The sequence below is a fragment of the Tsuneonella suprasediminis genome, from assembly GCF_003605755.1.
Lineage (GTDB): Bacteria > Pseudomonadota > Alphaproteobacteria > Sphingomonadales > Sphingomonadaceae > Tsuneonella > Tsuneonella suprasediminis.
The window spans coordinates 57,417-155,182 of record NZ_RAHJ01000011.1 but is presented as its reverse complement, the minus strand read 5'-3'; the positions used below and the strand labels follow the sequence as shown (position 1 = coordinate 155,182).

At 60.3% G+C, this 97,766-nt stretch carries 98 protein-coding genes, 2 tRNA genes and 2 pseudogenes (1 of these 102 only partly in view); 83 read left to right on the top strand and 19 right to left on the bottom strand.

All coding sequences use genetic code 11. The features are described from left to right. Positions 1–883 (top strand): IS3 family transposase (locus tag D6858_RS03395; protein WP_120106458.1); only part of this gene is annotated, 883 nt, incomplete at its 5' end. Between the two features lie 182 nt (positions 884–1,065). Here the strand turns inward: D6858_RS03395 and D6858_RS15610 are convergent. Then, positions 1,066–1,308: a hypothetical protein gene (locus tag D6858_RS15610; protein WP_133305232.1), complete on the bottom strand. Its 243-nt coding sequence runs from the start codon at positions 1,306–1,308 to the stop codon at positions 1,066–1,068. A gap of 32 nt (positions 1,309–1,340) precedes the next feature. After that, on the bottom strand, positions 1,341–1,964 hold the full coding sequence (locus D6858_RS03385) for a DNA-3-methyladenine glycosylase family protein (protein WP_120107158.1): 624 nt from the start codon (positions 1,962–1,964) through the stop codon (positions 1,341–1,343). A gap of 117 nt (positions 1,965–2,081) precedes the next feature. On the opposite strand from D6858_RS03385, the gene D6858_RS03380 reads away from it, so the two are divergent. The 29 genes from D6858_RS03380 (at position 2,082) to D6858_RS03240 (ending at position 32,858) form a co-directional block, all read left to right on the top strand. Beyond that, a complete protein-coding gene (locus D6858_RS03380) occupies positions 2,082–2,399 on the top strand; it encodes a 2Fe-2S iron-sulfur cluster-binding protein (protein WP_120107156.1) in 318 nt (105 codons plus the stop codon). Between the two features lie 102 nt (positions 2,400–2,501). Beyond that, positions 2,502–3,503: a cysteine synthase A gene (locus tag D6858_RS03375; RefSeq protein WP_120107154.1), complete on the top strand. Its 1,002-nt coding sequence runs from the start codon at positions 2,502–2,504 to the stop codon at positions 3,501–3,503. Positions 3,504–3,572: 69 nt separating this feature from the next. Then, positions 3,573–3,929 carry a hypothetical protein gene (locus D6858_RS03370; protein WP_120107152.1) on the top strand — a complete coding sequence of 119 codons (357 nt, stop codon included), beginning with the start codon at positions 3,573–3,575 and terminating at the stop codon, positions 3,927–3,929. Next, a complete protein-coding gene (locus tag D6858_RS03365) occupies positions 3,926–4,705 on the top strand; it encodes a motility-associated ABC transporter substrate-binding family protein (RefSeq protein WP_120107150.1) in 780 nt (259 codons plus the stop codon). The genes D6858_RS03370 and D6858_RS03365 overlap by 4 nt, the downstream gene beginning before the upstream one ends. Positions 4,706–5,048: 343 nt before the next feature. Then, positions 5,049–5,570, top strand: coding sequence for a division/cell wall cluster transcriptional repressor MraZ (locus tag D6858_RS03360; protein WP_240623667.1), 522 nt, complete (start codon positions 5,049–5,051; stop codon positions 5,568–5,570). Continuing rightward, complete coding sequence (gene rsmH, locus D6858_RS03355; RefSeq protein WP_120107146.1) at positions 5,567–6,523, top strand: 16S rRNA (cytosine(1402)-N(4))-methyltransferase RsmH; 957 nt, start codon at positions 5,567–5,569, stop codon at positions 6,521–6,523. The genes D6858_RS03360 and rsmH overlap by 4 nt, the downstream gene beginning before the upstream one ends. Next, positions 6,520–6,999 (top strand): hypothetical protein, encoded by a 480-nt coding sequence (locus D6858_RS03350; protein WP_133305231.1) that lies wholly within the window; start codon positions 6,520–6,522, stop codon positions 6,997–6,999. The genes rsmH and D6858_RS03350 overlap by 4 nt, the downstream gene beginning before the upstream one ends. After that, complete coding sequence (locus tag D6858_RS03345; protein WP_240623666.1) at positions 6,996–8,720, top strand: peptidoglycan D,D-transpeptidase FtsI family protein; 1,725 nt, start codon at positions 6,996–6,998, stop codon at positions 8,718–8,720. Before D6858_RS03350 ends, D6858_RS03345 begins: the two co-directional genes overlap by 4 nt. Then, positions 8,717–10,180: a UDP-N-acetylmuramoyl-L-alanyl-D-glutamate--2,6-diaminopimelate ligase gene (locus tag D6858_RS03340; protein ID WP_120107140.1), complete on the top strand. Its 1,464-nt coding sequence runs from the start codon at positions 8,717–8,719 to the stop codon at positions 10,178–10,180. The genes D6858_RS03345 and D6858_RS03340 overlap by 4 nt, the downstream gene beginning before the upstream one ends. Continuing rightward, positions 10,177–11,649 (top strand): UDP-N-acetylmuramoyl-tripeptide--D-alanyl-D-alanine ligase, encoded by a 1,473-nt coding sequence (locus tag D6858_RS03335; protein ID WP_120107138.1) that lies wholly within the window; start codon positions 10,177–10,179, stop codon positions 11,647–11,649. Before D6858_RS03340 ends, D6858_RS03335 begins: the two co-directional genes overlap by 4 nt. After that, positions 11,649–12,719 carry a phospho-N-acetylmuramoyl-pentapeptide-transferase gene (mraY, locus tag D6858_RS03330; protein ID WP_120107136.1) on the top strand — a complete coding sequence of 357 codons (1,071 nt, stop codon included), beginning with the start codon at positions 11,649–11,651 and terminating at the stop codon, positions 12,717–12,719. The genes D6858_RS03335 and mraY overlap by 1 nt, the downstream gene beginning before the upstream one ends. A 52-nt stretch (positions 12,720–12,771) precedes the next feature. Further along, entirely contained in the window at positions 12,772–14,118 is a 1,347-nt protein-coding gene (gene murD / locus D6858_RS03325) for a UDP-N-acetylmuramoyl-L-alanine--D-glutamate ligase (protein WP_120107200.1), read from the top strand. Continuing rightward, the gene (locus tag D6858_RS03320; RefSeq protein WP_120107134.1) at positions 14,115–15,362 is read left to right on the top strand and encodes an FtsW/RodA/SpoVE family cell cycle protein; all 1,248 of its coding nucleotides are present in this window, start codon (positions 14,115–14,117) and stop codon (positions 15,360–15,362) included. The genes murD and D6858_RS03320 overlap by 4 nt, the downstream gene beginning before the upstream one ends. Next, entirely contained in the window at positions 15,359–16,555 is a 1,197-nt protein-coding gene (gene murG, locus D6858_RS03315; protein WP_120107132.1) for an undecaprenyldiphospho-muramoylpentapeptide beta-N-acetylglucosaminyltransferase, read from the top strand. The genes D6858_RS03320 and murG overlap by 4 nt, the downstream gene beginning before the upstream one ends. Then, positions 16,552–17,973 (top strand): UDP-N-acetylmuramate--L-alanine ligase, encoded by a 1,422-nt coding sequence (murC, locus tag D6858_RS03310; protein ID WP_120107130.1) that lies wholly within the window; start codon positions 16,552–16,554, stop codon positions 17,971–17,973. Before murG ends, murC begins: the two co-directional genes overlap by 4 nt. Further along, on the top strand, positions 17,973–18,938 hold the full coding sequence (gene murB, locus D6858_RS03305; RefSeq protein ID WP_120107128.1) for a UDP-N-acetylmuramate dehydrogenase: 966 nt from the start codon (positions 17,973–17,975) through the stop codon (positions 18,936–18,938). The genes murC and murB overlap by 1 nt, the downstream gene beginning before the upstream one ends. Continuing rightward, a complete protein-coding gene (locus D6858_RS03300; protein WP_120107126.1) occupies positions 18,935–19,915 on the top strand; it encodes a D-alanine--D-alanine ligase in 981 nt (326 codons plus the stop codon). Before murB ends, D6858_RS03300 begins: the two co-directional genes overlap by 4 nt. Further along, positions 19,908–20,819 (top strand): cell division protein FtsQ/DivIB, encoded by a 912-nt coding sequence (locus D6858_RS03295; protein WP_120107124.1) that lies wholly within the window; start codon positions 19,908–19,910, stop codon positions 20,817–20,819. The genes D6858_RS03300 and D6858_RS03295 overlap by 8 nt, the downstream gene beginning before the upstream one ends. Then, complete coding sequence (ftsA, locus tag D6858_RS03290; protein ID WP_120107122.1) at positions 20,819–22,102, top strand: cell division protein FtsA; 1,284 nt, start codon at positions 20,819–20,821, stop codon at positions 22,100–22,102. The genes D6858_RS03295 and ftsA overlap by 1 nt, the downstream gene beginning before the upstream one ends. 161 nt (positions 22,103–22,263) lie before the next feature. Continuing rightward, entirely contained in the window at positions 22,264–23,907 is a 1,644-nt protein-coding gene (gene ftsZ, locus D6858_RS03285) for a cell division protein FtsZ (RefSeq protein ID WP_120107120.1), read from the top strand. A gap of 10 nt (positions 23,908–23,917) precedes the next feature. Then, positions 23,918–25,786 carry a tetratricopeptide repeat protein gene (locus D6858_RS03280; protein ID WP_133305230.1) on the top strand — a complete coding sequence of 623 codons (1,869 nt, stop codon included), beginning with the start codon at positions 23,918–23,920 and terminating at the stop codon, positions 25,784–25,786. A gap of 145 nt (positions 25,787–25,931) precedes the next feature. Continuing rightward, positions 25,932–26,438 carry a type III secretion system chaperone family protein gene (locus D6858_RS03275; protein ID WP_120107116.1) on the top strand — a complete coding sequence of 169 codons (507 nt, stop codon included), beginning with the start codon at positions 25,932–25,934 and terminating at the stop codon, positions 26,436–26,438. Beyond that, positions 26,332–27,324, top strand: a complete 993-nt coding sequence (locus D6858_RS03270; RefSeq protein ID WP_338067260.1) for a pyrroline-5-carboxylate reductase family protein — start codon at positions 26,332–26,334, stop codon at positions 27,322–27,324. Before D6858_RS03275 ends, D6858_RS03270 begins: the two co-directional genes overlap by 107 nt. Before the next feature lie 110 nt (positions 27,325–27,434). After that, the gene (locus D6858_RS03265) at positions 27,435–28,169 is read left to right on the top strand and encodes a Bax inhibitor-1/YccA family protein (RefSeq protein WP_120107114.1); all 735 of its coding nucleotides are present in this window, start codon (positions 27,435–27,437) and stop codon (positions 28,167–28,169) included. 166 nt (positions 28,170–28,335) lie between these two features. Beyond that, positions 28,336–29,379 (top strand): hypothetical protein, encoded by a 1,044-nt coding sequence (locus D6858_RS15945; protein WP_205664865.1) that lies wholly within the window; start codon positions 28,336–28,338, stop codon positions 29,377–29,379. Between the two features lie 108 nt (positions 29,380–29,487). Next, a tRNA-Ala gene (locus tag D6858_RS03255) sits at positions 29,488–29,563 on the top strand. 119 nt (positions 29,564–29,682) lie between these two features. After that, positions 29,683–30,753: a GTPase ObgE gene (gene obgE, locus D6858_RS03250; protein ID WP_120107110.1), complete on the top strand. Its 1,071-nt coding sequence runs from the start codon at positions 29,683–29,685 to the stop codon at positions 30,751–30,753. Between the two features lie 54 nt (positions 30,754–30,807). Further along, positions 30,808–31,941, top strand: coding sequence for a glutamate 5-kinase (gene proB / locus D6858_RS03245; protein WP_120107108.1), 1,134 nt, complete (start codon positions 30,808–30,810; stop codon positions 31,939–31,941). Beyond that, positions 31,938–32,858 carry an NAD-dependent epimerase/dehydratase family protein gene (locus D6858_RS03240; protein WP_120107106.1) on the top strand — a complete coding sequence of 307 codons (921 nt, stop codon included), beginning with the start codon at positions 31,938–31,940 and terminating at the stop codon, positions 32,856–32,858. The genes proB and D6858_RS03240 overlap by 4 nt, the downstream gene beginning before the upstream one ends. Positions 32,859–33,648: 790 nt before the next feature. Here D6858_RS03240 and D6858_RS03235 read toward each other — a convergent pair. From D6858_RS03235 to rnd, 4 genes are read right to left on the bottom strand one after another with little or no spacing between them, the layout of a single operon-like run. Further along, positions 33,649–34,545 carry a hydrogen peroxide-inducible genes activator gene (locus D6858_RS03235; RefSeq protein ID WP_120107104.1) on the bottom strand — a complete coding sequence of 299 codons (897 nt, stop codon included), beginning with the start codon at positions 34,543–34,545 and terminating at the stop codon, positions 33,649–33,651. 31 nt (positions 34,546–34,576) lie between these two features. Beyond that, complete coding sequence (locus D6858_RS03230) at positions 34,577–34,780, bottom strand: HepT-like ribonuclease domain-containing protein (RefSeq protein ID WP_120107102.1); 204 nt, start codon at positions 34,778–34,780, stop codon at positions 34,577–34,579. Next, positions 34,770–35,066: a nucleotidyltransferase family protein gene (locus D6858_RS03225; protein ID WP_120107100.1), complete on the bottom strand. Its 297-nt coding sequence runs from the start codon at positions 35,064–35,066 to the stop codon at positions 34,770–34,772. Before D6858_RS03225 ends, D6858_RS03230 begins: the two co-directional genes overlap by 11 nt. Before the next feature lie 37 nt (positions 35,067–35,103). Continuing rightward, positions 35,104–36,369, bottom strand: coding sequence for a ribonuclease D (gene rnd, locus D6858_RS03220; RefSeq protein WP_120107098.1), 1,266 nt, complete (start codon positions 36,367–36,369; stop codon positions 35,104–35,106). A 170-nt stretch (positions 36,370–36,539) separates the two neighbouring features. Here rnd and aspS point away from each other — a divergent pair, with 170 nt between their 5' ends. The 6 genes from aspS (at position 36,540) to D6858_RS03190 (ending at position 41,707) form a co-directional block, all read left to right on the top strand. Next, complete coding sequence (gene aspS / locus D6858_RS03215) at positions 36,540–38,363, top strand: aspartate--tRNA ligase (RefSeq protein WP_120107096.1); 1,824 nt, start codon at positions 36,540–36,542, stop codon at positions 38,361–38,363. 82 nt (positions 38,364–38,445) lie between these two features. After that, the gene (locus tag D6858_RS03210) at positions 38,446–38,682 is read left to right on the top strand and encodes an acyl carrier protein (protein ID WP_047805955.1); all 237 of its coding nucleotides are present in this window, start codon (positions 38,446–38,448) and stop codon (positions 38,680–38,682) included. Between the two features lie 99 nt (positions 38,683–38,781). Continuing rightward, entirely contained in the window at positions 38,782–40,041 is a 1,260-nt protein-coding gene (gene fabF, locus D6858_RS03205) for a beta-ketoacyl-ACP synthase II (RefSeq protein WP_120107093.1), read from the top strand. Position 40,042: 1 nt separating this feature from the next. Continuing rightward, a complete protein-coding gene (mltG, locus tag D6858_RS03200; RefSeq protein WP_120107090.1) occupies positions 40,043–41,005 on the top strand; it encodes an endolytic transglycosylase MltG in 963 nt (320 codons plus the stop codon). Next, positions 40,966–41,562, top strand: a complete 597-nt coding sequence (locus D6858_RS03195; RefSeq protein WP_240623664.1) for a 2'-5' RNA ligase family protein — start codon at positions 40,966–40,968, stop codon at positions 41,560–41,562. The genes mltG and D6858_RS03195 overlap by 40 nt, the downstream gene beginning before the upstream one ends. Before the next feature lie 68 nt (positions 41,563–41,630). Continuing rightward, positions 41,631–41,707, top strand: a tRNA-Met gene (locus tag D6858_RS03190). 330 nt (positions 41,708–42,037) lie between these two features. On the opposite strand, the pseudogene D6858_RS03185 reads toward D6858_RS03190, so the two are convergent. The 5 genes and pseudogenes from D6858_RS03185 to D6858_RS16045 form a co-directional block, all read right to left on the bottom strand. Further along, positions 42,038–42,276, bottom strand: a pseudogene (locus tag D6858_RS03185) (IS701 family transposase); the annotation flags it as partial. 424 nt (positions 42,277–42,700) lie between these two features. After that, positions 42,701–43,606, bottom strand: coding sequence for a tyrosine-protein phosphatase (locus tag D6858_RS03180; RefSeq protein WP_120107088.1), 906 nt, complete (start codon positions 43,604–43,606; stop codon positions 42,701–42,703). 139 nt (positions 43,607–43,745) lie between these two features. Further along, the gene (locus D6858_RS03175) at positions 43,746–44,615 is read right to left on the bottom strand and encodes a 5'/3'-nucleotidase SurE (protein WP_240623663.1); all 870 of its coding nucleotides are present in this window, start codon (positions 44,613–44,615) and stop codon (positions 43,746–43,748) included. 64 nt (positions 44,616–44,679) lie between these two features. Then, complete coding sequence (locus tag D6858_RS03170) at positions 44,680–46,641, bottom strand: TonB-dependent receptor (RefSeq protein ID WP_240623662.1); 1,962 nt, start codon at positions 46,639–46,641, stop codon at positions 44,680–44,682. A 227-nt stretch (positions 46,642–46,868) separates the two neighbouring features. Continuing rightward, positions 46,869–47,285, bottom strand: a pseudogene (locus D6858_RS16045) (TonB-dependent receptor plug domain-containing protein); the annotation flags it as partial. Between the two features lie 122 nt (positions 47,286–47,407). On the opposite strand from D6858_RS16045, the gene D6858_RS03165 reads away from it, so the two are divergent. The 4 genes from D6858_RS03165 to D6858_RS03150 all read left to right on the top strand — a co-directional run bounded on the left by D6858_RS03165 (position 47,408) and on the right by D6858_RS03150 (position 54,910). Beyond that, on the top strand, positions 47,408–48,655 hold the full coding sequence (locus D6858_RS03165; protein WP_133305229.1) for a TetR family transcriptional regulator: 1,248 nt from the start codon (positions 47,408–47,410) through the stop codon (positions 48,653–48,655). Between the two features lie 585 nt (positions 48,656–49,240). Next, the gene (locus D6858_RS03160) at positions 49,241–49,993 is read left to right on the top strand and encodes an ImuA family protein (protein ID WP_165859615.1); all 753 of its coding nucleotides are present in this window, start codon (positions 49,241–49,243) and stop codon (positions 49,991–49,993) included. Next, positions 49,914–51,662 (top strand): Y-family DNA polymerase, encoded by a 1,749-nt coding sequence (locus tag D6858_RS03155; RefSeq protein WP_120107084.1) that lies wholly within the window; start codon positions 49,914–49,916, stop codon positions 51,660–51,662. The genes D6858_RS03160 and D6858_RS03155 overlap by 80 nt, the downstream gene beginning before the upstream one ends. Next, positions 51,659–54,910 (top strand): error-prone DNA polymerase, encoded by a 3,252-nt coding sequence (locus D6858_RS03150; protein ID WP_120107082.1) that lies wholly within the window; start codon positions 51,659–51,661, stop codon positions 54,908–54,910. The genes D6858_RS03155 and D6858_RS03150 overlap by 4 nt, the downstream gene beginning before the upstream one ends. 259 nt (positions 54,911–55,169) lie before the next feature. On the opposite strand, the gene D6858_RS16195 is transcribed toward D6858_RS03150, so the two are convergent. Both D6858_RS16195 and D6858_RS03145 read right to left on the bottom strand, forming a co-directional pair. Then, positions 55,170–55,298, bottom strand: a complete 129-nt coding sequence (locus D6858_RS16195; RefSeq protein WP_276308683.1) for a hypothetical protein — start codon at positions 55,296–55,298, stop codon at positions 55,170–55,172. A gap of 147 nt (positions 55,299–55,445) precedes the next feature. Continuing rightward, positions 55,446–57,722 (bottom strand): TonB-dependent receptor domain-containing protein, encoded by a 2,277-nt coding sequence (locus D6858_RS03145; RefSeq protein WP_240623661.1) that lies wholly within the window; start codon positions 57,720–57,722, stop codon positions 55,446–55,448. Positions 57,723–57,982: 260 nt separating this feature from the next. On the opposite strand from D6858_RS03145, the gene D6858_RS03140 reads away from it, so the two are divergent. The 6 genes from D6858_RS03140 (at position 57,983) to D6858_RS03115 (ending at position 66,899) form a co-directional block, all read left to right on the top strand. After that, positions 57,983–58,696 (top strand): DUF3592 domain-containing protein, encoded by a 714-nt coding sequence (locus D6858_RS03140; RefSeq protein WP_120107080.1) that lies wholly within the window; start codon positions 57,983–57,985, stop codon positions 58,694–58,696. A 558-nt stretch (positions 58,697–59,254) separates the two neighbouring features. Next, positions 59,255–59,653 carry a response regulator transcription factor gene (locus tag D6858_RS03135; RefSeq protein ID WP_120107078.1) on the top strand — a complete coding sequence of 133 codons (399 nt, stop codon included), beginning with the start codon at positions 59,255–59,257 and terminating at the stop codon, positions 59,651–59,653. Further along, on the top strand, positions 59,637–60,767 hold the full coding sequence (locus D6858_RS03130; RefSeq protein ID WP_165859614.1) for a YaiO family outer membrane beta-barrel protein: 1,131 nt from the start codon (positions 59,637–59,639) through the stop codon (positions 60,765–60,767). The genes D6858_RS03135 and D6858_RS03130 overlap by 17 nt, the downstream gene beginning before the upstream one ends. After that, positions 60,764–61,777, top strand: coding sequence for a HEAT repeat domain-containing protein (locus D6858_RS03125; RefSeq protein WP_120107074.1), 1,014 nt, complete (start codon positions 60,764–60,766; stop codon positions 61,775–61,777). The genes D6858_RS03130 and D6858_RS03125 overlap by 4 nt, the downstream gene beginning before the upstream one ends. After that, positions 61,774–63,366 carry a glycosyltransferase family 2 protein gene (locus tag D6858_RS03120; protein WP_120107072.1) on the top strand — a complete coding sequence of 531 codons (1,593 nt, stop codon included), beginning with the start codon at positions 61,774–61,776 and terminating at the stop codon, positions 63,364–63,366. Before D6858_RS03125 ends, D6858_RS03120 begins: the two co-directional genes overlap by 4 nt. Positions 63,367–63,377: 11 nt before the next feature. Then, positions 63,378–66,899: a PAS domain S-box protein gene (locus D6858_RS03115; protein WP_165859613.1), complete on the top strand. Its 3,522-nt coding sequence runs from the start codon at positions 63,378–63,380 to the stop codon at positions 66,897–66,899. A gap of 12 nt (positions 66,900–66,911) precedes the next feature. Here the strand turns inward: D6858_RS03115 and D6858_RS03110 are convergent, their stop codons facing one another. Further along, positions 66,912–68,018, bottom strand: a complete 1,107-nt coding sequence (locus D6858_RS03110; RefSeq protein WP_120107068.1) for a helix-turn-helix transcriptional regulator — start codon at positions 68,016–68,018, stop codon at positions 66,912–66,914. Positions 68,019–68,111: 93 nt separating this feature from the next. Between D6858_RS03110 and cysD the strand changes: the two genes are divergently transcribed. Genes cysD through D6858_RS03095 form a run of 3 tightly spaced genes read left to right on the top strand, consistent with a single transcriptional unit; the run spans position 68,112 to position 71,701 of the window. Next, a complete protein-coding gene (cysD, locus tag D6858_RS03105; protein WP_120107190.1) occupies positions 68,112–69,017 on the top strand; it encodes a sulfate adenylyltransferase subunit CysD in 906 nt (301 codons plus the stop codon). 1 nt (position 69,018) lies between these two features. Further along, the gene (gene cysN / locus D6858_RS03100) at positions 69,019–70,938 is read left to right on the top strand and encodes a sulfate adenylyltransferase subunit CysN (RefSeq protein ID WP_120107066.1); all 1,920 of its coding nucleotides are present in this window, start codon (positions 69,019–69,021) and stop codon (positions 70,936–70,938) included. 22 nt (positions 70,939–70,960) lie between these two features. Continuing rightward, a complete protein-coding gene (locus D6858_RS03095; RefSeq protein ID WP_420823815.1) occupies positions 70,961–71,701 on the top strand; it encodes a 3'(2'),5'-bisphosphate nucleotidase CysQ in 741 nt (246 codons plus the stop codon). A gap of 640 nt (positions 71,702–72,341) precedes the next feature. Here D6858_RS03095 and D6858_RS03090 read toward each other — a convergent pair. The 5 genes from D6858_RS03090 to rpmF form a co-directional block, all read right to left on the bottom strand. Further along, the gene (locus D6858_RS03090; RefSeq protein ID WP_120107060.1) at positions 72,342–72,839 is read right to left on the bottom strand and encodes a MerR family transcriptional regulator; all 498 of its coding nucleotides are present in this window, start codon (positions 72,837–72,839) and stop codon (positions 72,342–72,344) included. Positions 72,840–72,866: 27 nt separating this feature from the next. Then, positions 72,867–73,166, bottom strand: coding sequence for an integration host factor subunit alpha (locus D6858_RS03085; protein WP_205664863.1), 300 nt, complete (start codon positions 73,164–73,166; stop codon positions 72,867–72,869). Positions 73,167–73,256: 90 nt separating this feature from the next. Beyond that, a complete protein-coding gene (locus D6858_RS03080) occupies positions 73,257–74,231 on the bottom strand; it encodes a beta-ketoacyl-ACP synthase III (RefSeq protein ID WP_120107058.1) in 975 nt (324 codons plus the stop codon). Next, positions 74,228–75,274 carry a phosphate acyltransferase PlsX gene (gene plsX, locus D6858_RS03075; RefSeq protein WP_120107056.1) on the bottom strand — a complete coding sequence of 349 codons (1,047 nt, stop codon included), beginning with the start codon at positions 75,272–75,274 and terminating at the stop codon, positions 74,228–74,230. Before plsX ends, D6858_RS03080 begins: the two co-directional genes overlap by 4 nt. Before the next feature lie 28 nt (positions 75,275–75,302). Beyond that, entirely contained in the window at positions 75,303–75,482 is a 180-nt protein-coding gene (gene rpmF, locus D6858_RS03070; protein ID WP_102156494.1) for a 50S ribosomal protein L32, read from the bottom strand. A 209-nt stretch (positions 75,483–75,691) separates the two neighbouring features. Between rpmF and D6858_RS03065 the strand changes: the two genes are divergently transcribed. The 34 genes from D6858_RS03065 to D6858_RS02900 form a co-directional block, all read left to right on the top strand. After that, positions 75,692–76,081 carry an MAPEG family protein gene (locus tag D6858_RS03065; protein WP_120107186.1) on the top strand — a complete coding sequence of 130 codons (390 nt, stop codon included), beginning with the start codon at positions 75,692–75,694 and terminating at the stop codon, positions 76,079–76,081. Positions 76,082–76,476: 395 nt separating this feature from the next. Then, positions 76,477–76,848 (top strand): 30S ribosomal protein S12, encoded by a 372-nt coding sequence (gene rpsL / locus D6858_RS03060; protein ID WP_006831873.1) that lies wholly within the window; start codon positions 76,477–76,479, stop codon positions 76,846–76,848. A 120-nt stretch (positions 76,849–76,968) separates the two neighbouring features. Further along, entirely contained in the window at positions 76,969–77,439 is a 471-nt protein-coding gene (gene rpsG / locus D6858_RS03055) for a 30S ribosomal protein S7 (protein WP_120107054.1), read from the top strand. A 143-nt stretch (positions 77,440–77,582) separates the two neighbouring features. Further along, positions 77,583–79,676 (top strand): elongation factor G, encoded by a 2,094-nt coding sequence (fusA, locus tag D6858_RS03050; RefSeq protein WP_120107052.1) that lies wholly within the window; start codon positions 77,583–77,585, stop codon positions 79,674–79,676. A 96-nt stretch (positions 79,677–79,772) separates the two neighbouring features. Further along, entirely contained in the window at positions 79,773–80,948 is a 1,176-nt protein-coding gene (gene tuf, locus D6858_RS03045; protein ID WP_120107050.1) for an elongation factor Tu, read from the top strand. A gap of 325 nt (positions 80,949–81,273) precedes the next feature. Continuing rightward, the gene (rpsJ, locus tag D6858_RS03040; protein ID WP_034905023.1) at positions 81,274–81,585 is read left to right on the top strand and encodes a 30S ribosomal protein S10; all 312 of its coding nucleotides are present in this window, start codon (positions 81,274–81,276) and stop codon (positions 81,583–81,585) included. 184 nt (positions 81,586–81,769) lie between these two features. Further along, entirely contained in the window at positions 81,770–82,657 is an 888-nt protein-coding gene (rplC, locus tag D6858_RS03035; protein ID WP_120107048.1) for a 50S ribosomal protein L3, read from the top strand. A 2-nt stretch (positions 82,658–82,659) separates the two neighbouring features. After that, positions 82,660–83,283 (top strand): 50S ribosomal protein L4, encoded by a 624-nt coding sequence (rplD, locus tag D6858_RS03030; protein WP_120107046.1) that lies wholly within the window; start codon positions 82,660–82,662, stop codon positions 83,281–83,283. After that, the gene (locus D6858_RS03025) at positions 83,276–83,587 is read left to right on the top strand and encodes a 50S ribosomal protein L23 (protein WP_120107044.1); all 312 of its coding nucleotides are present in this window, start codon (positions 83,276–83,278) and stop codon (positions 83,585–83,587) included. The genes rplD and D6858_RS03025 overlap by 8 nt, the downstream gene beginning before the upstream one ends. A 13-nt stretch (positions 83,588–83,600) precedes the next feature. Then, on the top strand, positions 83,601–84,437 hold the full coding sequence (gene rplB, locus D6858_RS03020) for a 50S ribosomal protein L2 (RefSeq protein WP_120107042.1): 837 nt from the start codon (positions 83,601–83,603) through the stop codon (positions 84,435–84,437). A gap of 6 nt (positions 84,438–84,443) precedes the next feature. Continuing rightward, positions 84,444–84,719 (top strand): 30S ribosomal protein S19, encoded by a 276-nt coding sequence (gene rpsS / locus D6858_RS03015; RefSeq protein WP_095011830.1) that lies wholly within the window; start codon positions 84,444–84,446, stop codon positions 84,717–84,719. Then, positions 84,719–85,096, top strand: coding sequence for a 50S ribosomal protein L22 (gene rplV, locus D6858_RS03010; RefSeq protein WP_102156485.1), 378 nt, complete (start codon positions 84,719–84,721; stop codon positions 85,094–85,096). Before rpsS ends, rplV begins: the two co-directional genes overlap by 1 nt. A 3-nt stretch (positions 85,097–85,099) precedes the next feature. Continuing rightward, on the top strand, positions 85,100–85,795 hold the full coding sequence (gene rpsC, locus D6858_RS03005) for a 30S ribosomal protein S3 (RefSeq protein WP_102156484.1): 696 nt from the start codon (positions 85,100–85,102) through the stop codon (positions 85,793–85,795). A 15-nt stretch (positions 85,796–85,810) separates the two neighbouring features. After that, on the top strand, positions 85,811–86,245 hold the full coding sequence (rplP, locus tag D6858_RS03000; protein WP_102156483.1) for a 50S ribosomal protein L16: 435 nt from the start codon (positions 85,811–85,813) through the stop codon (positions 86,243–86,245). Continuing rightward, positions 86,245–86,475, top strand: coding sequence for a 50S ribosomal protein L29 (gene rpmC, locus D6858_RS02995; RefSeq protein WP_102156482.1), 231 nt, complete (start codon positions 86,245–86,247; stop codon positions 86,473–86,475). The genes rplP and rpmC overlap by 1 nt, the downstream gene beginning before the upstream one ends. Before the next feature lie 12 nt (positions 86,476–86,487). Continuing rightward, positions 86,488–86,778 (top strand): 30S ribosomal protein S17, encoded by a 291-nt coding sequence (gene rpsQ / locus D6858_RS02990; RefSeq protein WP_102156481.1) that lies wholly within the window; start codon positions 86,488–86,490, stop codon positions 86,776–86,778. 88 nt (positions 86,779–86,866) lie between these two features. Then, positions 86,867–87,235 (top strand): 50S ribosomal protein L14, encoded by a 369-nt coding sequence (gene rplN, locus D6858_RS02985; RefSeq protein WP_102156480.1) that lies wholly within the window; start codon positions 86,867–86,869, stop codon positions 87,233–87,235. After that, positions 87,235–87,555, top strand: a complete 321-nt coding sequence (rplX, locus tag D6858_RS02980) for a 50S ribosomal protein L24 (RefSeq protein ID WP_120107040.1) — start codon at positions 87,235–87,237, stop codon at positions 87,553–87,555. Before rplN ends, rplX begins: the two co-directional genes overlap by 1 nt. Continuing rightward, entirely contained in the window at positions 87,548–88,129 is a 582-nt protein-coding gene (gene rplE / locus D6858_RS02975) for a 50S ribosomal protein L5 (RefSeq protein ID WP_120107038.1), read from the top strand. Before rplX ends, rplE begins: the two co-directional genes overlap by 8 nt. 29 nt (positions 88,130–88,158) lie before the next feature. After that, positions 88,159–88,464, top strand: a complete 306-nt coding sequence (rpsN, locus tag D6858_RS02970) for a 30S ribosomal protein S14 (protein WP_120107036.1) — start codon at positions 88,159–88,161, stop codon at positions 88,462–88,464. 11 nt (positions 88,465–88,475) lie between these two features. Continuing rightward, positions 88,476–88,871: a 30S ribosomal protein S8 gene (gene rpsH / locus D6858_RS02965; RefSeq protein WP_120107034.1), complete on the top strand. Its 396-nt coding sequence runs from the start codon at positions 88,476–88,478 to the stop codon at positions 88,869–88,871. After that, positions 88,871–89,404 carry a 50S ribosomal protein L6 gene (rplF, locus tag D6858_RS02960; RefSeq protein WP_120107032.1) on the top strand — a complete coding sequence of 178 codons (534 nt, stop codon included), beginning with the start codon at positions 88,871–88,873 and terminating at the stop codon, positions 89,402–89,404. Before rpsH ends, rplF begins: the two co-directional genes overlap by 1 nt. Before the next feature lies 1 nt (position 89,405). After that, the gene (rplR, locus tag D6858_RS02955; RefSeq protein WP_120107030.1) at positions 89,406–89,750 is read left to right on the top strand and encodes a 50S ribosomal protein L18; all 345 of its coding nucleotides are present in this window, start codon (positions 89,406–89,408) and stop codon (positions 89,748–89,750) included. Continuing rightward, complete coding sequence (rpsE, locus tag D6858_RS02950) at positions 89,750–90,532, top strand: 30S ribosomal protein S5 (protein ID WP_225081275.1); 783 nt, start codon at positions 89,750–89,752, stop codon at positions 90,530–90,532. Before rplR ends, rpsE begins: the two co-directional genes overlap by 1 nt. 5 nt (positions 90,533–90,537) lie before the next feature. Further along, positions 90,538–90,726, top strand: coding sequence for a 50S ribosomal protein L30 (rpmD, locus tag D6858_RS02945; RefSeq protein WP_120107028.1), 189 nt, complete (start codon positions 90,538–90,540; stop codon positions 90,724–90,726). A gap of 131 nt (positions 90,727–90,857) precedes the next feature. Beyond that, positions 90,858–91,349 carry a 50S ribosomal protein L15 gene (gene rplO, locus D6858_RS02940; protein WP_120107026.1) on the top strand — a complete coding sequence of 164 codons (492 nt, stop codon included), beginning with the start codon at positions 90,858–90,860 and terminating at the stop codon, positions 91,347–91,349. A 188-nt stretch (positions 91,350–91,537) separates the two neighbouring features. Then, positions 91,538–92,902 (top strand): preprotein translocase subunit SecY, encoded by a 1,365-nt coding sequence (gene secY / locus D6858_RS02935; protein WP_120107024.1) that lies wholly within the window; start codon positions 91,538–91,540, stop codon positions 92,900–92,902. A 30-nt stretch (positions 92,903–92,932) separates the two neighbouring features. Then, complete coding sequence (locus D6858_RS02930) at positions 92,933–93,580, top strand: adenylate kinase (protein WP_120107022.1); 648 nt, start codon at positions 92,933–92,935, stop codon at positions 93,578–93,580. Positions 93,581–93,636: 56 nt separating this feature from the next. Continuing rightward, positions 93,637–94,389 carry an SRPBCC family protein gene (locus D6858_RS02925; RefSeq protein WP_205664862.1) on the top strand — a complete coding sequence of 251 codons (753 nt, stop codon included), beginning with the start codon at positions 93,637–93,639 and terminating at the stop codon, positions 94,387–94,389. Positions 94,390–94,679: 290 nt separating this feature from the next. After that, positions 94,680–95,048 carry a 30S ribosomal protein S13 gene (rpsM, locus tag D6858_RS02920; protein WP_120107020.1) on the top strand — a complete coding sequence of 123 codons (369 nt, stop codon included), beginning with the start codon at positions 94,680–94,682 and terminating at the stop codon, positions 95,046–95,048. Positions 95,049–95,099: 51 nt separating this feature from the next. Beyond that, positions 95,100–95,489 (top strand): 30S ribosomal protein S11, encoded by a 390-nt coding sequence (rpsK, locus tag D6858_RS02915; protein ID WP_047805755.1) that lies wholly within the window; start codon positions 95,100–95,102, stop codon positions 95,487–95,489. Positions 95,490–95,592: 103 nt separating this feature from the next. Beyond that, positions 95,593–96,645: a DNA-directed RNA polymerase subunit alpha gene (locus D6858_RS02910; protein WP_120107018.1), complete on the top strand. Its 1,053-nt coding sequence runs from the start codon at positions 95,593–95,595 to the stop codon at positions 96,643–96,645. Between the two features lie 171 nt (positions 96,646–96,816). Beyond that, positions 96,817–97,236 (top strand): 50S ribosomal protein L17, encoded by a 420-nt coding sequence (gene rplQ, locus D6858_RS02905; RefSeq protein ID WP_120107015.1) that lies wholly within the window; start codon positions 96,817–96,819, stop codon positions 97,234–97,236. A 204-nt stretch (positions 97,237–97,440) separates the two neighbouring features. Then, positions 97,441–97,766, top strand: the 5' portion of a protein-coding gene (locus D6858_RS02900; RefSeq protein WP_120107013.1) for a hypothetical protein. It continues 274 nt past the right edge of the window; 326 of the gene's 600 nt are visible here — the first part of the coding sequence; it begins with the start codon at positions 97,441–97,443; the stop codon falls past the right edge of the window.

Below are 97,766 nucleotides of genomic sequence, written 5' to 3'. Positions count from 1 at the left end.
TCGGGGTGAGTATGGGGTCGAGCCGATCTGCCGGGTTCTGCCGATCGCCCCATCAACCTACCACGAGCGTGTCGCACAGCGCCGCGATCCGTCGCGCCTGTCACCACGCGCCCAGCGCGACGAAGCAATGAAGCCCGAGGTTCAGCGCGTGTTCGATGCCAACTTCAAGGTCTACGGGTATCGCAAGGTGTGGCGGCAGATGCAGCGCGAGGGCTTCGATATTGCCCGCTGCACGGTGGAACGGCTGATGCGTGAGCTGGGCCTGCAGGGCGTGATCCGGGGGAAGCCGGTGAAGACGACGATGAGCGACAAGGCAGCGCCATGTCCGCTCGATCAGGTCAACCGCCAGTTCCATGCACCGGCACCCAACATGCTGTGGGTCTCGGACTTCACCTACGTCGCGACGTGGTCCGGGTTCGTCTATGTCGCCTTCGTGATCGACGTTTACGCCCGCTATATCGTGGGCTGGCGGGTGAGCAGAACGGCGCATGCCAGCTTTGTACTCGATGCCCTGGAGCAGGCGATCCATGACCGACGGCCTGTTCACCGTGGCGGCCTGATCCACCACAGTGATCGTGGCAGCCAATATGTCTCGATCAAGTATACCGAGCGTCTTGCCGAAGCCGGGATCGAACCATCGGTCGGCAGTGTTGGCGACAGCTACGACAACGCCTTGGCCGAAACGATCAACGGCCTTTACAAGGCCGAGGTCATCCACCGCCGAGGTCCGTGGCGATCATTTGAAGCCGTGGAATACGCCACGCTCGAATGGGTCGACTGGTTCAACAACCGGCGCCTGCTCGCGCCCATCGGCAATATCCCGCCTGCCGAAGCTGAAGCACGATACTACGCCATGCTGGACGACACGCCCATGGCGGCATAATTTAAACCAAATGGCCTCCGGCAATCCCGGGGCGGTTCACTTGCCTGTTCTTATTGAGTAACTGAGGCCCGCCGTTGGTTTGGGGTGGCGATGAAAAGACCAGAGAACGCCTTCTGGAAGTCTTACCTTTGGGTTCAACCCTGGACGAATTGGAAACAGAAGCAAACGCCCGAAGCTGGCAGTTATTTTTCGCCGATGACCGTATCTTCAAAGCGGGAGAGGAACACCACTTCGGAAACGGGTGCCGTTTTCAAGGAGGCGTGAGCAGGAATTACATCGTCGCTGAATATGGCCCAATCTTCACAACATCCGTGGAAAGCCTTTGGATGTTTGATGAAGTTGGAAAACTTGGCGATGTATGCGGCCGCAGCACTACGGATGCGTTGTAATTGGCGAATGTTAGCAATCGGGTCGTAAGCCGACAATTCACCTCTCCTCCAAAACCGACTGCAGACTTTTAGACCGGATCGCTGCCCACTGCGTAGTAGTGCCAGGTAAAAATCGCCGTGGCGCCGCGGTGGGGGCGCCAGTTTTCGGCCAGGGTGCGGGTGAGTTTTTCACTGGGGCGTTCGTCCAGTTCCAGAATGCGGCCCACCGCGACCTGCACTGCCAGATCGCCCGCGGGCCAGATATCGGCGCGGCCTTCTGCGAACAGCAGATATATCTCGGCGGTCCAGCGCCCGATTCCCTTGATCTGAGTGAGTTCGGCAATCGCTTCTTCGTCATCGGCAGGGAGATTGTCGAAATCGATGGCTCCCGCGCTCACCAGTTCGCACAGCGAGCGGGCATAGCTCTGTTTCTGCCGCGACAGGCCACAGGCGCGCAGGGTATCGAAATCGCGGGCCAGCAGTTCATCCGGCGCGATATCTTCGCCCAGTTCCGCCTCCAGCTTGCGCCACATGCTTGCCGCCGCCGCTACGGAAACCTGCTGCCCCACGATAGCGCGGAGCAGTGTGCGGTGGCCGCGCTCGCGGATGCGCGGTTCGGGATAGCCGGCCAGTTCGAGCGCCTGCGCTATCGCCGGTTCGCGGTCTGCGACATGGTCCAGCCCGGCACGGATCGCCTCTGCACTCAAACCCATTGTCGCTCTCCTGAAATACTAACGCGATTAGGGCTGCTTGCCAAATCGTCGCGCAGCCCTTAGCAGCCCCGCCAAAGGCCCGACAGGGGGCACCTTGTAACGACGGGAAGGAAATCGATGCCGAAGCTGACAGTGGTCAACCGCGCGGGCGAGGAATCCACGATCGAGGTGGACGATGGCCTAACGGTGATGGAAGCGATCCGCGACAATGGGTTCGACGAGCTGCTGGCCCTTTGCGGCGGTTGCTGTTCATGCGCCACTTGCCATGTCCATGTCGATCCCGCGTTCAAGGGCAAGCTGCCTGAAATGAGCGAAGACGAGGACGATCTGCTGGAAAGCAGCGATTATCGCGACGAAAATTCTCGCCTGAGCTGCCAGATTCCGTTCAGCGCCGATCTCGATGGGTTGAAGGTTACCATCGCGCAGGAAGACTGACCGCATTACCTTTTCCCGTTCCGCCTTCTGCCAAGTCACTGTGTCAGGGGGCGTAGTGGAACTGCGTTGCGCCGTGCGGGGTGGGGTCTTACTTCGCCAGGCATGATGACTTTGCCTGTGCGCGACAATACTCTCGATCTGATTGGTAACACCCCGCTGGTGCTCCTGAAGGGACCAAGCGAAGCGGCCGGATGCGAAATCTGGGGGAAGTGCGAATTCGCCAACCCCGGCGGCAGCGTGAAAGATCGCGCCGCGCTGTGGATCGTCCGCGATGCCGAAGCGCGCGGCGAACTGAAGCCCGGCGGCACCGTAGTGGAAGGCACCGCGGGCAACACCGGCATCGGGCTGGCGCTGGTCTGCAATGCGCTGGGTTATCGCACGATTATCGTGATGCCCGACAACCAGTCGAAAGAGAAGATGGACACCTTGCGCGCGCTGGGCGCGGAGCTGGTGCTGGTGCCGCCAACCAAATTCGCAGATTGCAACCATTTCGTGCACACCAGCCGCCGCCTTGCCGAAGAAACCGACGGCGCAGTCTGGGCCAATCAGTTCGACAATACCGCCAACCGCAAGGCCCATATCGAAGGTACGGCGGAAGAAATCTGGCAACAGATGGAAGGGCGGATCGATGGTTTCACCTGTGCCGTTGGCACTGGCGGAACCTTTGCCGGGATCGGGCTGGGCCTGAAAAGTCATAGCGAAGACACAACGATCGCGCTGACCGACCCCTTCGGCGCTGCGCTCTACAGCTACTATGCCGAAGGCGAGCTGAAATCCGAAGGCAGTTCCGTCGCGGAAGGGATCGGGCAGGGGCGCATCACCGGCAATCTCGAAGGTGCGCCGGTCGATACCCAGTTCCGCGTGTCGGACAGCGAAGGGCTGGAATGGGTCGCCCGCCTGCTGCGCGAAGAGGGGCTGTGCCTCGGCCTGTCATCGGGCATCAATGTTGCCGGGGCCGTGAAGCTGGGTAAGCAACTTGGCCCCGATGCGCGGGTGGCGACGATCCTGTGCGACACGGGCTTCCGCTATCTCTCCACGCTTTACAATGCAGACTGGTTGCGGTCGAAAGATCTGCCGGTGTTCGACTGGCTGGATCGTGCCTGATCGCATCTGATCGCGCGTGTATGTGCGCCAGCGATTGACTGGCGCACAGCATAGACTACTTTCCCGGCTATGCCCGATAGCAAGACCGGACAACCCGAAACGGAAGAGGCTGAGGAAACGGTTCCGCTGGGCGGTACACGGGCCGAAGCGGTTCAGCGATTACAGGTCGGCGTGTCGCTGCTGGTCGGTGTGCTCCTGCTGGTCGGGATCGCCAACGTGATCGAAAATCGCGCGAAGGAAGTCGAAGCGACTACTGTGCCGGAGGCGGCGGCCACTGTGCCCGCCACTCCGTCGACCCCGCAAAACGATCCATTGGCCGATGCCGGTGTCGTGCCCGATATCCCGGCCGATGGCGGCACGGGTGCAACGGCTTCGCCCACGCCATCACCGACAATGGACGCGCCGGTTACCGGCACTGGCAATTGAGCCTCTTTGTTATCCGTAATCGGCGACGGTTCTATATTGGGCTGGCTTTGCTTATCGCAGCGCTGGCCGGTTTTGCCGTGCTGGCATGGCCTGCGCGGGATCGACCGCCGGTCGCGCTCTATTCCTCGTTGCCGATTTACTGGAACGAAAGCGCCAGCGTTTCGGACCTGCTGGATAGCAAACAGCCACCACCGTGGCCGCGCATTGCGCTGGAACGGGATTGGGCGCTTACACCGCTCGATACACTTGCCGGTCCCGATAGCGGGGTTGGGGGAAAGGGGGGCTCTCTGGCGAGTTACAGGCGCCTGTTGCTGGCTCAGCCGCGCGCATTGGCCCCAGTTGAAAATGTCGCGTTGGACGAGTGGGTGCGGGGCGGCGGGCATCTGCTGCTGTTTGCCGATCCGTTTCTGACGGGCGACACTCATTTTGCCATTGGCGACAAGCGCCGCCCGCAGGATGTTGTGCTCTTGTCGCCAATTCTGGCACACTGGGGGCTGGAGCTGCGATACGACCTCGATCAGCCTGAGGGCGAGCGGACTGTCACGGTCGCTGGTGCTGAACTGCCGATCAATCAGGCAGGGCAGTTCGTGCTGCAACCAACCGATCCGCAGGCACCCGCCACGTGCACTTTGTCTGCAGGCGGGATCGTGGCCGACTGCGCCATCGGCGAAGGGCGCGCGCTGATCGTGGCCGATGCGGCTTTGTTGGAGCAGCACCACGTGACCGATGGCGCCGAACTCCTGCGCGACCTGGCCAAACGCGCGTTCAACGACTGATCCGCCAATGTGCGCCGTATCTGGCGCGGATAATGGGCGAGAATCGGCACCGCTCTTCAAATCGGGGAAAATGCGGGAAACCAGCCGGGGATCGCGCGGGATAACGTGGATTCGCGTATCGGTTACCGGCGAGGTGTGGTAAGCTAAGCAGGAGGCAGCAGGGATGAAAGTTGCATAAAATCAATATAATACCGTAATTTCCCCAATGATCCCCTAATTTTCCCTTCCATCCCCATGTCAGGTTGGTTAAGACCATCTTCCATCGAAGATGCTGTTTCGTGTTGCGTGCCGCCGATGGGTGGCGCGACCTGGCCTCGCACGCGCGGTTGGGCACGGAGAAGGCATGTTCGCGGAGGTGGGTACCTCCTCAGAGGGGCAGGGGAACTTGGCGTCGAGCGATTTCAACGGTTACAGCGGACAGGCCTTCTCGCCGATGGGCGAGAAGGATCGCTTTGTCCTTCCGCCGTTGTTCCGCAACGCGGTGAAGGCTTCCAGCGACGGAAAAATCCTGTGCCTCGATAAACATGCCCGGTTCAACTGCCTGACCGGGTTTGGCCTTTCACGCATGCCCGAACTGGAAGCGCAGCTCGACCGCGAGGAGGACAAGTACGGCCTCGATTTCGACCGCGATACGCGCGCGGCGCAACTGTTCGGCTTCGCCCGTGTGCCGTTCGACGATTCAGGCCGCTTCGTGATGCCGGAACATCTGCGTACGCTTGGCAATGTCGGCGATGCGTTGTTCTTTCAGGGCGGTGGCCGTCAGTTCACCATCTGGAACCCCGAAGAACTGATGAAGATGGGTGACGAGTGGGCTGCCGCGAAGGCCGCCTGTGCCGACTTCATGGCGAAGGGGAAGGGCAAGTGAGCGTGTTCCCGTCCCCCGATGCCCCGCACATTCCCGTGTTGCTGGACGAAGTGATCGCCGCACTGGCGCCGCAGCCGGGCGACGTGATCGTCGATGCCACGTTCGGCGCGGGCGGTTATACCCGTGCTCTGCTCGATGCAGGGGCCAGCGTCCATGCGTTCGACCGGGATCCCGATGCCATCGCTGCAGGTCGCAAGTGGCACGAGGCGGAGGAAAAGCCGCCGCGCCTCGTTCTCCACCCGCGTCGTTTTTCGGAAATGGTTGCGGCCATGCGCGATGCAGGCGTGTCGCGCGTCGATGGCGTGGTGATGGATATTGGCGTTTCGTCGATGCAGCTCGATCAGGCGGATCGCGGCTTTGCTTTCTCGTCCGACGGCCCGCTCGACATGCGGATGGGGCAGGATGGCGAAAGCGCGGCCGATTTCCTGAATACTGCCGACGAAGCGCAGATTGCTGACGTGCTTTATCATTATGGCGAAGAACGCCAGAGCCGCCGCGTCGCCCGCGCGATTGTTGCTGCCCGTCCGCTGGAAACCACCGGCGATCTGGCGCGCGTGGTTCGCAAGGCGCTCGGCTATCGCCCCGGCGCGCCGAAAGACCCGGCTACGCGCAGCTTTCAGGCGGTGCGTATCCATGTGAACGCCGAACTGGCGGAGCTGGAGCAGGGGCTGAGCGGAGCGGAAGAACTGCTGAGCGAAGGTGGGCGGCTGGCTGTGGTCAGCTTTCACAGTCTGGAAGACCGCATCGTCAAACGGTTCCTGCGCGATGCATCTAGCGCCAATGCCACCGGATCGCGTCACTTGCCGCAGGCCGAAACGGCCCCGGCCACATTTCGCGACGTGTCGAAGGCGATCCGCCCTGGCACTGCTGAACTCGACAGAAATCCCCGCGCGCGCTCGGCAACGCTGCGCCACGCGGTTCGCACTGCAACGCCAGCCAGGGAGGCTGCATGATGGTAAACGGTAGTCGCTTGCGACAGATTGGATGGGTCGTGACCCTCGCAATCTGCTTCTCTGCATTTATGGCTTTGACGTTCAAGGTGAATTCGGTGAAGAGCGAGGTGCGCCTCGCTGAACGTCGCATCGTGTCGTTGCAGCAGGAAAAAACGATCCTCGAAACCGAATTTGAAACGCGGGCCAGCCAGCACCAGCTGGCGCAGTGGAATGCGGTCGATTTCGGTTATGAGCCGCCGCGCGCCGATCAGTATCTGGAAAGCGAACGCCAGTTGGCAGCACTGGGCGAAGTGCCGTCACACAACGCGCCATCTCCGATCCGGGTGGCGCAGGCACCGGAAGCGGGGCGGGTGATGAAATACCCGGAAATGGTATCTCCGCTGACGGGCAAGCCGGTGCATAACAGAGTTGAGTCAGGGGCGCTGGCAGCAGCGCTCGCGCAAGGTGGCGAGTTATTGGCCGAGGGGGGGCGGTGAACGCACTCACGGTCAGCACGGCAATCTCGTCTGGCCGGGTCCGGCTGGTTACGATGCGGCGGCAGTCCCTGACTGTCGCCCGTATTCGTTTACTGGTCGTGGCAATGATGTTCGGCGCTGTAGCGCTGGCTGCGGTGATGCGGATCGGGTTTCTGGGTCTGGCCGACCGGTCGGTAGTAACCGAAACGCTCAGCGAAGCGTTGTTGCCGCCGCGCGGTGAGATCACCGATCGCAACGGACAGCCGCTGGCGCGGGCATTTCCGGCGTTCGCGCTGTGGTACAATCCCGCCGCGCTTAATGGCGGCAGCCCGCTCGTCAAAACGCCGCAGGAAGTGGCTCGCGAACTGGTCGCGATCTTCCCCGACATGGATGAAAGCGAAGTGGCTGCGAAGCTGGCGTCGGGGCGTGCCGGATATTTGCGCCGTCGCGTTTTGCCGGAAGAAGCCAATAAAGTGCTCGCTATCGGTGAGCTGGCTCTGGAGATGCCGAAAGAGAATTCACGCCATTATCCGCAAGGGTCGATGGGCGCGCATGTTCTTGGCTATGTCGGGGCCAACGGTCACGGCCATGTCGGCATGGAAGAAGTTCTCGATAAGCGGCTGCTCGATCCGGCGCAGCGGGGCGAACCCGTGGCGCTGTCGGTCGATGCACGGGTGCAGGGCGCGCTGGAAGATGAGCTGAATCGCGGTATGCGCGCAGTCGATGCGAAGGGCGCGGCGGGGATCGTTCTCGATGTCGATACCGGGGAAGTGCTGGCGCTTGCCTCGTTGCCCGAATTCAACCCCAACAAGATCGATCAGGCGGGCGTGGATAACATGTTCAACCGCGTGACCAATCAGGTTTACGAACTGGGTTCGACATTCAAACCGATCACCGTTGCCAGCGCAATCGATGCGGGCGTAGTGCGCGATTTCGGTAAGCAATACGATGCCTCGCCAATCAAAGTCGGGCGTTTCACGATCAAAGACAGCCACGCGATGGGCGCAACGCTCAACGTGCCGGAAACGCTGATCCATTCGTCTAACACGGTGTCCGCCCGGATCGCCGATGAACTGGGTTCGGAACGTCTGCGCCAGACGATGATCGATCTGGGGATGAACGAACGCCCGTTTATTGAACTACCTGCGCGCGGTTTCCCGATCTGGCCGGGCAAGAAGTGGCCGCGTTTGCGGACGATGACGGTTGGTTTCGGACACGGCATCGCAGTAACGCCGCTGCACCTCGCCAGCGCCTATGCAGCGCTGGTCAACGGCGGGATCTGGCGCCCGGCAACTCTGTATAAGGTGGAGCCGGGCCACGCTGTGCGCGGTCGCCGCGTGTTCAAGGCCAGCACCAGCTCGCGGATGCGTCAGCTTTTGCGGATGATCGCTGTCTATGGCACGGGCCGCAACGCCAATGCCCCCGGTTTCCGCGTCGGCGGCAAGACAGGATCGGCGGAAAAGCCCGGTGCTCATGGCTATCGCAAGACTGCTGTGGTTTCGACATTCGCCTCAGCCTTTCCGATGGACCGTCCGCGCTATGTCGTGATCGCCATGCTCGACGAACCCAAGGGCACAACAGCCAGCAGTTTCCAGCGCACCGCTGCATGGAACGCCGCACCGATTGTCGGGCGACTGGTCCCGCGCATCGGGCCTATGCTGGGCATCAACCCCGACAATACGCGCGATGTCGATCTGTCGGACCTCGCCCCGCTGGTGCCCAAAACCGGAGGAAGCGAATGAAGCTGGCGACTCTCCTTACCGATACTGGCTTTAGTGCCGACGTCGATGCGACGGTTACGGGTTTCGCCATCGACAATCGCAAGGTTGCGCGCGGCACCGTGTTCGGCGCGTTTCAGGGTGCCAAAGTCAACGGGGAGGACTTCATTCCTGCCGCAATCGCTGCCGGTGCGGTTGCTGTGGTCGCCCGGCCTGAGGTGGTGGTGGAAGGGGCGCTGCATATTGCCAGCGATAACCCGCGCCGCACATTTGCCTTGCTGGCTGCACGTTTCTTCCAGCCTGTGCCGCAGACCATTGTTGCGGTGACGGGAACGAACGGCAAAACCTCCACCGTGGAAATGACCCGTCAGCTGTGGCGCATGGCAGGGTTCAGTGCGGCATCGATTGGCACTCTGGGGGTTACGACCCCTGATGGGAGCGTCTCCACCGGGCTGACTACGCCCGATATCGTCACGTTCCTGTCCAACTTGACCGGGCTGGCGCGCGAGGGTGTTTCGCATGTCGCATACGAAGCGTCGAGCCACGGGCTGTCGCAATATCGCAACGAAGGCTTGCGGGTCGCCGCCGGTGCTTTCACCAATTTTAGCCGCGATCACCTCGATTACCACGCAACGATGGACGAATATTTCGCTGCCAAAATGCGGCTGTTCGACGAAGTGGTGATGGATAGTGGCACAGCTGTTATCTGGCAGGGTGGGGATAGCTGGTCCGCCCGCGCCGGGGAGCACGCACGCGCACGGGGGTTGCGCGTGCTGCCCGTGGGCGAGCAGGCAGAGGGGATCCGCCTGCTCGCCCGCACTCCCACCGAGCTGGGTCAGCAGTTGCAGCTCGAATACGAGGGCGTTCAGTACAAAGTCGTGCTGCCGTTGATCGGTGCCTATCAGGCGGCAAATGCGCTGGTATCTGCCGGGTTGGCAATTGCCACCGGCGGTGATCCGAAGGCGACGTTCGATGCGCTGGCGCGGCTGCAACCGGTACGCGGGCGTCTGGAGCGGGCGGCGATCAATCGGGCCGGTGCGCCGGTCTATGTCGACTATGCTCACACCCCCGATGCGTTGGACGCGGCGATTGATGCTTTGCGTCCACACGTGGAAAAACGCCTTCTGGTGGTGTTCGGAGCGGGCGGAGATCGCGATAAGGGCAAACGGGCCGAGATGGGCCGGGTCGCTAGCCAGAAGGCAGATGTCGTGATTGTCACCGATGATAACCCCCGCGGGGAAGACCCGGCGGATATCCGTCGCGCCGTCATGTCTGGCACCAGCGGGGCGCAGGATATCGGCGATCGCCGTGCCGCCATCGCCGCAGCCATCGATATGGCGGGCAGCGGGGACATCGTCCTTTTGGCGGGCAAAGGTCACGAACAGGGTCAGATCGTGGGGGCCGGGGAAAATATGCGGGTATTGCCGTTTGACGACGTAACCGTGGCGCGCGAATGCGCCGCCGGACAAGGGGCCGGGGCATGAGTGTGAACCGCGCAATTCTGTCATGGCCGCGTGAGAAGCGCGACCGTTTCGCGCTGGCGCTGTGGGATGCCGATGCGATTGCAGCGGCGACCGGTGGCAAGGCCAGCGGGGCGTTTCAGGTGTCCGGGGTGGAGATCGATTCGCGCGACGTCCGTTCGGGCGATCTGTTCGTGGCGCTCAAGGGTGAAACCACCGACGGGCATCGCTTTCTGTCCAAGGCATTTGCCAACGGGGCCGCTGCTGCACTGGTAAGCGAGCCGATCGACTGGCCGCATATTCTGGTGGAAGATACAACCGCTGCACTGGAAGCGCTGGCCGCCGCCGCACGCGACCGGGCGGATGCGTTGCGGATTGCGGTGACCGGGTCGGTCGGCAAGACCGGTGTGAAAGAAGCAATCTTCGCTGCGCTCGACCGCAGCAGCCGGGGCGCGGCGCACCGCTCCGTGCGGAGCTACAATAATCATGTTGGTGTCCCGCTCAGCCTGGCGCGGATGCCGGGGCGCAGCCAGTTTGGCATCTTCGAAATGGGGATGAACCACGCAGGCGAGATCGCCGCACTGACTGTGCAGGTGCGCCCTCATGTCGCGGTGGTGACGACGATTGCGCCAGCGCATATCGAAAACCTCGGCAGTGAAGAGGCGATTGCCGATGCCAAGGGCGAGGTATTTGGCGGTCTGATGCCAGGTGGCACGGCGGTCGTTCCGGCTGACAGTCCGCATTTCGAGCGTTTGAAAGCGCATGCCGTGGCGGCAGGGGCGACGGTGATCGGCTTCGGCCGCAGCGCCAGTGCTGATGCCCGCTTGCTCGACGCCATTCCCAGCGCCAATGGCGGCGCGCTGGTGACAGCGGATATTTGCGGCACGCGCCTGTGCTTTACCGTTGCGGAGCCGGGGGATCACTGGATTTCCAATGCGCTGGCGGTGATGGCGGCGGTGAAGGCGGTCGGTGGCGATCTGGGGTCGGCCGGCCTTGCGCTGGCGGAAATGGGCGGCCTGAAGGGGCGCGGTGCGCGCCACCGGATCGCTGCGCCGGGTGGTCACGCGCTGTTGATCGACGAAAGTTACAACGCGAACCCTGCATCGATGCGGGCGACTTTGCGCCAGTTGGGGCAAACACCCGCTACGCGTCGGATCGCCGTTCTCGGCAGTATGAAAGAACTGGGGGATTTCGCGCCCGGTTTCCACGCCCAACTGGCCGAACCGCTGGTGGAGGCGCAGGTCGATTATGTCATTCTGGTGGGTGAAGAGATGACGGCGCTGGCACGCGAACTGGGGAAACCGGGTGGCGCTCCGCTTGCCGCCGGACTCGGCTTCGCGCATTGCGATGGTCCAGGCGAAGCCATTGGCGCGCTCGAAGAATTCGGGCTTGCTGCTGGAGACGCGGTCCTCGTCAAAGGTTCGAATTCGGTCGGGCTTGGGCGGGTCGTCGCTCACTTCGTCGACCGTGGGACAATGGGCCGGGAAGGCTGATGCTCTATCTGATTGCCGAATGGTTGCATTTCGAGGGCGTACTTAACCTCATACGCTACCAGACATTTCGCTCGGGAGCGGTTCTGCTCACGGCCTTGCTGATCGGTCTGCTGATCGGGCCGCGCTTCATCGATATGCTGCGGGTGCGGCAGGGTAAGGGGCAGCCGATCCGTGAAGACGGCCCGCAGACCCATCTTGCCAAGCGTGGTACGCCCACGATGGGTGGACTGATGATCCTGATCTCGCTGACGATTTCACTGCTGCTATGGATGGATCTGAAGAATCCGTTCGTATGGGCCTGCTTTGCAGTGACTATTGGTTTCGGCGTAATCGGTTTTATGGACGATTACGACAAAGTGTCGAAGGCCAGTCACAAGGGCGTTTCGGGCAAGGTCCGCCTTCTGCTCGAATTCATCGTTGCAGGGATCGCGTCGTGGATCATCGTCGGACAGATCAACACAGTGCTCTATGTGCCGTTCATGATGCAGGCGGGGATTCCGCTTGGCCCGGCGTATTATGTGTTTGCCGCTGTGGTGATTGTCGGCGCAGGCAACGCTGTGAACCTGACCGACGGGCTGGACGGGCTGGCGACAATGCCGGTGATTATCGCTTCCGGCACCTTCGCGATCATCGCTTATCTGGCAGGACGCGAAGACTTTTCCGCGTATCTCGGCATTCCGCATGTGCCCGGCGCGGGCGAACTGGCGATTTTCTGTGCGGCGATCATGGGCGCGGGGCTGGCGTTCCTGTGGTTCAATGCACCACCGGCGGCAGTGTTCATGGGCGACACCGGCAGCCTTGCATTGGGCGGTGCGCTGGGCGCGATTGCTGTGGCGAGCCATCATGAAATCGTGCTGGCGATCGTCGGCGGGCTGTTCGTATTCGAAGCGCTGTCGGTGATTATTCAGGTATTCTGGTTCAAGCGAACCGGGAAGCGGGTGTTCCGCATGGCTCCGATACACCATCATTTCGAGCAGCTGGGGTGGAAAGAATCCACTGTCGTGATCCGGTTCTGGATCATTTCCATCGTCCTTGCGCTGCTGGGTCTGGCGACACTGAAGCTACGATGACACGGGCGGATCATATCCCTCCGTGCGCCCCGGCACAGACGGGGGGATGCGCGTGATAACGTCTTCCGCCTTCCGTGGTAAGCGTTATGCGGTACTTGGCCTTGCGCGGTCGGGTCTGGCGACGGTCGATGCGCTGCTGGCCAGCGGGGCGCAGGTCGTCGCGTGGGATCGGCAGGAAAATGCGCGCGCGCTGGTGGCAGGGCGCGCTGAAATGGGCGATCCGCTGGAAATCGATCTTTCGGGTTTCGATGCTATCGTGGTGTCGCCGGGTGTGCCGCTCAACACGCACCCCATTGCTGGCCGTGCCGCTCAGTTCGGGGTGCCGGTTATCGGGGATATCGAACTGTTCGCGCAGGCGCGCGCCGATCTGCCGCCGCACAGCGTTGTCGGCATCACCGGCACCAACGGCAAGAGCACGACCACCGCGCTGATCCACCACATCCTGCAAACCGCCGGGGTGCCGAGCGCTATGGGCGGCAATATCGGCCTGCCGATCATGGGGCAGGAGCCGTTGCCGGAAGGTGGCGTCTATGTGCTCGAACTGTCGAGTTACCAGATCGATCTGACGCAGAGCCTCGATTGCGATGTGGCTGTGTTGTTGAACATTTCGCCCGATCACCTTGATCGGTACGAGAGTTTCGATGCCTATGCCGCCAGCAAGGCACGGCTGTTCGAAATGCAGTCGGCCGACAACTTTGCAGTGGTCGAATCTGCCGCCGAGGATGAGCTCGATGTCCTCGACAATGCAAAGACAGACATCTTCATCCCGATCGACGATGTCGAACTGATTGGCGCACAGGCCGACTGGCCGTCGCTGCAAGGCCCGCACAATCTGCAAAACGCACAGGCGGCGATTGCTGTCGCGCGCTGTCTCGGTGTTGCCGATGTTAAGATCGGTGAAGCGCTCGGCAGCTTCAAAGGCCTGCCGCATCGCATGGAACGGGTTGGTACGCATAACGGTGTGCTGTTCATCAACGACAGCAAAGCGACCAACACCGATTCCACCGCGCCCGCGCTGGCTGCGTTCCCGCCAGAGGCGAACGGCCCGCGCATTCACTGGATCGTCGGTGGTTTGCCCAAGGAAGACGGGCTGGGCGCGTGCGAGCCGCATGTCGGCAATGTCGCTATCGCTTACACGATTGGCGAGGCGGGCCCGCGTTTTGCCGAATTGCTGGAGGGGCAGGTTCAGGTGGAGCGGGCGGAAATGTTGTGCGAAGCGGTCAGCCGCGCCATCGCCAATGCCAGGCCGGGCGATGTGGTCCTGTTCAGCCCCGCCTGTGCCAGCTTCGACCAGTTCAAGGATTACGAGCAGCGCGGCGAACGCTTCCGCCAGTTCGTGGATGCTTTGACAAGCGATACGCAGGGCGATGATCCGTGTGGGCGGGGAGGTGCGGCATGAGCCAGTCCCAGCCATATATTCCGCGCGCGGGCAGAAGCCCCGCGAATGAGCCACGCTTTCGCACCACGCGCATCGGCGAACTCAAGATCTGGTGGCGCGAGATCGATCGGGTGCTGTTGTTCCTCATCCTCGCGATGATGGCGATCGGCACTGCTGCGGTGGCGGCGGCCAGCCCGGCCAGCGCGCATCGCCTGTCCACTTCCAAGATTACCTTGCCCGATCTCTATTTCTACTGGGCGCATGTGCGCTGGCAGGCGGTTGGGCTGATCGTCATGTTCGCCGCATCCACTCTCAGCCGTAACAATGCCCGCCGGGTGGGGATCGTACTGGCGGCAACGATGTTGTTTTTCCTGATGCTTGTGCCGGTGATCGGCAGCGAGGTGAATGGTGCCAAGCGCTGGATCAACCTCGGCATCGGGTTTCAGCCGTCCGAATTCCTCAAGCCCGGCTTTGCGATCCTGCTGGCTTGGATAGTCAGCTGGCGGATGCGTGATCCCGATATGCCGGTGCTGGCGATCATCACGGGCATCATGGGGCTGGTCGCAGCGCTGATGATGATGCAGCCGGACCTCGGCGGCACGATCCTGTTCGGCGGGGTGTGGTTCGTTATCATCCTGCTCGCAGGTATCCAGTTGCAGAGGGTTGGTATGCTCGCCGGGGCAGGGCTGGTGCTGCTGACGGCAACATATTTCCTGTACGATAATGCGCGTCACAGGATCGATTCATTCTTCGGCGGCGGCACGGCATTCGATCAGGTCGATCTGGCGCAGCGTACCCTGATGGCCGGGGGCTGGACTGGCAGCGGGTTGTGGCTGGGTGTCCGCAAGATGACGCTGCCCGAAGCGCATACCGACTATATCTTCTCGGTGATCGGGGAAGAATTCGGCCTGCTGGTCTGTGCGCTGATCGTTGTGCTCTATCTCGCCATCGTGATCCGCGTGCTGACACGTCTGGTGGATGAAGACGATCTGTTTTCGATGCTGGCAGGGGCCGGGCTGGTGACGCAGATCGGCGGACAGGCGTTCATCAATATTCTGGTGAACCTGCAATTATTCCCGTCGAAAGGGATGACTTTGCCGTTGGTCAGCTATGGCGGGTCGTCGACCATTGCGGTATGTCTGGCGGTCGGGTTGCTGTTGGCGCTGACGCGGCGCAACCCCTATCTCGACCGGGGAACCCCCGGACTGAAAGATCTGATTACACAGAATATGCACGGCCAGAATGCAAAGGGAACCCGGCCATGACCGGCGCTTCACGCCATTTCGTACTTGCTGCCGGTGGTACCGGCGGGCATCTGATTCCCGCTTTCGCATTGGCGACCGAGCTTGACCGGCGTGGCCACCACGTCGCTCTGGTGACCGACAAGCGCGGGGCGGAGCTGCCGGGCAAGCCCGACTTCCTGCCCGCGCATGTTCTGCCTGCGGGCCGTTTCGGCAAGAACCCGCTGCACTGGCCCGCTGGTATCAAGGCGGTGCTCGAAGGGCGGCGGATGGCGATGCAGCTGTTCGAAACCTTCGGCCCTTCGGCGGTCGTCGGTTTCGGCGGTTATCCTTCGCTGCCTGCACTGCTTGGCGCTGTGGCGGCGGATATTCCGGCGGTGATCCATGAACAAAACGCGGTGCTGGGGCGGGTCAATCGCCTGCTGGCCGGAAAAGTGCAGGCCATCGCAACCGCTTATCCCGATGTGCAGCGGCTGAAGCCTTCGCTGGCGGACAAAGTCCACCTGGTCGGCAATCCGGTGCGTGCCGAGGTGCTGGGTCTGCGCGATCAGCCGTTCCCGGCCTTCACCGAAGATGGCATCCTGCGTGTGCTGGTGACCGGCGGCAGTCAGGGTGCGCGGGTGTTGAGCGAAGTCGTGCCCGATGGGCTGGCGATGCTGCAACCCGCCTTGCGGCAGCGTTTGCAGGTGACCCAGCAATGCCGCCCGGAAGACATCGAGGCGGTGCGGGCGCGCTATCGCGGTCACGATATCCCTGCGGAACTAGGCACTTATTTCGAAGATATGGCGACCCGTCTGGCAGACGCGCATCTGTTTATCGGGCGCGCCGGGGCATCGACGATTGCCGAACTGACCGCGGTGGGGCGCCCGGCGATCCTCGTCCCGCTGCCGATTGCGACGGACGATCATCAGGCCGCCAATACGCAGGAACTGGTGAAGGCTGGCGGTGCGCGGATGATCCGGCAGGCCGGGTTTACGCCCAAGCAGCTCGCCAAGCAGATTCAGGTTATGGCTCAGCACCCTGAGACGCTGGCCACTGCGGCCCATGCGGCATGGAATTGCGGGCGGCCCAAGGCGGTGCAGGATCTGGCCGATCTCGTCGAAGGCTTCGGCGGCGTTGATTTGATGGATGTAATTCGCGTTGGCGCAAACAACGAGCGCGGCGCTTCGCAAGGCGAAGCGGCCAGCCACGGCGCGGCAAAGGACAATGTAGTATGAAGGGCGTCGGTACAGACATCGGTACGATCCATTTCGTCGGCATCGGCGGGATCGGCATGTCGGGCATCGCCGAAGTGATGAAAAACCTTGGTTATTCAGTGCAAGGTTCGGACCTCGCTGAAGGACCGAGTGTCGAGCGTCTGCGGGCGCGCGGGATCGAAGTGAAGATCGGTCAGGCGGCTGAAAACGTCGAAGGCGCGGCGGTGGTGGTTACGTCCACCGCCGTAAAAAGGACGAATCCTGAGGTAGTTGCCGCGCTGGAAAACCGCATACCTGTTGTGCGGCGGGCGGAAATGCTGGCTGAGTTGATGCGGTTGAAGAACACCGTCGCTGTGGCTGGCACACATGGCAAGACCACCACGACCAGCATGGTTGCGGCATTGCTCGATGCCGGGAATGTCGATCCCACTGTAATCAATGGCGGAATTATCGAGCAGTACGGCTCGAACGCGCGTCTGGGCGACAGCGACTGGATGGTGGTCGAAGCGGACGAGAGCGACGGCAGCTTTCTGAGGCTGGATGGCACCATCGCAGTTGTCACTAACATTGACCCGGAACACCTTGATCATTATGGAGATTTTGACGGAGTGCGGCGCGCTTTCGTCGAATTTATCCATAACGTACCATTTTATGGAGCCGCAGTGCTCTGTATTGATCACACAGAAGTGCAGGCGGTGATCGGCAAGGTGCGTGACCGGCGGGTTGTGACCTATGGCTTCTCTCCGCAAGCCGATATTTGCGCCACCGATGTCCGGCCAGAAGCGGGCGGCAACGTCTTCAATGTCACAGTGCGGCAACGTGGGGCGGAAGACCGGGTGATCGAAAATGTCCGGCTGCCGATGCCGGGCAGGCACAATGTGCAGAACGCGCTGGCGGCGATTGCAGTCGCGCTTGAGCTGAATTGCGATGACGACGTGATCCGCACCGGCTTCGCGCAGTTCGGCGGGGTGCGGCGCCGGTTTACGAAAGTGGGCACGGTCGATGGCGCGACAGTGATCGACGATTACGCGCATCATCCGGTGGAAATCCGCGCTGTCCTCGCCGCGGCACGTGAGAGCGTGACCGGGGCCGGGGAAGGCCGCGTTATCGCTGTGGTTCAGCCGCACCGCTATACCCGGCTGCGCGATCTGATGGAAGAATTCCAGAACGCCTTCAACGAAGCCGATCTGGTCTTCGCCACGCCCGTTTATGCCGCGGGAGAAGACCCGATCGACGGGATTGACTCCGCTGCGCTGGTCGCAGGCCTCAAATCGCACGGCCACCGTTCTGCGGCGCAAGTGGCGGACCGGGACGAGTTGGCGAAAGTTCTGGCCGAAGAAGTCCAGCCGGGCGATCTGGTGGTCTGCCTTGGCGCGGGTGACATCACTCGCTGGGCTGCCGGGCTGGCCGACGCCATCGCGACGGAGCGGGCGGCATGATGGAGCAACCCGACGACTGGGCCATGCACGATGACGGCAGCGCGCCGACCGCCGAAGTGGATGAAACCGTCACGACCCCGTTCGACGCGCAGGGCCTGCGCGGGAAACTGACCGCCAATGCCCCGCTGGCGCCGCTGGTGTGGTTCAAGACCGGCGGCAATGCCGACTGGCTGTATGAACCGGCCGATCTCGAAGATCTGCGCGAATTTCTCGCCCGGCTCGACGGCACGATGCCGGTGATGGCGCTGGGCCTCGGCTCCAACCTGATCGTGCGCGACGGCGGGGTGCCGGGCGTCGTGATCCGGCTGGGCAAGGCATTCTCGACGGTCGAGGCGCGACGCGACATGGTGCTCGAATGCGGCGGCGGGGCCAGCGGCATCCTTGTGTCGTCTCGCGCGCGCGATGCGGGCGTGGCGGGGGTGGAATTCCTGCGCGGCATTCCCGGCACGGTCGGCGGGTTCGTGCGGATGAACGGCGGTGCCTATGGCCGCGAAGTGGCGGACGTGCTGGTCGATTGCGATGTCGTATTGCCCGAAGGGGAATTCGTCACGCTGCCGGCAGCGGACCTGCAATACACCTATCGCCATTCGGCTCTGCCCGATGGGGCAGTGGTGGTATCCGCCCGGTTTCAGGGGCGCGAAGGCATTCCTGAGGAAATCGGGGCGGAGATGGATCGCATCGCCAATGCCCGCGAACAGTCGCAACCGTTGCGGACCAAGACCGGCGGATCGACGTTCAAGAACCCGCCGGGCGAGAAGGCCTGGCAACTGGTCGATGCTGCGGGCTGTCGCGGGATGACGAAGGGCGGCGCGCAAGTGAGCGAGAAGCACACCAATTTCCTGATCAACACCGGCAATGCCACCAGCGCCGATATCGAAGGGCTGGGCGAAGACGTGCGGCGCAAGGTGTATGCGGAAACCGGCATTACGCTGGAATGGGAAATTCAGCGGGTGGGTCGGCCATGAACATGGAACGCAAATATCATGTCGCGGTGCTGATGGGCGGTTGGGCCAACGAACGCCCGGTATCGCTGATGAGCGGGGAAGGCGTGGCCAAGGCGCTGGAATCGCGCGGCCATCGCGTGACGCGGATCGATATGGACCGGCAGGTCGCCGCGCGCATTGCCGAGGCGGCGCCCGATGTCGTGTTCAATGCGCTGCATGGCGTGCCGGGGGAAGACGGCACAGTGCAGGGTATGCTCGATCTGATGGGTATTCCCTATACCCATTCGGGGCTGGCGACATCGGTGATCGCCATTGACAAGGAACTGACCAAACAGGCGCTGGTGCCGCACGGCATACCGATGCCGGGTGGGCGGATTGTCGCCTGCGAGGAACTCTACCGCGCCGATCCGCTGGCGCGGCCCTATGTGCTGAAACCGGTCAACGAAGGCAGCTCTGTCGGGGTGGCGATCGTCAGCGACGAAAGCAATTACGGCAATCCCATCAGCCGCGATGTGCAGGGGCCGTGGCAGGAATTCGACCGCCTGCTGGCCGAACCCTATATTCGCGGGCGCGAACTGACCACTGCAGTGATCGACGGGCCGGAAGGGCCGCGCGCGCTGACCGTGACCGAACTGGTGCCCAAGTCGGGGTTCTACGATTTCGATGCCAAGTACACCGATGGCCTGACGCAGCATGTCTGCCCCGCGCAGATCCCCGCTGACATTGCGGAGCTGTGCATGGCCTATGCGGTAAAAGCGCATCAGGTATTGGGTTGCAAGGGATGCAGCCGCACCGATTTCCGCTGGGACGACGAACGCGGCGAAGCGGGCCTGTTCGTGCTGGAAACCAATACTCAGCCGGGTATGACTCCGCTCAGTCTCGTGCCCGAACAGGCGCGCTATTGCGGGATGAGCTACGAAGATCTGGTCGAAGCAATCGTGGTCGAAGCGATGCGGGGCCGCGATTCATCGGGCGAAGGGGGAACCGCCGATGGCTGAGAAGATCGCGCGCAAGGGGCAGGGTGTACGCCGCGCCGCCGCCGCGCGCAGCCGCGCCAACACCGCCCGCAAGGCGAAAGCGAAAACCACTGGCTTCATGGATGCGGCGGTCGCTGTGCTGCCCTTTACCGAGGAACAGCTTCACCGCGTGTTCCTGGCGATCATTCTGGGCGGGGTGGTTGCTTTGGCATGGTTCGTCGCCAGTCTGGCCGGGGTGCCCGCGCTGGCGCAGGCGCAGATCGCATCGGTCGCTTCCGATGCCGGGTTCGAAGTGCGCCGGGTGACCGTTACCGGTGTGAAGCGGATGAACGAACTGAAGGTGTACGAACGCGCGCTGGGTGAGCGTGACCGGCCGATGCCGCTGGTCGATCTGGCGGCGCTGCGTCAGGAAATGCTCGAACTGCCGTGGGTGGCCGATGCACGGGTCAGCCGCCAGCTGCCCGAAACGCTGCGGATCGACATTGTCGAACGGGTGCCGGTGGCGGTGCTCAAGAAGCCGGGTCGGCTGGTGCTGATCGATAATACCGGGCACGAACTGGAACCGATTAAGCCTGCCAATGCCAAGGGTATGTTGCAGGTATCCGGCCCCGGTGCCGCGAAACAGGTTGCTGCGCTGGGCAAGCTGCTCGACACCGCGCCCGCGATCAAGCCGCAGGTGGCGGCGGCGGAATGGATCGGCAATCGCCGGTGGAATCTGACATTCAAGACCGATCAGGTGCTGGCTCTGCCGCATGGCGAGGACGAAAGCGCGGGTGCGCTGGTCGCTTTCGCCCGACTTGACGGTGTGAACCGCCTGCTCGGCGGAAAAGTCGCGACGTTCGACATGCGCGTGCCCGAACGGATTTACATGCGGGTGCCGGGCCGCACCGGCGATGTCTCGCTCGATACCAAGGGAGGCGAATGATGGGCCTGCCGCGGATCAGCAAGCTGTTCGGCGCGGTCAATGTCGGATCGTTCCGCATTTCCGCGATGATTATGGGGCAGTCCGAAACCGGGGAAATGATCGTTCTCGGTTCGGGCCATCGCGCCAGTCAGGGGATCAAGCGCGGCTATGTCACCGATATGGCCGCCGCGACATATGCCATTCGCGATGCGGTGGAGCGGGCGGAAAAGAACGCCGGAACCAATATCGAAAGCGTGTGGGTCGGTTGCTCGGGCGCCGGGCTTGGCAGCCGGGTGGCGAAAGTGGAAATCGATATCGGCGGGCGCCGCGTCGAAGAAGACGATATCGAACACCTGCTGGTGGCGGCACGGGATTCGATCCAGTTCGATGCGCGCCGTGTGCTGCACGCGCAGCCGGCGCATTATACGCTGGACGGGGTGCACGGTGTCGCCAATCCGCGCGGGCTTCATGCAGAGCGGCTGGGCGTCGATATTCACGTGATGCTGGCCGATGGCGCGCCGATCCGCAATCTGATCGAAGCGGTGCAGAACGCGCATCTTGAAGTGCACAGTGTAGTGGCCGCCCCGGTTGCCGCAGGCTATGCATGTCTCAGCCCGGAAGAGCGGGAGCTGGGCACCGCGCTGATCGAAATCGGCGGCGATGTGACGAACGTGGCGCTCTATGCCGGGGGTATGCTGATCGGGCTGACCGCGATCCCCTTCGGATCGTGCGACATCACCGATACCATCGCCAGCGCATTCGGCATCCGCCGGTTTCAGGCGCAGCGGCTCAAGTGCCGCTATGGCTCTGCCATCGCCTCGCCCGCCGATTACAAGGATATGATCCCGGTTAACGGGCCGGGCGAAGATGATGGCACTGCACCGCCAGTGCCCGGTGCGGACGATCGCAACACGATCCCGCGCGCCGAACTGGTATCGGTTATCACCGGGCAGCTCGGCCAGTTAACCGCGCAGATCAATCAGGCGTTGAAGGAAATGGGCTTTGCCGGTGCGAAAGGCGGCCAGGTCGTGGTGACCGGCGGCGGTGCCGAACTGGCGGGCATTGCGGAATATATGCAAAGCGCGCTCGGCCGTCCGGTGCGGGTGGGCAAGCCGCCCGCTCTGCGCGGGCTGGGCGAAGCGAATGCCACCCCGGGTTTTTCCACGCTTGCCGGACTGTGCCTCTATGCCTCGGAAGACCCGGTGGACATCCGTTCGGTGGGTTCTTCTTACCAGATCAGCAGCAGCTATTCCGGGCTTGCTGTGGTGCAGCGTGTCATTCGTGCGGTGAAAGAGTACTTTTAAAGGAGCAACATGTGGTAAATGGTCAATTATCGCATGAATAATGGTCACTAACTCGTTAAGCGCTGTGGATAAGGTGCCCTACGGGATGCACGCCTGAATCGCTTTGTGCCAAATTCGAACCAATAACTGCAACGACTGCCCGCCCCTTGGAGGGAAATGAAATGAGCATCAATATCGGCCCCCCTGCAACCGACGATCTGCGTCCCAAAATCACTGTGATCGGTGTCGGCGGGGCAGGCGGCAACGCCATCGCCAACATGATCGCCGCTGAAATCGAAGGTGTCGATTTCATCGTCGCCAATACCGACGCACAGGTTCTGGCATCGTCCGGCGCGCAGACGCGCATTCAGCTTGGGCCGGAAATCACCGGCGGGCTGGGTGCAGGCGCGCGCCCCGAAGTGGGCAAGGCGGCGGCGGAAGAAACCGTGGCCGAAATCGAGGATGCGCTCGAAGGCGTGAACATGTGCTTCATCGCCGCGGGCATGGGCGGCGGCACCGGCACCGGCGCTGCGCCCGTGATCGCGGAAGCCGCGCGGCGCAAAGGTGTGCTGACCGTCGGTGTGGTGACCAAGCCGTTCCTGTTCGAAGGAACGCGCCGGATGCGCGCCGCCGATGCCGGGATCGAAGAACTGCAGAAGCATGTCGATACCCTGATCGTCATCCCTAACCAGAACCTGTTCCTGATCGCCAAGGCGGAAACCACCTTTAAAGAGGCGTTCCAGCTTGCCGACGAAGTGCTGCAGCAGGGCGTCCGCTCGATCACCGACCTGATGGTGATGCCGGGCCTCATCAACCTCGACTTTGCCGACGTGCGTTCGGTGATGGAGGAAATGGGCAAGGCGATGATGGGCACCGGCGAAGGCGAAGGTGAAAACCGCGCGCTGGAAGCGGCCGAACGCGCCATCGCCAACCCGCTGCTCGACGGTGTCAGCATGGCGGGTGCCAAGGGCGTGATCATTTCGATCATCGGCGGTGAGGACATGAAGCTGCTCGAAGTCGATGAAGCCGCGAACCATATCCGCGAGCTGGTGGACGAAGACGCGAACATCATCTGGGGATCGGCGTTCAACCCCGATCTCGATGGCAAGATCCGCGTTTCGGTCGTCGCGACCGGGATCGAAGGCGGTCAGGTCAGCCGCGCGGACGAAAACCGTTCGTTCTCGCTCGGCGGCGCCCGCCCGCCCAAGCGGCCCGTGCTCGATCTGCCGGAAGACAACGTCGCCCCGGCGCCAGAGCCCGTTCCTGCACCGGCACCCGTCGCAGCCACTCCCCCTCAGCCCGCGCCTGAGCCGGAAGCAGAGCCGCTCGATCTTGGTGGAATGGCGCAGGACGACGAAGAGTATCAGGACGATGTGGATGACATCGTCGATCCGCTCGCCGGCCTGCGGAATGCGATGGCGGAAGAACCAGGCCCGCCGCCGCCCGCTGCCAGTGGCGGTTCCCATGCTGCACCGGCCCCCGCACAGGACGAACTGCTGCTCGATGCCGACCGACTGGTCGAGCGCGATGCGCCGGTCACTCCGCCCGAAGATAACCGCCGTCGCGGTCTGCTGTCCGGTGGTGCCGATGGTGGGGCCGGTGGCGCTGCGCCGCCTGCCAGCCGTGGCGGCGCGGCTCCCGGCGGTGCTGGTGCCGGCACCGGAGGTGCAAAGACAGGTGGCAGCACTCTGTTCGAACGGATGGCCAACCTTTCGCGCGGTTCCGGCCCCGCGGCAGGATCGCGCGATGCCGAGGACGATGACGACGATACAGATTCGGGATCGCTCTCGATTCCCCGTTTCCTCGGCCGTCAGAACAACCAGTAAGGGAGACACAATGGCCCGTTACGCGGTGGTTAAGCTGCGTCGGGCCATGAACCCTCCGATGGTACAACGCCGAAAGCCTGCCTTCGCCCGCGTATCCGCGTCTATGGCGGCGCTGTTGCCGCTCGCGCTGGCATCGGCTCCGGCAGCGGCGCAAAGCCACGCGGTCGTTCAGCCGCTGCCCCCGGCGGCGACAGGCGATCTGACCGATGCGCTCGCCCGGCTGGCGCGCAATGGCAGCGATTTCAACGCGCTGATAGATGCGGGCAATGCATCGCTGGAACTGGACGATATCGACGCGGCGGTTGGTTTCTTCGGCCGGGCCGATGAGTTGCGTCCCGGCGATGCGCGGGTGAAGGCGGGGCTGGCGACAGCCGCTCTTCGTTCGGACCGCCCGCTCGATGCGATTACCCAGTTCGATCAGGCGGTATCCGCCGGGGTCGATCCCGTTTCGGTGGCGAGCGATCGCGGGCTGGCTTACGATCTGGTGGGCGATAACGCCTCGGCGCAGGCGCAGTATCGTCTGGCTCTCTCGCGCCGGGCCGACGATGACACGATCCGCCGTCTTGCGCTGAGCCTGGCCATATCGGGCGATAAGGACGGGTTCGAGAAAACCCTGCTGCCCTTGCTGCAAAAGCGTGATTTCGGGGCCTATCGCGTGCGGGCAATGGGGCTGGCGATCCTTGGGCGCAAGGATGAAGCGAAGTCGATCGCGGAGGCAGTGATGCCGCGCGATCTGGCGGCGCAAATGTTGCCCTATCTCGATTATATGCCGCGCCTCACACGGGCGCAGCAGGCGGCAGCGGCCAATCTGGGCAAGTTCCCCCGTGCGGCGCAGATCGGCCGCGACGATCCGCGCTTCGCGCAGTATTCGCCCCCGGCCAGCCAGCCGAAGGTGGCAAGTGCGGCGGGATCGGTCGATTCACGGCTGGCACCCGCCGGACAGCCATTGGGTCCGCGCAGCAAGACCGAACAACCCGCCAGTAAGGCAGCGCAGCCGACCAAACTGACCCCGGCAGAGGCGCGGCGTCTGGCGCGCGAGCAGGACCGAGGCATCCGTCGTTCCCGACCATCGCTGGAGGGGGCAACGATGAAACGTGCGGCTCCTCCGCCACCTCCTCCGCCACCAGCCTCGACGCCTCAGGCTTCGGGTTCGGTGGAGCTGCCGCCGGTATCGGGCAACCCTAAGCCGGGCTTCGATCTGGCGACAGTGGCAAACCAGCCCGCCAGCCAGCTCGATAGTGTGCGACAGGCGCAAGCGCAGACGCCCACGCCCACGCCCACGCCTGCCCCGGTCACGATCACACCTGCGCCGCGCAATGCGACCCCGGTGTCGAACGCTTCGGCAGTGCAGCCTTTCACCGGATCGACTCCGCCACCGCCTCCGTCGCCGCCATTGGCGCTGCCGCAGGAATCGCGCCCGATCGTGCAACCCCTTCCGCCACCGCCGCCGCCATCCGTGGCCGATGCATTTGCGGAACTGACTTTGCCGGAGGCGCCATCTCAGGCGGCAACGGGCGCTGTCGATATCACCGCGATCAAGATCAAGCGCGAGTTGCCGCCACCACCGCCGCCGCCGCCCGCGCCACCCCCTCCGCCGCCGCCTCCACCGGAGCCAAGCCGCATCTGGGTGCAGGTCGCGACTGGCAAGGACTTGAAAGCACTGGCATTCGACTGGCGCCGGTTTGGCAAGAAAGCGCCCAAGGTTCTGGCCAAACGCGATGCCTTCACTGTGGAGTGGGGGCAATCGCGGCGCCTGGTCACTGGTCCGTTCGCTTCGAATAAAGAGGCCGATGCGGCGATTGCCGATCTCAAGGCTTTGGGGATCGACAGTTTCCGCTTCACCAGCGAAAAGGGTGAGAAGGTTTCTCCGCTCAAGTAGCTGCGACCGGTCTCTTCCACCGGTTTTGCACAAGCTATGAACAGGGTTGTCGAGTTCTCCCCAGCATCCGCATCGGTCGCGATTGCGGGGAAAGGGGCGGATCGGCCACCTATGGCGTCATGAAGTCGCCAAGAGCAATCGCCCGATGAGAGCCGTTCAGGAAACCTTCCGCGCAGTCGATGACGCGGCACCGATCGATATGCTGGCCGCATTGTTCGATGCCCGCCAGTGGCCGCATGAAATTATCTCGCCCGATGAAATTTCCGGCGAAATTCAGGGTAGCTGGGCGAATTATCAGGTGCGCGCGATTTGGCGCACGGCCGACAACGTGCTGCAATTGCTGTGCCTGCCCGATATCCGCGTGGCAGAGGGGAAGCGCAAACCGGCGTATGAATTGCTGGCGCTGGTCAACGAACAGCTGTGGCTGGGGCATTTCGATGTCTGGTCGCAAGGCGGGATGCTGGTCTATCGCCACGGGCTGCTGCTGGGCGACGAAGGGCTGCTGAGCCTGAGCCAGGCGCAGGGCCTGATCGAAAACGCGGTCGATGAATGCGACCGGTTCTATCCCGCTTTCCAGTTCGTGCTGTGGGGCGACAAATCGCCGCGCGATGCACTGGACAGCGCGATGGTGGATGCTGCCGGAGAGGCGTGAACCGGTCTGCCGAGCAGGTGAGATCGGGCCGGCGGGGGTAGCCGTGGGCGCGCGCGGCTCCTACATGGCCGCCATGACACACTTCCAAAACATTCTCATCGTCGGGTTCGGTAACATGGCCGGGGCGATGGCCGAAGGCTGGCTGGCCGCAGGTGTGCCCGCCGCGACTTTCACGATCTATCACCCCACGCGCACCGAAGCGCCTGCGGGGATGGCGATCATCAACGACTGGCCCGATGGCGAGCCGTTCGATGCCGTGATCGTGGGTGTAAAGCCGCAGAAACTGGGCGATGTCGCGGATGGTCTGGAACGGGTTGTCGGGCCGGGCACTGTGGTCATTTCGATTCTGGCGGGGGTCGAGCTGGCCAGTCTGGCGCGCCGGTTCCCGCGCGCACGCGGCGTTGTTCGCCTGATGCCGAACCTCGCGGTGGCACTGCGTAAGTCGCCAAATGCGCTGATCGCTCAGGGGCTGGACGATGCCGCGCGCCAAACGGTGACGGACATGGCCGCTATGCTGGGCAGCGCCGAATGGCTGGCGGAAGAGGCGCAGTTCGATCTGGTGACGGCGCTGGCAGGATCGGGGCCTGGGTTCGTCTATCGCTTCATCGATGCGCTGGCGGCGGGGGCGACGCGCCTCGGTCTCGAACACGAACAGGCGCAACGGTTGGCGATGCAGATGGTCGAAGGGGCAGCGGCGCTCGCGGCGCGATCACCCGATTCGCCGGCCGACCTTGCGCGGCGGGTCGCCAGCCCCGGCGGGATGACGCAGAAAGGGCTCGACGTGCTCGACGAAGACGATGCACTGGCGCGGTTGTTAACCGAAACACTGCGCGCTGCTCGCGACAGAGGGCGGGAGATGGCGGCCGCTGCCCGCGACGAGGGTTAATGCCGATTTGTCGATTCTCGACCGGTTTTCCTTGAAAAATGCGCGCTGACCATCGATATTTGCCCTGAAGCCCGCCCATCTGTGCGGCGGGCCAGAGGAGATGGTTTAAAATGGCCAATTGGAATGAACCTCGCACGACGCAGCCGGGCTTCGGCTCGGTCCCGCGCGCCGGTGGCGCGGTCGTTTTCGACGAGGGCCTTCGTCGGCACATGCTGTCGATCTACAACTACATGACTTCGGGCGTGCTGCTGACCGGTATCGTCGCGTTGCTGACGGCGAATTCGGGCCTTGCCCTGACTTTCGCAACCGGCCCGATGCGCTGGATCGTGGCGCTGGCGCCGCTGGCGATCGTGTTTGCGATGAGCTTCGGCGCGAACAAGTTCAGCAAGACCACGCTTCAGGCGATGTACTGGGGCTTTGCGTTCCTGATGGGGCTGTCGCTGTCGACGATCTTCCTGATCTACACCGGCGGATCGATCGCGGTGACATTCTTCGCGACCGCAGCAGCCTTCGCAGGGCTTAGCCTGTGGGGTTACACGACCGACAAGGATCTGAGCGCGATGGGCAAATTCCTGCTCATGGGCGTGATCGGCCTGATCGTGGCGAGTGTGATCAACATGTTCGTCGGTTCCGCCCCGCTGATGTATGCCATCAGCTTCATCGGCGTGCTGATTTTCGCAGGCCTGACGGCTTACGACACGCAGAAGCTGAAAGAACAGTATGCCCAGCTTCGCGGCACCGAATGGGCGGGTAAGGCGATCGTTCTCGGCGCGCTGACGCTGTACCTCGACTTCATCAACATGTTCCTGTTCCTGCTCCGTTTCATGGGTAACAGCCGGAGCTGAGGCGGACTCGTTTCGCCGCAAAGATGATTCGATTCATCGTGCCCGGGACGCTCACTGCGCCTCGGGCATTTTCATTGTTGCGATAGAGGTCTACAGTTCCTGCTTCATCCGCCCGCAATGCTGTGGGTGCTATAGATTTGATGCGGGCAGAGGAGGGCCGCGCCGCATGTTCCAGTTTTCGACTTCTCGTATTCGGATGATGGCAATGGCCACCGGGCTTGCTGTGCTGGGCGCTTGTGCCACTCCGCCTCCGCCTCCGCCACCTCCGCCTCCGCCACCTCCGCCACCCAAGGTCATTCCTCCGCGCCCGACACCTCCGCTCGGTGCCAGCTTGAATATGACCATTCCGCCGGTTGGTTTCGACGGGAAGCGGCGCACGGTCAATTACGGGATCAGTACAGCGCAGACGGTGTGGAATATGCGCTCCGCGCTTAACGTTGCGGCGCTGAACTGCCTCGAACCGGAATACCAGCCTGTGCTGGAAGCGTATAAGGCGCTGCTTTCCACCGACAGTCGTGTGCTTCGGAAGACCAACGATGCGCTCATGAAGGAATATCGCGAGAAGTTCGGCAAGGAATATCGCGACCATTTCGACACGTACATGACGCAGGTCTATAACTTCTATTCAATGCCGCCCGCGCGCAAGAACTTCTGCGACGCCGCACTGGCCGTATCGCCGGAAGCGATGGCGGTGAGCTCTGCCGATCTGGAGGCGTTCTCGCTGCGGACATTGCCGTTGCTCAATTCGGTGTTCGAAGATTTCTTCCGTTCATACGAAGATTATCGCACCAATCTGGCCGCCTGGGATTCCGAATACGGTGTGCAGCCAGCGACCGGTACGCTGCTGGCGACGTATGGCAACAACGTTGCGATCGATAATCCGATGAACGCCGGTGTGACGAATACCGCCACGGTCGCTTCTCCCGCTCCGGGTGCCGGAGTTCCTGCGGCCGGTGCTGTGGCAGTCCCGGCGACTACCGCTCCAATGGGGAGCGTGACGTCCGATGTGACCGTGGCAACATCGGCGGATTCTTCGGAAGAGACGGCAGTGCCCACCATTACTCTCCCCACAGTGGCGAGCGAAACCGCCGCACCCCCGGCACCGACCCTGACGCTCCCGCCAGCGTCGAATACGACCGCCACCCCGGTGCCGACAATCACCTTGCCGCAGACGACCCCACCGGGCAACAGCTCGGGCGGAGAAGGCTGAGCGGGAGGATTTGATCTTTGCAGGGCGCGCCGCTTTCGCTAAGGGGCGCGCTCTTCGGCATAGTCCCGGACACATCCACCGGGCACTGTGTGACAGAGGGACTGGAACGGGGCCGTAGCTCAGATGGGAGAGCGCGTCGTTCGCAATGACGAGGTCAGGGGTTCGATCCCCCTCGGCTCCACCAGTTCGTCTTTGCTTTCCGTGCACGCAATTGCGTATGCGATTTCCTCGCACCTTCGGTGCTACGGACCGCGTTTGCTGTCCATTGATGCGCCATCCGGTGTTTGAGGCTATAGACCAACCATGCATTTTCTCGATCAGGCCAAGATTTATCTCCGTTCCGGCGCGGGCGGGCCGGGTGCGGTCAGTTTCCGGCGCGAGAAGTACATCGAATATGGCGGGCCGGATGGCGGCAACGGCGGCCGCGGCGGCGACGTGGTGTTCGAAGCGGTCGCGGGGCTGAACACGCTGATCGATTTCCGTTATTCTCAGCATTTCAAGGCGCAGCGCGGCGCCCACGGCATGGGCAAGGACCGCACCGGCGCCAGCGCGCCCGATCTGGTGATTCAGGTGCCGGTCGGCACGCAAGTCCTGTCGGAAGATCGCGAAGAGGTGATTGCCGATTTCACCGAAGTGGGCCAGCGGCTCGTCATCCTCGAAGGCGGGATGGGCGGCCGTGGCAACGCCAGTTACAAGACCAGCACCAACCGCGCCCCGCGTCAGCATCAGCCGGGCGAACCCGCGCAGGAAATGTGGGTCTGGCTGCGGCTGAAACTGCTGGCCGATGTCGGGCTGGTCGGCCTGCCCAATGCGGGCAAGAGCACGTTCATCAATCAGGTGTCGAACGCGCAGGCCAAGGTCGGCCATTATGCGTTCACTACGCTGGTGCCGAAACTGGGCGTGGTGCGGCACAAGGGGCGCGAATTCGTGCTGGCGGATATCCCCGGCCTGATCGAAGGGGCTGCGGATGGAGCGGGGATTGGAGACCGGTTTCTGGGCCATATCGAACGCTGCCGCGCGTTGATCCATCTGGTCGATATCTCTGGCGAAGACCCGGCAGAAGCGATGCAGACCGTCGTCGCGGAACTGGAGGCATACGGCGAAGGGCTGGGCGAGAAACCGCGCCTGATCGTGCTGAACAAGGTCGATCTGGCCGATGCCGAACTGGTGGAAGGTTTCGCCGCCGAACTGCGCGCCGCCGGGGCGGACAAAGTGTTCGCGATATCCGGCGCCACCGGTCAGGGCGTGAGCGAACTGATGGATGCACTGCTGGCCTATCTCCCCGAACGAACCGCGACCGAAACCAAAGGTGTCGAGGTCGAACGGAGCGATGACGAGGAGGGTGACGGCCTGCCAGAATGGTCCCCGATCTGAGGTACTTCGTGTGACCGGGTGACGCGCGCGCGATCCTTCGCTACATGCCCGCGCATGACTGTTTCCACTCTTTCCGATCTGTTCGATCCCGTCGCCTGCCCCCGCCTTGTCATCAAGGTGGGTTCCGCCCTGCTTGTCGGCAAAGATGGTTTGGTCCGGCGCGAATGGCTGTCGAGTCTTGTGGAAGAGATCGCCACGGCACGTTCCAACGGGCAGCAGGTGGCCGTGGTCAGCTCCGGCGCGATTGCGCTGGGCGCGGCGCGGCTGGGTCTGGAGAAGGGCGGCCGCGCCAGTCTGGCCGACGCGCAGGCTGCGGCGGCGGTGGGGCAGATCGAACTGTCGGGCCTCTGGGCCGAACTGTTGGGGCAGAACGACATTGCCGCCGCCCAGATGCTGGTCACGCTGGATGATCTGGAGGATCGGCGGCGGTATCTCAATGCCTCGGCCACATTGGTTCATCTGCTGGAATGCGGGGCTGTGCCCGTGGTCAACGAGAACGACTCGGTTGCCACATGGGGCATCCGCTTCGGCGATAACGACCGTCTGGGTGCGCGCGTGGCACAGGCGGCGCTGGCCGATGCCATCGTGTTGCTGAGCGATGTGGACGGCCTGTACGACCGCAATCCGAAGGAAGAGGGGGCGCAGCTTATCCCCCTGATCCAGAAGATCGATTCGCGTATCCGCGCGATGGCCGACGGCGGTTCGGCGTCGGGCATGGGCTCTGGCGGGATGACGTCGAAGATTCAGGCGGCGGAGATTGCTACCCGCGCCGGGATCGCGCTGGCGATCGTCAACGGGCTGCACGAACAGCCGCTGTCGTGTGCACTCCATTCGGACCGGGCCAGCGTGTTCGCCCCGCGCCGCAACGATGCCGGGCGCAAGGCGTGGCTGGGTGGCCGGATCGCGATCAAGGGCACGCTGACGGTCGATGACGGGGCGAAGGCGGCGCTGGGCAAAGGCGCCAGCTTGCTGGCCGCCGGGGTCACCAATGTCGATGGCGCGTTCAAACGCGGCGACGTGGTCACGATTGCCTCCGTCGACGGTTCGCCCATCGCGCAGGGGCTGGCCGAATACGACGCCGACGAATCGCGCAAGATTGCCGGGCGCAAGGGGGCCGAACAGGCCGAACTGCTCGGCTACACCCCGCGCGCAGCGGTGGTTCACCGCGATCATATGGTTCTGCTGTGACCCAGCCGCCGCTCGTCGCGCTGACTGGCGGGACAGGCTTTGTCGGACAGGCGACACGGCAGGTGCTGGCTGCCCGAGGGGTGCCGGTGCGCGCGCTGGCCCGCACTATTCCCGATGATCGCGGTGATGTTGAATGGGTGCAGGGCGGTCTGAGCAACCATGACGCGCTGGCGCAACTGGTCGCCGGGGCCGGTGTTGTGATCCACGTGGCGGGTCTGACCAACGCGCCCGATACCGCTGCATTCGAAGTCGCCAATGTCGATGGCACGCGCAACCTGCTGGCGGCCGCGGCGACGGCGGGCGTGCCGCGCTTCGTCTGCGTATCATCGCTGTCCGCGCGGGAGCCGCAGCTTTCGGTCTATGGCGCGTCGAAGGAACGCGCCGAACGGCTGGTGATGGAGAGCGATTTCGACTGGACCGTAGTGCGTCCCCCGGCGGTGTATGGCCCGCGCGATCGCGACATGTTCGAACTGTTTCGCGCGGCAAAGCTCGGCGTTGTGCCGGTCCCGCCGCCCGGTCGCGTGTCGATGATCCATGTCGACGATCTCGCTGCGCTGCTGGTGGCGCTGATTCCCGGTGGCGAAGCGGTCAGCGGCAAGCTGTTCGAGCCCGACGACGGGCATCCGGGCGGCCTCACTCATGTGGAAATGGCACTGCTGATCGGTGAAGCGGTGGGCAAGCGCCCGCTGGTGCTGTCGCTGCCGAAAGCGATCCTGTCGCTCGGTGCGCGGATCGACCGGCTGGTGCGCGGGGCCGGGGCGCGGCTGACGGCCGATCGGGTGGGATACATGACACACCCCGACTGGGTGGCGCGGCCCGCGTTCCATGTTCCGCAATCGGTGTGGCAACCGCATATCGCCACCGCTGCCGGGCTGGCGGCAACCGCCCGCTGGTATCGCGCGCAAGGCTGGCTCTGACAGGCGGCAACCGGCCTGCTTTGCGGCCTGTTTTGCGGCATCGCCCGGTGAGACATGGACCGCATGTTACACTGTCCTGAGGCAAAAAAGTCCCCTGCCGGAATGCATGGGCAAAACACCCATGATTCAGCGGTCTGGCAGGCGGCAATGCGGTGCATTAGCCCTGAATGCCCGATCGGTTCGGTGTAGGACAGCAGCAATCGCGGGTGGGGTGAGTGCTGTGCGTCGCTCGCCTGCCAGGGCGCGCCAAGTTGCATCGTCACCCCGGTGCCTCTGCCGGGGTCCAGCTCCCCTAAGCGTAGCGCGGAAGAACAGCGGGGCCCCGGATCAGGTCCGGGGCGACGGTGTGAGGTGATGCGGGCGTATGGCGCTGCCGTGATGGAGTGGTGTGGTGGCATACCGTGCGGTGCTTGTGAGGCAGGAGGGGGCGGACCTGCGCGTTCGCCCGATCCCCGTGCCCCATCCGCCTGCCAGAGCGTACCATTCCCCATCGTCACCCCGGTGCCTCTGCCGGGGGCCGGCTCCCCTAAGCGCAGCGCGGAAGAACAGCGGGGCCCCGGATCAGGTCCGGGGCGACGGCGTGAGGTGATGCGGGCGTATGGCGCTGCCGTGGTGGAGTGGTACGGGGGCATAGCGGGCGGTGTTGGCGTGGCAGGAGGGTGCGGACCTGCGCGCTCGCCTGAACGGCGCACCTCGTCGGCGTGCCAGAGCGCCACCCAACCTCATCGTCACCCCGGACTTGATCCGGGGTCCAGCTTCCTGTGGCACCACACACACGGCGAGGCGAAACCTACCCCGCGCGCAGTTCGTCCGCGAGCAGGCGGAATTCGTCCCCGCGTGGGGAGTTCTTGCGCCAGATCAGCGCGATTTCGCGGCCCGGTGTCTTGCCCTTCAACGGGCGGGCGACAACTTCGGTATCGTGCAGGATGCCCGCATCGATGGCCATTTCGGGCAACATCGTCAGGCCCAGCCCGTTGTCGACCATTTGCACCAGGGTATGCAGGCTGGTGCCGATCATCGTCGCACTGGCGCGCAATTCGGGGCGATTGCAGGCGGCCAGCGCGTGATCTTTCAGGCAGTGGCCATCCTCCAGCATCAGCAGGCGCCCTTCGTCGATCATCGAGGGCGGCACCTGATCGGGCGGATCGCGCGGGTCGTTTTTGGGGAAAGCCACGAACAGCCGGTCGGTCGCGATATGCTCGCTTTCGACTTCGCCGGTTGCAAACGGCAGAGCCATCAATACGCAGTCCGCCCGCCCGTGGTGCAGACTTTCCAGCGCATGGTCGGTGGTTTCTTCGCGCAGGAACAGTTTAAGGCCGGGGCGATCCTTCCGCAGGCGCGGCAGGATGCGCGGCAGCATGAAAGGCGCAATCGTCGGGATCACGCTCATACGGAGTTCGCCCGACAACGGCTTCCCGCTGGCCAATACCAGATCGCTCAGCTCTTCCGCTTCGCGCAGCAGGCGGTGCGCCTTGGCCACCACCCGTTCGCCCAGCGGCGTGAACCGCACTACGCGCCGGCTGCGTTCGACCAGTGTTACGCCGAGCAGCGATTCCAGCTCGCGAATCCCGGCGGACAGAGTCGATTGCGAAACGAAGCTGGCCTCCGCCGCGTGGCCGAAATGGCCATGTTCGTGCAACGCGACGAGGTATTGCAGCTGTTTGATCGTGGGGAGATAAGTGGACATGTGCTGGGCCGTTTTCTGCTGTTACCAGAGCTTATTCATCAGGTAGCGTCAGCGCACGGCAGCAATCTGCGCGCAATGCCGGCAGGGTTTGCGCTGCGGTATTCCAGATTATCCTGAGATCGATGGAATCGTAATCATGCCGCAGCGCGTTGCCCATGCCGCTGATGTGGTTCGATATGCGGTCGATATTATCGATGATATCCTGGAGGCGAAGTGCCTCCCGTTCAGAAGACACGGAGCCGGTCCCGATTGATCTGCTCCTGGATACGCGGGTTACGGGCCGGTTCGACCACTATATCCACCGGTGTGCCGAGCAAATGACGGACTTTCTCGGTTAGCGCGGCGAAGCGAAACAGGTCCAGATTTGCGACATCGTCCAGCCTGACCGCCAGATCGACATCGGAGGTATCTGATTGTTTCCCTGTGGCAGTGGACCCGAACAGGGAAATTTCGCGCAAGCCTGCAGCGCGCAACTGGCGCTTGTTTTTGCGTAACCGCGAAATCACAGTTTGCGTGTCCATCGGTGAAAAGTCTGGCCCATTCCTCAGGGCCGGTCAACTATTCAGCCTCCATCGCCGCATCGCCTGCATCGTCCGCAGCATTTGCAATAGCCGCGGTGCCCGCGTTGTCGGATTCGGTCGCTTCATCGCCCGGCTTTGCATCGTCGATATGGGTCATTTTCAGGCGACCGCTTTCGACTGCGAAGGCCAGCTTGCCTTCCACCAGATCGAGCGCTTCGCGGCCGAACACTTCGTATCGCCAGCCTTTCAGGATCGGCAGATCGCGCACACCTGCGGCCAGTGCCTCCATCTCGTCGCTGCGGGTCAGCAGGCGGCTGGCCACGTCGATTTCGCGGCTGCGGATTTTGAGCAGCAGCTTGAGCAGATCGGCCACCAGCGCGCCTTCCTTGCCCAGCGGTGCGCCGCGCTTGGGCTTGTCGGGCATCTCGTCTTTGCCGAGCGGTTCGGCCGCTTCGAGCACTTTCATCAGGCGTTTGCCTATATCGTTGTCTTTCCAGGCATTTGACAGGCCGCGCACTTTGACGAGATCGGCTTGCTTCCTGGGCGGATGGCTGGCGAGATCGGCCAGTGTTTCATCGCGCATGATCCGTCCGCGCGGGATATTCTTGTGCTGCGCTTCCCCCTCGCGCCATGCGGCGAGGTCTTTCAGGCGGCCGAGCACCGTGGCGTTGCGGCTGGGCGCGCGGATGCGTTGCCATGCCTTGCCGGGATCGTTGGCGTAGTTCGCCGGATCGGCCAGCTTGTCCATCTCCGCATCAAGCCACGATCCGCGACTCGTTTTAATAAGCTTTTTCAGTATCTTAGGGAAGATTTTTGAAAGATGCGTCACGTCCCCGATGGCATATTCGATCTGCCGTTCGGTCAACGGGCGGCGGCTCCAGTCGGTGAAGCGGGCGCCCTTGTCGATAGTGATCCCCAGCCATGCTTCCACCAGATTGGCATAGCCGATCTGTTCGGACTGGCTGATCGCCATCATCGCGATCTGGGTATCGAAAATCGGGTGCGGGGTCTTGCCGGTGAGGTTGTAGATGATTTCCACATCCTGCCCCCCGGCGTGGAAGATCTTCAGTACGTCTTCGTTGTCGCACATCAGATCGAGCAGCGGTTGCAGATCGATCCCTTCGGCCAGCGGATCGATCGCCGCTGCCTCTTCCGTATTGGCGATCTGCACCAGGCACAGTTCGGGCCAGTAGGTGTTCTCGCGCATGAATTCGGTATCGACGGTAACGAAATCGCTTTCCGCCAGCCTTTCGCACAAATCCGCGAGGGCTTCGGTAGTGGTAATCAGGTCATGTATTTTCATCTGTCTTCATTTCATAGTTCGGGCGGAGTGCCACCCACCGGACAGAGTGTGCCTTGACAAAAGCCCGCCCGTGCCCTGTTAGCGCGCGCGTTTCCTGCTAAAGGAGCGCGAACCCGCGCAAAACGCGCGAGGCACCTAGCGCCATAGCCCCGAAATTGGAAAGATTTTAGATGCACGCCTATCGTACCCACAACTGCGCGGCCCTGTCGAAGGGCAATGTTGGCGAAACCGTCCGCCTTTCGGGCTGGGTCCATCGCAAGCGCGATCATGGCGGGGTGCTGTTCGTGGATCTGCGCGATCACTATGGCCTGACGCAGATCGTTGCCGACGAAGACAGCCCCGCGCTGCCGATTCTCGACGGGCTGCGGCTGGAATCGGTGGTTACCATTGACGGCGAAGTGAAGGCGCGCGCCGAAGGGACCGCCAATCCCAACCTGCCGACCGGCGAAATCGAAGTATTCGCCCGCGCTGTAACGGTGCAGAGCACAGCGGAAGATCTGCCGCTGATCGTCAATTCGGCGGAAGATTACCCCGAAGAAACCCGTCTGAAATATCGCTTCGTCGATCTGCGGCGCGAACGGGTGCACAACAACATCGTGCTGCGTTCCAACGTGATCGCCAGCTTGCGCCGCCGGATGATCGATCAGGGCTTCACTGAATTCCAGACCCCGATCCTCGCGGCCTCCAGCCCCGAAGGAGCGCGCGACTATATCGTGCCCAGCCGCCTGCACCCCGGCACATTCTATGCGCTGCCGCAGGCGCCGCAGATGTTCAAACAGCTGCTGATGGTGGCCGGGTTCGACCGCTATTTCCAGATCGCCCCCTGTTTCCGCGACGAAGATCTGCGCGCCGACCGCAGCCCGGAATTCTACCAGCTCGACTTCGAAATGAGCTTCGTCACACAGGAAGACGTGTTCAACGCCATCGAACCGGTGCTGGCCGGGGTGTTCGAGGAATTTTCCGGCGGAAAGAGCGTAACGCCCGCTGGCAGCTTCCCGCGCATCCCCTATGCCGAAGCGATGCTGAAATACGGCAGCGACAAGCCCGATCTGCGTAACCCGCTGATTATTTCGGACGTGTCCGGTCATTTCCAGCAGTCCGGCTTTGGCCTGTTCGAGAAAATCGTCGGCACCGGCGGTGTGGTCCGCGCGATCCCTGCGCCGGGCACGCATGAGAAAAGCCGCAAGTTCTTCGACGATATGAACGACTGGGCGCGCAAGGAAGGGTTCGCGGGCCTCGGCTATGTCACGCGCAAGGGCGGCGAATTCGGCGGCCCGATCGCCAAGAACCACGGTCCGGACAACATGGCGAAGATCTACGCCGAGCTGGGGCTGGGCGAGAACGACGGCCTGTTCTTCGCCGCGGGCAAGCAGAGCGACGCGGTCAAGCTGGCCGGTGCCGCGCGTACCCGTGTGGGCGAAGAACTGGGCCTGATCCCCGATGATCGCTTCGAATTCTGCTGGATCGTCGATTTCCCGATGTTCGAATACGACGAAGAAGCGAAAAAGATCGATTTCAGCCACAACCCGTTCTCGATGCCGCAGGGCGAGATGGAGGCGCTGGAAACGCAGGACCCGCTCGATATCAAGGCGTGGCAGTACGACATCGTCTGCAACGGATATGAACTGTCGAGCGGGGCGATCCGTAACCACCGCCCGGATATCATGTACAAGGCGTTCGAAATCGCCGGGTACACGCGTGAGGACGTGGACAGCAATTTTTCCGGCATGATCGAAGCGTTCAAGCTCGGCGCCCCGCCGCACGGCGGCTCCGCACCGGGGATCGATCGCATCGTGATGCTGCTGGCGGACGAACCCAACATCCGCGAAGTGATCGCCTTCCCGCTCAACCAGCGGGCGCAGGATCTGATGATGGGCGCGCCCAGCGCGGTTTCCGCCCGCCAGTTGCGCGATGTGCATATCCGCACGATCGAGCCGCCGAAGCAGGAAAAATCGTCGAATACCGACAAACCAGTTGATCCGTCCGTCGGATAGCAATGCGCGGGACTTGCCAGCCCGCCGCCCGTTGATTAGGGCGAAACCCAACCATACACCCCAAGTTCGAAGAGGGACCATTATGAGCGATACCGCCGACCGCGTGCAGAAAATTGTCGTCGAACACCTCGGCGTCGAAGCCGACAAGGTCACCCAGGACGCCAGCTTTATTGACGATCTCGGTGCCGACAGCCTCGACATCGTTGAACTGGTCATGGCTTTCGAAGAAGAATTCGGGGTCGAAATCCCTGATGACGCTGCCGAAAAGATCACGACCGTCGGCGACGCGACCAAGTACATTGAAGAGCACAAGGGCTAAGGTCCTGCCCGCCGTGCTCGCCTGACGGCAAGTCGGCGGGGCATAAACAGGCTCGTCCCCGCCGTGGGGCCGGGCCTGTTGTATTTGTTGGAGAGCAATATGCGTCGTGTCGTCGTTACCGGACTCGGCCTCGTTACCCCGCTGGGCGGGGACGTGGAAACTTCCTGGAAAAACCTCATCGCCGGGAAAAGCGGTGCAGGTCCGATCACCCGGTTCGATACCGAAGGGCAGAAATGCACCATCGCGTGCGAAGTGAAGCCCAAGGATCACGAATACGGCTTCGATCCTGACAAGCGGGTGGATCACAAGATCCAGCGTCAGGTGGATCCGTTCATCGTATACGGCATCGATGCGGCCGGTCAGGCGCTCGAAGATGCCGGACTCACCGATATGGACGACGATCTGAAAACCCGCACCGGTTGTTCGATCGGTTCCGGTATCGGCGGCCTGCCGGGGATCGAAATCGAATCGGTCAACCTGCATGAACGCGGGCCGGGCCGGGTCAGCCCGCACTTCGTGCATGGGCGTCTGATCAACCTGATCAGCGGGCAGGTGTCGATCAAATACGGCCTGATGGGGCCGAACCACGCTGTGGTTACCGCCTGTTCCACCGGGGCGCACTCGATTGGCGATGCCGCGCGGATGATCAAGGATGGCGATGCCGATGTCATGCTGGCGGGCGGCTCGGAAGGCACGATCAACCCGCTCGGTGTGGCCGGTTTCGCTCAGGCGCGCGCGCTCAACATGAGCATGAACGATCGCCCGACAGAAGCCAGTCGTCCCTACGACAAGGGCCGCGATGGCTTCGTGATGGGCGAAGGCGCCGGCGTTGTCGTGCTGGAAGAGTATGAACACGCCAAGGCGCGCGGCGCGAAGATTTATGCCGAAGTGGTCGGTTATGGCCTGTCGGGCGATGCCTATCACGTCACCGCACCGCATCCCGAAGGGAAGGGTGCCGAACTCGCCATGCGGATGGCGCTGCGTAAGGCCGGGATGGAAGCGGGCGACATCGACTATGTCAACGCGCACGGCACCAGCACGATGGCCGACACCATCGAACTGGCCGCGGTGAAGCGCGTTCTGGGCGACGATCTGAGCGGTGCATCGATGAGCAGCACGAAATCGGCCATCGGCCACCTGCTCGGCGGCGCCGGTGCGGTGGAGGCGGTGTTCTGCATCCTCGCCATGCGCGATCAGATCGTGCCGCCGACGCTCAACCTCGACGATCCCGACGAAGGGACCGAAGGCGTCGATCTGGTGCCCCACGTCGCGAAGAAGCGCGAAGTGAACGCGGTGCTGAACAACAGCTTCGGGTTCGGCGGGACCAATGCCTCGCTGATCATGAAGAAGGTCGACTGACGTGAAGAAGCTGGTGCTGGCGGCGGCGCTCGTCGCGGCGCTGGCTTTCGCGTGGTTCGCGCACGGGTGGTACGGTGCGGCGAATGTGCCGAAAGACACTTCGTTCATCGTGCCCGATGGCGCCACGCTGACCAAAGTGGCGCGCGAACTGGAAGACAAAGGCCTGATCGCATCGGCCGACAGCTTCCTGCTGCGTGCCAAAGTGTTCGGCGGCAGCGATCCGGTGCAGGCGGGCGAATTTCTCGTCCCTGCCGGATCGAGCGCGTCGCAAATCCTCGATCAGTTCCAGCATGGCGAAGTGATCCAGCGATTCGTCACTATCCCCGAAGGGATGCCGTCGATCATGGTGTACGAACGCCTGATGGCGGAGCCGCTGCTGACCGGCCCGATCCCGGTGCCGGAAGAGGGATCGGTCCTCCCCGATACCTATAACTTCGAACGCGGCGAACCGCGTACACGGGTGCTGGCGCGGATGCAGACCGCGATGAACGCGTTTCTGGCCGAAGCATGGTCGAAACGGGGCAAGAATATCGTGGTCAAAACACCCGAAGAGGCGGTGACGCTCGCTGCAATCGTCGAAAAGGAAACCGGCGTCGCCAGCGAACGCAAGCAAGTGGCGGGGCTTTATTCCAACCGCGTGCGGGAAGGGATGCCGTTGCAGGCCGACCCGACGATTATCTACCCCATAACCAAGGGCAAGCCGCTGGGCCGCCGTATCCGCCAGAGTGAGATCGCAGCAGTCAACGGATATAATACCTATACCATGCGCGGGTTGCCTGTGGGGCCGATCACCAACCCCGGTCGCGCCAGTATCGAGGCCGTGCTCCACCCGGCGGACACCAAGGCCCTCTACATGGTCGCCAATGGCAAGGGCGGGCACTGGTTTTCCGAAACGCTGGCAGGGCACAATGCCAACGTGCAAAAATGGTTCGCTATCCGGCGCGAGCGCGGGGAGATGGACTGATCGCGCCGCCGGGCAACGACGGGGGCGGTGCAGCGATGCCGCCCGATTCATCCGCGCCCGCTCCGCTGATCGTGACCGCGCAATTGCCGCAATGGCTGCAATCGCGGGCCGATCAGCTCCGCAGCGAGCATTTCCCGCCCGAACGCAACCAGCTCAACGCCCACGTCACGCTGTTCCACGCGCTGCCGCCCAGTCTGGAAAGCGAACTGCGCGATGCCTTGGCGCAAGAGGCGAAGGCGGCCCCGCCACTGGCACGTCTCGACGGATTGATGAACCTGGGGCGCGGCACCGCACTGCGGCTGGAAAGCGCGGCGATGCTGGTGCTGAGGGAAAGGCTGGCAGATCGCTTTTATGGCCTGCTGACGCCGCAGGACATGGCTGTGCCCCGTCTGCACATCACGATTCAGAACAAGGTCAGCCCGCATCGTGCGCGGGCTTTGCAGGTCGAACTGGCGGGGGCGATAGAGCCGCGACCATTCGCATTTACCGGACTGGCGCTGCACCGATATCGGGGTGGACCGTGGGAGTTTGTAAAACAGTGGTCATTCCGCGGTTGACCGCGCGCGATCCCCGCCCTAAATGCGCCGCCTGCACGGCGCCAATCGACGCCGCAGTGCCCGATTGGGGCGGAGTAGCTCAGCCGGTTAGAGCAGCGGAATCATAATCCGCGTGTCGGGGGTTCAAGTCCCTCCTCCGCTACCATTTCCTTGATCCGGAGGCTTCCGCCAGCCTCCACATTCTCCAAAAATCGAAAAAGGGCAGAGGATTGCGGGTGATTCGCGTCCGCATGCGCCCATGGTCTTCCACATGCAGCCAGATTTGGTGCGGTGGTATTTTGGGGGTATTTTCGCGGAGCAGGTTAAGGCTCTTAAAAGATGTGGGCTTCTTAGCACTACTTTGGCAGAAGTTTGCGGGCAGACCGTTCGAGACATCCCCCGCAGTGAGGGCAATGCTGCGGCGGTGAGCGAGACAGGCGGTCAAAGATGGCCTGGCGCACTGCGGGTAAGGTGGTTTTGGGACGAGGGCCGAGGTTTCTTTTTTCCGCCCCGCCTGAGCGAGCCTTCGGGATTGCAGGAAGGCGTAGGCCATCATCGATATCAAGGCATGGCGGTGAAGCCCGGTCCAGAATCGTCCTTCGAAGTGATCGAGGCCAAGTTCTTCCTTGAGTTGCTGATGCGCTTGTTCGCAGACCCAGCGCGCCTTGATCGCACCAGCGGAGCCGTGATCGGGGTGTCGCGGGGCAGATTGGAGAGATAGTATTTGCGTTCGCCATGCCACTAAGAAAGCGCCGATTGACACCTGCTTGCCGCGCCCAAAGGCCCCGCTCGGACGGTCGCAACGGTTCGATCACTTCCCATTGCCAAGCTGTTCGATCAGCGCGGTGAGTTCGCGCACAACACGGCGGCCCGAGATCGAGGTGTCCGACAGCCTCCCCCGCGCGTGAAGGTCCAGCATATGAACGAGGGAAGGCCTGTCACATGGCGAAGGGGGACAGTTTAATCTGCTTGAAGTGCAAACTACGGGATGCTGTCGCCACTCGAGTTCGAGCGGCAGCAGATTTTGAAAGCGGAAGGCGTCTAGAAAATCAGGGGCTTCTCAAAACGGACGTTGCATAAGCGGAAAAGAACAGGGTCGAGCACAAAGCTTCACTCAGATACTCCGCTCCTGTGCAAACCGAAACATTCGGGCTTCCTTTCAGGACTCTTCGGTTAGATTCTTTATGATCGCGCGCTTCATGTCTTCGGTAACGCCCAGTTTCCGCTCAATGAAGGTATCGACCGAGCCGTATTCATTCTCGAGCGCGTCGAGAGCGCTTTCGATATAAGCCGGGTCGGAAGCGACCAGCGGTTTCACGGTCTCCCACGGCAACTGAGCCAGCGCGGCGTAAGACGGATTGCTGTCTGCCGCTTCTTGTATCTTTGCTCGGTAATCCACGACGTCGTCGGAAAGGGCATAATCGGCTACCACGGTTTCACGCGGGACGCCAAGCAGGGACAACAGCAGAGCTGCTCCGGTTCCTGCACGATCCTTGCCCGCAGAACAATTGAAGGCCAACGGTGTACGGCCTTCTGCGAGGTAACGGAACATTTGCGCGTAACTCTCGGAATTATCCTGTGCAATGGTACGGTAGATGCTGATCATGGCCTTGCGCGAATTATCGGCGCTGGCGTTCGGGCCAGCCAGTACCTTTCCTAGACCTCCCGAATCCATCGCATAGTCGCGCGTCCAGTATTCGACATCGCTGTTTTTGACGACATAGGGGTTAGGCTCTTCCTCGCGCTCCTCATTCGAACGGAAATCGCAGAAAGTACGAATGCCGCGACGGGCAAGTTCTGCGTTGTCAGCGTCGGTGAGGCCTGCTGGAGAGCCTGAGCGATAGACCGTTTCCCACTTCGTGATCCGGCCATCGGTGGTCCTGTAGCCGCCCAGATCGCGAAAGTTCACTCCGCCTTCCAGATCGAGAACGCGGCGCTTGTCCGTCAGCGCCATATCATTGGCGGCGACAGGTGAGAGTTCGGCCTCGGCATTTGGCTGACCGGCATGGTTGTCACACGCGGGAAGCAAAGCCAGCGCGGCGAGCGGAAGAATGATCAGGCGCATCAATTCATCTCCAGATTATTCGGCGCGTTCGAGGAGCAATTCCGACAGCTGCCAGTTGACCGTGGCAACTGCAGCGGGAGAGGCGGCATAGCCGACCTGCATGGGGCTCACTGCGATATGCTGCCGGTAAACTGCGGATTCATCGTTCTCCTGGTCCGGGGTCGGAGGGGTCTCGTTTATTGCGAAGTTCAGGCCCGGCAGGGGGGGGCACCTGCATGCCTCTTCCTTCTGCGATGGCGCGCATCGCGGGCGACGCCGTCTCGGCCATGTTGACTGTGAAGCCTATCGCATAAGTATTATAGGTACCAACCTGCGTCGCACGCCATTGCGCGCCGTCTAGCTCGTCGGGAAAATTCACATTTAGCGCGAGCCCTCGCGGCAGCAACGCACCCTCCCCGGCTTTGTGTTCCAAAGCATTGACCAGTTCGACGACACGCTGTGCGACCTGCGCCGATATCGGGTTGGCGAGATCCGGACCTTCGCTATTCGCTCCAGCCGACAGTGCAATCGCGGGAATCCCTCGTACGGCGGCATATTGCGAGTTACTGACGGTGCCGGAACTGAGGATGATCGCGCCGACATTTTGCCCTTCGTTAGGCCCCGACAGAACAAGATCGGGTTCGTCGCCCCACCGCTCTATACTCAGTACGTCCAGGCCGTAAAGCAGGGCCATAACCGGCGTGCCGTTGACATAGTGGAAATCGCCTGCAGTCAGCCCGTTCCGCGTCATCGGACCAGCCCCCGGATCGCCCGGCTGTGCTGCATTATTGAGGCAGGGCTCTTTCAGCGGCGTCAGAGGATGTCCGATATTGAGCGCTGCGCCCATACCGCTCTGGTTGGTGCATGGAACCGATACGACCACATCGTGCCCGGCCTTCTTAAGTGCGCGATAGAGCGCAACGACATTACTCGTCAGACCATCGTCATTGGTGAGCACAATGTTGCGCGCCTGCACCGGAGCGGAACTGAGCATCAGGGCAGTAGTGAAGAGAGAAAGTGACTTGAGCATGGGGACAGGCCTCGGATCGGGTGAGAGACGGAAGGCAGGGTTCGCCTGCCTTCCCGGATTGCATTCAGAAGTTGAAACGGACGCCAAACAAGTAGCGACTTCCGATCTGTTCCACTTCCGAAGGAGTTGCACGGGTACCCTCATACGCGACGTAGGTCTCGTCGGTCAGATTGGCGAGATCGGCAAACAGGGTTAGGTTATCGTTCAGGACATAACGGACCGTGACGTCGAGATTCTCGTACCCGTCGCGGAATTCACCCGCACCAAGTCCGCCTAGTGTGTCGAGATATTTCGACCGCCACTGATAGGAGACGCGCAGCGAAAGATCGGCATATTCGTAAAAGAGCGATGCGTTGGCTACGGTATGGGACAGGCCTTGGAAATCGAACGTGCCGGTCTCGCCGGTCGCCGCGTCGATCCCGTCAAATTGACCATCGAGCAAGGTGAGGTTTCCCTGCACGCCGAAGCCTGAAAGCGCCCCGGGAAGGAAGTCGAACTGGCTCTCAATGTTGAATTCGATACCGTACAACGTTCCGCTGTCCCCATTGAAGGTGGAACCAAGCAGGTAATCCGAGCGATCGATGCCATCGCTGTTGTAAAGATCGGAACCGACCACGCCTTGGCTCTGATACAACACATCGTCCACCCAACGGTGAAAGACAGCGACTGAGGCGATGCCGTTGCTGGCGAAATAATATTCCGCGCTAGCATCCAGACCCCAGGTATATTCGGGCGTAAGGAACGGGTTGCCCCCACCGATCGACTCGCTGGTGTCGCTGATCGACGCGCCAACGCGTATCGCCGCGTAGGCTGGCCGCGAAATGCCGCGCTGCCCGCCAAGCCGCAAAACAAGATTCGGTGTGGCTTCATAGCGCAGGTTCACGCTCGGAAAGATGTCGAAAAAGTTCTGCTTCGTCGAAAGCGGCGTGGCCTCCGAGCCATTCAAAACCGTTCCGGCATTCTCGATTTCGTACCATTCGACACGTGCTCCGCCTGTCAGCATCAGCGGGCCGTTGTCATACTGAGCCATCGCGTAAGCGGCGAGGATCGTTTCCTGCTGGTCATAGAACGAGGTAGGGAGCACAAAACTTGCGGGATCGATACCGCCCGCTTCGAGTGCGGCCTGCAAATCCTTGTTCAGCGCGATATTATCGACGTAGTTGATATCGACACCAAGCGGGAAACCGGTATTCCACTGACGGTCCGTGACATATCCGTTGGGGTCGAAGCCGAGCGCGGCCAGTGGTACGGCGCCGCCAACACCGATATTATTGCCAGCAAGCTTGCGATAGGTGCCGAACAGTCCACCTTTAACCTTCAGCTCGTCAAATTCCTTCCACACATCGAGCTTGCCCGAATAGGCGTCCGAGACCGTTCCCTGCATGATCGGGAGAAGGATGGCGCGGGACACGCTCTGTTCAGTTTGCGGTATGGCCGACCGCGCCTCTCCGCGCGAGAACGTACCGTCGCCATTCTCGATCGTTCGATATAGGTCAATGATCGGGAAACGCGGATCGGCCGAGCGATCATAGGCTACTGTAAGATCGTGGATCGAAGACTGTACTATCGGCAGATCGCTGCTGTTCTCGGTTCGGGTGTAGCCGAGCTTACCCGAAAGTCCGAACCCGCTTTGGGTTGCGTAATCGAAGCCGGCAGACAGGATGATGTTTTCGTTCTTATACAGACCATCGTTGAAAGCGGTCGAGATCGGCACGTTGAACAGTTCGCCAGTCAGCGGGCCACGTGTGCCCGCTTCGGCGTCTTCCAACTCGACCTGATAAGCGTTGCGACGTTCTTTGTCCGTAAATTCAGTATAGATGCCGCGAGCGAACATCCGCAGGTCGTCGCTGGCCTGCAATTCAACTGTACCAAACAGGCCGTTGTTCGACCGTTCCAGTTCGTAGTTGCGAATATCGATATCTCTGGGGTACCATCGGCATCGTAGCTGGCCTCGCGATTGTCGGTGACCTGGTCGCGCAGATAATGCGAGCCACCCAGCGCGATGCCGACGACGTCGTTCGACCACGAGAGACGCATGGAGGCAGAGCGCTGCTCTCCATTGCCAAGGCCCATAAACCCGTAGCCGAGATCGCCGTTAATATTGAAACCTGTGCCCCCGTTGTCGAGAGGAGAGAATGTTTGCAGGTCGACATTCGCAGTGATCGCTTCGGCAGTGATGTCTGGCGTAAGAGATTTGTTCACAACCAGTTGCTGCAACAATACCGCCGGTACTGCGTCGAAACGATAGGCACGCTCCGACCCGCCTTCGTCCACGCCAGTCTGCGGGATGCCGTCGATGCTGACCGAGGTCCAGCGGTTAGGCGCGCCGCGCACCTGGATATAGCGGGCCTGCCCCTGATCGCGCTGCACCGCGACACCAGGCAAACGAGCGAGCGCCGCTGCCGTGTTCTCGTCGGGGAATCGACCTACTGAATCAGCCGTAGCGACATCAACCACGTTCGGAGCCAACCGCTTTGCCTCGGTCGCATTTTCCAACGACTCGCGGATCGAGCCGGTCACTACGATCAGGTTTTCATCGTTCGTTTCAGTCTGATCCTGTGCAGGAGCGGACTCGTTCTGTGCAACTGCCGGTGCGGCAACCAGAATGGCGGAAGATGCAGCGCAACAGAGCAATGTATGGCGACGGATGGTTCGTATTAATACAATCATGTTCTTACCCCCAACTGGTCAGATGTTGCCGGGCAATTAGAACGGTTGTATGTCTCGCTCGTGACTAATCGATTACGTTTGTGAGACTCTGGTAAAAGTGTGTGCGGAGAGGAATTGGTTTGGTGAACGATCCAGATGTTGCTGGCAGGGAATCATTAACTCCCTCGAAAGACGGTGCTGAAAGGCGATCAGAAGGCATTATTTCGGCTGTGATCGAACATTGGCGTGATTCACCGGACAGCGCGCTGAGTGTGCGCAGTCTCACTGCGTCGGCGGGGACCGCAGCCTCCGCAATCGGATATCATTTCGGTGGATTAGAACAACTGTTCGTGGCCGCGTCGCGGCGGATGCTTGCTCCGGCAAAACTGTGGATGGAAAGGGTTCTTCGCGACATTCTTCCGCTAGGCGGTCGCCCGGTCCCGATACAGGTAAGCGCGTCCATCATAGCGGTTACAATCGATCAATGGATTGGAGAACGCTCGCTCGCGATGGCTTGGCGTCGGACCAAATCGCTATCTCCCACTCCCGACGCGCTGGTGGTTCAATTGGCGTGGGACGAAGCCTGGATCGATTTCTGGGCAAGAATTGGCGAGTGTCTGGGCATGACTGTTCATGCAAGAACGCTCGCGGCCTTCGCGGATGGGGAGGCGTGCCGCCATCTACTCAGCTGGAAGCCTGTTCTGGACAAGTGTCTTTTGCAAGAAACTGCTCTTGCACTGACATCGTGGCTCGACACGAACCGAATTGCAGGTGACAGCTGCCGGATGGCCTACAGAGCCGGGCTCACCTCGGACTTTGCCAAGCTCAACGACGATAGAGAAATTCAATTCTCTCTCTTTGGCAATGCTGCGGCTGATCTTCTGGCACGTAAAGGTCGATCGGGTGTTACTTTCCGGGCTGTGGCCATGGAGGCCAATTCCACTCTCGGCGCAGTTTCCCACCACTTTGGCAACAAGAGCAATTTGTTACGCGAAGCGCTTTACCGGTTATACGAGCGCGAAACCATGACGGGGGATCGCGGAGCACTGTTCAAGCGAGAAATTCCTCCGTCCATCATGTTGGATCAGATTATTACTGGAATTGTCACCGACAACCATCCCATTCTGGCCGCCTACGACGAGATTGAGCTTGCCATCTATAATGACCCCGACTTCATCGATCTGGGCACAGCCGCGCGCTGCCTAGACGATCCTTCCGGCACTTGGGCCTTGAAGAATCTACTCGGCGGACAGCAACCGTCGCAGTCACTGGTTGCCGCATTTTCCTCTGTTTGCCGAGGAGCGGGGCATCTGATCGCAACCGGTGCGAGGCATGCGGACAACTCGGATGCATTTGTCCGTTCGGCTCTCAGCCCGTTTTGCGTGAACTGAGCTATCAGTCATCATGAGAAGCTGAACGGTCACTTTGCCTTGGCGGCCCCAAAATCGGGAGATCCTACACCTGACGGGTTCCGTGAGGATGTCGCGCTCTCAACCTTTATGCGCCGAGGAGTATGGCCCGGCGGCGTCGCTGGAAACGGTCGAGCGACAAAGGCATCTTTCCGTATGATGGAAGGGCTGGCGCGCCTCAGGTTTCCTGAACCTTGTCGCTGCACTCAAATGTTGTCGTTGAATGTAAGCGGCACCTAGACATCGCCGCGTCGCTCGAGGCGAGCGTCGGCAAGAGATGAGGGGACAGATTTTGATTGGCGCAATCCTTACTGCGGGCGGAGAAGATCGATAGTTCTGATGTTGCCGACCAGACGATCGGTTGTCGAATTAGGCTCGTCTGACAGCCAAAGCGGCTCATGGTAAAGGTCCCAGCTGTGGGGGTATCGGTGGGGGTACTGTGGGCGCAGTTCTGTTTATTATTACGTAAATCTAGTGTGTTAGGTGGTAACGCCCTGCAATGACAATCATCTTGACGCAGTGTGAGGGAAGTGGAACATATAGAGAACATTTAATTTTTGAGTCGTGATGCCCGGATTATCCCGCCCCCTCCTTATCGACGAGCTGCGGCAGCAGATTGCCCGGTTCGATACCCCGACGCGGGCTCGTGGAACGCTGCCGTTCGGTATCGACGAGGTGGATCGCAGACTCGCTGATGGAGGTCTGGCAATGGGTGCTCTCCACGAAATTGCGCCTTCGGCCCCGGCGCTGGCTGAGGAAGCGGCAGCCACTTTGTTTGCAGCGGGTATTGCCACGCGTGCTTCGTCAGGCCCGGTATTATGGGCTTTAAGCCGGTTTGACCTTTATGCTCCTGGCCTCGAGCAAGCCGGCTTGCCACCAGAACGCTTACTTTTTGCACAAGCGCGCAATGATCGCGAGCTGTTGGCGGTTATGGAAGATGCATTACGCCACCGGGGCCTTGCTGCGGTTGTCGGTGAGGTGCGTTGTGTGGATATGACTGCATCGCGACGGCTTCAGCTTGCTGCAGCTGATGGCCAAACTCCTGCGTTACTTTTGCGGCGATGGCGCAAGCGGGAGTTGTGTCCACTCAGTGCCCCGTCTGCTGCGACCACACGCTGGCGTATCGGCTGTGTGCCGTCCGCGCCGTTGGGAGTGCCCGGTGTTGGCGGTCCGCGTTGGGCAGTCGAACTGGTGCGTCAGCGCAACGGCAACCTGTTTTCGATTGTTCTGGAGGGATGCGATGCGCAGGGTCGCCTCGCTGTTTCTGCCGCAGTTTCCGATCGAGCGGCTGGGGCAGAACGGCACGTCAAAGCCGCCTAAACATGCTGCTGAACTCCCGCTCTCTAACGATCCGGGAGACTGTTCAGTGCCGCGTGGCGGGCACTGGCGACCGGGCGCGCGCTGGGCTCGGGAAGGGGCGATTGCTGTGCACCGGCAACCACCGATGCGTGAACTTGGACGACGTTCGGAAGCGCGGGAGCATCCTTTCAAAGCATCTTCAGAAGGGGAAAGCTTGCAGGCCGTCAACGCAGCACCTCCAGCATGCCCGGTTGGGGCTCCGCTGGTTCTGTCTATCCGGCAGGGACAGCGCGAAGTCATTCATGCTGCCGATGATGCTGCTCTTGCCCTTGGCCTTCGCCCTGGCATGGCGATCGCGCAGGCGCGTGCGCTTTATGCGGAGCTGGATATCAGGCCTGCAGACATCGCCGCAGACGATGCCGCTCTTGAACATCTAGCTGTCCATGCTGTGCGCCATTGGTCTCCGCTTGTTTCAGTGGCCCCTCCCGATGGATTGATTCTCGATCTGACAGGCACCAGCCATCTATTCGGCGGCGAAGCGGCATTCTGTCGGCGGTTGCTGGCTTTCTTTGCCCGAATCCGCCTGACCGCGCAGGTGGCGGTGGCCGATACACCGGGGGCGGCACATGCACTGGCGCGGTTCTCTGGCGATCCTGTCACCATTGTTGCTCCAGGTCAGGCAACCGCAGCGATCGCTCCGCTGCCATTGGCGGCGCTGCGGCTGGAAACTGGTGCGCTTGCGGCCGCCAGACGCTTCGGGCTCGAACGCATCGGGGATCTGTTGCCGCTTCCGCGTGGCCCACTGGCGAAGCGCCTCGGTCGCAATGCGATCGACCGGCTCGATCAGGCTATCGGTCGTCTTGCCGAGCCGATCGACAGCGTAGTGCCATTCGAAGCGCCTGTGGCGGAGCGCCGTCTGTTGGAACCGATTTGCACTGCGGATGCCATTGCACAGGTGATGAGTGATTTGACATGCGATCTCATCGATGTGCTGCGTTCGCGTGGCCTCGGTGTCCGGCAGGTTACGCTTGCCTTCCTGAGGGTTGACGGGACCGAGCAGACCATCGGCGTCGGTCTGGCCCGGGCAAGTCGCGATGCACAGCATCTGACGAAACTTTTAATTCTTCGACTGGAGCAGATCGATCCAGGCATGGGGATCGAGGCGGGCAGACTGACCGCGCGTCATACCGAGGTGTTGGATGCAGAAAATTGCGCCTCTGTACTGACTGGCGAAACGCCGGAGATGGACATCGCCGGTCTGGTTGATCAGCTGGCCGGACGGATCGGGCATGATGCGCTCTTCAAATCTACACTGGTTGAAAGCGATGTTCCTGAACGCGCGGTGGTCAGGACGGGGCCCTTGTCGGAAGCAACAGGCTGGCCCACCTGGAAACGCCCGGCCCGGCTGCTGGTCCGGCCTGAACCGCTATTTGGTGTTATCGCCTTGCTACCCGATCATCCGCCTCGTCGCTTTGGGTGGCGTGGTCAGATGCATGAAGTGATCGCAGGCGATGGACCTGAACGTATTTACGGCGAATGGTGGGTGCGTGATGGCGAGGTCTGGGCCGTACGCGATTACTACCGCGTGGAAGATTGCGAAGGTCGCCGGTTCTGGCTGTTCCGGCGCGGCGACGGGATAGAGGGCGAGACGGGTGATTGCAGTTGGTGGATGCATGGGGCGTTTGGATGACTTACGTCGAGCTGCATACTACCAGTCATTTCTCGTTCCTGCGCGGTGCATCTTCGCCTGAGGAACTGTTTTCTGCGGCTGCTTCGATGGGGCATTCTGCGCTGGGCGTGACCGATCTGGGCACTGTCGCGGGCATGGTGCGTGCCTGGCAGGGGCAAAAAACAACCGGGGTGCGGCTGATCGCAGGCGCACGCGTACATCTCACCGATGATCGACAACTGTTGTTGTATCCCACCGACCGGTCTGCATGGTCCCGCATGACCCGACTGCTTACCGTTGGCAAGGCACGTGGAGGTAAAGGGCAATGCGTGCTCGAATGGAGCGATGTCGCGCATCATGCCGAAGGGCTGATCGCCATTCTTCTGCCCAATATGCCAGATGCCGGGCTCGTCAGCGATCTGGCTGATTTGCGGAATGTCTTCGGCTCGCGCGGGTATCTTGCCCTTACGCAACGCCGCCGACCCGACGATATGCTCAGGCTGCACGATCTGGCCGCGATGGCAGGCGATGCGGGTCTGCGCTGCGTTGCCACCGGTGATGTGCTTTATCATTCGAGCGATGCGCGTCTGTTGCAGGATATTGTCACTGCCATTCGTGAAGGCACAACGGTCGACCGACTAGGCTTCCGGCGCGAACGTCATGGCGATCGCAATCTCAAATCTCCGGAAGAAATGGAGCGCCGCTTCGCCGCTTTTCCCGATGCGGTTCAAGCGACCGCCGATATCGCCGCTACCTGCACCTTCGATCTTGGCGAGCTGAGCTATCAATATCCGCATGAGCGGGTGCTGGAAGGCATGAGCGCGCAGGAGGCGCTGGAAAAGCTGTCGCAGGAGGCAGCACAGCGGATGTTCCCCGGTGGCATCCCTCAGGCCCATGCCGATCAGATCGCGCACGAACTCGCATTGATCGGCCAGCTCGATTACGCGCCTTACTTTCTGACCGTGAACGCCATCGTCATCGAAGCTCGCCGGCGTGGGATACTATGTCAGGGGCGCGGTTCGGCAGCGAACAGTTGCGTCTGTTTCGTGTTGGGGATCACCTCGATCGACCCGATCAAGCACGAGTTGCTGTTCGAACGGTTCGTTTCGGGTGAACGGCCGGAACCGCCTGATATCGATGTCGATTTCGAGCATGAGCGGCGCGAGGAAATCATTCAATGGATCTATGAAACATATGGCCGCGATCATTCCGCACTGACTGCTGTCGTCACGCGCTTTCGGGCGCGCGGAGCAATCCGCGAGGTGGGCAAGGCGTTGGGATTGCCTGAAGACCTGACTTCCTCTCTGTCCGGCTTGGTCTGGGGCTGGTCTTCTGATGGTGTGGGGGAGAAACAGGCGGAGGAGCTTAATCTCAATCTGAACGATCGCCGCCTGCGTCTGGCGCTTGATCTTGCCAGCAGGCTGATTGGAACGCCGCGCCATCTCTCGCAGCATCCGGGCGGCTTCGTGCTGACGCATGACCGGCTCGATGATCTGGTGCCGATCGAGCCTGCCGCGATGGCGGATCGGCAAGTCATCGAATGGGATAAGGATGACATCGATGCGCTGAAGTTCATGAAGGTCGATGTGTTGGGGCTGGGCATGCTAGGCTGCATGAACCGCGCATTTGTCCTGCTCGAACAGAAGAAGGGCATACGGGTTACTATGGCCGACCTGCAGGATGACGATCCAGCGGTCTATGCCATGATCCAGAAGGCCGATACGATCGGTACTTTCCAGATCGAAAGTCGGGCGCAGATGTCGATGCTGCCACGTATGAAGCCGCGGCAGTTCTACGATCTCGTTATTGAGGTCGCCATCGTGCGGCCGGGCCCGATTCAAGGCGACATGGTGCATCCCTACCTACGTCGTCGTGAAGGCCGTGAACACCCCGAATATCCTAAGCCGGAACTGCGTGCGGTACTGGAAAAGACGCTTGGCGTTCCGCTCTTTCAGGAACAGGCGATGAAGGTGGCGATTGTCGGCGCAGGCTTTGCACCTGCCGAGGTCGATCAGTTGCGTCGGGCCATGTCGACCTTCAAGCTGACTGGGGGTGTAGGTCATTTCTACGACAAGCTGGTCGGCGGTATGGTGGAGCGCGGCTATCCGCAAGACTTTGCCGAGCGCACGTTCAGGCAGATCGAAGGGTTCGGCAGTTATGGCTTTCCCGAAAGCCATGCAGCCTCCTTCGCTAAGATCGCCTATGCTTCGTGCTGGATGAAGCATCATCATCCCGACGTGTTTTGCGCCGCGCTGCTCAACGCGCAACCAATGGGGTTTTATGCTCCGGCACAGATCGTACAGGATGCGCAGCAGCACGGGGTCGAAGTACGACCTGTTTGCATTAACGCCAGCCGCTGGGACTGCACGCTCGAACCGGCCAGAGGCGGTTTGTTTGCTGTGCGGCTTGGGTTCAGGCAGGTGCGCGGCCTTGCCAACCTGCATGGTGCGGCAATCGCTTCTGCACGTGGCGCGGCGCTCTATACGTCAATCGAAGAAGTCTGGCGCCGCGCCAGTATACCACGTGCGGCTATCGAACGCCTTGCCGAAGCCGACGCCTTTCATAGTTTTGGCAGCGATCGGCGAGATAGCTTATGGAAGGTCCGCGGCTTGAGTGAGACACCGCTTCCTCTGTTCGCGGCAGCCGACGCGCGAGAAGGCGTGTATGGTGCCGAGTGTACCGAACCTGCGGTTGCATTGCAGGTGATGAGCGATGGGCGTGAGGTAGTCGAGGACTATCGCACGATGCAGCTCTCGCTTCGTGCGCATCCGGTTTCGTTTCTGCGGGATGAACTGGCTCAGCGCGGTATGAAGCGATGCAGCGACCTTCTCTCGATCAGGGATGGTCAGCGTGTTGCAGTCGCAGGCGTCGTGCTCGTTCGGCAAAAACCCGGAAGTGCCAAGGGCGTGCTCTTCATTACGATCGAGGATGAAAGCGGAGTCGCCCAAGGTATCGTCTGGCCCGACCGCTTCGAAACTTTCCGCCGCATCGTGATGTCTGCTTCCATGATAAGCCTGAAAGGCCGTCTTCAGAAGGAGGGGGAGGTTATTCATATTATCGTCGATCAGATCGATGATCTGACACCTATGCTTCGCCAGATCGGCGTGATGAACTACCGATATAGTCCGGGGAGTGACCATGCGGCCACGTCCTCTTGTTCGCCAGATCGTGACAGACCAGGTTCAATGTCGAAACCCGTTGATCCCTATCAACCGCCCTTAGCCGATCCGGAAGATCTGATCCGCATTCGCAGCCATGATTTTCACTGATGCCGCCTCAGCCTTTGGGTTTGCTTCCTGAACAGCCTTGAAATCGGGGTAGCGGTTTACTGCCATCAGAAGGTCAGCTTACGCCAGGATCATTTCAGAACATGGGTGGCACTTTCCGCTCCGCCCATCCCCACTGCGGCTGCTCCTGTTGAGAATGCCTTAATACCTCGCTGTCGGAACGGATGAGGTGAAGTGGGCAGATTGGTTCGCTGTTATCCTGCAGTGCTCCAATAGTGATTTCCCAAACGGGGCCCGAACGTTACGCCTTGTGGATTAGCGTGATCCCGGGCGCCGCATTGATCCCAAGAATGTCGCGTTCAACCGCCCATGACAGCAGCGTCTGCAACATGACCAGTACCTTGCTGCCATGCGCGGCTGGGCATGCCATTCGCCAGTCAGGTGCGAATATATGCCTGATCTGCACTCGCTGCCCAGTCCCTCGAATCGAAACCAGGAACATGATGTCATGGGGACTTTCCGATCGTTCATTGGGTTGTGACAGAGCGTGGGTACTGCCGTCACAACCCAATTGGCATTAAAACTGCTGACGCATACCAAAGGCGATGCTGCGCCCGCGCAGCGGCGATTGGTCCTTCACGAATGACGTGTGCGCGAACGCCAGTTCATTGAGCAGATTGGTGCCACGGATGTAAAACTCGACGCCCCTGTCGTCACCAATGTCCAGCCGATAGCTGAGCGTCGCGTTGAGCATATCGTACCCTCCGGTCCGTGTTTCGTAGGAGGCGACCTTGTCCTGTGCGAAGGTGTGATAATATTCCAGATCGCCCGTCAGCGGTCCTGCGCTGTGTTCATAGCGGGCGCCAAGACGGCCCGGCGGAATGCGCGGGAGATTGTCATCTTCACTCTTAAGCTTGGTACCGACATAATCGCCGAACACCGTCAGGCGAGATTGGGGCGTGAACTGATAGCTGACCTGCCCATCGATGCCGGTAAAGCTCGCATCCGCTGCCGTATAGAGCAGGAAATTGTGCGCTACGCCGGTTTCGACTTCGGTTTCGATCAGGCGTGCGAATATGTAATCGTCGATGTCCTGGTGGAACAGGCCGACCTCAAACTCGAGCGGACCGCCGGTCTTACGGAAGGTCAGATTGATCGACTTTGCCGTCTCCATCACATCGGTTCGTGCTTCAGGAAAAGTCGAGGAAGCACGCTGTGTCTGCGAAAGGCCAACTTCGTAGCTGTTCGAGGCCAGGTTGTTGCCATAGGCATATAGTTCACGCACATTCGGGGCCCGTTCGGTGCGCGCAAGCGACAAAGCTGCCGAATAGCCGTTGCCGATCTGCCACGTCATCGCGAGCGACGCCGAGAAGGGATCGTGCGAGGCGCTGGGATTGGCGGTGCGGAACGATTCCTCGCGCATCCTGCGGAAGGCGCCTTCACCGTTTCGGGCGTCGTAGGAATCGATCGCGCTCTGAAGATGAGGCGAGATGACATAATCGGTGAAAGGAACGTCGATATCTCGCCAGTCCTTGCGCGCAGCGATCTCGACATCGACCGCCCCGAACGAGCGCCTCTCGCTCAGGAACACCCCGATATTCTCGGTTACATAGTGAGGATTGCCCACAAACCCCGCCAATGCGGTGGGAGGCGGTTCGTGCAGATCGTTCACATTGATGCCGCCAAAGGTGCCATCGGTATATTGGACGCCCAGTGTGCCGGTGAAGCCGAGCAGCGGCTTATGGGTCAGTTCGACACGCCCGTCCCAGACCTCATTGGTGTAGTGGCTGAACAGCGCCGGGCCGTCGATCTCATCATGCTTGTAATCGGTATACGACCCGCGCAATCGAACATGTTCGAAGCCGGGCAGCAAATCCTCATAATCGGCGCGAACATCGACACGCTCACTGCGAAGCTTGATATAGGCGGTGTGATCGTCCGACGAACCAAACGGATCGTCGAACTCGTCATGCGCAGCGCAATGCAGGTCGGCGCCATGAGTGTGGCAAACGCCGTTGATATGGGAATGGCCTGGCAAGCCATATTCGCTGTCCTGCCGTGTATAGGCCGCGCCGATATAGCCCTTCTCAGTGATCCATGATGCGCCAACGCTGTAGCTGGAGCTTTCAGCAAAGGAATCCTTGAGTTCATCGCTTCCGAATGCATCCGGCACGTTGTAATCATCGGCCTTGCGGCGCGAACCTTCGGCGTGGATGGCGAACTGACCAAGCCCAGCTGTCACCCGCCCGGCGACGGTTTTTTCCTCATCGCCTGTGCCGTACCGAACCTCGGTCGCCCCTGACAACCCTCCCTCGGGCACCGCTTTGGGCACCTTGCTGTCGATCAGATTGATCGCGCCATTCATCGCATTGCCGCCATAGCGTGCGGCAGCGGGGCCGCGCAGAACCTCGATACCGTCAAGCAACAACGGCTCGGTGGTTATGGCGTGATCGGGCGAAACCGAAGACACGTCGAACAGATTGGCGCCATCCGTCAAAATCTCGATACGCGGCACGGTCTGGCCCCGGATTACCGGGCGCGATGCTCCGCCACCAAAGTTATCAAGATGGACACCGGGCAGACCGGCGAGTGTTTCGCCAAGGCCGCCTTGGCGGCGGTGTGCCAATTCGTCGCCCGACAGAACCTGTACAGGGGTGGCTGTCGGCAGATCGGGCTGACTGAGCGAACGACTGGCCGTGACAATGATTGCGTCAGCGCGCTTGCTGCGTTCCTGCTCGCTGTCTTCAGCAGCGGCATCCTCCGCCAGCGCACTGACAGGAAGCATTGTTATGGCAGCGGCCAGAGATAGAAGGCTGGCCCGGCCTGGAATTTGATTGGTAAGCATTTGTTTCATGAAATTCGATCCTTTGAAATCTGGCGATCGTTAGAATATGATATAACATATCGTCAATAGACTGTGATAATCAGGTCGACAGAGCGCGCAAATTTCGGCGGGGCATAGCAAGGGGAAATACTGGTTCAAGGACGCATATGACCGCACTTTGATCGCGCCGCTGATCGGCAACACGCTAACCGAGGCAGCGCTGTCGAGCCTACTGATTTGCTGATGTCTCACGCTTGCGGCGTTGACCGTTGCAATGCCATTGGGGGCCAATGAAAAATTTATTCAGATGGGTAGGCGGTATCTTCGCTGCGACCGGCTTCATCTTCGTCATCGCCAGTGCTGTTCTGTGGCAACGGGACGCCGCTTTTAGCGCGGACGCTGAAGAGGCGCGAGGAACGGTGATGGAGTTGGTGCGCCACGTCGAACGGGACCGGGATCGTGGACAGAGCATCAGCTATACAGCGATCATCGGCTTTACCGATGGAAGTGGGCGTCGGCAGGAATTCAGCGAACCTATACGCTCCAACCCGCCGCGCTTTTCGGTGGGGGAAGTAGTTCCGGTTCTCTATGATCCGACGCGGCCGTCCCATGCCGTTGTCGATGATTTCTGGGGGCGCAGAGGCATACTCACGATCTTTCTCGGCCTCGGCGCGACATTTGCCGTGCTTGGCACCGTTCTGTTTGCCATCGACCTGAAGCGACGCCGAAGAATTTCGCGATTGCTGCGCGAAGGAAAGCCCATCGATGCGGACTTTCTTCATGTATTTCGGGATGCGCGTATCGCGCGCAATGGAGAGCATCCTTTTCGGGTCGTGGTGCAGGCGATGGACCCGGCGACCGGGCGCCTGCGTCGTTTCGAGAGCGAGGCGATCTGGGTCGATCCGACAACGCAATTGACCGGACGCAAGATACGCGTGCTGCTCGATCCAGGCAATCCGCAGCGCTATCATGTCGATCTGTCGGGTAGCGTTTTGACTGACTGAAGAAGCGACGTGAGGGCAGGCGCGGTGTAGCCCATTGAAAAATCGATATCTATGCAGTTATGAGCGTGATCCTTGCAACGAGATGGTCGATCGTCGGCTTTGCTACGGTGTCGATCCTTGGCTTTTTCGGCATGGGTGTGCTTGCTACCCGCTGTTGGCGCCGTTCTATGGCAATCTCAACAACTGGCGCGGTGACGGGGGCCTGAGCCTAGAACGGACTTGCGCGGCCAAATCGACTCCTACCTGTATGATTTCATGCACTTCGCCGCAAAGCATGTTGTCGAATGCACTGTCATCGGCCAAGAGGCTTATGTCCTGCCGGTTCAATTCTTCGCGCATTTGGCGGTGAAGTTGAATGTTGGCGTTGGCGATTAACAGCCACGCATCCGGCCAGTTTCTCACAGTCCCGCGGCTCGGTGGGGAGATGGGGATTGCGTTCGCTACGACTGTTTGTCTGCGGCGCCGCAGACCAGCTAAGCTAACGAGAATGTTCAAAAAATTAACCCGTTGCAAAGGATTATTAATCATAATTTTCGGCAGCGAAGCCGGAGTTCGATTATGCCCAAGATCCTTGTTGCCGACGACGATGAAATGCTGTGCGAACTGGTTCGCTTCAAACTGGAAGGTGTTGGCCACGAAGTTGAGATTGTTGCCGATGGGGTAGCTGCAATCAATGCGGTTCGTTCTAACCGTCCGGATATCCTCATTCTCGACAATATGATGCCAGTAATGTCCGGCCCCGAGGTCTTGCATGAACTTAAGGCTGATCCGGCCACGGCGGATGTACCGGTGATCGTTCTGACAGCGAGGAAGGCACAGGAAGACGTTGTTACCGCATTGCGAAGCGGCGCAGCAGACTATCTGACCAAACCGTTCATGCCTGATGAACTTGTGGCCCGCATTTCCGGCGTTCTGGCGACGAGTAGCAACGGTGGTCGAAATGCGGGTTCGCGCTAACGCCCGCTTTCTTGCGCTCTTGCTGCTGGGGTGCCCAGCGGTCGCTTGGGGGCAAGACGGAGATCCGCGTATCGAAGACGCCCAACGCGCCGCCGAGGCAGGAGATCGTCAGGAGGCGGTACGTCTGCTGGAAGAGCTTAATCGCGAGCGTCCCGATAACCCTGAAACGCTACGACTGCTGGGCGCGGCCTATGCATCTGTATCCCGCTACGAAGAAGCGATATCGACTTTGCGTGAAGCACAGGTGCTTGCGCCTGATGATCAGGATATCGCGCTGGCGCTCGGCCGTGCCAGACTCTGGTCGGGCGACATCGGTGGCGCGCGGGAGGAAGCAGCCCGTATTCGCATGGCTGACCCCAACAACGTTGAATTGCCTGCGCTCGAACAAGCGATTGAGCGGACCAGTACGGCGCCCGGCGGCCGCCGGGCCGGGGTTGCCGTGGGGCAGGCAATATCGACCGTCGCCATCGGTGGATCCGACAGGACCTGGCGCAACACGACCGTTGCTGTGGATGTGCCTGTGGGCTCTGCATGGACAATTGTTGGAGATGCCGATGTGGAGGATCGATCAGGTGTTGCCGACACCCGTCTTAGTCTGCGTCTCGACCGCAGGCTTGGCGGGGGTAATTCGGTTTATCTGGCTGGCTCGGTTACGCCAGATGCCGATTTTCGGGAGGACTGGAGCCTGAAAGCAGGCGCCGTGGTCACGCTGACGCCCAATCTTGTGGCTTCGCTCGATCTTCGTCACGCTGATTATGGAACCACCAATGTTACAGTGGCTGAGCCTGGCGTTCGCATCCAGTCCGGCGATGGCGCATACGCGCTGAGCCTTCATTCGATCAACCTGTGGGCCGAAGGAAACGTCCATCAGTCCGGCTGGTCGTTGCGGGGGCAAGTGCCGTTGCCAAAATCCGCAACTCTCAGTCTGGGTGCTTCGACTTACCCGGACACGGAAGCTGGCATTACGCGGCGCGTTCGCGGTGCGTTTGTGGGTGTCGTTGTTCCGCTGTCCGACCGTGTAACCCTGCGCGTTGTGGGTGACCATGAGCAGCGCGTTGATACTTATCGCCGGACAGGCATTGCTGTCAGTCTGCATTGGCGATTTGGCAGATGATCTTTCATATTTCCGATCTGGCAATGCTGGTTATCGCAGGTTCCGTCGCCTTCGCCCTTGTGATGGTTGTCCAGATGATCGTGCTGCTGGTGCGTAGGTATTTGCAGGAGCGCCGGGTTATTGCGTCGCGCCCGCAAGAACTGGCGGTGCTGCGCGAATTGATGAAGGCCGTTGCAGGTGCGGGTGCCGGTGACATCGGGGAGGCCCCGGCATTTCTGGCCGCTGATCCCGCGGTAAGATTGCGTGCCATCACTCATGTTCTGCAGATGGTGCGGGGGGCAGATCGCGAGGCGCTGCTGCGAATAGCCGATCAGACCCACGTATATGATGCTGCGCTGAAGGATCTCAATCGCGGCGATCGCTCCCGCAGAGTGGATGCCTTGCGGGTTCTGGAACAGATTCCCAGCGCTGCCAGCACCGATGCCATGCTGGCAACGATGGGAAATGATCCGAGCCACGATGTCCGCCTCGAAGCCGCCACCGCTTTGGCCCGCACCGGCAACCTCCCTAAACCGACTGCGGTTGCACGGATGCTGGAATTGCGGACGCGGCCGCTGACCCGGTTGCACGAGGCGCTGTTTCGTTCGTCTGCAGTAAAGCACACGGCTGAACTGGAACGGATGGCAGCGGATGAAAAATATGTCAGGATACGTCATTTGCTGGTCGAAGCTCTGGGCTGGTCCGGCGATTTCGGAGTTCTCGATGCGCTGGAGCGTCATTCGTCGGATCCCAACCCGGAAGTGCGCTGCGCGGCATTGAAATCTGCCAGAAGGCTGGAACATCCCGGTGCGGCGCGTTGGGCGATTGGGCTGTTGCTTGACCCTGTCGATGCCGTTCGAATTCAGGCGGTGCAAACTTGTGCGAAGCTGAACGCACGGGATGCTGTGCCGATACTCTCCTCTCTTATCAGCAGCTCTTCGTGGTGGGTGAGGACGCGCGCAAAGGAAGCGCTCGACAAATTACGCCCGGAACAGAGGGTGCGGGCCGATATTACAGGATTGCGCCTGTGACAGAATTTGTCGCAGCCAATACCTTTTGGGGACATATTCTGATCGGCATTGCGTGGTTCAGCCTGCTGGTCGTACTCGCCCGCAATGCCGTGTCGGTCGTGCAATTGCTCGCTGCCACATGGGCTTTCGCGCGGCGTATAAAACCGGCACCGCGTTCCACCGATCTGTGGTCGAAATATGAAGATTTGGCGCCGCCAGTCTCCGTGATCGCGCCTGCGTTCAACGAAGAACTATCGATCGTCGACAGCGTTCGTGCCTTACTGGCGCTGCAATATCCGAGCCATGAAGTCATCGTCGTCAACGACGGGTCCAGCGATTCAACGCTCGCAACCATGATCGATGCCTACCAGATGGTGCCAACCGATCGGCAGCAACTCGTGGCGCTGCAAAACACGCGGATTCTGGGTGTGTATGCTTCGGCGACGCACCCCAATCTGTTGCTGGTCGATAAGGAGAACGGGCGCAAGGCCGACGCCGCCAATGCCGGTATTGGCTTTGCTCAAATGCCGCTGGTGTGCGTGATCGATGCCGATTCCATCATTGAATCCGACGGGCTCCTGCGCTCGACCGAGCCTTTTATGAACGATGACGGACGGCTGGTGGCTGTTGGCGGCGCGATCCGGGTGGTCAATGGCAGCGCCATTCGCGGGGGGCACATCGAAGCAATCGGACTGTCGCGAAAGTGGCTGCCGCGCTTTCAGGTGGTCGAATATATGCGGGCGTTTCTGACCGCCCGCGTTGCCAATGCGGAACTGGGCATGTTGACGCTGATTTCGGGGGCGTTCGGGATATTCAAGCGATCCGTAGTGGTCGAGATCGGCGGATACCGTCACGATACGGTTGGTGAGGATTTCGAGCTGGTGATGCGAATTCATCGCCATATGCGCGAGCAGAAGCGCCCTTATCGCATTGAATTTGTGCCTGAAGTAGTATGCTGGACAGAAGCGCCAGAAACTCTTCCCGGTTTGCGGAATCAACGGGCGCGGTGGGAGCAGGGTGCATTGGAGACGCTGGCTTTCCACCGGCGTATGCTATGCAATCCGCGCTATGGCCGTATTGGCATGGTGGCAATGCCTTTGCTGGTGCTGGAGGATTTGCTGGGGCCGCCGATGGAACTGGCCGGTTATCTGGTAATTCCCATCTGCTTCTTCCTTGGTATCCTTTCGCCTGAGCTGGCGCTGGCATTCCTCAGCCTCAGCTTTGTATTCGGGACCGCTATCAGCATCGCGACGCTGGCGCTGGAGGAAAAGCAGCTGCGGCGTACTCCGAACGCGCGGGATCTGGCCAGGATTGCGCTCGCTGCTCTGATGGAAAATTTCGGCTATCGGCAGATCAATCTGTGGTTCCGTCTGCAGGGAATGTGGCGTTACCTGAAAAAGGACAACAGCTGGGCCGCAGTTCCCCGCGTAGGGTTCGATCGCAGCAATCCCACTGACAAAACCGTATTGCCAATCGCGGCAGATCGTCGCGAGGGTGCTCCCGTCCCGTTCAAATTTGTGGAAGAGGCTGATATTAATACCGATTCCGAAGATGGACCTGATACTGTAGCACGTAGTTCCGCCCCCAGCCGTGCGGAGACAGGCGGATGAAGGAACACCACATGCCGGATAAATGGGAGCGACGGGCAGCACAGATCGCAGTCGTGACGATCCTGTTTGGGTTGCTTGCCTGGTCCAATGTGGTTTTTACCCGCGGCGAGGGGCGCATTGCCGCCGTCTGGTTGCCGAACGCGATGCTTCTTGCCGTGCTGCTGCGTGGAGGCGGGAAAGGCGATCTTGTATATTTTCCTCTCGCATTTCTGGCCAACTGTACCGCCAACCTTTTTGCGGGCGACGATATTCTGAGAGCATCGGGGCTGAGCCTTGTAAACATTGTAGAAGTCTTCGTCGCGTGGATTGGCATGATCCGCCTTGGACGCGCCCGCCCCGACATGTCCGATCTGAAAGACCTGATCGCTTTCGTGGGCGTTGCCGGGGTTCTGGCGCCGATTGTCTCGGGTATGCTGGCCGCGATCATCCTTCGGCCTGCCAGTTTACACGAATTGCTATCGTTTTGGTGGTCGTGGTCACTGACCGACGGGCTGGGGATGATAATCGTCGGTCCTTCGCTAATGACTGTATGCGATACGTTCAGGCGGCGTCGGCGCCCTTCACTGGGGACGATTGCCGAATGGATCTGGATAGTTGCTGTTGGAACGACGACGACTGTCCTCGTTTTTTGGCAAACCACTTATCCGTTCCTGTTTCTGGTCGCTCCGGTCGTTATGATGCACGCCTTTCGGCTCGGGACATTTGGAACGGCAATTTCGGTTGCCAAGATTGCGATTGTCGCATCCTTAGCCACGGCGCTTGGCCATGGGCCGATTCAGTTGGTTCAAGGGGGCATTGCAGCTAAGCTTCTGGCATTGCAGGTATTTCTGGCTACCATTTTTGCGATGGGCCTTCCTGTTGCAGCCATGCTGGCAGGCAAGAAACGGGTGGAGCGGGCGCTCGCATCGCACCGCGACAATATGAAATCCATGCTCGAAAATATGCGGGAGATCATTTTTCGGATCGATGCGACAGGATGCTGGACCTTTCTCAACCCCGCATGGGAAACGATAACCGGGTATCGTGTGAAGGACAGTCTGGGCTGGCACACAACCAAGCTGCTGTACCCTGATGACAAGCTGGAGGCGGCTGAATTCTATCCCAAGATCGTGAGCGGCGAGATTGACGAGTGCCTTCTCAGGCAGCGTTTCTATCGTGCCGATGGCGAATTGCGCGATATCGAAGTGAGTGTGCGCGCATCGCGTGATGAGGCTGGTGATTTCACAGGCGCAATTGGCAATATTCGCGACGTCACCGAACAACGTAAGGCGCAAAACTCACTCAAGGAAAGTGAAGCGCGTTTCCGCAATCTGGCGGAAGCGGCACCGCTGGGCATTTACCGCGCCGATTCCAATGGAATGGTCACTTATGTGAATGCGGAATGGGCGGAGATTACGGGTCTTTCGCCATCGGATGCACTGGGCGAGGGATGGAAAGCCGCTCTGGCAGATCGTGCCAGCTCGTTATTCAAACCCGGATGGGAGGGGATTTCCTATCCGGGCATGACCCGCAAACGCCAGATCGATTTCCGGCGACCCGACGGTACGATTGTCAGAGCTACGAACGTGAGCGCTGCGGAATTCGACGCGGATGGCAATCCGTGCGGCTTCATCGGTGTCATCAACGATGTGACGGCGGAACTGAAAGCGACGGAAGCGCTCGCCGCAGCCAATCGGGTTTTTGAGGATCTGACAAATCTTTCACCGGCGGGAATATTCCGAACCGATCCGGATGGAGCGCTGACCTATTGCAATATTGCCTGGCTCGCGCTGAGTGGTCTGACGGAAGAGGCCGCTCAGGGCACCGGTTGGGCTGCGGCTCTCCACACAGAAGATCGCCAGCGAATTTGGAATGAATGGGCACAGGCGGTTGCAAAAAAGACAAGTTACCGAGGAGAATTCCGGTTTGTTCGGCCAGACGGTGCGGTGTGCTGGGTTGTGGCAATTGCTGCACCTGAGTGTGATGACACAGGAAATATCGTTGGGTTCATCGGGGTCAATCTCGATATAACAGAGCGTAAGAAGCTTGAGGCAGAACTTGTCAGGGCAAAGCTTCATGCAGAGCAGGCAGCGATAGCCAAAGCCAGTTTTCTGGCGAACATGAGCCACGAAATCCGTACGCCGATGAATGGTGTGCTGGGGTTTGCCGATCTTTTGCTTGAGAGCAATCTGGATGAGGAGCAGCAAAAGCAGGCGCAGTTGATAGCGGACTCTGGCCGTGCGATGATGCGGTTGCTCAACGACATTCTCGACATATCCAAAGTTGAGGCAGGTCAGATGGTTATCGCCTGCGAGCCGGTCGATCTGCGCCACATACTAAAAAGCTGCGTCAAACTGATGTCGCCTAACGCGGCGCAAAAAGGACTGACTCTCGATCTGGAGCTTGACCCGTCTATCCCTTCTCGCATTGCCGGCGACGGCTTGCGGATACGGCAGGTGCTTCTCAATCTGATTGGAAACGCCCTGAAGTTCACTGAAACAGGGGGAGTTTGTGTGCGTGCAACAGCGCGAACAGCCGATAACTCCCAGCTTTCGGTTGAAATCGCGGTTGAGGATACGGGAATCGGCATCCCTTACGAACGGCAGGAGGCGGTGTTCCATCCTTTCGAACAAGCTGACGACACAACTGTGCGTCGCTTCGGCGGGACTGGTCTTGGGCTCACTATTAGTCGACAGCTTGCCGAGCTGATGGGGGGCACTATGTCGCTCGACAGCGAGCCTGGCAAAGGAAGCACTTTCATTGTGCACTTACCAACAGTCGCAGCAGAAGCACCGGCTCCTTCAACGAGCGAGGAAGTGGTAGGAGCAGACGCAGATGCAGGCGTGAATTCGATGCAGGGTCACGTGCTTCTAGTCGAAGATCATGACGTGAACCAAATGCTCATCACTACTCTTCTGGAGCGGATGGGCTGTTCGATGGAATTGGCGACGGACGGTGCCGAAGCGATCGCGCGCATTGATGCCTCGCGCGCTTCAGGTGGCCGCCACTTCGATCTGGTGCTGATGGACCTGCAAATGCCATTTGTTGACGGTTATCAGGCAACGCGCATGATCCGCGCCCGTGGAATTGGGTCGGATGAATTGCCGATCGTCGCTCTGACGGCGAATGCATATGCCGATGATATCGAAGCATGTTTGCAGGCTGGAATGCAGGATCATCTGGCGAAGCCAATTGCAAAGAATGCATTGGAACAGATACTTTCCAAATGGATCAAGCCGGGCGCGCGAAGCAATACAGTGAACGTCGCGCAGAAATCAACGAATGACCACCTGATCGAAGCCCGTTACCAGCAACGCAGGCAGGAGGCCTTCGAACAGATCGAAGCTTTCACGAAGCTGGATGACTACTCCGACAAAGACGTGGAGGAGATGATCATAATACTCCACAAACTGGCGGGAACGGCTGGCATGTTTGGTGAGCCCGAGCTGGGCGAATGTGCATCTCAGTTTGAAGAAGGGCTCCGAAGCTGGACTGTGGCGGAACGGGCGCTGCATATCCGCGAAGAGGCTGTAAAAATCACCCGCTTTGCCTGACAGGCTGGTGCGCTAGCTTAAAGCCAGAACACTGGTCAGGATAAAGCGGATCAGATCGGATTGGCCGCGCGCACCCATCTTGGCGTAGATCTTCTTGGAGTAGTTTCTCGCTGTTTCAACAGTGATCCCAAGGCTTTGGGCAGCCTCGGCAATCGACTGGCCATTGGACAGCGCCAGCGCGAGCCGCGCCTCGCTGGGAAGCAGGCCGAACAATTCGGCGATTTGTTCATGCCTGTCGGATCGGCTGCGGTTGTCACCTTGAATATAGGCCACCGCGGCACCGCTGGCAGTGGGTGATTGCGGGTCCGGCGCGGCGGGAACTATCAGCAGATTGACCCACGGGTCCATGGAAACATTGATGGCATGAGGGCGCGGGTTGGCTTCTTTCACAATAGCGCGCATCGCCCGAGATAGCTTGCGATCAATCAGGGGATCGTCTGCGATCAGGCGACCGCTGCGGGTGCGGCGCAGCCCGACACCGTATTGCATCAGCTTCGCTGCCTCCTGACTTTCTTCCATCACTACGCCATTGGCATCGAGGCGGATCCACCCGAAATTGAGTCTGGCCATGACATTGTCGGCGATCCGCGCGCTGGCCTTCTGCCGTTCGATTTCGGCATAGCAGCGCAATGCCCGCCGAAAATGCGGCCCGATCCGGCTCAGCAGCGCTCCGTCGGCCGGGGTGAAGTCATTGGTTTCCCGATTGATAGATATCCATGCGCTGACTCCGCCTGGCTCGGTGATACGCATCAGCCGCATGGCGTTCACTTTGTTGGGGATCATCATGTCACGGCGAAAGGCGTCATGAACCGGGTCGCCGGGCAGCAGCAGTTCGGACAAGGAATAGACCCGTTCTTCGCGCAGATCGAAATAGGGAAGGGGGTCGCGCTCCCAAACATCGCGCTCGTACATCTGCGCGAGTTCACGCGGCATCGCGCGCCCGGCGAAGAGGTGAATAGTGGCGTTGCGCGACCGGTTGGGCGGGCGAAACGTAATGCTGGCACTATCTGCACGTGTCCGCACGCGGAGCCGCTCCAGAAAGGTCTGCCACATTGGTTGCTCGAAAGGGCCATCGAAGGCCGCAGACAGCAGATCGGTTTCCTCCTGAATCACAAACATCACAGGATGCTCCCAAATGGGAGGTTAAATGTCCAGCGCGATCACGCACATTCGTAGATGCAGACTATTGACCGCTGGAAAGAGCACTATCCCATGACCCGCACATTGACCCACCTCGAACGGCTTGAGGCGGAGGCGATCCATATCATTCGCGAAGTCGCGGCAGAGGCCGAAAACCCGGTCATGCTGTACAGCGTCGGCAAAGATAGCGCTGTCATGCTGCATATCGCGCGCAAGGCATTTTTCCCGTCACCGCCGCCGTTCCCTCTGTTGCATGTCGACACGACGTGGAAGTTTCAGGCGATGTATGAACTGCGCGATCGCATGGCGCAGGAAAGCGGCATGGAGCTGCTGGTCTATCAAAACCCCGAAGCAGTCGAGCGCGAGATCAACCCGTTCGATCACGGTTCGCTGCACACCGATATGTGGAAGACGGAAGGGCTGAAGCAGGCGCTGGACAAGTGGAATTTCGATGCGGCATTTGGCGGTGCCCGCCGCGATGAGGAAAAGAGCAGGGCGAAAGAACGCATATTCTCATTCCGCACCGCCAGCCACGGGTGGGACCCGAAGAACCAGCGACCCGAGCTGTGGAATTTGTATAATGCGCGCAAACATAAAGGCGAAAGCATCCGCGTCTTCCCAATCTCGAACTGGACCGAGCTGGACGTGTGGCAATATATCCACCTGAACGACATTCCGATCGTTCCGCTCTATTTCGCGGCAAAGCGCCCGACCGTGGAACGCGATGGCATGTTGCTGATGGTCGATGACGATCGTTTCCCGTTGCAGCCCGGTGAAGTGCCGGTCGAACGGTCGATCCGGTTTCGGACGCTCGGCTGTTACCCGCTGACCGGCGCGGTGGAGAGCACCGCGAAGACTTTGCCCGAAGTCATTCAGGAAACCCTTTTAACCACGACTTCGGAACGGCAGGGCCGCGCCATCGACAAGGATGCCGGCGGTGCAGGCATGGAAGTGAAAAAGCAGCAGGGGTATTTCTGACATGCCTGAGACACAGAACGACTCCGTTTATGTAACCGACAGGCTCATTGCCGAAGATATCGATACATATCTGGACACGCATCAGCACAAGACGATGCTGCGCTTCATCACCTGCGGATCGGTGGATGATGGCAAATCGACGCTGATCGGTCGTCTGCTTTACGATTCGAAGATGATCTTCGAAGATCAGTTGAGCGCTTTGCAAGCCGATTCAAAGAAAGTCGGTACGCAAGGGCAGGATATCGATTTTGCGCTGCTGGTGGATGGCCTGGCTGCCGAGCGGGAGCAGGGCATTACGATCGACGTGGCCTATCGTTTCTTCAACACTGAAAGGCGTAAGTTCATTGTCGCTGATTGCCCCGGTCACGAACAATATACCCGCAACATGGTCACAGGCGCTTCGAGCGCGGATCTGGCGGTGATACTGATCGATGCGCGTAAAGGAGTTCTGGTTCAGACCCGGCGCCATAGCTATCTTTGCCATCTGATCGGCATTCGGAACATCGTGCTGGCGGTCAACAAAATGGACCTTGTCGATTACGCGCAGGATGTCTTTGACAAAATCGTTGCCGAATACAGCGAGTTCGCAAAATCCATCGGTATCGAGAGCTTTGCCGCGATGCCGATTTCCGGGTTCAAAGGCGATAATATCACGACCCTGTCCGATAACATGCCCTGGTACAGTGGTCCGACGCTGATCGATCACCTTGAAACGGTTGAGGTTAATTCGGCGCGTGATGCCAGTAAGCCGTTCCGTATGCCGGTTCAGTGGGTGAACCGCCCCAATCTCGATTTTCGGGGCTTTTCCGGGCAGATAGCGACAGGCGTGGTGAGGCCGGGCGATGCGGTGCGCGTGTTGCCTTCAGGTAAGACCAGCAGTGTCAGCAAAATTGTCACTATGGATGGCGAGCTGGACGAAGCGGTAGCGGGGCAGTCGGTGACGGTGTGCTTCTCCGATGAGGTGGACTGTTCGCGTGGCGACGTGATTGTCCCTGCCGATAACCCGCCCTCTGTGGCAGACCAGTTCGAAGTGACGATTGTCTGGCTTAATGACGACGCGATGCACGTCGGCCGTGCCTATTGGTTCAAGATCGGAACGCAAACCGTTTCGGCGACTGTGCGTCAGCCGAAATATGCGGTGAACGTCAACACGATGGAGCATGTGGCGGCCAAGACGCTCGATCTGAACGCAATCGGTGTGGCGGAACTCAGCACCGATCGTCCGATCGTCTTCGAGCCCTATACCGATAATCGCACACTTGGCGGATTCATCCTGATCGACAAGATGACCAACGCCACGGTTGCGGCGGGGATGATCAATTTCAGCTTGCGCCGCGCGCAGAACGTTCACTGGCAGCCGACCGACATCGATCGAGAGGCTCACGCCCGGCTCAAGAACCAGACGCCGAAAGTGCTGTGGTTCACCGGGCTTTCGGGCGCAGGCAAGAGCACGATTGCGAACGAGGTTGAAAAGCGGCTCAACCTGATGAACCGACACACTTTCTTGCTTGACGGTGACAACGTTCGGCACGGCCTGAACAAGGATCTGGGCTTTACCGAAGCGGACCGGATCGAGAATATTCGCCGCGTGGGCGAAGTCTCCAAGCTGATGGTCGATGCGGGCCTGATTGTGCTGACGGCATTCATCAGCCCCTTCCGCGCCGAACGTCAGATGGTGCGCGCAATGCTGCCCGACGACGAATTTATCGAGATTTACGTCGATACCCCGCTGGAAGTCGCAGAAGCACGCGATGTCAAAGGGTTGTATAAGAAAGCCCGAAGCGGGGAGTTGAAGAACTTCACCGGTATCGACAGCCCGTACGAGCCGCCGATCGATCCGGAAATACGCGTCAATACTGCCGAAATGGCTGCGACCGAGGCAGCCGACTATATCGTTCGCAAACTCATGCCGTTGAAATAGAGGGACGCGTGCAATCATGACTATGTCCGATGGCGAACTTGCCGCGCATCTTGCCGATGTGGCCGGACGAATCCTGCTGGAAATCCGCGCATCGGGCGTTTTCAGCGGCAGGGCGCTTGGCAACGCGGGTGATGCAACGGCCAACCAGTTTCTGGTTCACGCATTGCGGGATGCGCGGCCCGAAGATGGTCTGCTTTCGGAAGAAGAGAAGGACAATCACGAGCGTCTTTCCTCGCGTCGGGTCTGGATTGTCGACCCCGTGGATGGCACCCGTGAATATGGCGAAGCGCGAAGCGACTGGGCTGTGCATGTCGCCCTGGCTATCGATGGCGTGGCCACCGTCGGGGCGGTGGCGCTCCCTGGCCTTGATGGTGGCACTGTTTGTCGGTCGGACAAGCCGCAGTCGATGGGCCCGGTTCACTCCAAACCGAGAATGGTGGTCAGTCGTACGCGGCCTGCATCAGAAGCTGTTGCCGTTGCCGAAAAACTTGGTGCGGAACTGATTCCGATGGGTTCCGCAGGGGCGAAGGCAATGGCCGTGGTGCGCGGAGAGGCGGACATATACCTGCATTCCGGCGGGCAATACGAGTGGGACAGTTGCGCCCCGGTGGCTGTTGCGGCAGCACACGGTTTGCATTGTTCGCGGCTGGATGGCAGCCCGCTGTTATATAACCAGCGTGATACCTATATGCCTGACCTTCTTATCTGTCGGCAGGAGTGGGTTACGCCGGTGCGCGATGCCTTGGCCGGGATCGCTGATTAGGGGCGGAGCGAATTCACAGGCAGGTGTGACTGGGGCGAACTGCGTTTCCGATGGGGCCGCTGGGTGGCTGTGGCAATTTCTGCTCCAGAATGCAGCGATGCTGGAGATGACAGCTGGCTGGCCTGAACGTCATTTCCCTTATTGATCGGCTGCATCGTCGGAACGTGCCCAAACATTCGCCGACACAATGCCCGATGTGACGGATATGGTCCTTTCCCCAGGCCGCCCGAATATATGGCTTACGCAGGATTGGCCGGACCAAGGGGGCAACTCTCTCCTTTGTGCGATGCCAGTCGGTTCAGGATGCACTGAAGTTTCTATCGGCCAAGGGTGGATTGCCTCCGCTCTCGAATAACTGCGGCAAGCGCAGATATCGGCTCGACAGAATCGTAATCGCGACCGGAGGCGCGATCCTGCATTTCGACGCTCAACACTCAGTGAAGCGCTGGCGTTATCGGGTGGAGCAAGGGTGAGGGATCGCGCCATGAGCGCGCCGCGGGTGGGCCACTAATCCAGGTCCCGAGAAATCCGCTTACTTCAGATAGATAGGCTTGCCTTGGAAAGCGCTTCGCAAATCAGGAAGAGATTACGATCAAGGCGCGTCAGGGGGCAGTTGACGGGCCGACACAGAATACTGGCTCTATGCCGATATCGCTGCCGCGAGCGTTTCACGGATGCTCTTCAACCGAGCCAACATTTCGGGTGGCACGCTCTGATTGGAGCTGGGTGCCCGGCCTGATGGTGAGGGTGCAGTGCTGGCGAACAGATCGCCCGGCGCGGTGCCTGCCTCCGGAATATCGGAGGTAGTTGGTGAGGATGCCGATGACGTTGACGATTCAAGGGGCTCCGCCTGGGTTGCCTTAGGCGATCCACCCTTGGATGGATCGTTCTCAAGCAAAGCGATAGCTCCCTTGATCGTATAGCCTTCCCCATTGACCAGTTGGTCAATACGGCGGACGAGCGCGATGTCTTCAGGACGGTAATAGCGCCGCCCGCCCGACCGCTTTAGCGGTTCGAGCATCGGAAACTGCTGTTCCCAATAACGCAGTACGTGAGGCTTGATAGCTAAGGCATCGCCGACTTCACCGATGGTACGCAATGCGCCCGTATCTTTGCCGTCGTCGAAACCTTTGCTCATCGCCGCTCTCCCTGCCATCGGCCGGATTTAGCCGTTGGCCACGCGCTCCTTCAGCAACTGGCTGGCGCGGAAGGTCAGCACCCGGCGGGGCGTGATTGGCACCTCGACCCCTGTCTTGGGATTGCGGCCAACGCGTTCCTTCTTGTCGCGCAGCACAAAGCTGCCGAAGCCCGAAATCTTGACGTTTTCCCCTTGCTCCATCGCCTTGCTCATATGGCTGAGGATCGCCTCCACCATATCGAGCGACTCAGCGCGCGAGAAACCCATCTTACGGTTAATAGTCTCAGCCAGGTCCGCACGCGTAAGCGTGCCCACTGAACGCATCATCTGCGTGTACCTCCATGTGGTGCGACCCCAATTTTCGAATTCAAAGTAACGAAGATTACACGGGCTCGCAATCAAAGTTTCCAGAAAGATTCACATACGAATCAGACTGGCCCCCCAGGTGAACCCGCCGCCCATCGCTTCCATCATGACAAGATCGCCAGATTTGATTCGCCCGTCGCGCACTGCGACGTCGAATGCGAGCGGAACCGAGGCGGCCGATGTGTTGGCATGGCGATCGACTGTAACGATCACTTTCTCCGATGGCAGCCCCAGTTTGCGTGCGGTTGCATCCAGAATGCGCGCATTAGCCTGATGGGGAACGACCCAGTCGATATCTTCCGCGCCATAGCCTGTGTCGCTCAGCACTTCGCGCAGTACATCGGCGAGATTGACCACCGCGTGGCGGAAGACTTCGCGCCCTTTCATCCGCAGCTTGCCGACTGTGCCGGTAGTGGAAGGGCCACCGTCGACGTAGAGCAATTCGTTGTGCGCTCCATCGGCATGAAGCTTTGTGCCGAGAATACCCGGTGCATCGGCTGTCGTTTCGTCCACATCACGGGCTTCCAGAACCAGAGCGCCCGCGCCATCGCCGAACAGTACGCAGGTGCCACGATCCTCCCAGTCGAGGATACGGCTGAAAGTTTCCGCCCCGATCACCAGCGCCTTGCTTGCCATTCCGGTGCGGAGCATCGAATCGGCGGTGGCCAGCGCATATAGGAACCCGGAACAAACCGCTGCGACATCGAAGGCGATACCGCCATGACAACCCAGCGCATCTTGCACGCGCGTGGCCGTGGCAGGAAATGTCTGATCCGGCGTGGCAGTTGCCAGAACGATCAGACCGATTTCACTGGCGTCGACACCTGCGGCAGCAAGTGCCTCGCGCGCGGCATCGACCGCCAGCGTGGCAGTGGTTTCACCTTCGCCAGCGATGTAGCGATTACGAATCCCGGTGCGCTCGACAATCCATTCGTCGCTGGTATCAACGGTTTTCGCCAGCTCGGCATTGGAAACCGCACGCTTGGGCAGGGCGGACCCGCTCCCGACAATAACCGAACGAATCACGCGGCTTCACCAGGCGTCGATTGTGCAGCTTGGAGGGTGCCGAGATCGGCAGCAATACGTTGAGTCAGGTCTTCCTCCAGCAACCGTGCAGCCACGGCGACGGCATTGGCAACGCCTGCAGCATTGGCGCTGCCATGACTTTTGACGACCACGCCGTTCAGGCCAAGGAATACCGCGCCGTTATGATTGTTCGGATCGAGGTGATGGCGCAGCAATTCGGTCGCTGGCCGGGAAACGAGAAAACCGATCTTCGACCGGAGCGAACTCGTAAACGCGTTGCGCAACAGGTCGGTGACAAACCGCGCAGCCCCTTCGATGGCTTTCAGCGCGATATTGCCGGAAAATCCATCGGTTACGACTACATCGCATTGGCCGCGATTGATCTTGTCGGCTTCGATGAAGCCATCGAACTGCATCGCCAGACCGGTCGCATCGCGAAGGCGTGAGGCCGCATCCTGCAATTGGTCAGTGCCTTTGATGTCTTCAGTGCCGATGTTTAGCAGGCGCACGCGCGGCTCTGCCTGTCCGGTTACAATCCGCGAATACGCGGCGCCCATGATGGCAAACTGCACCAGATTGCGGGCATCGCATTCGGTATTGGCGCCAAGGTCGAGCATGATGACATCGTGATCGCCAAGCGACGGCAGTAACGCAGCAAGGGCAGGGCGGTCGATACCGGGCATAGTGCGAAGGGCAAGTTTGCTCATCGCCATCAGCGCGCCCGTATTGCCTGCGCTGACGGCAGCCCCGGCGTCACCTGCCTTCACGGCATTGACGGCAAGGCCCATGCTGGTGGTTCTGGCACGACGAAGCGCCTGCGTCGGCTTTTCATCGCCGCCAACGACATCCTCGCAATGGAGGATTTCAGATGCACCACGCATATTCGGGTGAGCGTCGAGCGCGGCCTTGATCCGCGTTTCGTCGCCCACCAGCAGGAATTTGAATTGGTCGTGCTGCCGACGGGCCAATGCCGCGCCGGAGACCATGACGCGCACGCCTTCGTCTCCGCCCATCGCATCCACAGCGATACGCGGCAGGCTCATGGCGATCTCCGTCTACCTGTCGAGCCGGTCAGAGACCGACAGCGACGACTTCACGACCATTGTAGAACCCGCAGTGCGGGCACAGGTTGTGCGGGCGCTTCAGTTCGCCGCAATTCGAGCATTCATGGAATGCCTCGACCTTCAGCGAATCGTGGGCCCGGCGCATACCCCGGCGGGAAGGGCTAACTTTTCTCTTGGGGACAGCCATTGCGTCACCTGTTCCAATATGTTCGTTCGTTGATCGGGTTCGCCCTAGGCCAAGCTCAGCCGACGCACAACCCGTTGGGTAAATGCGGCATGAATGAAGCCCTGCCGTGGCGGGAAGGCGCGGCCTATAGCGCAATTCTTCGCAGTTGCAAGCGCGCGTGAACCTGCTAGCCATCCGCCGCTCGTCAAAAAAGGGGACCGGGGATGGCAATCCTGCTGCCTGTTACGCTTACTTCTGCCGCTGCGGCAGCGATTCTCAACTTCTGGCTTGCTCTGCGTGTCGGGCAGTTACGTGTCCGGCTTAAAGTTCTGCACGGGGACGATGGTGGCCCGCTGATGCAGCGGATGCGCGCGCATGCCAATTTCATCGAATATACCCCGATCGTTCTGATTCTGATTGCAGCTATCGAGCTGACCGGGAAGGGCGCGCCCTGGCTGGCATGGGTTGCGGCGGCTTACATGCTCGCCCGCATTGCACATGCTTTCGGTATGGATTCGACCACGGGCAGCAAATGGCGGGCTGTGGGGATTGTGGTGACAATGCTGGTAATGCTCGGGCTGGCCGTCGCTGGCACACTGATCGTGCTGGGCGTGATCTAACCTTGTCGAATTGGTGTTGGTCCAGAGGTGCTGCCTGTGCTGTACCTTCAGGTGCTGGACATTTCCGTACTCTTGACCGGGCGACGGTTTACCCCTAATGGCGCGCCCATCCGAGGCAGGGTTTGCCGTGCCGCGGTCAGATAGAGCTGAACATTGCCGGTTATGTCCCGGGGTCTGGTGCTGTTGCACTTAGGCTCTTTTCTATTGAAGCGGAAGCGCTTGGGGCAGCCGTCAAAGTAACCCGGTGGCCGAATGGGTCATGGGTGGAGCGTTTCAGTCTCATGTGGCGAATCTCCCGGCGGATAGATGTCCAATGGGTCCGTTGCATGAGCGCGTAAGCATTCCTTCCATACCCAGTCAGTTGTCACCTTCACACGGTGAAGAGAAAGAGACTCATGCCGACGATCAACCAGTTGGTCCGCAAGGGCCGCGTTCCGCAGAAGGCCAAGAGCAAGGTCCCTGCGATGGAGCAGAACCCGCAGAAGCGCGGTGTCTGCACACGCGTCTATACTACGACGCCGAAGAAGCCGAACTCCGCCCTCCGTAAGGTTGCCAAGGTGCGCCTGACGAACCAGCGCGAAGTCATTTCCTACATCCCCGGCGAAGGCCACAACCTGCAGGAACACAGCGTTGTGCTGATCCGTGGCGGTCGTGTGCGCGACCTTCCCGGTGTGCGTTACCACGTCCTGCGTGGCGTGCTCGATACGCAGGGTGTCAAGGACCGCAAGCAGAGCCGTTCGAAGTACGGCGCCAAGCGGCCCAAGTAAGCTTTCCCGTGTGCTCCTGCAGGTAGCGGGGCCTCAAGGTCAGTCGGTTTTTATTGCCGGTCAGACCCGTTGAGGTTCCTGTCGATGTGGGGCTCACGCAAGAGATAAGGAATTTGACCAATGAGTCGTCGTCGTCGTCCCGAGAAGCGGGAAATCCTGCCTGATCCGAAGTTCGGTGATCAGGTTCTGTCGAAGTTCATGAACAACCTGATGCTCGACGGGAAGAAGTCCGTCGCGGAACGTATCGTTTACGGTGCCCTCGACACTGTCGAAGCCCGCGCGAAGAGCGATCCGGTTGCAGTGTTTCATGATGCGCTGAACAACATCAAGCCGCAGATCGAAGTCCGCAGCCGCCGCGTCGGTGGTGCGACCTATCAGGTCCCGGTTGAAGTGCGTCCCGAACGTGCACAGGCTCTCGCTATCCGCTGGCTGATTTCTGCTGCACGTGGTCGTCCTGAAACCACGATGGCTGCACGCCTTTCGGGTGAGCTGATGGATGCTGCGAACAACCGTGGCAACGCGGTCAAGAAGCGGGAAGATACTCACCGTATGGCTGACGCCAACCGCGCCTTCTCGCACTACCGCTGGTAATCCACGCGGCGCTGTGAGGCGTGCTGCTTGCAGGGCCGGGGCAGGGGAAAGTAACCCGCCCGGTCTTCAAGTGGTCATATTATTGACTATATGGGGCGCGATCCCTCATCCGGGGCTCCCCACTTTCACCTGAGGAATTTTCCATGGCCCGCGAATATCCGCTGGAGCGCTATCGCAATATCGGCATCATGGCCCACATCGATGCCGGCAAGACCACTACGACCGAGCGCATTCTTTACTACACCGGCAAGTCCTACAAGATCGGCGAAGTGCACGATGGTGCCGCGACGATGGACTGGATGGAGCAGGAGCAGGAGCGCGGGATTACGATCACGTCGGCTGCGACCACCACTTTCTGGGCGGCCGAAGACGGTGAAGGTCCGAAGCACCGCATCAACATCATCGATACTCCTGGTCACGTTGACTTCACCATCGAAGTCGAACGTTCGCTGCGTGTGCTCGACGGTGCGGTTGCCGTGTTCGACGGCGTTGCCGGCGTTGAACCGCAATCCGAAACCGTGTGGCGTCAGGCCGACAAGTACGGCGTGCCGCGCATGTGCTTCGTCAACAAGCTCGACCGTACAGGCGCCGATTTCTATTACTGTGTGCAGTCGATCATCGATCGTCTGGGCGCGACCCCGCTGGTGCTTTATCTCCCGATCGGTGCGGAAAGCGATCTGAAGGGTGTTGTCGATCTGGTGAACAACCGCGGTATCGTCTGGGAAGACGAATCGCTGGGTGCAAAGTTCAGCTATGTCGATGTTCCTGCAGAGCTGGCCGACAAGGCTGCCGAATATCGCGAAAAACTCATCGAAACTGCGGTTGAGCAGGACGATGACGTGATGGAGCAGTACCTTGAAGGTAACGAGCCCGATGCGGCGACGCTCAAGCGTCTGATCCGCAAGGGGACGATGGCCCGTGCTTTCGTCCCGGTGCTGTGTGGTTCGGCGTTCAAGAACAAGGGGGTTCAGCCGCTGCTCGACGCTGTGGTGGACTACATGCCGAGCCCGCTCGACGTTCCCGCGATCAAGGGCGTTTTGCCCGATAGCGACAAGGAAGATACCCGCCCTTCGAGCGACGATGCACCGTTCGCGGCGCTGGCGTTCAAGATCATGAACGACCCGTTCGTTGGTTCGCTGACCTTCACCCGCATCTATTCGGGCAAGCTGGCCAAGGGATCGGTGCTGAATTCGGTGAAGGACAAGAAGGAAAAGATCGGCCGTATGCTGCTGATGCATTCCAACAACCGCGAAGACATCGAAGAAGCATTCGCGGGCGACATCGTCGCGCTGGCCGGTCTGAAAGAAACGACCACCGGCGATACGCTGTGTGCCGAACGTTCGCCGATCATCCTCGAGCGTATGGAATTCCCCGAACCGGTTATCGAACTGTCGGTGGAACCGAAGACCAAGGCTGACCAGGAAAAGATGGGTGTCGCGCTCAATCGTCTGGCTGCCGAAGATCCGAGCTTCCGCGTTTCGACCGATCACGAGTCGGGTCAGACGATCATCAAGGGCATGGGCGAGCTTCACCTCGACATTCTCGTCGATCGTATGAAGCGCGAATTCAAGGTCGAGGCCAACGTTGGTGCGCCGCAGGTGGCCTATCGCGAATATCTCGCGAAACCGGTTGATGTCGATTACACCCACAAGAAGCAGTCGGGTGGTTCGGGCCAGTTCGGTCGTGTGAAGATCAAGGTCGAGCCGGGCGAGCGCGGTCAGGGCTTCATCTTTCAGGATGAAATCAAGGGCGGTAATATTCCCAAGGAATATATCCCTGCGATCGAAAAGGGTATCCGCGAGCAGGCCGAAAGCGGCTACCTCGTTGGCTTCCCGATCATCGACTTCACGGTCACCCTGTATGACGGTGCATACCACGACGTCGACTCGAGCGCGATTGCGTTCGAAATCGCCGGTCGCGGTGCAATGCGTGAAGTGGCCCAGAAGGCCGGTATCAAGCTGCTTGAGCCGATCATGAAGGTTGAAGTCGTCACCCCCGAAGAATATCTCGGTGACGTGATCGGCGATATCAACAGTCGGCGTGGCCAGATTCAGGGGACTGACACTCGCGGTAACGCGCAGGCCGTCGAAGCGATGGTCCCGCTGGCGAATATGTTCGGGTATGTGAACGAATTGCGTTCCTTCACGCAGGGTCGCGCACAGTACTCGATGCAGTTCAGCCACTATGACGAAGTGCCGGCTAACGTGGCGCAGGAAGTCAAGGAGAAGCTTGCCTAAGCATTGGCAAGCGTCTAGGGGCGGCGCCTGATTCACCGGGTGCCGACCTCAAGGCTTGGTGAAATTCATTTCTGATAGACAGAGGTTACGAGTAAAATGGCCAAGGAAAAATTCGAGCGGAACAAGCCGCACTGCAACATCGGCACCATCGGTCACGTCGACCACGGCAAGACCACGCTGACTGCCGCCATCACCAAGGTGCAGGGTGCCGCGGTTGATTTCGCGAACATCGACAAGGCGCCGGAAGAGCGTGAGCGCGGGATCACCATCTCGACCGCACACGTTGAGTATGAAACCGATGCACGTCACTATGCACACGTCGACTGCCCGGGGCACGCCGACTACGTGAAGAACATGATCACCGGTGCGGCCCAGATGGACGGCGCTATCCTTGTTGTGAACGCTGCTGACGGCCCGATGCCGCAGACCCGCGAGCACATCCTGCTTGCTCGTCAGGTCGGCGTGCCGGCTCTGGTTGTGTACATGAACAAGGTCGATCAGGTTGACGACGAGGAAATCCTCGAACTCGTCGAACTCGAAGTTCGCGAACTGTTGAGCTCGTATGACTTCGACGGCGACAACATTCCGATCATCAAGGGTTCGGCTCTGGCTGCTCTCGAAGGTCGTGATCCGGAAATCGGTGAAAACTCGATCAAGGAACTGATGAAGGCTGTCGACGAATACATCCCGCAGCCCGACCGTCCGGTCGATCAGGCCTTCCTGATGCCGATCGAAGACGTGTTCTCGATCTCCGGTCGTGGTACGGTTGTTACCGGCCGTGTTGAAACCGGCGTTGTGAACGTTGGCGACGAAGTTGAAATCGTCGGCATCAAGGACACCAAGAAGACGACCGTCACCGGCGTTGAAATGTTCCGCAAGCTGCTTGATCGTGGTGAAGCTGGCGACAACATCGGCGCGCTGATCCGTGGCGTTGGCCGTGAAGAAGTTGAGCGTGGTCAGGTTCTGGCGAAGCCAGGCTCGGTGAACCCGCACACCGACTTCGAAGCCGAAGTGTACGTGCTGTCGAAAGACGAAGGTGGTCGTCACACGCCGTTCTTCGCTAACTATCGTCCGCAGTTCTACTTCCGCACCACCGACGTGACTGGCGAAGTCGTTCTGCCGGAAGGCACCGAAATGGTGATGCCGGGCGACAACGTTTCGATTGGCGTTAAGCTGATCGCTCCGATCGCGATGGACGAAGGTCTGCGTTTCGCTATTCGCGAAGGTGGCCGCACCGTCGGTTCGGGCGTTGTGGCGAAGATCACGAAGTAATCTTCGCGTTCTAAGCATACAGGGAATTGGGCCCGCTCCTCATCTGAGGGGCGGGCCTTTCCTTTTGTGAGGACGAAGTCGCGGTGGTGTGGTGCTGTTTCATCGTAAGCTGTGGGGCAGTTGAAAAAATCCGCCAAAGCAGGGTTGCAACGAAGCTGTGCCGACCGTATAGGCGCCCTCACAGACAGAGATTCGTCGTTTCGATGAGTCTCTGACGACAGAATTCACAGAAGGCCGCCCGTTCCGGGAAACCGGATAAGTCGGGTGGGCTTTTTATTTTTATGAGGGCGCAAGCTCTCTGGCTCTTTCGCATCGGTAAGTGGACATGGAAGCTCAGAATATCCGCATTCGCCTCAAGGCGTTTGATCATCGCGTACTTGACCAGGCGACTGGTGAAATCGCTGATACCGCCCGTCGCACGGGTGCGCTGATTCGAGGTCCCATTCCCCTGCCGACGCGTATTGAGAAGTTCACCGTGAACCGCGGCCCGCACATCGATAAGAAGTCGCGTGAGCAGTTCGAGGTGCGTACTTACAAGCGGCTGCTCGATATCGTGCAGCCCAACGCCCAGACCGTTGATGCGCTGATGAAGCTCGATCTGGCGGCGGGTGTGAACGTGGAAATCAAGCTGGCTTGATTTCTCTGCAGGGCTTCGGCCTTGCGGGCCAAGGGATACCTCCGGCGTGCGTCGGGTAAGCGTCCCCCGTCTCGCTCTTCCGAAAGGGAGGGCAAGTTTCAGCCCGGGCGGGGCGACGTGTGACAATTTGGGCTGACACGCCTCTCGGGATGGTCCCGACAGGCCTCTGTTAGGAGATTTGGTCATGCGCTCAGGCGTGATCGCAAAGAAAGTCGGGATGACCCGCCTGTTCCAGGAGGATGGTCGCCATGTGCCGGTCACCGTTCTGGCGCTGGAAGATTGCCAGGTCGTTTCCCATCGCACCGAAGAGCGTGACGGCTATTTCGCTGTTCAGCTTGGTGCTGGTGCGGCGAAGCAGAAAAACGTCAACAAGCCGCAGCGTGAGCATTTCGCCAAGGCTGAAGTGTCTCTCAAGATGCGCGTGGCCGAGTTCCGCGTTGGTGGCGAAGATGGGCTGATCCCCGTTGGTTCACACATTAGTGCAGAGCACTTTATTGCTGGTCAGAAAGTTGACATCACCGGTCATACGCAGGGTAAGGGTTTTGCCGGTGCGATGAAACGCTGGGGTTTTGGCGGTCTGCGCGCGACGCATGGTGTGTCGCTGTCTCACCGTTCGCATGGTTCGACTGGTAACCGTCAGGATCCGGGTCGTGTCTTCAAGAACAAGAAGATGGCCGGTCACATGGGTGATCGTCAGCGTACCCAGCAGAACCTTGAAGTCGTCCGTACTGACGCCGACCGCGGCCTGATCTTCGTGAAGGGTTCTGTGCCCGGCGCGAAGAATGCATGGTTGCTGGTTCGCGATGCGGTGAAGCTGAAGGCAAGTGAGGAGCTGCCGTTCCCCGCTGCTATCCTTGAAAGGAAGTCGTCTGCTCCCGAGCATGATGAGGCCGCAGCTGGTCTGGTCGAGCATGGTGCAGAGCACGAGGTCCACGCCGAAGTGTCGCCAGAGCAGCAAGCCGAGCTCCTGAAGGAGCAGCAGGCTGGTGCCGGTGACGATGTTACTCCGGCAGTTGGCGAAGATAACACGGCCGCGGGCGAAAGCTCTGCGGACGAGAGCAAGGAGTCCTGATCGTGAAGGTCAAGGTCCAGAAAATCGACGGCAAGGCTGCTGGCGACCTCGAGCTCAACGATGCCGTGTTCGGTGTCGAGCCGCGCGAGGATATCCTGCACCGCGTCGTTACATGGCAGCTGTGGAACCGCCGTGCTACGGCGCGACCGACCCGCGAACGCAGCGATGTTGCACGTACTGGCAAGAAGTGGGGTCGCCAGAAGGGCGGCGGCACGGCTCGTCATGGTGACCGCGCTGCTCCGGTGTTCATCGGCGGTGGTAAGGCTCACGGTGCGAAGAAGCGCGATTTCGATATCTCGCTGAACAAGAAAATCCGTGCGCTTGGCTTGAAGATGGCGCTTTCGAGCAAGGCGAAGGGTGGTCTCGTTGTTGTCGACAGCCTTGAGCTTAAGGACGCCAAGACCAAAGCGCTCAAAGGCCATTTCGACAAGAACGGTTGGGCTGGCAAGGTTCTCGTGATCGACGGCGACGCGGTCGACGGCGATTTCAAGAAGGCCGCCGGTAACCTGCCGGGTGTAAACGTTCTGCCCGCGATGGGCGCCAACGTTTACGATATCCTGAAGCACGACACGCTTGTCCTGACCAAGGCTGCGGTCGAAAAGCTGGAGGCGCGCTTCAATGGCTAAAAAGCAAGAAATCGACGCGCGTCACTACGACGTAATCCTCGCTCCGCACATTACGGAAAAGGCGACGCTGGCTTCCGAGCACAACGCCGTTGTTTTCAAGGTGGCGAACGACGCGACCAAGCCGCAGATCAAAGAGGCTGTTGAAGCTATCTACGATCGCAAGGTTGCTGCGGTGAATACCGTTGTCGTGAAGGGCAAGACCAAGCGCTGGAAGGGCAAGCCCTACAAGCGCTCCGACGTGAAAAAAGCGGTTGTGACCCTGGCTGAAGGCCAGGAATCGATCGACATCACCAGCGGTATCTGAGGCGGATCGGAAGATGGCACTCAAGAACTACAAACCGACCAGCCCGGCCCGTCGCGGCCTGATCCTGGTTGACAAGTCCGGCCTGTGGAAGGGCAAGCCAGTCAAGGCACTTACCGAAGGTAAGCGCAAGACCGGCGGTCGTAACAACAAAGGTCATGTTACCAGTCGCGGTATCGCCGGCGGCCACAAGCAGAAGTACCGCTATATCGACTTCAAGCGTCGTAAGTGGGACGTTGCAGGCACCGTCGAGCGGATCGAATACGATCCCAATCGCACCGCATTCATCGCACTGATCAAGTACGATGATGGCGAACTGGCTTACATCATCGCTCCGCAGCGTCTCGCTGTTGGCGATCAGGTGATCGCCGGGGAAAAGGTCGATACCAAACCGGGTAATGCGATGTTGCTGGGGCAGATGCCGGTCGGCACTATCTGTCACAATGTCGAGATGAAGCCGGGCAAGGGCGGGCAGATCGCCCGGTCTGCCGGTGCATATGTCCAGCTCGTCGGTCGTGACCGCGGTATGGTTATCGTGCGTCTCAACAGTGGCGAACAGCGCTACCTGCGTGCGGATTGCATGGGCACCGTCGGTGCCGTGTCCAACCCGGACAATCAGAACCAGAACTTCGGCAAGGCCGGTCGTACCCGTTGGAAGGGCCGTCGCCCGCTGACTCGCGGTGTTGCGAAGAACCCGGTCGATCACCCGCACGGTGGTGGTGAAGGCCGGACCTCGGGCGGTCGTCACCCGGTTACGCCGTGGGGCAAGCCGACCAAGGGCGCTCGGACCCGCAACAACAAGCAGACGGACAAGATGATCATCCGTTCGCGCCACGCCAAGAAGAAGAGGTAAGCGAAAATGGCTCGTTCCGTCTGGAAAGGTCCGTTTGTCGACCTGCACCTGCTGAAGAAGGCAGAAGACGCTCAGGAAAACGGTGCCCGTGGGGCGATCAAAACCTGGTCGCGTCGCAGCACTATCCTTCCGCAGTTCGTCGGTCTGACGTTCAGCGTCTACAACGGCCAGAAGTTCATTCCGGTCTCCGTCAACGAAGACATGGTCGGCCACAAGCTCGGCGAATTCGCGCCTACGCGCACGTTCCCGGGGCATGCCGCTGACAAGAAGGGCAAGCGCTGATGGGCAAGCAGAAAGCACCCCGCCGCGTCGCCGATAACGAGGCGCTGGCTGTCGGCACCATGATCCGTGGTTCCGCGCAGAAGCTCAACCTCGTTGCGGGCTTGATCCGTGGCAAGAAAGCTGAGGATGCACTGAACATCCTCGCTTTCTCGAAGAAGGCAATGGCTAAGGACGCATCGAAGGTGCTCGCCTCGGCTATCGCCAATGCCGAAAACAATCACGATCTCGACGTCGACGCGCTCGTCGTTGCAGAGGCCAGTGTCGGCAAGTCGATCACCATGAAGCGTTTCCACACGCGGGGCCGTGGTAAATCCACGCGCATCCTTAAGCCGTTCAGTCGGCTGCGTATTGTGGTTCGCGAAGCTGAGGAGGCCTGATCCATGGGTCATAAATCCAACCCGATCGGCCTGCGCCTGCAGATCAACCGCACGTGGGACAGCCGCTGGTACGCCGAAGGGCGTGATTATGCGAAGCTGCTCGCTGAGGACATCGAGATCCGCAAGTACATCGTGTCGAACCTGCCGCAGGCTGCGATTTCGAAAGTCGTTATCGAACGTCCGGCGAAGCTGTGTCGCATCTCGATCTACGCTGCTCGTCCCGGTGTCATCATCGGCAAGAAGGGCGCCGACATCGAGAAACTGCGCTCCAAGCTGTCGAAGATGACCGAAAGCGAAGTGAAGCTTAATATCGTCGAGATCCGCAAGCCGGAAATCGATGCCAAGCTCGTCGCTCAGGGTATTGCCGATCAGCTCATCCGTCGTGTGGCTTTCCGCCGTGCAATGAAGCGTGCGATGCAGTCTGCCATGCGTCTGGGTGCCGAAGGCATCAAGATCATGTGCGGCGGCCGTCTCGGCGGTGCGGAAATCGCCCGCGTCGAGCAGTATCGCGAAGGTCGTGTGCCGCTGCACACCCTGCGCGCCAATGTCGATTACGCTGAAGCCGAAGCGCTGACCGCGTATGGGATCATCGGTATCAAGGTCTGGATCTTCAAGGGTGAGATTCTTGGCCACGATCCGACCGCGCAGGACCGCCTGATGATGGAGGCACAGACCTCCGGCGTCCGTCCGGCTCGCTGAGATTAGGTAAGAGCAATGCTGCAACCGAAGAAAACCAAATTCCGCAAGGCCTTCAAGGGCCGGATTAAGGGCGATGCCAAAGGCGGCACCGCGCTGAATTTCGGCTCCTATGGTCTCAAGGCGCTTGAACCCGAACGCGTTACTGCGCGTCAGATCGAAGCTGCTCGTCGTGCGATCACGCGCCACATCAAACGTCAGGGACGTCTGTGGATTCGCGTGTTCCCCGATGTTCCGGTGTCGAAGAAGCCTGCCGAAGTTCGTCAGGGTAAGGGCAAAGGATCGATCGAATACTGGGCCGCTCGCGTGAAGCCGGGTCGCATCCTGTTCGAACTCGATGGCGTTCCCGGCCCGCTGGCTGCCGAAGCATTTGAGCGTGCAGCGATGAAGCTGCCGATCAAGACCAAGGTTGTTGCCCGTCTGGGCGACCAATCCCATCTGGGAGGCGAATAATGGCCAAGAAGCCCGAAACCGGCTCCGGCAAGGCAGCCGATCTGCGCGCCAAGACAGACGATCAGCTTTCGGAGCAGCTCGTCGAACTTAAGCGTGAGCAGTTCAACCTGCGCTTTCAGGCGGCAACCAACCAGCTTGAACGCCCCGCGCGGATCAAGGAAGTCCGTCGCGATATCGCGCGCATCCACACGCTGCAGGGCGAGCGTTCTCGCGCTGCCGAAGCGAAGTAAGGATAACCAGATATGCCTAAGCGTATCCTGATCGGAACGGTTGTTTCCGACAAGACCGACAAGACCGTGACCGTGCTGGTCGAGCGTAAGGTGAAGCACCCGCTCTACGGCAAGATCATCCGTCGTTCGAAGAAGTACCACGCCCACGATGCGGCGAATGAGTACAAGCCCGGCGACGTGGTGCGTATCGAGGAGACCAAGCCGATCTCCAAGACCAAGACCTGGGCGGTGAAAGATCGCGTGCAGGCCGGTGGAGTTCAGGCAGTCGAAGCTAACCTCGAGGTTGAGGAAGCAGGCAACTGAGCAGGTTTTCCGCTGGTTTTTGGCGGGAAGTGATTTTTAGGAACTGCCGGACTGGTTCCGGCAAGCCGAGCAAGAAGGAACCGGATCGATGATCCAGATGCAATCCACGCTCGACGTCGCAGACAACAGCGGCGCCAAGCGCGTCCAGTGCATCAAGGTACTGGGCGGATCGAAGAGGCGCTTTGCCGGCGTGGGCGACGTTATCGTTGTCTCCGTCAAAGAAGCTGCCCCGCGTACCCGCGTTAAGAAGGGCGACGTTCACCGTGCAGTGATCGTTCGCACGAAGAAGGACGTGCGCCGCCCGGATGGCAGCGTGATCCGCTTCGACAGCAATGCCGCTGTTCTGGTCAACAAGAACGAGGAGCCGATTGGCACCCGTATCTTCGGCCCAGTGGTGCGCGAACTGCGTGGCCGCGGGTTCATGAAGATTATTTCGCTCGCTCCGGAGGTGCTGTAATGGCTGCCGCAAAGATCAAGAAGGGCGACAATGTCGTCGTGCTTTCGGGCAAGGACAAGGGCCGTACCGGCACCGTCCAGTCCGTACATCCGCGCGATGGCAAAGTCGTTGTTGACGGTATCAATGTAATGGCCCGTCACCGCAAGCCGAGCCAGACCAACCCGCAGGGTGGCATCGATCGCGTTCCCGCGCCGATGAACATTTCGAAGGTTGCGCTGGCCGATCCCAAGGATGGCAAGCCAACTCGCGTCCGTTTTGAAGTGAAGGACGGCAAGAAGGTTCGCGTCGCCGTAAAATCGGGGGAAACCATCGATGGCTGACAATTACACACCGCGCCTTAAGGCCAAATACGACGCGGAAATCGCCAAGGCGATGACTGAAAAGTTCGGCTACAAGAACGCGCTTGAAGTTCCGCGTCTCGAAAAGATCACGCTCAACATGGGTGTGGGCGAAGCGAGCCAGGACAAGAAGAAAGTCCAGACCGCGGCTGAGGAAATGGCTCTGATCGCTGGCCAAAAGCCTGTGATTACCAAGGCCAAGAAGTCGATCGCGCAGTTCAAGCTGCGTGAAGGCATGCCGATCGGTTGCAAGGTCACCTTGCGTCGTGAACGTATGTTCGAGTTCCTCGACCGTCTGGTGACCATCGCAATGCCCCGCATTCGCGACTTTCGTGGCCTGAACGCGAAGAGCTTCGACGGTCGTGGCAATTATGCCATGGGCCTGAAAGAACAGATCATCTTCCCTGAAATCTCCTACGACAAGATCGAGAAGGTTCGGGGTATGGATATCATCGTAACCACCACGGCGAAGACCGACGAAGAAGCGCGCGAACTGCTGCGCCTGTTCGGTTTCCCGTTCCCGGCTGAGCAGTCGGCAGAGAAGGAAGCGGCGTGAGCCGCCCGTAAGGAAGAGAGCTTAAGTCCATGGCGAAACTGAGTTCCATCAACAAGAATGAGCGTCGCAAGAAGCTCGTGAAGAAATTCGCGAACAAGTATGCGAGGCTGAAGGCGATTGCCGATGATGAGTCGCTCGATGAATCCGAGCGTCTGATCGCACGCCTGAAGATGGCTGAAATCCCGCGCAACGCGAACCCGACCCGGGTGCGCAATCGTTGCGCGACCACCGGCCGCCCGCGCGGCTATTACCGCAAGTTCGGCCTCTGTCGCGTCGAACTCCGTGATCTTGCCAATAAAGGCATGATCCCGGGCGTGACCAAGTCGAGCTGGTGAGGATCTGACCGATGGCTATGACCGATCCCCTGGGTGATATGCTCACCCGCATCCGCAACGGCCAGCAGGCGAAGAAGGACTCCGTCCTTTCGCCCGCTTCCAAGCTGCGTGCAAACGTTCTCGAAGTGCTTCAGCGCGAAGGCTACATCCGTGGCTACAGCGAAGACGCATCGGGCAAGCACAAGGCCCTGCGGATTGAATTGAAGTATTTCGAAGGCGAGCCTGCAATCAAGCATGTCGCTCGTGTCTCCAAGCCGGGACGTCGCATTTATTCGGGCAGCCGCGAGCTCCCGACTGTGCGTAATGGCCTTGGCATCACCATCGTCTCGACCCCCAGGGGTGTGCTTTCGGATAATGAAGCGCGCGCTCAGAACGTCGGCGGCGAAGTGCTGGCGGAGGTGTTCTGATGAGCCGCATCGGCAAAAAGCCGGTCGCAATCCCGAGTGGCGTTACCGCCAACATCGAGGGCGACACTCTGACTGTGAAGGGGCCCAAGGGTACCCTGTCGCTGGGCCTGAGCGAACTGATCGACTACAAAGTCGAAGACGGTGAGATTCTGGTCAAGCCGGCCAACGACACCAAGGCCGCACGCTCCTTCTGGGGTATGCAGCGCACGCTGGTGTCGAACCTGGTCGAAGGCGTAACCGAAGGTTTCACCAAGGTTCTGGAAATCAGCGGCGTTGGTTATCGTGCGCAAGCGCAGGGCAAGAAGCTTAAGCTTCAGCTCGGCTTCAGCCACGATGTCGATCTCGATGTGCCGGAAGGCCTCGAAGTAAAGACGCCGGATCAGACCACTGTGGAGATTTCTGGTGTGGACAAGCAGGCCGTTGGCCAGTTTGCCGCCGAAGTTCGCCGCTGGCGCAAGCCCGAACCCTATAAGGGCAAGGGCATCAAGTACCGCGGTGAGTACATCTTCCGCAAGGAAGGGAAGAAGAAGTAAGATGGCAAAGCTTTCCCTCTTCGAACGCCGCCGCCGCCGCGTGCGTACAGCGATCAAGTCCCGTGCCGGTGAACGGCCGCGTCTGTCGGTGCATCGCACCGGCAAACACATCTACGCGCAGATTATCGACGACAAGGAAGGCCGCACTGTGGCCGCCGCGTCAACCCTTGGAGCCAAGGCTTCGGGTGCCAATGTCGATGCTGCCGTTCAGGTGGGCAAGGACATCGCCGCTGCCGCCAAGAAGGCGGGCGTGACTTCCGTCGTGTTCGATCGCGGCGGGTTCCTTTTCCACGGCCGCGTGAAGGCGCTGGCCGATGCCGCTCGCGAAGGCGGGCTGGAGTTCTGATGATGGCTGACGAGAACAACGCAAACACCGAGGATAAGGTCGTGGCGACTGCCGAAACCGAAAACGCGGTGACCAACGAAGCTCCGGCAGTTGCCGATACTCCGTCCGAAGCTGCTGCCAATCAGGATGCTGCACAGGGTGCCGAAGGGCAGCCGCGTCGTGGACGTGGTGGCCGCGGTGGCCGTGATGGTGGTGGCCGTGGTCGTGGACGTGATGATCGTCGCGGCAACCGTCGCGAGGAAGAAGACGACGGCATCATTGAAAAGCTGGTCCATATCAACCGTGTCAGCAAGACGGTGAAGGGCGGTAAGCGCTTCGGTTTCGCCGCTCTCGTTGTGGTTGGTGACGGATCAGGCCGCGTTGGCTTCGGCCACGGTAAGGCCCGCGAAGTACCGGAAGCGATCACCAAGGCGACTGCTGCTGCGCGCAAGAAGATGATCCGCGTTCCGCTGAAAGAAGGCCGCACGCTGCACCACGATGGCAATGGCCGTTTCGGTGCTGGCAAGGTGACGCTTCGCACGGCTCCTCCGGGTACGGGCATCATCGCCGGCGGTCCGATGCGCGCCGTCTTCGAAAGCCTTGGTGTTGCGGACGTTGTCACCAAGTCGGTTGGCACGTCGAACCCCTACAACATGATCCGCGCTACGTTTGCTGCGCTGCAGGACCAGACTTCGCCGAAGTCTGTCGCTCAGCGTCGCGGCAAAAAAATCGCTGACCTGCTTGGTCGCGGTGGCGCTTCGGAGGCCGAGGCTGAAGCCGACGCCGCCGCGATTGCGGAGTAAGCAGGATGGCTAAAGCAAAAACCATCAAGATCCGTCAGATCGGTTCTCCGATCCGTCGGCCCGAAGCCCAGAAGAAGATTCTGATTGGCCTCGGCCTCGGCAAGATGCACCGCGAAGTGGAAGTGGCTGATACGCCTGAAACCCGCGGTGCCATCGCCAAGCTTCCCCACATGGTGGAAGTTATCGAGGGTTGACCAATTCGTGAGTCCCCGTAACAGCGCGGGGATCTCCGGTCAGGGTGTTTAGCCTGTGTCCAGAGGCCCCCGCCGTGTGCGGGGGATCACTTTTTTTGAAGCGCGAGACAAAGCGAAAGCGAGTGCACACTATGAAACTGAATGACATCCGCGACAACGAAGGCGCCCGTCACCGCAAAATGCGGATCGGCCGGGGCATCGGTTCGGGCAAAGGCAAGACCGGCGGCCGTGGCCAGAAGGGTCAGAAGGCTCGTTCCGGCGTGGCCATCAAGGGCTTCGAAGGCGGTCAGATGCCGCTGCATATGCGCCTGCCGAAGCGTGGCTTTAACAACCCCTTCGGAAAGGATTACGCCGAAGTGAACCTCGGTATGGTCCAGAAGTTCATCGATGCGAAGAAGCTCGATGCATCGAAGGATATCGACCATGCCGCTCTGCAGGCTGCCGGGCTGGCGCGCGGTGGCAAGGACGGTGTCCGTCTGCTTGGCAAGGGTGAACTGAAGGCTAAGGCCAAGTTCATTGTCGCCGGGGCCAGCAAGGGCGCGATCGACGCAGTCGAGAAGGCTGGCGGTTCGGTCGAGGTTCTTGCACCGAAGAAAGCTGACGCGAAGGCCGACGCTAAGTAAGAATTGACGTCCCGGTGCGAGCCGGGGTTACGGGCATTTTGTCGTCAATCGACCGCCCTTGACCCCAGCTTTCACCGGGATCGTGCATTTTATGGCCCTTGCAGGTTCGACATTTGCCAACCTGCACCCTATGTGAATTCCCTCACCGGGAGGGTCCGGGCAACAATGCAGGAATATCGGGTTTACTGATGGCATCCAGCGCCGACAATATTGCGAGCAATCTCAGCTTCGCGAATTTCTCCAAGGCTACCGAACTGAAGAACCGTATCTGGTTCACGATCGGTGCTCTGATCGTCTTCCGCTTTCTCAGCTTCGTGCCGCTGCCGGGTGTGAACCCGTTGGTGTTGTCACAGCTGTATGAGCAGACGCAGGGCGGTATCCTTGATCTGTTCAATACGTTTTCTGGCGGAAGCCTCGAACGTATGAGCCTGATCGCGCTTGGCATCATGCCCTATATCACGGCATCGATCGTGGTTCAGCTTGCCGCCTCTCTCCATCCTGCGCTTGCCGCGATGAAGAAGGAAGGGGCCAGCGGTCGTCAGAAGCTCAATCAATATACGCGTTACGGCACGGTATTCCTCTGTGCCATTCAAGGCTGGTTCCTTGCGACTGGCCTTGAGGCTTACGGCGCGCAGGCAGGCCTCCAAGCTGTTGTGATGCCGGGGATAATGTTCCGTATTGTGGCTGTCATCAGCCTCGTAGGCGGTTCGATGTTCCTGCTGTGGCTGGGCGAGCAGATTACCAGTCGCGGGATCGGGAACGGCGTGTCGCTGATCATTATGGCGGGTATTATTTCGCGCTTTCCGAGCTTTACGGCAAACCTGTTCGAAGGCGGCCGGTCCGGTGCGATCAGCCCGTTCGTGATCATTTTCTTTGTCGCGATGATCGTCGGCCTCGTGCTGCTGATTTGCTTCATGGAGCGTGCTCAGCGTCGCTTGTTGATCCAATATCCTAAGCGCGCCAGCGCACGTGGCATGATGCAGGCCGACCGCAGCCACCTGCCGCTGAAGCTGAACACGGCCGGCGTTATTCCGCCGATCTTCGCCAGCTCGCTCCTGCTGCTGCCGCTCACGATTACCCAGTTCGCCGGTGAAGGGATCAACCCCGATTCGACGATGGGCGGGGTTATCAACACGCTCAACTTCTACCTGCGCCACGGGCAGCCGCTGTATATGGCGCTCTATGCTGCGGGCATTATCTTCTTCAGCTTTTTCTACACTGCGGTTGTCTTCAATCCGGAAGAAACGGCAGAGAACCTGAAGAAGAACGGTGGGTTCATTCCCGGCATCCGTCCAGGCAAGCGCACGCAAGACTACCTAGACTATGTGCTGACTCGCATCACCGTGGTTGGCGCAATATACCTGACTCTGGTTTGTGTGATTCCCGAATATATGATCGCGCAGACCGGTATCCCGCTGTTCCTCGGCGGAACGAGCTTGCTGATTGTTGTCAACGTAACGGTGGATACGATCAGCCAGATTCAGTCGCACCTGCTGGCGCACCAGTATGGCGATTTGATCAAGAAGGCTCGTCTCAAGGGGCGTTTGCGGTAAGTTTCACATAATTTTCGGGGGTGGCGCAAAGTGAACATCATCCTTCTTGGACCGCCGGGAGCGGGCAAGGGTACTCAGGCTCAACGGTTGGTCGATCGGCATGGGATGCGCCAGCTCTCCACAGGCGACATGCTGCGGGCGGCGGTCAAGGCTGGCACTCCGGTCGGCCTTGAAGCCAAGGCGGTGATGGAGCGTGGAGAGCTTGTCTCGGATGAGATTGTCAGCAAGCTGATCGATGCCGAACTGGCGGCGATGGGCCCCGATACGGGCGCCATTTTCGATGGCTATCCGCGCACTGAAGCGCAGGCGCATTCGCTCGATGCAATTCTGGCCGGACATGACCGTAAGCTCGATCATGTGATCGAGCTGGAAGTGAACGAAGACGCGCTCGTCGAACGAATCACGGGTCGCTTTACCTGTGCTCAGTGCGGCGCTGGTTACCATGACGTGTTCAAGCAGCCGAAAGTTGCGGGGGTCTGCGACAAATGCGGGTCCACCGAATTCAAGCGCCGGCCTGACGACAATGAAGAAACTGTTCGGAAACGGATGGAAGAATACCGCGCCAAAACTGCGCCGATTTTGCCCATTTATGAAGAACGTGGCATCGTTAGTCGGGTAGATGGGATGGCGGATATGGATGCCGTCAGCGAAGAGATCGAAAGCGTTCTGGCCGGTTGACCCTTTTCTATCGCCCTTCCGCGTGAAATAACGCGGAAGGGATGAAGGGGTATCCGATGAGGAAGACGATTCTGGCGTGCTTTGCGGGTATGCCTGCGCTGCTTGCGGCACATGGTGCGCGCGCTGAGGTTATGCAGGCCGACGCATCGTTGTTCGTAACGCGCGATAGCGTGGTCGTGAAAGCGGACACTCTGGCCACATGGCTGATGCTGATAAAGCCAGGCGAGTGGTGGAACAGCGGGCACACCTGGTCGGGCGATGCCACTAATCTGACGCTCACTCCGCAAGGCGGAGGATGCTTCTGCGAGAGAATTCCCGCGAAACCGACCGCGAACAGCCCAGGGCTGGCTGGCAGTGCACAGCATATGGAAGTTGTTCTGGCGGAGCCGGGCAAGGCGCTGCGTATGCGCGGTGCACTGGGGCCTTTGCAAAGCGAACCTGTACAAGGTGTTCTGACCATCACGATGAAAGCGACTGACGAAGGGGGCACACGCATAATGTGGGAATATATCGTGGGCGGAGTGCTGCGGTATCCTCCAGACACGATATCGAAGGCGGTCGACGGCGTGATGAGCCAGCAACTCAACGGGTTGGCGGATAAGTTGGGGCGAATTGAGGCCGAGGAAGTTAAACCCGATAAGGTGGAACAGGATGCTGGTTCTGACCCACTGCTATCGGGCGATGCGGCGGATGTGGGCGCGGCGCTTGATGCGCTCGCGAATGAAAAGCTGAACGATGGGCCAAAAGGGCAGGGTGGCAAGGCTGATAGCAATCCGACACCCGAAGCGAAGGATCCCGGCGTACTTTGACGTACGGACTGTTGCGTAGTATTACAGACTTGCAGAACGGTCGGTGGTGCCCATATGGCTCCAGCCGTCACTGATCGTGCGTAAGGTTGTTGACGGGGCAGGAAAATCCCCGTAAGCGCCGCGTTCTTCGACATGACGGAATTGGTCCGGCAGGCGTCAGCCGAAAGCGCGCCATCCGGGTTTTTTGCCGTCAGGGCACCCGCCTTGTCGAGAAGTTGCAGCGTTGAGATAGGGGTCTGCCGCCCTTCGCAAGTCGGTCGATCAAACCTCTGTGGAGCATGGAGAATTAAGTGGCTCGTATTGCCGGGGTAAACCTCCCCACCAACAAGCGCGTTATTATCGCGCTCACCTACATTCACGGGATCGGTCGCACGACCGCCGTCAAGATTGCTGACAAGCTGGGGATCGATCACGCCCGTCGTGTTCAGGACCTGACCGACGCGGAAGTCCTGCAGATCCGTGAAACGATCGACGCCGATCACCGCGTGGAAGGCGACCTGCGTCGCGACACCGCGATGAACATCAAGCGTCTGATGGACCTGCGTTCGTATCGTGGTCTGCGTCACCGTTCGGGCCTGCCCGTTCGTGGACAGCGCACCCACACCAATGCCCGCACCCGCAAGGGTAAGGCCAAGCCGATCGCCGGGAAGAAGAAGTAAGCCGGGCTCCCCGCTACTTCACTTCATCCGTAGAGATAGAGGAATACCATCATGGCACGCGAACCCGGCCGTATCAGGCGTCGCGATAAGAAAAACATTTCGAGCGGTGTTGCCCACATCAACGCCAGCTTTAACAACACGATGATCACCATCACAGACGCGCAGGGCAATGCTATCAGCTGGTCCAGCGCGGGCATGATGGGCTTCAAAGGGAGCCGTAAGTCGACCCCTTATGCAGCTCAGGTCGCCGCTGACGATGCTGGTAAGAAGGCTGCCGAACACGGTGTCCGTACGCTGGAAGTTGAAGTGAAGGGCCCGGGTTCGGGTCGTGAAAGTGCACTGCGCGGTCTGGCTGCGGTGGGCTTTACCATTACTTCGATCCGCGACGTGACCCCGATCCCGCACAACGGGGTTCGGCCTTCCAAACGTCGTCGCGTCTGATCCGTACCTGCCCGGCGGGGTGTTGAGCCCCGCCGCCATTCACGGACCGGACGCGCCGCCCAGCGCAGCCGGTCCCGCCCGCATTTAACCCCAGGGGAAATCCATGTCCGTCAACACCAAGAACTGGCAGGAACTCAAGAAACCCAATACCCTCGACGTCAAGGAAGGCGCCAAGGGCCGTAAGGCAACATTCGTTGCCGAACCGCTTGAGCGGGGCTTTGGCCTGACGCTCGGCAATGCGCTGCGCCGTGTGCTGCTCTCCAGCCTTCAGGGTGCCGCGATCACTTCGATCAAGATCGAAAATGTTTTGCATGAGTTCTCGTCGCTCGCCGGTGTGCGTGAAGACGTGACGGATATCGTGCTGAATGTGAAACAGATTGCCCTCAAGATGGAAGGTGAAGGCGCCAAGCGTCTGCAGCTTTCGGCAACGGGCCCCGGCCCGGTGAAGGCGGGCGATATCGCCGTTTCGGGCGACATCGAAGTGATGAACAAGGATCTGGTGCTGTGCCATCTCGACGATGGTGCGACCCTGAACATGGAACTCACTGCCGATACCGGCAAGGGCTATGTTCCTGCGGTCAGCAACCGTCCGGCCGATGCGCCGATTGGTCTGATCCCGGTTGATTCGCTGTATTCGCCGGTCCGTCAGGTCAGCTACAAAGTTGAAAACGCCCGCGTTGGGCAGGAGCTCGACTTTGACAAGCTTAGCCTGACGATCGAAACCGATGGCACTGTGACCCCGGAAGATGCGCTGGCCTATGCCGCCCGCATCCTGCAGGATCAGCTCACGCTGTTCGTCCACTTCGAAGATGGCATTCCGCAGCCTTCCAGCCCGATGATCGGTGTTGCCGCTCAGCCGGAAGAAAACGACACCAACCAGCTCAACCGTTACCTGCTCAAGAAGGTGGACGAGCTGGAACTGTCGGTGCGTTCGGCCAACTGCCTGAAGAACGACAACATCATCTATATCGGCGACCTGGTTCAGAAGACCGAGGCAGAGATGCTCCGCACACCGAACTTCGGCCGCAAGTCGCTCAACGAGATCAAGGAAGTCCTGAGCTCGATGGGGCTGCGCCTCGGCATGGATATCCCTGGCTGGCCGCCGGAAAATATCGAAGAAATGGCCAAGAAGCTCGAACAGGAGCTGCTCGGCTAAGTACTATGAGCGGCCTTCGCGTACGGCGGGGCCGCTCACACTGTCAGGGCTTCTCTGGCAGTTTGGTGCCCCGGATTGTTTCGGGGTTTCGCAATCAGGGTAACGGGCCGTCCCTTAACGGTCCTGGATCGGGCTACCTTGTACGGGCCCCCTACGAATGAAGGAACAGATATGCGTCATAAACTTTCCGGCCGTAAGCTGCAGCGTAAATCCGGCCACCGCGCCGCGCTGCTTCGCAATCTCGCCACTGCGCTGGTGAAGCATGAGCAGATCCTCACCACCACGCCTAAGGCGAAAGAACTGCGCCCTTATTTCGAAAAGCTGATCACGCTGGCAAAGCGTGGTGGCTTGTCGAACCGCCGTTTGGCCATGAGCCGTCTTGGCGATGAAACCCAGCTTAAGAAGCTGTTCGACGTTCTGGCTGAGCGTTATTCCGACCGTGATGGCGGCTACACCCGTGTTATCAAGGCTGGTATCCGCGGCAGCGATGCCGCGCCGATGGCGATCATCGAACTGGTTGATCGCGATGTCGATGCCAAGGGGCAGGACAGCGGCCCGGTCATGAACGAAGAAGAATTCGAAGACGCCTGATCGCGTCGTCGCCCCTCTTAAAAAGGGGATGAAATAGGAAAGGCCGTGAGAGGAAACTCTCGCGGCCTTTTGTTTTATTCGTTCATGAAAGTAGCAGATTAGATGAACGTTGGCTGCATTGCCAGTTCAGGGATATCACACCGCGAATCGCTTACAACGTCTTCACAAGGCGGCACTCCTTCGCCGCCCGAAAGTGAGGACACTATGAAGACCATGACCAACGCATTGGCCAAAGGAACCATCGGTGCCGTCGCGGCTGGCGCGATGGCAATGGCTTCGGCAAGCCCCGCAATGGCCCGCGACCGCGATCATGACGGTATCGGCGCAGGTGAAATCATCGCAGGGGCGCTGATTATCGGCGGTATCGCTGCTGTCGCGTCGTCTATCGGCAAAGATCGCAGCTATCGCGATGGCCGATATGATGATCGCTATGGCTACGGCGACCGTTACGACAACCGCTATGGCAATGATCGCTACGCCCGTGCGGGATCGCGCGATGCGGTGCAGCAGTGCGTGGCCGCGGCACAACG

What these genes read in the sequence shown, in the direction of transcription:
- rpsC (WP_102156484.1), top strand. Translation starts at nt 85,100, where the DNA reads ATGGGTCATAAATCCAACCCGATCGGCCTGCGCCTGCAGATCAACCGC.
- proB (WP_120107108.1), top strand. Translation starts at nt 30,808, where the DNA reads ATGACTGTTTCCACTCTTTCCGATCTGTTCGATCCCGTCGCCTGCCCC.
- fusA (WP_120107052.1), top strand. Translation starts at nt 77,583, where the DNA reads ATGGCCCGCGAATATCCGCTGGAGCGCTATCGCAATATCGGCATCATG.
- D6858_RS03275 (WP_120107116.1), top strand. Translation starts at nt 25,932, where the DNA reads ATGAGAGCCGTTCAGGAAACCTTCCGCGCAGTCGATGACGCGGCACCG.
- D6858_RS03135 (WP_120107078.1), top strand. Translation starts at nt 59,255, where the DNA reads ATGCCCAAGATCCTTGTTGCCGACGACGATGAAATGCTGTGCGAACTG.
- murG (WP_120107132.1), top strand. Translation starts at nt 15,359, where the DNA reads ATGACCGGCGCTTCACGCCATTTCGTACTTGCTGCCGGTGGTACCGGC.
- rplC (WP_120107048.1), top strand. Translation starts at nt 81,770, where the DNA reads ATGCGCTCAGGCGTGATCGCAAAGAAAGTCGGGATGACCCGCCTGTTC.
- D6858_RS03225 (WP_120107100.1), bottom strand. Translation starts at nt 35,066, where the DNA reads ATGGACACGCAAACTGTGATTTCGCGGTTACGCAAAAACAAGCGCCAG.
- fabF (WP_120107093.1), top strand. Translation starts at nt 38,782, where the DNA reads ATGCGTCGTGTCGTCGTTACCGGACTCGGCCTCGTTACCCCGCTGGGC.
- D6858_RS03265 (WP_120107114.1), top strand. Translation starts at nt 27,435, where the DNA reads ATGGCCAATTGGAATGAACCTCGCACGACGCAGCCGGGCTTCGGCTCG.
- D6858_RS03300 (WP_120107126.1), top strand. Translation starts at nt 18,935, where the DNA reads ATGAACATGGAACGCAAATATCATGTCGCGGTGCTGATGGGCGGTTGG.
- rpmC (WP_102156482.1), top strand. Translation starts at nt 86,245, where the DNA reads ATGGCCAAGAAGCCCGAAACCGGCTCCGGCAAGGCAGCCGATCTGCGC.
- D6858_RS03160 (WP_165859615.1), top strand. Translation starts at nt 49,241, where the DNA reads ATGCCCGGATTATCCCGCCCCCTCCTTATCGACGAGCTGCGGCAGCAG.
- rpsN (WP_120107036.1), top strand. Translation starts at nt 88,159, where the DNA reads ATGGCGAAACTGAGTTCCATCAACAAGAATGAGCGTCGCAAGAAGCTC.
- D6858_RS03370 (WP_120107152.1), top strand. Translation starts at nt 3,573, where the DNA reads ATGCCCGATAGCAAGACCGGACAACCCGAAACGGAAGAGGCTGAGGAA.
- rpsS (WP_095011830.1), top strand. Translation starts at nt 84,444, where the DNA reads ATGGCTCGTTCCGTCTGGAAAGGTCCGTTTGTCGACCTGCACCTGCTG.
- D6858_RS16195 (WP_276308683.1), bottom strand. Translation starts at nt 55,298, where the DNA reads ATGGCATGCCCAGCCGCGCATGGCAGCAAGGTACTGGTCATGTTGCAG.
- D6858_RS03140 (WP_120107080.1), top strand. Translation starts at nt 57,983, where the DNA reads ATGAAAAATTTATTCAGATGGGTAGGCGGTATCTTCGCTGCGACCGGC.
- D6858_RS03350 (WP_133305231.1), top strand. Translation starts at nt 6,520, where the DNA reads ATGATGGTAAACGGTAGTCGCTTGCGACAGATTGGATGGGTCGTGACC.
- obgE (WP_120107110.1), top strand. Translation starts at nt 29,683, where the DNA reads ATGCATTTTCTCGATCAGGCCAAGATTTATCTCCGTTCCGGCGCGGGC.
- D6858_RS03320 (WP_120107134.1), top strand. Translation starts at nt 14,115, where the DNA reads ATGAGCCAGTCCCAGCCATATATTCCGCGCGCGGGCAGAAGCCCCGCG.
- D6858_RS03340 (WP_120107140.1), top strand. Translation starts at nt 8,717, where the DNA reads ATGAAGCTGGCGACTCTCCTTACCGATACTGGCTTTAGTGCCGACGTC.
- D6858_RS03085 (WP_205664863.1), bottom strand. Translation starts at nt 73,166, where the DNA reads ATGATGCGTTCAGTGGGCACGCTTACGCGTGCGGACCTGGCTGAGACT.
- rpsJ (WP_034905023.1), top strand. Translation starts at nt 81,274, where the DNA reads ATGGAAGCTCAGAATATCCGCATTCGCCTCAAGGCGTTTGATCATCGC.
- D6858_RS03210 (WP_047805955.1), top strand. Translation starts at nt 38,446, where the DNA reads ATGAGCGATACCGCCGACCGCGTGCAGAAAATTGTCGTCGAACACCTC.
- D6858_RS03180 (WP_120107088.1), bottom strand. Translation starts at nt 43,606, where the DNA reads ATGCGCCTGATCATTCTTCCGCTCGCCGCGCTGGCTTTGCTTCCCGCG.
- rplV (WP_102156485.1), top strand. Translation starts at nt 84,719, where the DNA reads ATGGGCAAGCAGAAAGCACCCCGCCGCGTCGCCGATAACGAGGCGCTG.
- D6858_RS03380 (WP_120107156.1), top strand. Translation starts at nt 2,082, where the DNA reads ATGCCGAAGCTGACAGTGGTCAACCGCGCGGGCGAGGAATCCACGATC.
- rplF (WP_120107032.1), top strand. Translation starts at nt 88,871, where the DNA reads ATGAGCCGCATCGGCAAAAAGCCGGTCGCAATCCCGAGTGGCGTTACC.
- rpsG (WP_120107054.1), top strand. Translation starts at nt 76,969, where the DNA reads ATGAGTCGTCGTCGTCGTCCCGAGAAGCGGGAAATCCTGCCTGATCCG.
- D6858_RS03150 (WP_120107082.1), top strand. Translation starts at nt 51,659, where the DNA reads ATGACTTACGTCGAGCTGCATACTACCAGTCATTTCTCGTTCCTGCGC.
- D6858_RS03360 (WP_240623667.1), top strand. Translation starts at nt 5,049, where the DNA reads ATGTTCGCGGAGGTGGGTACCTCCTCAGAGGGGCAGGGGAACTTGGCG.
- rpsL (WP_006831873.1), top strand. Translation starts at nt 76,477, where the DNA reads ATGCCGACGATCAACCAGTTGGTCCGCAAGGGCCGCGTTCCGCAGAAG.
- rpsE (WP_225081275.1), top strand. Translation starts at nt 89,750, where the DNA reads ATGATGGCTGACGAGAACAACGCAAACACCGAGGATAAGGTCGTGGCG.
- D6858_RS03195 (WP_240623664.1), top strand. Translation starts at nt 40,966, where the DNA reads ATGGTTCGCTATCCGGCGCGAGCGCGGGGAGATGGACTGATCGCGCCG.
- rpsH (WP_120107034.1), top strand. Translation starts at nt 88,476, where the DNA reads ATGGCTATGACCGATCCCCTGGGTGATATGCTCACCCGCATCCGCAAC.
- rplN (WP_102156480.1), top strand. Translation starts at nt 86,867, where the DNA reads ATGATCCAGATGCAATCCACGCTCGACGTCGCAGACAACAGCGGCGCC.
- rplP (WP_102156483.1), top strand. Translation starts at nt 85,811, where the DNA reads ATGCTGCAACCGAAGAAAACCAAATTCCGCAAGGCCTTCAAGGGCCGG.
- D6858_RS03280 (WP_133305230.1), top strand. Translation starts at nt 23,918, where the DNA reads ATGGCCCGTTACGCGGTGGTTAAGCTGCGTCGGGCCATGAACCCTCCG.
- rplQ (WP_120107015.1), top strand. Translation starts at nt 96,817, where the DNA reads ATGCGTCATAAACTTTCCGGCCGTAAGCTGCAGCGTAAATCCGGCCAC.
- D6858_RS15945 (WP_205664865.1), top strand. Translation starts at nt 28,336, where the DNA reads ATGTTCCAGTTTTCGACTTCTCGTATTCGGATGATGGCAATGGCCACC.
- D6858_RS03125 (WP_120107074.1), top strand. Translation starts at nt 60,764, where the DNA reads ATGATCTTTCATATTTCCGATCTGGCAATGCTGGTTATCGCAGGTTCC.
- rplO (WP_120107026.1), top strand. Translation starts at nt 90,858, where the DNA reads ATGAAACTGAATGACATCCGCGACAACGAAGGCGCCCGTCACCGCAAA.
- mraY (WP_120107136.1), top strand. Translation starts at nt 11,649, where the DNA reads ATGCTCTATCTGATTGCCGAATGGTTGCATTTCGAGGGCGTACTTAAC.
- D6858_RS03335 (WP_120107138.1), top strand. Translation starts at nt 10,177, where the DNA reads ATGAGTGTGAACCGCGCAATTCTGTCATGGCCGCGTGAGAAGCGCGAC.
- D6858_RS03115 (WP_165859613.1), top strand. Translation starts at nt 63,378, where the DNA reads ATGCCGGATAAATGGGAGCGACGGGCAGCACAGATCGCAGTCGTGACG.
- D6858_RS03095 (WP_420823815.1), top strand. Translation starts at nt 70,961, where the DNA reads ATGTCCGATGGCGAACTTGCCGCGCATCTTGCCGATGTGGCCGGACGA.
- rpmF (WP_102156494.1), bottom strand. Translation starts at nt 75,482, where the DNA reads ATGGCTGTCCCCAAGAGAAAAGTTAGCCCTTCCCGCCGGGGTATGCGC.
- rplX (WP_120107040.1), top strand. Translation starts at nt 87,235, where the DNA reads ATGGCTGCCGCAAAGATCAAGAAGGGCGACAATGTCGTCGTGCTTTCG.
- ftsA (WP_120107122.1), top strand. Translation starts at nt 20,819, where the DNA reads ATGGGCCTGCCGCGGATCAGCAAGCTGTTCGGCGCGGTCAATGTCGGA.
- rplB (WP_120107042.1), top strand. Translation starts at nt 83,601, where the DNA reads ATGGCACTCAAGAACTACAAACCGACCAGCCCGGCCCGTCGCGGCCTG.
- D6858_RS03295 (WP_120107124.1), top strand. Translation starts at nt 19,908, where the DNA reads ATGGCTGAGAAGATCGCGCGCAAGGGGCAGGGTGTACGCCGCGCCGCC.
- D6858_RS03090 (WP_120107060.1), bottom strand. Translation starts at nt 72,839, where the DNA reads ATGAGCAAAGGTTTCGACGACGGCAAAGATACGGGCGCATTGCGTACC.
- rpsK (WP_047805755.1), top strand. Translation starts at nt 95,100, where the DNA reads ATGGCACGCGAACCCGGCCGTATCAGGCGTCGCGATAAGAAAAACATT.
- D6858_RS03155 (WP_120107084.1), top strand. Translation starts at nt 49,914, where the DNA reads ATGCGCAGGGTCGCCTCGCTGTTTCTGCCGCAGTTTCCGATCGAGCGG.
- D6858_RS03130 (WP_165859614.1), top strand. Translation starts at nt 59,637, where the DNA reads ATGCGGGTTCGCGCTAACGCCCGCTTTCTTGCGCTCTTGCTGCTGGGG.
- aspS (WP_120107096.1), top strand. Translation starts at nt 36,540, where the DNA reads ATGCACGCCTATCGTACCCACAACTGCGCGGCCCTGTCGAAGGGCAAT.
- rpsQ (WP_102156481.1), top strand. Translation starts at nt 86,488, where the DNA reads ATGCCTAAGCGTATCCTGATCGGAACGGTTGTTTCCGACAAGACCGAC.
- rnd (WP_120107098.1), bottom strand. Translation starts at nt 36,369, where the DNA reads ATGAAAATACATGACCTGATTACCACTACCGAAGCCCTCGCGGATTTG.
- D6858_RS03025 (WP_120107044.1), top strand. Translation starts at nt 83,276, where the DNA reads ATGGCTAAAAAGCAAGAAATCGACGCGCGTCACTACGACGTAATCCTC.
- murC (WP_120107130.1), top strand. Translation starts at nt 16,552, where the DNA reads ATGAAGGGCGTCGGTACAGACATCGGTACGATCCATTTCGTCGGCATC.
- rpmD (WP_120107028.1), top strand. Translation starts at nt 90,538, where the DNA reads ATGGCTAAAGCAAAAACCATCAAGATCCGTCAGATCGGTTCTCCGATC.
- D6858_RS02910 (WP_120107018.1), top strand. Translation starts at nt 95,593, where the DNA reads ATGTCCGTCAACACCAAGAACTGGCAGGAACTCAAGAAACCCAATACC.
- D6858_RS03145 (WP_240623661.1), bottom strand. Translation starts at nt 57,722, where the DNA reads ATGAAACAAATGCTTACCAATCAAATTCCAGGCCGGGCCAGCCTTCTA.
- D6858_RS03175 (WP_240623663.1), bottom strand. Translation starts at nt 44,615, where the DNA reads ATGCTCAAGTCACTTTCTCTCTTCACTACTGCCCTGATGCTCAGTTCC.
- D6858_RS03235 (WP_120107104.1), bottom strand. Translation starts at nt 34,545, where the DNA reads ATGTCCACTTATCTCCCCACGATCAAACAGCTGCAATACCTCGTCGCG.
- rplE (WP_120107038.1), top strand. Translation starts at nt 87,548, where the DNA reads ATGGCTGACAATTACACACCGCGCCTTAAGGCCAAATACGACGCGGAA.
- tuf (WP_120107050.1), top strand. Translation starts at nt 79,773, where the DNA reads ATGGCCAAGGAAAAATTCGAGCGGAACAAGCCGCACTGCAACATCGGC.
- D6858_RS03110 (WP_120107068.1), bottom strand. Translation starts at nt 68,018, where the DNA reads ATGTTTGTGATTCAGGAGGAAACCGATCTGCTGTCTGCGGCCTTCGAT.
- D6858_RS02925 (WP_205664862.1), top strand. Translation starts at nt 93,637, where the DNA reads ATGAGGAAGACGATTCTGGCGTGCTTTGCGGGTATGCCTGCGCTGCTT.
- ftsZ (WP_120107120.1), top strand. Translation starts at nt 22,264, where the DNA reads ATGAGCATCAATATCGGCCCCCCTGCAACCGACGATCTGCGTCCCAAA.
- D6858_RS03270 (WP_338067260.1), top strand. Translation starts at nt 26,332, where the DNA reads ATGAATGCGACCGGTTCTATCCCGCTTTCCAGTTCGTGCTGTGGGGCG.
- rplR (WP_120107030.1), top strand. Translation starts at nt 89,406, where the DNA reads ATGGCAAAGCTTTCCCTCTTCGAACGCCGCCGCCGCCGCGTGCGTACA.
- murB (WP_120107128.1), top strand. Translation starts at nt 17,973, where the DNA reads ATGGAGCAACCCGACGACTGGGCCATGCACGATGACGGCAGCGCGCCG.
- cysN (WP_120107066.1), top strand. Translation starts at nt 69,019, where the DNA reads ATGCCTGAGACACAGAACGACTCCGTTTATGTAACCGACAGGCTCATT.
- D6858_RS03385 (WP_120107158.1), bottom strand. Translation starts at nt 1,964, where the DNA reads ATGGGTTTGAGTGCAGAGGCGATCCGTGCCGGGCTGGACCATGTCGCA.
- secY (WP_120107024.1), top strand. Translation starts at nt 91,538, where the DNA reads ATGGCATCCAGCGCCGACAATATTGCGAGCAATCTCAGCTTCGCGAAT.
- D6858_RS03375 (WP_120107154.1), top strand. Translation starts at nt 2,502, where the DNA reads ATGATGACTTTGCCTGTGCGCGACAATACTCTCGATCTGATTGGTAAC.
- cysD (WP_120107190.1), top strand. Translation starts at nt 68,112, where the DNA reads ATGACCCGCACATTGACCCACCTCGAACGGCTTGAGGCGGAGGCGATC.
- plsX (WP_120107056.1), bottom strand. Translation starts at nt 75,274, where the DNA reads ATGAGCCTGCCGCGTATCGCTGTGGATGCGATGGGCGGAGACGAAGGC.